General features: G+C 72.4%; 110 protein-coding genes and 1 riboswitch (1 of these 111 cut by a window edge). Of the genes, 62 read left to right on the forward strand and 48 right to left on the reverse strand.

The window, feature by feature from the left end; genetic code table 11:
• Both BLW76_RS37940 and BLW76_RS37945 read right to left on the reverse strand, forming a co-directional pair.
• On the reverse strand, window positions 1-2,069 hold the 5' portion of the coding sequence (locus tag BLW76_RS37940; protein WP_091316675.1) for a glycoside hydrolase family 3 N-terminal domain-containing protein. It extends 379 nt beyond the left edge of the window; only the first 2,069 of its 2,448 coding nucleotides appear in the window; its start codon is at window positions 2,067-2,069; its stop codon lies off the left edge, out of view.
• Window positions 2,070-2,189: 120 nt separating this feature from the next.
• Complete coding sequence (locus BLW76_RS37945) at window positions 2,190-3,092, reverse strand: DMT family transporter (RefSeq protein WP_091316677.1); 903 nt, start codon at window positions 3,090-3,092, stop codon at window positions 2,190-2,192.
• An 83-nt stretch (window positions 3,093-3,175) separates the two neighbouring features.
• On the opposite strand from BLW76_RS37945, the gene BLW76_RS37950 reads away from it, so the two are divergent.
• Together BLW76_RS37950 and BLW76_RS37955 are read left to right on the forward strand one after the other, a co-directional pair.
• Entirely contained in the window at window positions 3,176-4,069 is an 894-nt protein-coding gene (locus tag BLW76_RS37950) for a LysR family transcriptional regulator (RefSeq protein ID WP_091316679.1), read from the forward strand.
• A 140-nt stretch (window positions 4,070-4,209) separates the two neighbouring features.
• A complete protein-coding gene (locus tag BLW76_RS37955; protein WP_091316680.1) occupies window positions 4,210-5,697 on the forward strand; it encodes a non-reducing end alpha-L-arabinofuranosidase family hydrolase in 1,488 nt (495 codons plus the stop codon).
• Between the two features lie 41 nt (window positions 5,698-5,738).
• Here BLW76_RS37955 and BLW76_RS37960 read toward each other — a convergent pair whose 3' ends face one another.
• Together BLW76_RS37960 and BLW76_RS37965 are read right to left on the reverse strand one after the other, a co-directional pair.
• Window positions 5,739-6,563, reverse strand: a complete 825-nt coding sequence (locus tag BLW76_RS37960; protein WP_091320374.1) for a DUF72 domain-containing protein — start codon at window positions 6,561-6,563, stop codon at window positions 5,739-5,741.
• A gap of 85 nt (window positions 6,564-6,648) precedes the next feature.
• Window positions 6,649-7,518, reverse strand: coding sequence for an aminoglycoside phosphotransferase family protein (locus BLW76_RS37965; protein WP_091316683.1), 870 nt, complete (start codon window positions 7,516-7,518; stop codon window positions 6,649-6,651).
• 93 nt (window positions 7,519-7,611) lie between these two features.
• Between BLW76_RS37965 and BLW76_RS37970 the strand changes: the two genes are divergently transcribed.
• Entirely contained in the window at window positions 7,612-7,791 is a 180-nt protein-coding gene (locus BLW76_RS37970) for a hypothetical protein (RefSeq protein WP_143060760.1), read from the forward strand.
• A 127-nt stretch (window positions 7,792-7,918) separates the two neighbouring features.
• Here the strand turns inward: BLW76_RS37970 and BLW76_RS37975 are convergent, their stop codons facing one another.
• Entirely contained in the window at window positions 7,919-8,452 is a 534-nt protein-coding gene (locus BLW76_RS37975; RefSeq protein WP_091316686.1) for a GNAT family N-acetyltransferase, read from the reverse strand.
• Between the two features lie 125 nt (window positions 8,453-8,577).
• Between BLW76_RS37975 and BLW76_RS37980 the strand changes: the two genes are divergently transcribed.
• The 3 genes from BLW76_RS37980 (at window position 8,578) to BLW76_RS37990 (ending at window position 10,468) form a co-directional block, all read left to right on the forward strand.
• Complete coding sequence (locus BLW76_RS37980; RefSeq protein WP_091316688.1) at window positions 8,578-9,018, forward strand: hypothetical protein; 441 nt, start codon at window positions 8,578-8,580, stop codon at window positions 9,016-9,018.
• Between the two features lie 87 nt (window positions 9,019-9,105).
• Entirely contained in the window at window positions 9,106-10,065 is a 960-nt protein-coding gene (locus BLW76_RS37985) for a GlxA family transcriptional regulator (protein ID WP_091316691.1), read from the forward strand.
• Between the two features lie 43 nt (window positions 10,066-10,108).
• Window positions 10,109-10,468, forward strand: a complete 360-nt coding sequence (locus BLW76_RS37990) for a hypothetical protein (protein WP_091316693.1) — start codon at window positions 10,109-10,111, stop codon at window positions 10,466-10,468.
• Window positions 10,469-10,475: 7 nt separating this feature from the next.
• Here BLW76_RS37990 and BLW76_RS37995 read toward each other — a convergent pair whose 3' ends face one another.
• Together BLW76_RS37995 and BLW76_RS38000 are read right to left on the reverse strand one after the other, a co-directional pair.
• Window positions 10,476-11,015, reverse strand: a complete 540-nt coding sequence (locus tag BLW76_RS37995; protein ID WP_167384872.1) for a papain-like cysteine protease family protein — start codon at window positions 11,013-11,015, stop codon at window positions 10,476-10,478.
• A 199-nt stretch (window positions 11,016-11,214) separates the two neighbouring features.
• Window positions 11,215-12,186, reverse strand: a complete 972-nt coding sequence (locus BLW76_RS38000; protein ID WP_091316696.1) for a helix-turn-helix transcriptional regulator — start codon at window positions 12,184-12,186, stop codon at window positions 11,215-11,217.
• Window positions 12,187-12,301: 115 nt separating this feature from the next.
• Here BLW76_RS38000 and BLW76_RS38005 point away from each other — a divergent pair, with 115 nt between their 5' ends.
• Window positions 12,302-13,369 (forward strand): winged helix DNA-binding domain-containing protein, encoded by a 1,068-nt coding sequence (locus tag BLW76_RS38005; protein ID WP_091316697.1) that lies wholly within the window; start codon window positions 12,302-12,304, stop codon window positions 13,367-13,369.
• A gap of 54 nt (window positions 13,370-13,423) precedes the next feature.
• On the opposite strand, the gene BLW76_RS38010 is transcribed toward BLW76_RS38005, so the two are convergent.
• Window positions 13,424-14,884 (reverse strand): non-reducing end alpha-L-arabinofuranosidase family hydrolase, encoded by a 1,461-nt coding sequence (locus BLW76_RS38010; RefSeq protein ID WP_091316699.1) that lies wholly within the window; start codon window positions 14,882-14,884, stop codon window positions 13,424-13,426.
• A gap of 236 nt (window positions 14,885-15,120) precedes the next feature.
• On the opposite strand from BLW76_RS38010, the gene BLW76_RS38015 reads away from it, so the two are divergent.
• Window positions 15,121-15,933, forward strand: coding sequence for a phosphatase PAP2 family protein (locus tag BLW76_RS38015; RefSeq protein ID WP_208613468.1), 813 nt, complete (start codon window positions 15,121-15,123; stop codon window positions 15,931-15,933).
• Here BLW76_RS38015 and BLW76_RS38020 read toward each other — a convergent pair.
• The 6 genes from BLW76_RS38020 to BLW76_RS38045 form a co-directional block, all read right to left on the reverse strand.
• Window positions 15,875-16,843, reverse strand: a complete 969-nt coding sequence (locus BLW76_RS38020) for an RNA polymerase subunit sigma-70 (RefSeq protein ID WP_091316701.1) — start codon at window positions 16,841-16,843, stop codon at window positions 15,875-15,877. The two genes, BLW76_RS38015 and BLW76_RS38020, sit on opposite strands and share 59 nt — an antisense overlap.
• 117 nt (window positions 16,844-16,960) lie before the next feature.
• Window positions 16,961-18,517 (reverse strand): hypothetical protein, encoded by a 1,557-nt coding sequence (locus BLW76_RS38025; RefSeq protein ID WP_091316702.1) that lies wholly within the window; start codon window positions 18,515-18,517, stop codon window positions 16,961-16,963.
• 64 nt (window positions 18,518-18,581) lie between these two features.
• Window positions 18,582-19,805: an RNA polymerase sigma factor gene (locus BLW76_RS38030; RefSeq protein WP_091316704.1), complete on the reverse strand. Its 1,224-nt coding sequence runs from the start codon at window positions 19,803-19,805 to the stop codon at window positions 18,582-18,584.
• Window positions 19,802-20,125 (reverse strand): YciI family protein, encoded by a 324-nt coding sequence (locus BLW76_RS38035; protein ID WP_091316706.1) that lies wholly within the window; start codon window positions 20,123-20,125, stop codon window positions 19,802-19,804. The genes BLW76_RS38030 and BLW76_RS38035 overlap by 4 nt, the downstream gene beginning before the upstream one ends.
• 9 nt (window positions 20,126-20,134) lie before the next feature.
• A complete protein-coding gene (infA, locus tag BLW76_RS38040) occupies window positions 20,135-20,359 on the reverse strand; it encodes a translation initiation factor IF-1 (RefSeq protein ID WP_091316707.1) in 225 nt (74 codons plus the stop codon).
• Complete coding sequence (locus tag BLW76_RS38045) at window positions 20,359-21,057, reverse strand: GNAT family N-acetyltransferase (protein WP_091316708.1); 699 nt, start codon at window positions 21,055-21,057, stop codon at window positions 20,359-20,361. Before BLW76_RS38045 ends, infA begins: the two co-directional genes overlap by 1 nt.
• A gap of 241 nt (window positions 21,058-21,298) precedes the next feature.
• On the opposite strand from BLW76_RS38045, the gene BLW76_RS38050 reads away from it, so the two are divergent.
• Together BLW76_RS38050 and BLW76_RS50135 are read left to right on the forward strand one after the other, a co-directional pair.
• On the forward strand, window positions 21,299-21,922 hold the full coding sequence (locus BLW76_RS38050) for a VOC family protein (protein ID WP_091316710.1): 624 nt from the start codon (window positions 21,299-21,301) through the stop codon (window positions 21,920-21,922).
• A 19-nt stretch (window positions 21,923-21,941) separates the two neighbouring features.
• Window positions 21,942-22,361, forward strand: coding sequence for a DNA-formamidopyrimidine glycosylase family protein (locus BLW76_RS50135; RefSeq protein ID WP_244170500.1), 420 nt, complete (start codon window positions 21,942-21,944; stop codon window positions 22,359-22,361).
• A 234-nt stretch (window positions 22,362-22,595) separates the two neighbouring features.
• Here the strand turns inward: BLW76_RS50135 and BLW76_RS38060 are convergent, their stop codons facing one another.
• Window positions 22,596-23,048: a DinB family protein gene (locus tag BLW76_RS38060; protein WP_244170501.1), complete on the reverse strand. Its 453-nt coding sequence runs from the start codon at window positions 23,046-23,048 to the stop codon at window positions 22,596-22,598.
• 75 nt (window positions 23,049-23,123) lie between these two features.
• On the opposite strand from BLW76_RS38060, the gene BLW76_RS38065 reads away from it, so the two are divergent.
• On the forward strand, window positions 23,124-23,918 hold the full coding sequence (locus BLW76_RS38065; protein ID WP_091316712.1) for a PIG-L family deacetylase: 795 nt from the start codon (window positions 23,124-23,126) through the stop codon (window positions 23,916-23,918).
• A gap of 276 nt (window positions 23,919-24,194) precedes the next feature.
• On the opposite strand, the gene BLW76_RS38070 is transcribed toward BLW76_RS38065, so the two are convergent.
• Window positions 24,195-24,593: a RidA family protein gene (locus tag BLW76_RS38070; RefSeq protein WP_091316713.1), complete on the reverse strand. Its 399-nt coding sequence runs from the start codon at window positions 24,591-24,593 to the stop codon at window positions 24,195-24,197.
• A gap of 48 nt (window positions 24,594-24,641) precedes the next feature.
• Between BLW76_RS38070 and mtnA the strand changes: the two genes are divergently transcribed.
• On the forward strand, window positions 24,642-25,625 hold the full coding sequence (gene mtnA, locus BLW76_RS38075; RefSeq protein WP_091316715.1) for an S-methyl-5-thioribose-1-phosphate isomerase: 984 nt from the start codon (window positions 24,642-24,644) through the stop codon (window positions 25,623-25,625).
• Here the strand turns inward: mtnA and BLW76_RS38080 are convergent.
• Entirely contained in the window at window positions 25,582-25,806 is a 225-nt protein-coding gene (locus BLW76_RS38080; protein WP_091316717.1) for a ferredoxin, read from the reverse strand. The two genes, mtnA and BLW76_RS38080, sit on opposite strands and share 44 nt — an antisense overlap.
• Window positions 25,800-26,978, reverse strand: coding sequence for a cytochrome P450 (locus tag BLW76_RS38085; protein ID WP_091316719.1), 1,179 nt, complete (start codon window positions 26,976-26,978; stop codon window positions 25,800-25,802). The genes BLW76_RS38080 and BLW76_RS38085 overlap by 7 nt, the downstream gene beginning before the upstream one ends.
• Window positions 26,979-27,096: 118 nt before the next feature.
• On the opposite strand from BLW76_RS38085, the gene BLW76_RS38090 reads away from it, so the two are divergent.
• From BLW76_RS38090 to BLW76_RS38105, 4 genes are read left to right on the forward strand one after another with little or no spacing between them, the layout of a single operon-like run.
• Window positions 27,097-27,606: a PadR family transcriptional regulator gene (locus BLW76_RS38090; protein WP_091316721.1), complete on the forward strand. Its 510-nt coding sequence runs from the start codon at window positions 27,097-27,099 to the stop codon at window positions 27,604-27,606.
• Window positions 27,603-28,808: a cytochrome P450 gene (locus BLW76_RS38095; RefSeq protein WP_091316723.1), complete on the forward strand. Its 1,206-nt coding sequence runs from the start codon at window positions 27,603-27,605 to the stop codon at window positions 28,806-28,808. The genes BLW76_RS38090 and BLW76_RS38095 overlap by 4 nt, the downstream gene beginning before the upstream one ends.
• Window positions 28,809-28,810: 2 nt before the next feature.
• Window positions 28,811-29,008, forward strand: coding sequence for a ferredoxin (locus BLW76_RS38100; RefSeq protein WP_091316726.1), 198 nt, complete (start codon window positions 28,811-28,813; stop codon window positions 29,006-29,008).
• A 36-nt stretch (window positions 29,009-29,044) separates the two neighbouring features.
• A complete protein-coding gene (locus BLW76_RS38105; protein WP_091316728.1) occupies window positions 29,045-29,608 on the forward strand; it encodes a TetR/AcrR family transcriptional regulator in 564 nt (187 codons plus the stop codon).
• Here the strand turns inward: BLW76_RS38105 and BLW76_RS38110 are convergent, their stop codons facing one another.
• On the reverse strand, window positions 29,609-32,344 hold the full coding sequence (locus tag BLW76_RS38110; RefSeq protein ID WP_091316730.1) for an FAD-binding and (Fe-S)-binding domain-containing protein: 2,736 nt from the start codon (window positions 32,342-32,344) through the stop codon (window positions 29,609-29,611). It abuts the gene before it with no gap.
• An 84-nt stretch (window positions 32,345-32,428) separates the two neighbouring features.
• Here BLW76_RS38110 and BLW76_RS38115 point away from each other — a divergent pair, with 84 nt between their 5' ends.
• The 8 genes from BLW76_RS38115 to BLW76_RS38150 all read left to right on the forward strand — a co-directional run bounded on the left by BLW76_RS38115 (window position 32,429) and on the right by BLW76_RS38150 (window position 39,994).
• Window positions 32,429-33,568, forward strand: a complete 1,140-nt coding sequence (locus tag BLW76_RS38115) for a GAF domain-containing sensor histidine kinase (protein ID WP_091316731.1) — start codon at window positions 32,429-32,431, stop codon at window positions 33,566-33,568.
• A complete protein-coding gene (locus BLW76_RS38120; RefSeq protein WP_091316733.1) occupies window positions 33,565-34,188 on the forward strand; it encodes a response regulator in 624 nt (207 codons plus the stop codon). Before BLW76_RS38115 ends, BLW76_RS38120 begins: the two co-directional genes overlap by 4 nt.
• A gap of 13 nt (window positions 34,189-34,201) precedes the next feature.
• A complete protein-coding gene (locus BLW76_RS38125) occupies window positions 34,202-35,020 on the forward strand; it encodes a PHP domain-containing protein (RefSeq protein ID WP_091316735.1) in 819 nt (272 codons plus the stop codon).
• A gap of 119 nt (window positions 35,021-35,139) precedes the next feature.
• Entirely contained in the window at window positions 35,140-35,949 is an 810-nt protein-coding gene (locus BLW76_RS38130) for an ABC transporter ATP-binding protein (protein ID WP_091316737.1), read from the forward strand.
• The gene (locus BLW76_RS38135; RefSeq protein WP_208613469.1) at window positions 35,946-36,719 is read left to right on the forward strand and encodes an ABC transporter ATP-binding protein; all 774 of its coding nucleotides are present in this window, start codon (window positions 35,946-35,948) and stop codon (window positions 36,717-36,719) included. The genes BLW76_RS38130 and BLW76_RS38135 overlap by 4 nt, the downstream gene beginning before the upstream one ends.
• Window positions 36,716-37,594, forward strand: coding sequence for a branched-chain amino acid ABC transporter permease (locus BLW76_RS38140; protein ID WP_091316741.1), 879 nt, complete (start codon window positions 36,716-36,718; stop codon window positions 37,592-37,594). The genes BLW76_RS38135 and BLW76_RS38140 overlap by 4 nt, the downstream gene beginning before the upstream one ends.
• Before the next feature lie 7 nt (window positions 37,595-37,601).
• On the forward strand, window positions 37,602-38,747 hold the full coding sequence (locus BLW76_RS38145) for a branched-chain amino acid ABC transporter permease (protein WP_091316743.1): 1,146 nt from the start codon (window positions 37,602-37,604) through the stop codon (window positions 38,745-38,747).
• Window positions 38,744-39,994 carry an ABC transporter substrate-binding protein gene (locus BLW76_RS38150; RefSeq protein ID WP_091316745.1) on the forward strand — a complete coding sequence of 417 codons (1,251 nt, stop codon included), beginning with the start codon at window positions 38,744-38,746 and terminating at the stop codon, window positions 39,992-39,994. The genes BLW76_RS38145 and BLW76_RS38150 overlap by 4 nt, the downstream gene beginning before the upstream one ends.
• Here the strand turns inward: BLW76_RS38150 and BLW76_RS48135 are convergent.
• A complete protein-coding gene (locus tag BLW76_RS48135; protein WP_143060761.1) occupies window positions 39,936-40,220 on the reverse strand; it encodes a hypothetical protein in 285 nt (94 codons plus the stop codon). The genes BLW76_RS38150 and BLW76_RS48135 overlap by 59 nt on opposite strands.
• 175 nt (window positions 40,221-40,395) lie before the next feature.
• Between BLW76_RS48135 and BLW76_RS38155 the strand changes: the two genes are divergently transcribed.
• The 3 genes from BLW76_RS38155 (at window position 40,396) to BLW76_RS38165 (ending at window position 41,657) form a co-directional block, all read left to right on the forward strand.
• The gene (locus BLW76_RS38155; protein ID WP_244170503.1) at window positions 40,396-40,620 is read left to right on the forward strand and encodes an Lrp/AsnC ligand binding domain-containing protein; all 225 of its coding nucleotides are present in this window, start codon (window positions 40,396-40,398) and stop codon (window positions 40,618-40,620) included.
• 139 nt (window positions 40,621-40,759) lie between these two features.
• A complete protein-coding gene (locus BLW76_RS38160) occupies window positions 40,760-41,017 on the forward strand; it encodes a hypothetical protein (RefSeq protein WP_208613470.1) in 258 nt (85 codons plus the stop codon).
• A gap of 40 nt (window positions 41,018-41,057) precedes the next feature.
• A complete protein-coding gene (locus BLW76_RS38165; protein ID WP_091316746.1) occupies window positions 41,058-41,657 on the forward strand; it encodes a GNAT family N-acetyltransferase in 600 nt (199 codons plus the stop codon).
• Here the strand turns inward: BLW76_RS38165 and BLW76_RS38170 are convergent.
• Window positions 41,648-44,344 carry a GH92 family glycosyl hydrolase gene (locus BLW76_RS38170; protein WP_091316748.1) on the reverse strand — a complete coding sequence of 899 codons (2,697 nt, stop codon included), beginning with the start codon at window positions 44,342-44,344 and terminating at the stop codon, window positions 41,648-41,650. The genes BLW76_RS38165 and BLW76_RS38170 overlap by 10 nt on opposite strands.
• Before the next feature lie 212 nt (window positions 44,345-44,556).
• Window positions 44,557-45,189, reverse strand: a complete 633-nt coding sequence (locus BLW76_RS38175; protein WP_091316750.1) for a YigZ family protein — start codon at window positions 45,187-45,189, stop codon at window positions 44,557-44,559.
• Window positions 45,190-45,715: 526 nt separating this feature from the next.
• On the opposite strand from BLW76_RS38175, the gene gltB reads away from it, so the two are divergent.
• Together gltB and BLW76_RS38185 are read left to right on the forward strand one after the other, a co-directional pair.
• A complete protein-coding gene (gene gltB, locus BLW76_RS38180) occupies window positions 45,716-50,287 on the forward strand; it encodes a glutamate synthase large subunit (RefSeq protein ID WP_091316752.1) in 4,572 nt (1,523 codons plus the stop codon).
• Window positions 50,280-51,728 (forward strand): glutamate synthase subunit beta, encoded by a 1,449-nt coding sequence (locus BLW76_RS38185; RefSeq protein ID WP_091316754.1) that lies wholly within the window; start codon window positions 50,280-50,282, stop codon window positions 51,726-51,728. Before gltB ends, BLW76_RS38185 begins: the two co-directional genes overlap by 8 nt.
• Before the next feature lie 58 nt (window positions 51,729-51,786).
• Here the strand turns inward: BLW76_RS38185 and BLW76_RS38190 are convergent, their stop codons facing one another.
• The 3 genes from BLW76_RS38190 to BLW76_RS38200 all read right to left on the reverse strand — a co-directional run bounded on the left by BLW76_RS38190 (window position 51,787) and on the right by BLW76_RS38200 (window position 54,040).
• Entirely contained in the window at window positions 51,787-52,599 is an 813-nt protein-coding gene (locus BLW76_RS38190; protein ID WP_091316756.1) for a class I SAM-dependent methyltransferase, read from the reverse strand.
• 9 nt (window positions 52,600-52,608) lie between these two features.
• Window positions 52,609-53,064, reverse strand: a complete 456-nt coding sequence (locus BLW76_RS38195) for a GbsR/MarR family transcriptional regulator (RefSeq protein WP_091316758.1) — start codon at window positions 53,062-53,064, stop codon at window positions 52,609-52,611.
• Between the two features lie 103 nt (window positions 53,065-53,167).
• Window positions 53,168-54,040, reverse strand: a complete 873-nt coding sequence (locus BLW76_RS38200) for an SDR family oxidoreductase (RefSeq protein WP_091316759.1) — start codon at window positions 54,038-54,040, stop codon at window positions 53,168-53,170.
• Between the two features lie 83 nt (window positions 54,041-54,123).
• On the opposite strand from BLW76_RS38200, the gene BLW76_RS38205 reads away from it, so the two are divergent.
• Window positions 54,124-54,696 carry a TetR/AcrR family transcriptional regulator gene (locus BLW76_RS38205; RefSeq protein WP_091316761.1) on the forward strand — a complete coding sequence of 191 codons (573 nt, stop codon included), beginning with the start codon at window positions 54,124-54,126 and terminating at the stop codon, window positions 54,694-54,696.
• A gap of 472 nt (window positions 54,697-55,168) precedes the next feature.
• Here BLW76_RS38205 and BLW76_RS38210 read toward each other — a convergent pair whose 3' ends face one another.
• Window positions 55,169-56,029, reverse strand: coding sequence for an NAD(P)-dependent oxidoreductase (locus BLW76_RS38210; RefSeq protein WP_091316763.1), 861 nt, complete (start codon window positions 56,027-56,029; stop codon window positions 55,169-55,171).
• A gap of 114 nt (window positions 56,030-56,143) precedes the next feature.
• Between BLW76_RS38210 and BLW76_RS38215 the strand changes: the two genes are divergently transcribed.
• Both BLW76_RS38215 and BLW76_RS38220 read left to right on the forward strand, forming a co-directional pair.
• Window positions 56,144-57,169: a helix-turn-helix domain-containing protein gene (locus tag BLW76_RS38215; RefSeq protein WP_091316764.1), complete on the forward strand. Its 1,026-nt coding sequence runs from the start codon at window positions 56,144-56,146 to the stop codon at window positions 57,167-57,169.
• A gap of 144 nt (window positions 57,170-57,313) precedes the next feature.
• Entirely contained in the window at window positions 57,314-58,711 is a 1,398-nt protein-coding gene (locus BLW76_RS38220) for a Dyp-type peroxidase (protein ID WP_091316766.1), read from the forward strand.
• A 45-nt stretch (window positions 58,712-58,756) separates the two neighbouring features.
• On the opposite strand, the gene BLW76_RS38225 is transcribed toward BLW76_RS38220, so the two are convergent.
• The gene (locus BLW76_RS38225; protein ID WP_091316768.1) at window positions 58,757-59,653 is read right to left on the reverse strand and encodes an ROK family protein; all 897 of its coding nucleotides are present in this window, start codon (window positions 59,651-59,653) and stop codon (window positions 58,757-58,759) included.
• A gap of 46 nt (window positions 59,654-59,699) precedes the next feature.
• Entirely contained in the window at window positions 59,700-60,908 is a 1,209-nt protein-coding gene (locus BLW76_RS38230; protein WP_091320382.1) for an RNA-guided endonuclease InsQ/TnpB family protein, read from the reverse strand.
• Window positions 60,909-61,148: 240 nt separating this feature from the next.
• Here BLW76_RS38230 and BLW76_RS38235 point away from each other — a divergent pair, with 240 nt between their 5' ends.
• The 3 genes from BLW76_RS38235 to BLW76_RS38245 all read left to right on the forward strand — a co-directional run bounded on the left by BLW76_RS38235 (window position 61,149) and on the right by BLW76_RS38245 (window position 62,797).
• On the forward strand, window positions 61,149-61,358 hold the full coding sequence (locus tag BLW76_RS38235; RefSeq protein ID WP_091316769.1) for a CbtB domain-containing protein: 210 nt from the start codon (window positions 61,149-61,151) through the stop codon (window positions 61,356-61,358).
• A 19-nt stretch (window positions 61,359-61,377) separates the two neighbouring features.
• Complete coding sequence (locus tag BLW76_RS38240; RefSeq protein ID WP_091316771.1) at window positions 61,378-62,130, forward strand: CbtA family protein; 753 nt, start codon at window positions 61,378-61,380, stop codon at window positions 62,128-62,130.
• 70 nt (window positions 62,131-62,200) lie between these two features.
• Complete coding sequence (locus tag BLW76_RS38245) at window positions 62,201-62,797, forward strand: DUF4190 domain-containing protein (RefSeq protein WP_091316772.1); 597 nt, start codon at window positions 62,201-62,203, stop codon at window positions 62,795-62,797.
• Between the two features lie 228 nt (window positions 62,798-63,025).
• On the opposite strand, the gene BLW76_RS38250 is transcribed toward BLW76_RS38245, so the two are convergent.
• Window positions 63,026-64,507, reverse strand: coding sequence for a cobyric acid synthase (locus BLW76_RS38250; RefSeq protein WP_091316774.1), 1,482 nt, complete (start codon window positions 64,505-64,507; stop codon window positions 63,026-63,028).
• The gene (locus BLW76_RS38255; protein ID WP_091320384.1) at window positions 64,504-65,427 is read right to left on the reverse strand and encodes a cobalamin biosynthesis protein; all 924 of its coding nucleotides are present in this window, start codon (window positions 65,425-65,427) and stop codon (window positions 64,504-64,506) included. The genes BLW76_RS38250 and BLW76_RS38255 overlap by 4 nt, the downstream gene beginning before the upstream one ends.
• A 35-nt stretch (window positions 65,428-65,462) precedes the next feature.
• On the opposite strand from BLW76_RS38255, the gene BLW76_RS38260 reads away from it, so the two are divergent.
• The 7 genes from BLW76_RS38260 to BLW76_RS38290 all read left to right on the forward strand — a co-directional run bounded on the left by BLW76_RS38260 (window position 65,463) and on the right by BLW76_RS38290 (window position 69,993).
• On the forward strand, window positions 65,463-66,104 hold the full coding sequence (locus BLW76_RS38260) for a bifunctional adenosylcobinamide kinase/adenosylcobinamide-phosphate guanylyltransferase (protein WP_091316775.1): 642 nt from the start codon (window positions 65,463-65,465) through the stop codon (window positions 66,102-66,104).
• A gap of 13 nt (window positions 66,105-66,117) precedes the next feature.
• The gene (cobT, locus tag BLW76_RS38265; RefSeq protein WP_091316777.1) at window positions 66,118-67,131 is read left to right on the forward strand and encodes a nicotinate-nucleotide--dimethylbenzimidazole phosphoribosyltransferase; all 1,014 of its coding nucleotides are present in this window, start codon (window positions 66,118-66,120) and stop codon (window positions 67,129-67,131) included.
• Window positions 67,128-67,871 carry an adenosylcobinamide-GDP ribazoletransferase gene (locus tag BLW76_RS38270; RefSeq protein ID WP_208613471.1) on the forward strand — a complete coding sequence of 248 codons (744 nt, stop codon included), beginning with the start codon at window positions 67,128-67,130 and terminating at the stop codon, window positions 67,869-67,871. The genes cobT and BLW76_RS38270 overlap by 4 nt, the downstream gene beginning before the upstream one ends.
• Window positions 67,872-67,876: 5 nt before the next feature.
• Complete coding sequence (locus BLW76_RS38275; RefSeq protein ID WP_244170504.1) at window positions 67,877-68,395, forward strand: RNA polymerase sigma factor; 519 nt, start codon at window positions 67,877-67,879, stop codon at window positions 68,393-68,395.
• A complete protein-coding gene (locus BLW76_RS38280; RefSeq protein ID WP_091316778.1) occupies window positions 68,392-68,883 on the forward strand; it encodes a hypothetical protein in 492 nt (163 codons plus the stop codon). Before BLW76_RS38275 ends, BLW76_RS38280 begins: the two co-directional genes overlap by 4 nt.
• 35 nt (window positions 68,884-68,918) lie before the next feature.
• On the forward strand, window positions 68,919-69,104 hold the full coding sequence (locus BLW76_RS50850; RefSeq protein ID WP_091316780.1) for a transposase: 186 nt from the start codon (window positions 68,919-68,921) through the stop codon (window positions 69,102-69,104).
• A gap of 202 nt (window positions 69,105-69,306) precedes the next feature.
• Entirely contained in the window at window positions 69,307-69,993 is a 687-nt protein-coding gene (locus BLW76_RS38290) for a helix-turn-helix transcriptional regulator (RefSeq protein ID WP_244170505.1), read from the forward strand.
• On the opposite strand, the gene BLW76_RS38295 is transcribed toward BLW76_RS38290, so the two are convergent.
• The 3 genes from BLW76_RS38295 to BLW76_RS38305 all read right to left on the reverse strand — a co-directional run bounded on the left by BLW76_RS38295 (window position 69,977) and on the right by BLW76_RS38305 (window position 71,492).
• Complete coding sequence (locus tag BLW76_RS38295; protein WP_091316783.1) at window positions 69,977-70,333, reverse strand: VOC family protein; 357 nt, start codon at window positions 70,331-70,333, stop codon at window positions 69,977-69,979. The two genes, BLW76_RS38290 and BLW76_RS38295, sit on opposite strands and share 17 nt — an antisense overlap.
• Before the next feature lie 158 nt (window positions 70,334-70,491).
• On the reverse strand, window positions 70,492-70,890 hold the full coding sequence (locus BLW76_RS38300) for a peptidase inhibitor family I36 protein (protein WP_091316784.1): 399 nt from the start codon (window positions 70,888-70,890) through the stop codon (window positions 70,492-70,494).
• A 32-nt stretch (window positions 70,891-70,922) separates the two neighbouring features.
• On the reverse strand, window positions 70,923-71,492 hold the full coding sequence (locus BLW76_RS38305) for a hypothetical protein (RefSeq protein ID WP_143060762.1): 570 nt from the start codon (window positions 71,490-71,492) through the stop codon (window positions 70,923-70,925).
• A gap of 177 nt (window positions 71,493-71,669) precedes the next feature.
• Between BLW76_RS38305 and BLW76_RS38310 the strand changes: the two genes are divergently transcribed.
• Window positions 71,670-74,408 carry an AfsR/SARP family transcriptional regulator gene (locus BLW76_RS38310; RefSeq protein ID WP_091316787.1) on the forward strand — a complete coding sequence of 913 codons (2,739 nt, stop codon included), beginning with the start codon at window positions 71,670-71,672 and terminating at the stop codon, window positions 74,406-74,408.
• 7 nt (window positions 74,409-74,415) lie between these two features.
• Here BLW76_RS38310 and cobC read toward each other — a convergent pair whose 3' ends face one another.
• Genes cobC through BLW76_RS38330 form a run of 4 tightly spaced genes read right to left on the reverse strand, consistent with a single transcriptional unit; the run spans window position 74,416 to window position 79,304 of the window.
• A complete protein-coding gene (gene cobC / locus BLW76_RS38315) occupies window positions 74,416-75,426 on the reverse strand; it encodes an Rv2231c family histidinol phosphate aminotransferase CobC (protein WP_091316789.1) in 1,011 nt (336 codons plus the stop codon).
• On the reverse strand, window positions 75,419-76,750 hold the full coding sequence (locus BLW76_RS38320; protein ID WP_091316790.1) for a cobyrinic acid a,c-diamide synthase CobB: 1,332 nt from the start codon (window positions 76,748-76,750) through the stop codon (window positions 75,419-75,421). The genes cobC and BLW76_RS38320 overlap by 8 nt, the downstream gene beginning before the upstream one ends.
• Window positions 76,744-77,358, reverse strand: a complete 615-nt coding sequence (gene cobO, locus BLW76_RS38325) for a cob(I)yrinic acid a,c-diamide adenosyltransferase (protein WP_091316792.1) — start codon at window positions 77,356-77,358, stop codon at window positions 76,744-76,746. Before cobO ends, BLW76_RS38320 begins: the two co-directional genes overlap by 7 nt.
• Complete coding sequence (locus BLW76_RS38330; protein ID WP_091316794.1) at window positions 77,358-79,304, reverse strand: putative cobaltochelatase; 1,947 nt, start codon at window positions 79,302-79,304, stop codon at window positions 77,358-77,360. The genes cobO and BLW76_RS38330 overlap by 1 nt, the downstream gene beginning before the upstream one ends.
• Before the next feature lie 67 nt (window positions 79,305-79,371).
• On the opposite strand from BLW76_RS38330, the gene cbiE reads away from it, so the two are divergent.
• Genes cbiE through BLW76_RS38360 form a run of 6 tightly spaced genes read left to right on the forward strand, consistent with a single transcriptional unit; the run spans window position 79,372 to window position 86,801 of the window.
• On the forward strand, window positions 79,372-80,547 hold the full coding sequence (gene cbiE / locus BLW76_RS38335) for a precorrin-6y C5,15-methyltransferase (decarboxylating) subunit CbiE (RefSeq protein ID WP_208613472.1): 1,176 nt from the start codon (window positions 79,372-79,374) through the stop codon (window positions 80,545-80,547).
• Window positions 80,544-81,305: a precorrin-4 C(11)-methyltransferase gene (gene cobM, locus BLW76_RS38340; RefSeq protein ID WP_091316795.1), complete on the forward strand. Its 762-nt coding sequence runs from the start codon at window positions 80,544-80,546 to the stop codon at window positions 81,303-81,305. The genes cbiE and cobM overlap by 4 nt, the downstream gene beginning before the upstream one ends.
• The gene (locus BLW76_RS38345) at window positions 81,302-82,318 is read left to right on the forward strand and encodes a Gfo/Idh/MocA family protein (RefSeq protein ID WP_091316797.1); all 1,017 of its coding nucleotides are present in this window, start codon (window positions 81,302-81,304) and stop codon (window positions 82,316-82,318) included. The genes cobM and BLW76_RS38345 overlap by 4 nt, the downstream gene beginning before the upstream one ends.
• Window positions 82,315-83,034, forward strand: a complete 720-nt coding sequence (locus BLW76_RS38350) for a cobalt-precorrin-6A reductase (protein WP_091316799.1) — start codon at window positions 82,315-82,317, stop codon at window positions 83,032-83,034. The genes BLW76_RS38345 and BLW76_RS38350 overlap by 4 nt, the downstream gene beginning before the upstream one ends.
• On the forward strand, window positions 83,031-83,690 hold the full coding sequence (gene bluB / locus BLW76_RS38355) for a 5,6-dimethylbenzimidazole synthase (protein WP_091316800.1): 660 nt from the start codon (window positions 83,031-83,033) through the stop codon (window positions 83,688-83,690). The genes BLW76_RS38350 and bluB overlap by 4 nt, the downstream gene beginning before the upstream one ends.
• 18 nt (window positions 83,691-83,708) lie before the next feature.
• Window positions 83,709-86,801, forward strand: coding sequence for an arabinosyltransferase domain-containing protein (locus BLW76_RS38360; protein WP_091316802.1), 3,093 nt, complete (start codon window positions 83,709-83,711; stop codon window positions 86,799-86,801).
• Between the two features lie 88 nt (window positions 86,802-86,889).
• On the opposite strand, the gene BLW76_RS38365 is transcribed toward BLW76_RS38360, so the two are convergent.
• From BLW76_RS38365 to BLW76_RS38380, 4 genes are read right to left on the reverse strand one after another with little or no spacing between them, the layout of a single operon-like run.
• Complete coding sequence (locus BLW76_RS38365; RefSeq protein WP_091316803.1) at window positions 86,890-88,377, reverse strand: precorrin-2 C(20)-methyltransferase; 1,488 nt, start codon at window positions 88,375-88,377, stop codon at window positions 86,890-86,892.
• Window positions 88,374-88,997 (reverse strand): precorrin-8X methylmutase, encoded by a 624-nt coding sequence (locus BLW76_RS38370; RefSeq protein WP_091316805.1) that lies wholly within the window; start codon window positions 88,995-88,997, stop codon window positions 88,374-88,376. Before BLW76_RS38370 ends, BLW76_RS38365 begins: the two co-directional genes overlap by 4 nt.
• On the reverse strand, window positions 88,994-90,067 hold the full coding sequence (locus BLW76_RS38375; protein WP_091316806.1) for a precorrin-3B synthase: 1,074 nt from the start codon (window positions 90,065-90,067) through the stop codon (window positions 88,994-88,996). Before BLW76_RS38375 ends, BLW76_RS38370 begins: the two co-directional genes overlap by 4 nt.
• 4 nt (window positions 90,068-90,071) lie before the next feature.
• A complete protein-coding gene (locus tag BLW76_RS38380; RefSeq protein WP_091316807.1) occupies window positions 90,072-90,386 on the reverse strand; it encodes a DUF6191 domain-containing protein in 315 nt (104 codons plus the stop codon).
• Window positions 90,387-90,496: 110 nt separating this feature from the next.
• Between BLW76_RS38380 and BLW76_RS38385 the strand changes: the two genes are divergently transcribed.
• From BLW76_RS38385 to BLW76_RS38395, 3 genes are read left to right on the forward strand one after another with little or no spacing between them, the layout of a single operon-like run.
• A complete protein-coding gene (locus BLW76_RS38385) occupies window positions 90,497-91,423 on the forward strand; it encodes an ABC transporter ATP-binding protein (protein WP_091320392.1) in 927 nt (308 codons plus the stop codon).
• On the forward strand, window positions 91,420-92,271 hold the full coding sequence (locus BLW76_RS38390) for an ABC transporter permease (RefSeq protein WP_091316809.1): 852 nt from the start codon (window positions 91,420-91,422) through the stop codon (window positions 92,269-92,271). The genes BLW76_RS38385 and BLW76_RS38390 overlap by 4 nt, the downstream gene beginning before the upstream one ends.
• Window positions 92,272-92,273: 2 nt before the next feature.
• Window positions 92,274-92,507 (forward strand): helix-turn-helix transcriptional regulator, encoded by a 234-nt coding sequence (locus tag BLW76_RS38395; RefSeq protein ID WP_043784651.1) that lies wholly within the window; start codon window positions 92,274-92,276, stop codon window positions 92,505-92,507.
• Here BLW76_RS38395 and BLW76_RS38400 read toward each other — a convergent pair.
• Window positions 92,504-93,406, reverse strand: coding sequence for a hypothetical protein (locus BLW76_RS38400; RefSeq protein WP_244170506.1), 903 nt, complete (start codon window positions 93,404-93,406; stop codon window positions 92,504-92,506). The two genes, BLW76_RS38395 and BLW76_RS38400, sit on opposite strands and share 4 nt — an antisense overlap.
• A gap of 195 nt (window positions 93,407-93,601) precedes the next feature.
• On the opposite strand from BLW76_RS38400, the gene BLW76_RS38405 reads away from it, so the two are divergent.
• The 8 genes from BLW76_RS38405 (at window position 93,602) to BLW76_RS38440 (ending at window position 106,047) form a co-directional block, all read left to right on the forward strand.
• Window positions 93,602-95,962, forward strand: coding sequence for a HAMP domain-containing protein (locus tag BLW76_RS38405; protein ID WP_091316812.1), 2,361 nt, complete (start codon window positions 93,602-93,604; stop codon window positions 95,960-95,962).
• Between the two features lies 1 nt (window position 95,963).
• On the forward strand, window positions 95,964-97,142 hold the full coding sequence (pgsB, locus tag BLW76_RS38410) for a poly-gamma-glutamate synthase PgsB (RefSeq protein ID WP_091316813.1): 1,179 nt from the start codon (window positions 95,964-95,966) through the stop codon (window positions 97,140-97,142).
• Complete coding sequence (locus BLW76_RS38415; protein ID WP_091316816.1) at window positions 97,142-97,624, forward strand: poly-gamma-glutamate biosynthesis protein PgsC/CapC; 483 nt, start codon at window positions 97,142-97,144, stop codon at window positions 97,622-97,624. Before pgsB ends, BLW76_RS38415 begins: the two co-directional genes overlap by 1 nt.
• Before the next feature lie 7 nt (window positions 97,625-97,631).
• Window positions 97,632-98,639: an NlpC/P60 family protein gene (locus tag BLW76_RS38420; protein WP_091320394.1), complete on the forward strand. Its 1,008-nt coding sequence runs from the start codon at window positions 97,632-97,634 to the stop codon at window positions 98,637-98,639.
• A gap of 31 nt (window positions 98,640-98,670) precedes the next feature.
• Window positions 98,671-98,811: riboswitch (cobalamin riboswitch) on the forward strand.
• A 27-nt stretch (window positions 98,812-98,838) separates the two neighbouring features.
• Window positions 98,839-102,402, forward strand: coding sequence for a cobaltochelatase subunit CobN (gene cobN / locus BLW76_RS38425; protein ID WP_091316818.1), 3,564 nt, complete (start codon window positions 98,839-98,841; stop codon window positions 102,400-102,402).
• A 41-nt stretch (window positions 102,403-102,443) separates the two neighbouring features.
• Window positions 102,444-104,285 (forward strand): ArnT family glycosyltransferase, encoded by a 1,842-nt coding sequence (locus tag BLW76_RS38430; RefSeq protein ID WP_091316820.1) that lies wholly within the window; start codon window positions 102,444-102,446, stop codon window positions 104,283-104,285.
• A gap of 35 nt (window positions 104,286-104,320) precedes the next feature.
• A complete protein-coding gene (locus BLW76_RS38435) occupies window positions 104,321-104,977 on the forward strand; it encodes a response regulator transcription factor (protein WP_091316821.1) in 657 nt (218 codons plus the stop codon).
• Window positions 104,974-106,047, forward strand: coding sequence for a sensor histidine kinase (locus BLW76_RS38440; protein WP_091316822.1), 1,074 nt, complete (start codon window positions 104,974-104,976; stop codon window positions 106,045-106,047). The genes BLW76_RS38435 and BLW76_RS38440 overlap by 4 nt, the downstream gene beginning before the upstream one ends.
• A 407-nt stretch (window positions 106,048-106,454) precedes the next feature.
• On the opposite strand, the gene BLW76_RS50140 is transcribed toward BLW76_RS38440, so the two are convergent.
• Window positions 106,455-106,913 (reverse strand): hypothetical protein, encoded by a 459-nt coding sequence (locus BLW76_RS50140; protein WP_244170507.1) that lies wholly within the window; start codon window positions 106,911-106,913, stop codon window positions 106,455-106,457.
• 107 nt (window positions 106,914-107,020) lie between these two features.
• Between BLW76_RS50140 and BLW76_RS50145 the strand changes: the two genes are divergently transcribed.
• Window positions 107,021-107,299, forward strand: coding sequence for a carbohydrate-binding protein (locus BLW76_RS50145; protein ID WP_244170508.1), 279 nt, complete (start codon window positions 107,021-107,023; stop codon window positions 107,297-107,299).
• A gap of 10 nt (window positions 107,300-107,309) precedes the next feature.
• On the opposite strand, the gene BLW76_RS38450 is transcribed toward BLW76_RS50145, so the two are convergent.
• On the reverse strand, window positions 107,310-108,401 hold the full coding sequence (locus BLW76_RS38450; protein WP_091316824.1) for a dihydrofolate reductase family protein: 1,092 nt from the start codon (window positions 108,399-108,401) through the stop codon (window positions 107,310-107,312).
• A gap of 89 nt (window positions 108,402-108,490) precedes the next feature.
• Between BLW76_RS38450 and BLW76_RS38455 the strand changes: the two genes are divergently transcribed.
• Window positions 108,491-108,742 (forward strand): hypothetical protein, encoded by a 252-nt coding sequence (locus BLW76_RS38455; RefSeq protein WP_091316826.1) that lies wholly within the window; start codon window positions 108,491-108,493, stop codon window positions 108,740-108,742.
• Window positions 108,743-109,028: 286 nt separating this feature from the next.
• Here the strand turns inward: BLW76_RS38455 and BLW76_RS38460 are convergent, their stop codons facing one another.
• From BLW76_RS38460 to BLW76_RS38470, 4 genes are all read right to left on the reverse strand, one after another.
• Window positions 109,029-110,261, reverse strand: coding sequence for an aldehyde dehydrogenase family protein (locus tag BLW76_RS38460; RefSeq protein ID WP_091316827.1), 1,233 nt, complete (start codon window positions 110,259-110,261; stop codon window positions 109,029-109,031).
• A 75-nt stretch (window positions 110,262-110,336) separates the two neighbouring features.
• The gene (locus tag BLW76_RS48145; protein ID WP_143060763.1) at window positions 110,337-110,558 is read right to left on the reverse strand and encodes a hypothetical protein; all 222 of its coding nucleotides are present in this window, start codon (window positions 110,556-110,558) and stop codon (window positions 110,337-110,339) included.
• A 52-nt stretch (window positions 110,559-110,610) separates the two neighbouring features.
• On the reverse strand, window positions 110,611-111,384 hold the full coding sequence (locus BLW76_RS38465; RefSeq protein ID WP_091316829.1) for a M50 family metallopeptidase: 774 nt from the start codon (window positions 111,382-111,384) through the stop codon (window positions 110,611-110,613).
• A gap of 207 nt (window positions 111,385-111,591) precedes the next feature.
• The gene (locus BLW76_RS38470; protein ID WP_091316831.1) at window positions 111,592-112,497 is read right to left on the reverse strand and encodes a DNA-3-methyladenine glycosylase 2; all 906 of its coding nucleotides are present in this window, start codon (window positions 112,495-112,497) and stop codon (window positions 111,592-111,594) included.
• Between the last annotated feature and the right edge of the window lie 49 nt (window positions 112,498-112,546).

A 112,546-nucleotide genomic window follows, 5' to 3' on the forward strand; every position in this document is an offset into this window, starting at 1 on the left:
GACAGGCCGTAGCCGAACGGGTATTGCGGGTTGTAGGCGTTGCCCTGACCGGACGCTGTGCTGGGCAGCTGGTCGAAGAACTTCGGCTGGTCCCCCAGCGGGGACGGCGCGGTGCCGGCGAAGTCGCCGCCGACGGCCGGTGCGTCGGACGGCCAGCTGATCGGCAGCTTGCCCGCCGGGTTCACCTTGCCGAACAGCACATCCGCCACGGCCGTGCCGGTTTCCGTGCTGCCCTGGTAGGCCATCAGCACCGCGTTCGCCTGCTTCGCCGGGCCCAGCCCGACCGGACGGCCCGCGACGACCACGACGATCACCGGCTTGCCGGTCGCCTCCAGGGCCGAGATGAGGGCCTGCTGGTCGGGCGGCAGCGCCGGTGCCGGGTTGTCGCCCAGCCCTTCCGCGTAGGCCTTCTCCCCCACCACCGCCACGTAGGCGCTGGTGTCCGCCGCGGCCGCGACGGCGCTCGCGGTGTCCGGCGCGTAGACCGCGGCCGGGTTCGCGGCCCGGATGCCGTTCAGCACGGTGGTGCCCGGCGGGATCTGGTTTTCGGGGCCCATGCAGCACACGTGCCCGGCGCCCGCCACGCCCTGCCAGCTCACGCTCCAGCCGCCGAGCTGGTTGGTCATCGAGTCCGCGCTCGGGCCGGTCACGACGACCTTCGCGCCGGCCGGCAACGGCAGCGCGTTGTTTTCGTTGCGCAGCAACGTGATCGACTCCCGCGCGGCCTTCAGCGTCTGGTCACGCCCGGCGGTGACGGCGGCGTTGGCGGCGTTCGCGTCGACGCAGGGCTTCGCCGGGTCGGCCACGCACGGCTGGTCGAACAGGCCGAGCTGGAACTTCAGCGTGAGGATCCGGCGCACGGCCTGGTCGATCCGCGCGCGCGAGATCTTGCCCGTGTCGACGGCCTGCAGGATCGCGGCCTGCCACCCGGCCGCGTCGGAGACCTGCATGCTCATGTCGACGCCCGCGTTCACGGCGGCGGCGATGGCACCGGACAGGTCCGGCGCGATGTGGTAGGCGGTCTGCAACGCGGCGACGTCCTGGTAGTCGCTGATCACGACACCCTGGAAGCGCATCTGGTTGCGCAGGATGTCGGTCAGCAGGTAGCGCGACGCGGTGGCGGGAACGCCGTTGATCGAGCCGGAGTTGACCATGACGGTGCCGGCGCCCGCGTCGATCCCGGCGGCGTACGGCGGCAGGATCGTCGTCTGGAGGTAGTTCATCGGGAGCAGCGCCTCGGCCCGGTCGTGGCCGTTGATCGACTGCGAGTAGCCGGCGAAGTGCTTGACCGTCGCGCTGACGTTCAGCTCACCGCGCTTGCCGGGCGCCTGCATGCCCTTGATGTTCGCGGCGCCCAGCGCGGCCGAGAGAGCCGGTTGCTCGGCCCAGGTTTCGTAGGTGCGGCCCCAGCGGTTGTCGCGCGCGATGTCCTGGACCGGGGCGAAGTTCCAGGTCCAGCCGGTGGCGCGCAGGGCGTCCGCGGTCGCCTTGCCGCCGGCGTGGGCGAGCGCGGGGTCCCAGGTGGCGCCCATGCCGATCGACTGTGGGAACAGCGGCGCCTGCCACGGGTGGCCGAAGCCGTGCACCGCGTCGACGCCGAACACGACCGGCAGGTGCAGGCGCGAGTTCTTGATCGCGAACTGCTGGATGATGTTGTACTCGGTGGCCCAGTCGTAGCCGGTGTTGCCGACGCCGCCCTTGCCGGTGGTGTCGACGGGGTTTTCGGTGCCGCCCGCGAGGATCGAACCGACGTGCGCGTCGACGAGGATCTTCCGCATGCAGTCGGGATTGGGCATGTTGAAACCGTTGTTGCCGCACGTGGTGCCGTTCGGGTCGGTCAGCGTGGAGACCAGCTGCTGATCCATCTGCCCGACCTTTTCGGGCAACGTCATGGCCTGCAGCAGCGCCTCGACCCGCGCCGGCACCGGCCGCCGGGCATCCAGCCATGGCGCGGCGCCCGGATCGACGGCGGCGCTGCTACTGGCGGCGAACGCGGGAACCGCGAGCAGGACCGCCGCCGCGAGCACCGTGACGGTGACGCGGGTACTGCGTCTGTGTTTGCGGAACACCTGACCTCCTTCAGCCGTGGTCGGCACGGACCGGCCGCATGGGTGCGAGCGCACCGTAGGCACCATTCCCCTGGTGCGTAAAGCGCCGAACGGCCGAGGAGGTGTCACGCAGCTTGGGCGTCACCGCTTGCGGGAGATGGCCACCCCGGTCAGGCAGAGCGCCCCGCCGACAAGGCCGTACAGCGTGGGGATCTCCCCCAGCAACAGCCACGACAACAGCACCGACGCGGCCGGCACCGCGTAGGTCACCGCCGACAGGCGACCGGCGTCCATGCGGCGCAGTGCGTACGCCCATGCGGTGAAGCCGATCGCCGTGGGGAACACGCCCAGGTACGCGGCGCCGACCACCGCGGACGCCGGCGCCGCCCGGAGTTCGGCCACCAGCTGGGGTGCCCACGGCAGCAGCACCACCGTGGCGACGACGCAGCCGAGCCAGATCGCCGTGAGGCCGTCGACGTGGCGCAGTGCCACCTTCTGGATCATCACGCCCGCGGCGTACAGCGCGGCGGCCAGCAGGCACAGCAGGACGCCCGCCCAGTTGCGCTGGCCGGTCGCCGACGTCGCGATGAGCGCCGCGCCGCCGAGCGCCACCAGTGAGCCGACGACGAGGGACCGCGAGAAGCCTTCGCCGAGGAACTTCCCGGCCGCGACCGCGACCAGCAGCGGCGCCAGGTTGACCAGCAGCGCCGCCGTGCCCGCGTCGACGTGCTGCTCGCCCGCGTTGAGGGCCACCGTGTACCCGGCGAGCCACACCACGGCGTAGGCCGCGACCAGCAGGAACGCCTTGCGTGTCAACCGGACCCGGACCGGCCGCCGGGTCAGCGCGATCGCCGTCAGTGCGACGGCCGCGACGGCGAGCCGCAACAGCGCCAGCGGTCCCGGGGACAGCGCGTGCCCGATGCCGCGGATGGCGACGAACGACGAACCCCACAGCACGACCGCGAGCCCGGCGGCCACCGCGATCTTGGCGAGTTCGGTTTTGCCGGGGCCGGCCGGGCGGGTGGTTTCGAGGAGTTCGGTCACCCCGGCATCGTCACCCGAGGCGTCTGTACAGCACAAGCGATTAGTTCTGGACGTCCGTTAAGCAAGCCTGTACATTCGCACCCATGCTGGACATCCCCCGGCTCCGCGTCCTGCGGGCGGTGATCGCCACGGGCTCGATCCGCGCGAGCGCCGCCTCGCTCGGCTACACACCGTCGGCCGTGAGCCAGCAACTCGCTGCCCTGCAACGGGAAACCGGGCTGCAGCTGTTCGAGCGATCCGGCCGCGGCATCGAGCCCACGGCGGCCGGGCGGACCCTGGCCGCCGAGGCCGACACGCTGTTCGAGGCCTTCAGCCGGGTCGAGCGGGTGGTCGGCGACCTGCGCGCCGGCCGGGTCGGCAGCCTGTCGATCGGCTACTTCGGCTCGGCCGGCGCGACGTGGCTGGCGCCGACCGTCGCCGCGCTGCGCGCCGAGTTCCCGGACCTCCGGCTCGACCTGCTGCTGACCGAGTTCACCCCGGGCGACCCGGACGTCGACATCTTCGTGGAGGAGACCGGCACCGAGCGCCCGGGCACCGTCGAGGTCCGCCGGCTCGCCGACGACCCGTACTTCGCCGTCGTCCGCGCCGACGACCCGCTCGCCGGGCTGCCGCAGGTGCCGCTGGCGGACCTCGCGCGGCGGCACTGGGTGGACAACGACCTCCGCGAGGGGCCGTGCCGCCAGGTGCTGCTCAACGCGTGCGCCCAGGCCGGGTTCTCGCCGAGTTTCGTGGTGGAGACCCACGACTACCGGACGGCGATGTCCTTCGTGGCCACGGGAATCGGCCTGACCGTGGTGCCGTCGCTCGGCATCGGCGAGCTGCCGGCGGGCCTGACGACCGTCGCCTTGGTGGCGCCCACGCCGGTCCGGCACCTGGGGCTCGCGGTGAAGAAGTCGATTGCGCAGCACCCCGCCGCCCGGCGCGCCGTCGAATTGCTCGAAGGTCTTGTCTTCGCGGGCCGATCCCGGGCAAGCTGATTGCCGCAGCACCGAAACATCGGCTCGAAACTCACCGTTCCCGCAATGCTCCGGTTGATGCCCGGCACGTTCCGCAAACGCAATTGTTAGCGCTAACAATCCGGGCGTCACGCATCACTGACGATGAATGGAGAACCACCATGGGCCCGATGGGGCAAGCCCCGCCGCACCGTGCCGGGCGGAGCCGCGCGAGGCGGACGCTGATCGCCGGGCTCACGACCGTTCTCGCGGCCACCGCGGCGGTCGTGTCCGGCGCCGGTGCGGCGTCGGCGGCGACCGTCGACACCACCGCGTGGTACCTGCTCCTCAACCGCACCAGCAGCAAGGCGATGGACGTCTCCGGGGTCTCCACCGCCGACGGCGCCGCGGTCCACCAGTGGTCCCGCCACGACGGCGCCAACCAGCAGTGGCAGTTCGTCGACTCCGGCAACGGCTACTACCGGCTGAAGTCGAAGAACTCCGGCAAGGTCCTCGACGTCGCCGGCCGGTCGACCGCCGACGGCGCGAAAGTCCAGCAGTGGACGGACCTCAACGGCACCAACCAGCAGTTCCGCCTCGCCGACTCCGACGGCGGCTACGTCCGCCTGCTCAACCGCAACAGCGGCAAGGCCGTCGAGGTCACCGGCGCCTCGACCGCCGACGGCGCGGCCGTCGTCCAGTACGGCGACCGGCAGGGCGCCAACCAGCAGTGGCAGCTCGTCCGGGTGGGCGACACCGGCTCGTGCTCGCTCCCGTCGACCTACCGCTGGTCTTCGACGGGCTCGCTGGCCGACCCGAAATCGGACTGGATCGCGCTCAAGGACTTCACGAACGTCGTCCACAACGGCAAGCACATCGTCTACGGGTCGACCGTGAACGCGTCGGGGTCCTACGGTTCGATGGCTTTCGCGTCCTTCACGAACTGGTCCGACATGGCTTCGGCCGGCCAGACGGGAATGACCATCGGCAATGTCGCGCCGACGCTGTTCTATTTCGCGCCGAAGAACATCTGGGTGCTCGCCTACCAGTGGGGCCCGACCACGTTCAGCTACCGGACGTCGAGCGACCCCACCAACCCCAACGGGTGGTCGTCGCCGCAGGAGCTCTTCACCGGGACCATCCCCGGCTCGGCGCCGCTGGACCAGACGCTCATCGGCGACGGCACGAACATGTACCTGTTCTTCGCCGGTGACAACGGAAAGATCTACCGGGCGAGCATGCCGATCGGGAACTTCCCCGGCAGCTTCGGCTCGAACTACACCACGATCATGAGCGACACGACCAAAAACCTCTTCGAGGCCGTCGAGGTCTACAAGGTCCAGGGCCAGAACCAGTACCTCATGCTCGTCGAGGCGCGGGGGACGAACGAGGACCGCTTCTTCCGCTCGTTCACCGCCACCAGCCTCAGCGGCACGTGGACCCCGCAGGCGGCCACCGAGAGCAACCCGTTCGCGGGCAAGGCCAACAGCGGCGCCACCTGGACCAACGACATCAGCCACGGCGACCTCGTCCGCACCAACCCCGACCAGACCAAGACCGTCGACCCCTGCCACCTGCAGCTGCTCTACCAGGGCAGGAGCCCGAGCTCCGACGGTCTCGACTACAACAAGCTGCCCTGGCGGCCCGGCGTGCTGACGCTGCAACGCTGATCGGCCGGCCGCCCTCACCCGCACCGGGTGGGGGCGGCCGCTCAGAACAGCGTCGCGGGCTCGACCGGCTCCGGCTCGGGCAGTGCGTCGAGGCCGGGCACCAGCGCCCGCACCTCGTCGTGGAAGCGGCGGGCGAGCGCCGGCGCGTCGTCGTTGTCGGGGGTGTGCACGAAAACCGTCGGCGACCGGCCCTCGCGCAGCCAGCCGGCGACCACCTCCAGCCACGGCTGCCACCCCGAAGCCGTCTCCTCGGCCGAATCCCGGCCCAGGTAGCGGACGATCGGCCGGTCGGTCAGCGCCCGCGTCCGCCGTGGCAGCCGCGGCTTCTTGGCCCAGGCGTCCTGCTCGGCTTCGCTGACCGGCGGGCGCCGGAAGAAAACGGTGGTGTCGAACGGCACCCACTCGGCGTCCGCCGCGGCGAGCGCGCCCTCCAGCAGTGACGTCGAGGCGGCGTCGGTGAAGAACCCGGGGTGGCGCACCTCGACGGCGCGCCGGAGGCCGGCGGGGAGCCGGCGCAGGAAGCGGCCGAGGGCGTCGACGTCGGCGGGACCGAACGAGCCGGGCAGCTGGGTCCACAGGACCGCCCGGTCGCCGAGGGGTTCCAGGGCGTCCAGGAACGCCCGCATCTCGGTCTCGACTGCATTGAACCGGCGCTCGTGCGTGACGACCTTGGGCACCTTGACCACGAACCGGAACGCGGCGTCGGTCTGCTGCGCCCAGGCCGCGACGGTGGCGCGGGCGGGGGTCGCGTAGAAGGTGGTGTTGCCTTCGACGGCGTTGCACCAGCCGGCGTACGCCCGCAGGCGTTCCTTGGCCGGCAGCGACGGCGGGAGGAAGCGCCCGGGCCACGCCTTGTGGGTCCACATCGCGCAGCCGACGTGCAGACGTGCCACCGGGTCAGCTCCCCTCGTGGTCGGGCGACCGGTCATTCTGCCATTGCGGCCGACGGCGTCAGCCGGCCAGGGCCTCGGTGATCTGCCGGGTGGTCTGCTCGGCCACGCGGGGATTGACGGCGGCGTAGGCGACATAGGCGTTCAGGCCGGTGGCCAGCGCCCAGCCGCGGCCGCGGGTCCAGGTGGCGTCGTCCACGTCGAGCGCGGCGCGGAAGCAGGCCCGCGTCTCGGCGGTCATCAGGGTGAAGGCGATGATCAGGTCGCAGGCGGGATCGCCGGCCCCGAGCTCGCCGAAGTCGATGACGGCGCTGAGCCGGCCACCGGTCGTCAGCAGGTTGCCGGTGTGGAAGTCGCCGTGGCACCAGACGGCAGGCCGGTCCGATCCGGGGGCGGCGAGGGCGTCGTCCCACAGCCGCGTCAACGCGGCGGCGTCGAAGGCGTCCCCGGCTTTCGCGATGGCGGCCCGCGTCGCGGAGTCCCGCGCGGCCAGCGGACGGCCGGCGAGGTCCGCGGGCGGTTCGGCATCGAACCGGTGGAGCGCGGTCAGGAACCCGGCGAGCGCGAGGGCGGCGTCGGCGGAGCCGGAGAGGGCGTCGACGGTGGCCACTTCGCCGTCCAGCCACCGCGACACGGCCCACGGCCAGGGATAGCCGAAGGCGGGTTCGCCCACGCCCACCGGTTCCGGGATGGCCAGCGGCAGGTGCGGCGCCAGCCGCGGCAGCCATTCGGCTTCCTTCGCCGCCTGCCGGATGGCGCCGGCGTGGCGCGGCAGCCGGACGGAAAGCTCCTCACCCAGCCGGTAGATGACGTGATCCGAGCCGGCGGGCGCGTGCCGGCGCAGCGGCAGGCCGGCCCAGCGCGGGAACTGCGTGTCGACCAGCCGCCGCGCCAGTGCGGCGTCGATCGCGGGGTTCGTTTCGAGGGTCAAGGCAACTCCTGTGGGGGCTGCCGGGAGCGTGCCACCGCCGCGGCCGGTTGATCAACCGGTTAATCGCGGCACACATCGCCGTATCCTGCGGTGATGTTCGCCGCGGATGACGGCACCCGGACCACGGCGCTGCTTCGCGCCCGGCTGGGTTCGGCACTGGAGTCGGTGACCGAGGAGTGGCACTGGTACCAAGGCCGGCGGAGCGACCTGCTGAGGTTCTGGTTGCATTTTCCCGCGTCCCGGCTCTGCGGCTGCACGGCACAGACGACCTGAGTTCGCCGGCGCGGTGTGTCGGCGGCGTCCTCCTCGGATTCGACGCGGCGACCATCACCGGCCGGCCGCGGTCAGCGCGCCGCTGATCCGCCTCCTGGCCTGGTTTGCTTCCCGGCCGACGGCTGCTTCACCCGACCGGCGACCACACGCCGAACCACTGCTCGGCGCCGTACGCCTCGAACAGTTCCGCCTCGGCGAACCCCAGCTTCGCCGCGACGCGCATGGAACGTTCGTTGGCGGTCTGGGTGCAGAGCACCACCGGCTCGCCCGGGTGCGTGCCGGCGAACCAGCCGAGCGCCGCCGCGCACGCCTCGGCCGCGTACCCGAACCCCCATGCCGCCGGCAGGAACAGGTAACCGAGCTCCGCCTCCCCGGCCGTCGGGCGCACGGGACCCGGACCGTCCTCAGCGCGCCGATCGAGCGTGATCATGCCGATCATCGCCCCGTCGAGCTCGACCACGAAAAAGCCGAGACGCTGCCCGGGCACCTCGGGAACCACCCGCTCGAGCTCGTCCCGCGGCCGGGGACCACCGACGTACGTGCCGACCTCCGGCGAGGCGAACAGCTCGATGAACGACGGCCGGTCCCGCGCCTCGGCCGCGCGGAGCACGAGCCGCTCCGTTTCGATCGGCGGGGGCGGCCAGGCGACGGACTCGGACACGGCGCCAACGTATCGCGTTTCGCCGACCGGATTCGCAGGATCGCGGACATCCGGTCACCGCCGGCGTCGTGGCGGCGCGAAGGTTCCGGGGTACGGCAGTCAGCCACCGACCACGAGGAGTCTCCGTGAACCTGTCCGTCCGCGCCCTGCCCGCCATCCTCGCCGCGGTCTTCTTGACCGGTGTCTCCCACGTTCCCGCGGCGGCCGCCCAGGCGACCTGCACCCCGTGCAACGGCTACCGCTACCAGGTTCCCGGTACGACGGCCGTCTACCTGGTGATCGACGGCGTCCGGCACCACGTCCCCGACGAGCGGACCTACTTCAACCTGTGGCGGACCTGGGACGGGATCCTGCCCGGCGGCACGAACATCACCGTCGGGGATCCCCTGCTGTCCAACTCCTACCTCGGCCAGGAGGACTTCTGGCCGTACCGGGTGTACCTCGTCGGGCGCAGCAAGCGCTGGATCCCGAGCCCGGCGATCTTCGACCAGTACGCCTTCGACTGGGCCAAGATCCAGCACCCGGAGAACATGCCCGGGGCGGGCCCGGACATCCCCGGACGGTGAACCACCACCTCCTCGCCGCCGCGCCGCGTAGTCTGGTTGCGCGGCAACGGCGGTGAGGGGGTCTCCGACGTGATCGAGGCACGGCGAGTGCTGGTGGTCGCCTACGACAACGCGCAGATCCTGGACGTCGCCAATCCGTGTGCGGCCTTCGAGATCGCGAACCGGCACGGCGCGGGCCCGCCGTACCGGCTCGAACTCGCCACGCCGACGGGCAACCAGGTGCGCAGCTCGGCCGGGATAGCCCTGTCGGGCGCGCGCCGGCTCGCCTCGCTGACCGGCCGCATCGACACCATGGTCGTCGTGGGCGGCTACGGGACCGGCGCCGCCATGGCCGACGAGGGACTGCTGACGCAGCTGCGGCGGCTGGCTCCGCGCAGCAGGCGGATCGCCTCGGTCTGCACCGGCGCGTTCGTGCTCGCCGCGGCGGGGCTGCTCGACGGCCGCCGGGCCACCACGCACTGGGGCTGGGGGCAGCTGATGGCCACGACGTTCCCGGCCGTCACCGTGGACGTCGCACCGCTCTACCTCCGGGACGGCAACGTCTACACGTCCGCGGGCGTCACCAGCGCCCTGGACCTCTCCCTGGCGCTGATCGAGGACGACCACGGGCCGACGCTGGCCCGCGAGGTGGCCCGGGAGATGGTCGCCTACCTGCACCGGCCCGCCGACCAGGCGCAGATCAGCACGTTCCTGGCGCCGCCGCCGGGCGACCGGGTCGTGCGCGACCTGACCGGCTACATCACCGCCCACCTCGCCGACGACCTCAGCCCGCCGGCACTGGCCGCCCGCGCCGGCGTCACCACCCGTCACCTCACCCGGCTGTTCACCGCCCAGCTGGGTGTCACCCCGGCGCGTGCCGTGCGGGCGGCGCGCACGGAGGCGGCCGCCCACCTGGTGCGGGGCAGCGAGCTGTCACTGGCGGCGGTGGCGCGGCGCTGCGGGTTCCGGTCGGCCGAAACGCTCCGCCAGGCTTTCCTGAGCCGCTACGGCACGACCGGCGACCGCATCCGCCGGAGTCCGGAGCTGCCCCGGCCGCTGGACCGGTGAGCTGCCGGTGCGGTCACCCGGCGGATCGGCCTACGCTGTCCCGGTGTTCGAGATCGGTTCGCGGGCGCGCACGCTGCCGGCACCTCCCGGAGTCGTCTGGGACTCCCTCGTGGCGCCCCGCCGGGCGGGCACTCGTCCGTGGCTCCACCTGCTGGCGGACGAGGTCGAACCCAGCGTCCTGACCGCGGAGAAGCCCGGCCGGGTGACGTGGTCGTCGCTGTGGCCGAGCCGGCCCGACGACCGGATCCTTTTCGGGCTCACGGCCGCGCGCGACGGAGGGACTCTGCTGAGGTTCACCCTGCTCACCCCCGGCGAGGCCCCCGACCAGAGCAAGACCGGACACCTCCGGCGACGGCTCAACCAGCTGCTGTTCGCCGATCTTCGCCACTCCTACGGCCAGTGAGCGGCACCTACGCGGGCAGGTACAGAAGGGAGTGCGGAAGCTTGAGCAGGCGCTTGGTGAAGTTCGCCACTTCCCAGGGCAGGTTCGGGCCGAACTGCGGATCGTGGAGCACCACCTGCCCGGCCGCGTTCACCCCCTTGGCGACGACCACGTGCTTGGTGGCGGCCCCGGCGTGCTCGATCGCGCACCACAACGGGCCGTGGTCCCGCAGGGCCCGCTCGAGCAAGTCGCTGGTCCAGCCGGCCGACGGTGTGTCCAGGTCCCGCATACCGTTCACTTCGGCCAGTTCGGCGGTTTCGTCGTCCGCCAAGCCCCGTGGCGGTTCGTTGCGCAGCGCCCTGCGCGTCTCGTAGTCACCGGCCTCCCCGCGATTGGCCTCGATCGCGGCCCGTTTCGCCGCCTGCGCCTGGCCCTCCGCCAGCGCCTTGACGTGCCCGACGACCTCGACCCCGGCGCCGCGCCGGTATTCGAAGATCATCCGGAGCGAGGTGTACCAGCACAGGTGCTGCTCCGGCTGCCTGATGTAGTTGACAGGTAAGTCGATCAAGGCATCTCCCCATGACAACGACGGCGCCCGGTGCGCCCGTTCCTCTCAAGTCGTTCGACGGTTTTGGTTGTTACGCAAGGGAAAGAAGCTGCTCCGTCCGAGTGCCCACCGAACGGCGGCGGCGATACGGCCTTCCGCGACGACCTGTCCGTCCACTTCGGACGGCAAGGTCTCCGCCCGAACTGTTCGGCAGGCGCGGCTACGGCGCCACGTCCGTGGGCATCGCGCCGCCCGCGCGGGAGAAACGGGCGCCCCACTCGCGGACGTGCTCGGTGAACTCCGGCGGCGCCAGCACCTCGAACTCCGCGCCCACGTTGCCCATCGCCTGGGCCGGCCAGTCCAGGCTCGTCGACGTCATCGTGACGCGGCAGCGGTTCTCCCCCGCCGGCTCGACCGTTCCCCACTGGCCGACCACCTGGCGCACCCGGGCCTCGGGGGCGTGGACGAGCACCCGGACCGTGTGGGCGGCGGGCGCGCCCGTGCTGGTCCGCACGAAGGCCGCCGCGTCCGGGGCGGGGAGTTCGCGGGGGCGGAACCGCGCGCCCGTCGGGCGGGGGTTGCTCAGGCGGTCCAGGCGGAAGCTGCGCCAGTCGTGGCGGGTCAGGTCGTACGCCACCAGGTACCAGCGGCCGCCCTGGGCCACCAGGCGGTGGGGCTCGGCCTCGCGCTCCGCCGGCGCCGCACCCCTTGCCGCGTAGGCGAAGCGGAGGCGCTCCTCGTCTCGGCACGCCTGGGCGACCGCCGTCAGGACGCCGGCCGCGACGATCGGGCCGGCCGCCGCCGGGGAGACCGTCATCGCGCGCACCGCGTCCACCCGGGCGCGCAACCGCGGCGGCAGGACCTGCACCACCTTCGTCAGCGCCCGGACGGCCGCGTCCTCGATCCCGGCGATCCCGCTCTGGGCGGCGTCCCCCATGCCGACGGCGAGGGCGACCGCCTCCTCGTCGTCCAGCACCAACGGGGGCAGCACCGCGCCCGGCGCCAGCTGGTAGCCGCCGTCGGTGCCGCGGGTGGCCCGGACCGGGTAGCCCAGGTCGCGCAGCCGGTCGACGTCACGGCGCAGCGTGCGCTCGGACACCTCGAGCCGGCTCGCCAGCTCGGCGCCCGGCCAGTGCCGGTGGGTCTGCAGCAGCGACAGCAGACGCAGGGCACGGGAGCTGGTGTTCGCCATTCCGCCATCCTGACAGGTCTTCCGGCCACAAAGTGACCGGAAGGCTCTCTAGCGTTCTCGTCGCAGGCCGAAACCGACCGAGGGAGCCGACGATGATCACCCGCGAGATCCGGCCGTGACCACGCTGTCACTTCGCGCGCTGAACCGGGCCCTGCTGCAGCGGCAGTTCCTCCTGGCACGCACCGACGAGACCCCGCAGGCGGTGCTCGCGCGGCTGGTCGCCATGCAGGCCCAGGAGCCGAACTGGCCGTTCGTCGGGCTGTGGAGCCGGATCCGGGACTTCGAGCACGCCGGGCTCACGAACCTGCTGGCGGACGGGCGGGTCGTGCGCTCGGGCCTGCTGCGCAGCACCCAGCACCTCGCGGTGGCCGGCGACTTCCGCCGGTTCCGGCCGCTGCTGCAACCGGTGCTCGACCGCACCGCGAGCACGGTCCACTTCCGGCGTGGCAACGCCGGCCTGGACACCGGCGAGCTGGTGGCGGCCGGGCTGCGGATCCTCGGCGGGCACGCGATGCCGCGCCGGGAGCTGGCCCGGCGGCTGGCGGCGGAACACCCCGGCCGCGACGGCCGGCTCCTGGCCGCCGAGGTGGAGCTGCGGGCCGCGGTGGTCCACGACCCGGCCACCGCCGGCTGGGGCGCCTGGGGCACCCGGTCGGCCGTCTCGGTGACCGCCGTCGGCGTCGGCGCGCCGGCGAGCGCCCAGGAGCTGGTCCGCCGGTACCTCGCGGCGTTCGGGCCGGCGAGCGTCAAGGACGTGCAGGCGTGGAGCGGGCTGACCCGGCTGGGCGAGATCGTCGAGACCATGCGCGGCGAGCTGCGGCGTCACCGGGACCCGCACGGCCGGGAGCTGGTCGACCTGGCCGGCGCCGAGCTGCCCGATCCGGACACCCCGGCTCCCGTGCGGCTGCTGCCGGGGTTCGACAACGTCCTGCTGGGCCACGCCGACCGCACCCGGATCATCTCCGACGAGGACCGGAAGCGGATCATGCCCGGCCGCGCACTGGTGCGGCCGGCGTTCCTGGTCGACGGCCGGGTGCACGGCAGCTGGTCGCTGTCCGGCGGGGAGCTGCGGTTGACGCCGTTCCGGCCGCTGCCCGCCGCCGCGAGGGCCGCGCTCGAAGAGGAGGCGCAGCGGCTGCTGCCGTTCGTGGGCGGGGAAAGCGTGTTCTTCGAAAGCCGGTGAGACGGGAAAAGCGCCCACCCCCGCGCGAACGGGGGTGGGCGCTTCCGGGAGTGCCTATCGCTGCAGCGTCAACAGGCCCGGCCGCCACGGCAGCCGGTTGTACTCGCCGCCGGCCGCGGGGTCCTTGCCCTGGTAGAGGAACTGGAGGTTGCAGGGGTCGATCGTCTTGGTCTGGTCGGGGTTCGTGCGGACCAGGTCACCGTGGCTGATGTCGTTGGTCCAGCTCGCTCCGCTGTTCGCCTTGCCCGCGAAGGGGTTGCTCTGGCTGGCGGCCTGCGGGGTCCACGAACCGCTCAGGCTGCTGGAGGTGAACGACCGGAAGTAGCGGCCGCTGCTGCCCATCGCCTCGACGATCATCAGGTACTGGTTCTGGCCCTGGACCTTGTAGACCTCGACGGCCTCGAACAGGTTGGCCTGCGTGTCGCTCATGATCGTCGTGTAGTTCGAGCCGAAGCTGCCGGGGAAGTTCCCGATCGGCATGCTCGCCCGGTAGATCTTCCCGTTGTCACCGGCGAAGAACAGGTACATGTTCGAGCCGTCGGCGATCAGCGTCTGGTCGATCGGGCCGGTGCCGGAACCGGAGATGCTGCCGGTGAACAGCGGCTGCGGCGACGACCAGCCGTTGGGGTTGGTGGGGTCGCTCGACGTGCGGTAGATGAACGGCCACTGTCCCCACTGGTAGGCGAGCACCCAGATGTTCTTCGGTGCGAAGTAGAACAGCGTGGGCGCGACGGTGCCGGAGTTCATCCCGTTCTGGCCTGCCGAAGCCATGTCGGACCAGTTCGTGAACGGGCTGAAGGCCATCGAGCCGTACGACGCCGACGAGTTGACCGTCGACCCGTAGACCAGGTGCTTGCCGTTGTAGACGACGTTGGTGAAGTCCTTGAGCGCGAGCCACCCGTTCTTCGGCTGCGCCAGCGGACCCGACGACGACCAGCGGTAGGTCGACGGGAGGGTGCAGCCGCTGCCGGTCGGGGTGGTGGTCGTGGTCGTCGGCGGCGTGCCCGACAGGCCCGTCCACTTCTGGTTGGTGCCGCCGTGGCACGTCCAGATCTGCACCGCGGTGCCGCTCGCCGTCGCCGCGCCGGCGACGTCCAGGCAGAGCCCGGACTGCACGCCGACCACCGAGCCGTCGGCGTTCACCCGCCACTGCTGGTTGGCCCCGCCGTGGCAGGTCCAGATCTGCACCCGGGTGCCGGCGGTCGTCGCGCTGCCGGGGACGTCGAGGCACTTGTTGCCGTACACCGTCAACAGGCCCGCGGACGTCGACGTCCACTGCTGGCTCGCCGCGCCCGAGCAGTCGGCGATCTGCAGGGCGGCACCGTCGGACTGGCTCCCGTTGGGGACATCCAGGCACCGGTTCGACCCGACCCCGCGCAGTGCGCCGGTGACGTCGGCCAGTGCCGCGTCGGCACCGAGCGTCACGCCCACCGCCGCCGCCACCGCCACCGTCACCGCGGCGGTGAACGCCGCGATCGAGGATCGACCTCTGCGGCTGATACGCCCTCTGTTCATGACGACCTTCTCCCAGTCAGCTTCGGATCCACGTTGAGCGAGCCGGCTGTTATCGCTAACACGCGCCGCGCCAGACTGGTCCGCTTGGTGAAGAATTGTCAATGCGCCCACCGCGGCGCTCGCGGAAGCGGGAAGCATTGGCACGTCAGGACACTGTCGTATGTCCACAGAGGACAGTACGGACGTGAAAATTACATCCCGCCCCGCGCCCGGCGGTGGTCGGCTAGGGTGACCGCGTGCACCCGCCGGCCGCCCCGCCCCGACGGTGGGCGAACACGCTCTTCCGCGGCACCGGCGAGCGCCCCGGCGTGCTCGTCGAACTTGCCTTCCTCGTGCTGTGGTTCCTGCTCTTCGCACGGCTCGGCGCCGCCTTGGGCACGGACCTCGCGGCCGCCAACGCCCACGCCGTGGCGATCCAGTCCGCCGAACGCGCCGCGCACCTCGACATCGAACTGGGCGTCAACGGCCGGCTGGCCGCCCATCCCGTCCTCGCGCAGGCGGCGGTGTACCTGTACCGGCTGTACTACCTCGTGATCGCCGGCGTCCTGCTCTGGGTGTTCGTCCGGCACGCCGAGGCCTACCGGCGGGTGCGCCGGACGATGGTCGCGATGATGGTTCTCGTCCTGCCGGTCTACTGGGCGGTACCGCTGGCGCCACCGCGGTCCGCGCTGCCGGGCGCCGTCGACATCGTTGCGGTGTACGACATCTTCCAGCAGGAGAGCTGGACCAGGCCCACGCACTACACGGCCATGCCGAGCATGCACGTGGGCTGGTCGCTGTGGTGCGCGTACGCCGTGTGGTCCGCGCTGCGGGGCGCGCACCCCCGCCTGGCGCTGCTGTCGTGGCTGTTCCCCCTCCTCATGGCGGCCGTCGTGCTCGCCACGGCGAACCACTACGTCCTCGACATCGCGGGCAGCGTCGCGCTGCTGGCGGTGTCCGTCGCCGCCGCGTGGGCGTGGGGCCGTCTCCCCTTCCGCCGTCGAGCCGGGACTACGCCGCCAAGCGCTCCGGCAGTCCCAGCCGCGGGAACCGATCGGCCTCGAACGTGACGATCTCGGTGATCGCCCCGCCGGTGATGCGCAGGACGTCGATCGTCAGCGGCCGGTACACCCCGTCCTCCTGCCGGAGGTAGAACGCGAGGGCGGGCTGCCGGTTCACGGCGGTGGGGACGGCACGCAGGCCCTTCAGGTCCGCGAAACCGCCGTCGAGCCAGTCCCGCACCACGGCGTCGCGGCCGGTGAACAGGCCCGGCGTCGGCGGCATCGAGCAGCGGACGTCGTCGCGCAGCAGCTCGGCGATCCCGTCGATGTCGACGGCCACGCTGGCCTCGGTGTAGCGGCGCACCACCGCGCGCGTCCCGGCGTCCTCCTCGCCGCCGGTCCAGTCCTGCCGCTCGGCGGGCAGGTGCTCCCGCATGCCGGCGCGGGCGCGCTGCAGAGCGCTGTTCACGGAGTTGACGGAGTCCCCGAGCAGCTCCGCGACGTCCTTCGCGGGCCAGCCGAGCACGTCACGCAGGATCAGCACCGCCCGCGGCCGCGGCGCGAGGTGCTGGACGGCGACCAGGTACGCCAGCTCGATCGTCTCCCGCGCGACGGCGGCGGCCTCCGGCTCGTCCTCGCCGCCCGCGGGCAGCTCGTCGAGCAGCCGGTCCGGGTAGGGCTGCAGCCACGGCACCTCGCCACCGGTCGCGGGCTCGGGGCGGCACTTGGCCAGCAGGTCCAGGCAGGCGTTGGTGGCGATCCGGTAGAGCCACGCCCGGAACGTCGACCGCCCCGCGAAGGTCTCCCGCCGCCGCCAGGCACGCAGGAACGTCTCCTGCACGGTGTCCTCGGCGTCCTCGAACGACCCGAGCATCCGGTAGCAGTGCACGTGCAGCTCCCGCCGGTGCCGCTCGGCCAGCCCGGCGAACGCCGGCTCGCCGGCTTCGCGCAGGTCGGCCGGCCGCGTGTCCGCACTCATCACGTCATTCTCCCGCTTCGTCGTGGTCCGTCACAGGTATGACGGCCCCGGGCGCGGAAACTCATCACCGCGGCGAGTTCGGCGCGGTCCCGCCGGGCAGGGCAGCCGGGTTCCGCGCTACGGCCCCGGCATCGGCCCGATCGCACCCGGCAGCGGCGGCCAAGGCGGTTCGACCGGCAGCTCCGGGTCGCGCGCGCCCGCCCACCAGCCGGCCGCGACGATCACCGGCAGGCACGCCGCGGCGAGGATCAGGTCGAAGCCGTCCGTCGCGGCGTGCTCCTGCGGGTGGCCGAGCGTCCAGCCCAGCGCCGGCACGACGGACGCCAGTCCGGCCAGGACGGCGGCCGCGATCACCGCCAGCATGCGTGACCGGACCAGCGTCCGTCGCTGCCCGAGGACGAGCGCGGCCCCGATGCCGGTCAGGCACAGGGCGGTCACCAGCCAGAGCCCGGTCGTCAGCCCGGCGTTCGAGCCGAAGAACACCACCAGCCCGCTGATCGGCAGGGCCATGCCGAGGAACGCGGCGAGGGGCAGCACGGCGGCGAGCCCGCGGCCGTGCCGGGCACGGACCCGTCCCGCCGCCACCGTCGTCCCGATCAGCATCGCGAGCAGGGTGAGCGGCCCGGTGACCAGGAGCGTGTCCCCGATCCCCCGGCCGAACGCGGTGAGCGGCGCAGGCCGGAGGTCCAGCCCGGTCTCGGGGACCACGACCGGCACGCGGCGCCAGGCCCCGTCGGCGCCGCGCACCGCCAGCCCGTCCACCCCGTTGGCCACGATCACCTGGTGTCCGCCCGCGACGGCACGGACGGAGACCTCCGTGCTGGCCACTTGGGACACCCGCAGCACCGAGGCGGGAAACGGGTGCTGCCGCTGGACGAACTCCCACCGGGCGGCGGGCACCTCCCACGCCGTGCGCCAGGTCCGGCCGCCGTCGGTCGTCTCGTCGACGCCGAGGAGCCGGCCTCCGCGGCGGTCGTCGACGACCCCGGCGCCGTGCACGCGGTAGCAGTGCGTGGCCGCCTCGGGCGCGCAGGCTTCGACCTGTTTCGTGGACGGGGACGCCATCGGGCCCTGCGGCGGGACCCGTGACAGGTACCGCCAGCCGTCGACGCCCGAAACGGAGCCGTAGTAGGCGCCGTCCGCCTCGATCACCACCTGCGTGCCTTCGCTCGTCACGGAGTCGACCGACGGCAGCGTCGCGGACGGCGCCGACGTCGCGGTGATCGCCAGCACGGTGAACGGCAACGCGACGACCAGCCGCAGCCGGAACGCCAGGGGCGGGGCCGTCGTCACCCGGTGCCAGGCCCACCAGGACAGGCCCAGCGCGGGCAGCGCGACCAGGTCGGCCGGATCGGCCAGGACCACCGAAGGTCCGTTGACGACCGACCACGCGGCCGAAGCGGCGCCGGCGCCGGCCGCGGTCAGCTTGACGACCGCGAACCCGGCCCCGGTCACCAGCACCGCCGCGGTGGCACCCACGCGGGCGGTCAGGAACAGGCCGAGCAGCAGCCCGAGCACCGGGGGCGCCGCCGCCAGCCCGGCCACGTCGCTGAGCTTGCCGGTGACGAAGCCCGGCCACACCTGCTTCAGCACGTGGTCGTTGAGCAGCAGCACCACGGTGGCGCCGACCGTCAGCGGATGCGCCGCCCAGCGCAGGAAGACCCCGGTTCGCATCGGTACAGCCTGGGGCGCGGTGATCACGACGGTGACACGGCTCAGCCCCGATCGGTGCCGGGGTTCAGCCGAGCCGGTCCCGGCGCCGGGTCAGGTGCGCGATCTCGGCGGTGTTGCCCGCCAGCTCGATGGCCTTGTCGTAGGCCGCGCGGGCCTGCTCACCGCGGCCCAGCCGGCGCAGCAGGTCGGCGCGGGTCACGTGGTAGGCGTGGTAGCCGGCCAGCCGGCCCGCGAGCCGGTCGACGGCCGCCAGCGCCACCTCCGGGCCGTCGAGCTCGGCGACCGCGATGGCCCGGTTGAGCGCGACGATCGGCGACGGGTCGAGGCGGACGAGCTGGTCGTAGAGAGCGAGGATCTGCGACCAGTCGGTGTCGCGGACGTCGCGGGCGGACGTGTGCACGGCGTTGATCGCCGCGAGGACCTGGTAGCGGCCCGGCGCCACCCCGGTGGCGAGGCGCTCCCGCACCAGCCGGTGGCCCTCGGCGATCAGGCCCTCGTCCCACGCCCCGCGGTCCTGCTCGTCGAGCGCGACGAGCTCGCCAGCCACCACCCGCGCCGGGCGGCGGGCCTCGATGAGCAGCATCAGCGCCAGCAGGCCGGTCACCTCGCCGTCGTCCGGCAGGAGGGCGTGGAGAAGCCGGGTGAGCCGGATCGCCTCGGCGGTCAGGTCGTGGCGCACCGGGTCGGTACCGGCGCCGGTCGCCAGGTAGCCCTCGTTGAAGACCAGGTACAGCACGACGAGCACGGCGGAGACGCGCGCGGGGAGGTCCTCGGCGGACGGCACCCGGTAGGGGACGCGGGCCGCCTTGAGCTTGGCCTTCGCGCGGGTGATCCGCTGCTCCAGCGCGGTTTCCCGGACCAGGAAGGCACGGGCGATCTCGGGCACGGTCAACCCGCCGAGCAGGCGCAGGGTCAGCGCCACGCGGGCGGGCACGGCCAGCGCCGGGTGACAGCAGGTGAAAACCAGCCGGAGCCGGTCGTCGTCGATGGCGCCGGGCGGCTCGGGCGGGTCGTTCTCCGAGATCGTCAGGGCGGCCTGCTGCTTGTCGGCACGGTTGTTCTCGCGCCGGACGCGGTCGATGGCCTTGCGGGTGGCGGTGGTGGTCAGCCAGGCGCCGGGGTTGGGCGGCACGCCGTCGGCGGGCCACCGTTCGACGGCGGTCGCGAACGCCTCGGCGGCCGCCTCCTCGGCGATGTCGAGGTCACCGAACCGCCGGGTCAGGGTGGCGACCACCCGGGCCCACTCCGCGTGGTGGGCCCGGGTGACCGCCGCGTCGGCGTCGCTCACCGGAACGGTCGCACTTCGATCTTCCGGTCGCAGGCCTTCGAGGCCTCGGCGGCGAGCTTCAACGCCACGTCCGGGTCGGGGACCTCCCACACCCAGACGCCGGCGAGGTACTCCTTCGACTCGACGTACGGCCCGTCGGTGAACACGGCCTGCTCACCCCGGTTGTCGACGACCGTGGCCGCCTCGGTGTCGGCGAGCCCGCCCGCGAAGACCCAGTAGCCCTCGGCGATCAGCCGTTCGTTGAAGGCACTGATGGCGGGCCGCCGGTCGGTGCGGCCGGGGTTGCTCTTGTCGTCGATCACGGAAACCAGGTACTGCATCCGGGAATCCTAAGTCCGGTACCGGAACAGGATCCGGCCGCGGTTCAGGTCGTACGGGCTCAGCTCCACCAGGACCCGGTCGAACGGCAGGATCTTGATGAAGTTCTTCCGGATCTTGCCGCTGATGTGGGCGAGGACCTTGTGTCCGTTCTCGAGCTCCACCCGGAACGTCGCGTTCCGGAGGCACTCGACGACCGTGCCCTCCACCTCGATGCCGCCGGTGTTGCCCGCCATCAGCGCAACACCAGCTCGAGGTTGCTGCCGACGCGGCGGGCTCCGGCGCCCTCGAAGAGCCTCATCGCCGCCGGGTTCGCTTCGTTCACCTCGGCCGAAGCCGCCGGGATTCCCTTGTGGTGCACCATATCCAGGACATACGCGAGCAGCGCGCGGCCGATCCCGGTGCGCTGCCGGTCCGCGCGGACCGCGATCAGGCCGATCCGCGGCTGCCGCGTCACCGCCGCCAGCCGGACGAAGCCCACGTAGCCGCCCGCGGACTCGGCAACGACGTACTTGCCGACGTCCGGGACGTCCGGGCGGGGCAGGATCTCCGCCGGCATCTCCGGCCAGCCGACCGCCGCCTCGACTTCGGCGCGGATCACGTCTTCGGCCGAGCTCAGCAGCCGCGCGTCGGACGGCGGGCCGATGGTCACCCCCGCGGGCGCGGGAACCACGCCCGGTGCCGTGGGCACCACGTACTCCCATTCACGGCGCCGGGTGGTGAACCCGGCCGCTTCCCAGCGGGACCGGAGCTCGGCGTCGGCTTCATCGACCACGGTGTACAGCGGTCTGGGCAGGGCAGGCAGCATGTCCGCCGCCAGCAGCGCGAAGCCCGCGTCGTCCCAGGTGTCGATGCTGAGGAAGAGACGTCCGTCCGGACGCCGGGACACTTCTCCGCGGCCGGCCACGTCCGGCCGCTCGTGCAGATGATTCATGGTGTCGCCTTTCGGGAGAGGGCTCCCGGCGACACCTGCGTCAGCCGCCCGCCCGTGACGACGAGAGGGAGCACCCATTGCGTACAACGTTCACGGGTCTCACCTCCTCGGGCCGGGTCACGGTCGGATGCAAGCTACCAGTCCCCGCGGGCCCCCGCCCACTCCTTTTCCGGCGCGCGCCGCGCAGACCGATCAGGAATCGAGAAGCGCCGGTCAGCGGCCCGGACCTAGCGTTACCGGCATGACGAACATCGAAACCATCACCCTCGAAGTTGCCGACACCGCCGCCGCGGAGCGCTTCTACGCCGACGCCTTCGGGCTCACCACCCAGCTGCGGTTCCGCGTCTCCGACGCGCCCAGCGACGGCTTCCGCGGGTACACCCTCTCCCTCACCGTGCCGCAGCCCGCCGACGTCGACTCCCTGATCGAGACCGCGCTCGCGGCCGGCGCCACGACGATCAAGCCGGCCACGAAGTCCATGTGGGGCTACGGCGGCACCGTCCGGGCGCCGGACGGGTCGATCTGGAAGCTCGCCACCTCCGCCAAGAAGAACACCGGCCCGGCGACCCGCACGATCGACGCCATCGTGCTGCTGCTGGGCGCCGCCGACGTGGCCGCCAGCAAGCGGTTCTACGTCGAGCACGGCCTGACCGTCGGCAAGAGCTTCGGCAAGATGTACGTCGAGTTCGAGGCGGGCGACGGCCCCGTCAAGCTCGCGCTGTACCGCCGCAAGGCGCTCGCGAAGGACGCCGGTGTCGCCCCCGAGGGCAGCGGCTCGCACCGGATCGCGGTCGGCGGCGCGGCGGCGTTCACCGACCCGGACGGCTTCGCCTGGGAAACCACGGCGTCCGCGAGCCTTTCCTGACCAGCGGCACGGCGGGCGGTTGACGGAAGCGCACCGGCGGGGCAAGACCCTCTGGTGCGCAACGGAAGACGGCGACCGACGGTCCGGTCCGCACCTCGGGATGGCCGGGCAGCTGCGGTTGGCGGGCGAGAGCGGGCCGCGGCGGTTCCGCGATCGGGTGGAGAAGCCCGAGTTCCGGTTCGGGATCACTTTCGCCGACGGCGAACAGCTGCGCCTGTTCGACACCCGGCGCCTGGCCCGGGTGCGGCTCGACCCGGACCTCGACGCGCTCGGCCCCGACGCCGGGGAGATCTCGCGCCGCGACTTCGCCGAACGCGTCGGCCGCGGGCGGGCACCGCTGAAGGCGCGGCTGCTCGACCAGTCGGTGGTGGCCGGGATCGGCAACCTGCCGGCCGACGAAACCCTGTGGCAGGCGGCGTTGTCCCGGCGCGGCCCGTGAATGAGCTGACCGACGCCGACCTCGCGGGCCTGCACAAGGCGTTGCGCGCGGCGATCCGCTTCTTTCGGGGGGTTCCCGGTGGCGGAGCCCCGGATGTCTCCGCCACGGCGGCGTGCACACGGGCGAGATCATCGGCCACCGCCGTCCCGGCGGCCACTGCCCGCGCTGCGGGGCGGATTTGCGCCACGGAACCGTCGGCGGCCGGTCGACCTGGTGGTGTGCGCAGGAACAGGCTTAGCGCGGGCCGAGCCCGGTGCGGCCGTCGAGCAGCTCGCGCGCCACGTCCAGGTGGCCCGCGTGCCGCGCCGTCTCCTCGATGACGTGCAGCACCACGCCGCGCAGATCGGTGATCTCGTCCGCGAGCGGGCCGGGATGCCTGCCCCGCGGCGGCGCGGACAACGGCGTCGCGGCGAAGATCTCGTCCGAGCGGCGGCACTGCGCGCGGTAGTAGGCGAAGACGGCTGCGGGAGTCCTGGACGCCGGCTCGCCGGAGTCCACCCGGCCGGTGACGACCTCCTGGAACCAGTGGCGTTCCGCGTCGCCGAGGTGCTCCACCATGCCCAGCGGGGTCCAGCCGGACGGGAAGACCGCCGTCGTCAGCGCTTCCTCGCCGAGGCCGTCGAGGATCGCCAGAACGCTCTCGCGCTGAGCCCGCAGGAACATCAGCAACGTGCTCTTCTCGGTCACGACCGCGGACCCTAGCGGGCGGGTGCGCACCCTCGCGGGCGGTTTTTGTCGGGGGTTGCCGGTACCGTCGCGGACATGGCAACCCTGGTCACCTTCCACGCCCACCCGGACGACGAGTGCCTCCGCACCGCGGGCGTCATGCGCAAAGCCGTCGAAGAGGGGCACCGGGTCGTGCTCGTCGTCGCCACCAAGGGCGAGGTCGGCGAGGTCCCCGACGGATTCCTCGCCGAGGGCGAGAAACTCGAGGACCGGCGCGTCCAGGAGTCGTACGCGGCCGCGGAGATCCTCGGCGTCGAACGCGTCGAGTTCCTCGGCTACCGCGACTCGGGCATGATGGGCGAGCCGACGAACGACGACCCGTCGTGCTTCTGGCGCGCCGACGTCGAAAAGGCGGCGGAGCAGCTCGCGGCGATCCTGCGCGAGGAGTCGGCCGACGTGCTCACGGTGTATGACGACAACGGCGACTACGGCCACCCCGACCACATCCAGGTCCACCGCGTCGGCGTCCGGGCGGCAGAGCTGGCCGGCACGAAACGCGTCTTCCAGGCGACGTTCAACCGCGAGTTCATGCAGCGCGGCTTCGAGGCGGCGGTGGCGGACGGCACGATCCCCGAGGAGGCCGCCCCGAAGCCACCGGAAAACGTGGAGTTCGGCAAGCCGGAGGCGGAGATCACCGCGGCGGTGGACGTGTCGAAGTACGCGTCGGTCAAGCGGGCGGCGATGCGCGCGCACCCGAGCCAGATCAGCGAGGACATGTTCATGCTGGCCATGCCGGACGACGCGTTCACGTTCGCCTTCGGCACGGAGTGGTTCATCCGCGCGGGCCAGGGCCCGGGCATCACGGAAACGGACCTGATGGCCGGCCTCTGACACCCGGCTCCGCCGTGTCGACCCGCCAATCACGCGAGCTGGCTCTCCAATCACGCGAGATCCGCCTTCAATCACGCGAGTCCCGGGCCCGATCACGCGAGTCCCGGGCTCAATCACGCCGACCGACCCTCCGGGTACGCAAGCCGACCACCCGGGTACGCGAACTCGCGGTCCCGGTACACGGCACGCGCGTGATTGGGGGCGTAACTCGCGTGATCGGAGGCGTAACTCGCGTGATTGGGGGCGTAACTCGCGTGATTGGAGGGTCGACACGGGTCAGGGCAGGGCGGCCGTCACGTCGAGCTCGACCAGCTGACCCGGGAAGCCCAGCTGGGCCACCCCCAGCAACGTGCTCGCCGACGTGAACGCCGGGCCGATCTCCGACGCCGTCAGCCGGTCCCACACCGCCGAGAGGGTCGCGCGGTCGTCGGTCACCACGTAGATCACCGTGCGGACCACGTCGGACGGTGTGGCCGCGGCGAACTCCAGGGCCGCCGCCGTGTTGGTGACGACCTGGTCCGTCTGGGCGAGGACGTCGCCCGCCGCCAGCGCGCCGTCCGGTGTCAGGGGGCACTGGCCTGCCAGGTACACCGTGCGGCTCCGGGAGGTCGTCGTCACGTGGTGGTAGCCCGGCGGGGTGTGCAGCCCGGGCGGGTTCTGCCGTTCAATGGTCACGGCCCCATCTTCACCGGCCCGGCAAGCGGAAATCCTCAGGAGGGCACCGTGCACAGGACCATCGACTGGGTCGACGGCGCGGTCGTCGTCATCGACCAGACCGCGCTGCCCGCCGAGTTCCGGCTGCTCGAGCTCCGGACCGTCGGCGAGCTGGTCGACGCCGTCCGGCGGCTCGCCGTCCGGGGTGCGCCCGCGCTCGGCGCCGCCGGGGCGCTCGGTGTCGCCCTGTCGGCCCACCAGGGCGGTGACGTCCGGAAGGACGCCGAGCTCCTCGCCACCGCCCGGCCCACCGCCGTCAACCTCGCCTGGGGCGTCGAGCGGGCACTGGCCAAACTCGACCAGGGCAAGGACGCCGTGCTCGCCGAAGCGCTGGCCCTGCTCGCCGAGGACGAAGAACTCAACAAGACCGCTTCCCGGCACGCCGCCGAGATCGTGCTGGCCGAGTGCCCGCGCCGCCCGCTGCGGCTGCTCAGCCACTGCAACGCCGGCCGGCTGGCGACCGTCGGCTGGGGCAGCGCCCTCGGCGTCGTCTGGCACCTGCACGAACGCGGCCTCGTCGAAGAGGTGCTCGTCGACGAGACGCGGCCGCTGCTGCAGGGCGCCCGGCTGACGGCGTGGGAGCTCGCGCAGGCGAACGTCCCCTACCGCGTCCAGCCCGACAGCGCGGCCGCCGCCGCGATGGCGCGCGGCATGGTCGACTGCGTGCTCGTCGGCGCCGACCGGATCGCCGCGAACGGCGACGTCGCCAACAAGATCGGCACCTACGGCCTCGCCATCGCCGCGAAGCACCACGGCGTGCCGTTCGTCGTGGTCGCTCCCTCGTCCACTGTGGACAACAGGGTCGCCGACGGCGCGGGCGTCACCATCGAGGAACGCGACGCCGGCGAACTCACCGAACACACGCCGGAAGGCGCGCGGGCCTTCAACCCCGCCTTCGACGTCACCCCGTTCGCCCTGATCACGGCCGTGGTCACCGAAGAGGGCATCTTCAGGGGCGCGGCCCGATCTCCCGGCCACCGTCGGTCACCGTGATCGCCATCGCCGGGCAGGAGTCCGCCGCGTCGAGCACCGTTTCGTCGGCGTCGACCGACGGCGTCAGCGTGTGCGCCACCGCGCCGTCGAGGGCGAACACCTCCGGCACCAGCGCGGCGCACATGCCCGAGCCGATGCAGGTGTGCTCGTCGATCTCCACGTCCCAGCTCATGGTCACCATCCGATCGGCATCGACCGCGGTCCGCGGACGATCATCTGTGTCTTCCACACGATATCGCCGGCCAGGTGCAGCCCCGGCAGCTCGGTGACCAGCGCGCGCAGCGCCTCCTGCAGCTCCAGCCGGGCCAGCGGCGCGCCGAGGCAGTGGTGGACGCCGTGCCCGAAGCCCAGGTGGTGGGTGTCCCCGCGGTCGAACCGCAGCTTGTCGGCGTCGCCGAACTGCAGGCCGTCGCGGTTGGCCGCGCCGACCGCCACCAGCACCGGCTCGCCCGCCCGCACCAGCACGTCGCCGACCTGGACGTCTTCGGTCGCGTACCGCGGGAACGCGGCACCGGCGCCCAGCGGCACGAACCGCATCAGCTCCTCGACCGCGGCCGGCACCAGGTCCGGGTCGGCGCACAGCCGCTCCCAGTGCTCGTGCTGGTCCAGCAGCGCGTAGACGAAGTTCGGGATCTGGCTCGCGGTCGTCTCGTGCCCGGCGACGAGGATGCCGACGCACAGGTCGACCAGCTCCAGCTCGGTCAGCCTGTCCCGGACGTCGCGGGCTTCGATGAGCGCCGTCATCAGGTCGTCCCGCGGCTGCGCCCGGTGTTCGGCGATCAGGCCGCGCATGTAGTCCCGCAGCTCTTCGCGGTTGCGCTCGAACTCCGCCATCGTCAGCCCGCTGGTCGACAGCGCCGCGTCGCTCCACACGCGGAACTTCGGCCGGTCGGCGACCGGGACGCCGAGCAGCTCGCAGATCACCGCGACCGGGATCGGCAACGCGTAGGCGTCGACGAGGTCGGCGGGCGGGCCGGCCGCCTTCAGGTCCGCGATCAGGCCCGCGGCCAGCGCGGCGACGCGCGGCCGCAGCTGCTCGACGCGGCGCACGGTGAACGCCTTCGCGACCAGCGTCCGCAGCCGCGTGTGGTCGGGCGGGTCCATCTGCAGGATGCCGCCGTCCTGGACCACGGGCACGCTGCGGGGCGCGTCCTTCTCCTTCTCCATCGCCCGCGAGAACCGGCGGTCGCCGAGCACCAGCCGGGCGTCGGCGTAGCGGGCGGCCAGCCAGGCCGGCTCCCCGTAGGGCAGCTTCACCCGGATCATGCCCTCGGCATCCCGGGCGGCGGCATAGGCCTCGTTGAGGTCCAGCCCGGCCTCTTCGTTGAAGGGGTAGGCGTGCGTGGTGGTCATGCGGAAGAACCCCCTGTGCGCCGGTTGTAAGCAGCTGCTTACAACGCTACACAGTTTCTTCCCGACTGTCACGATCCGCCATTGCCCCGTCACCGAACCTTAGGTTACGGTGACCTAGGTGTGGATCGAGATCCTTCTGCTGTCCAAGCTGGCCGTCGAGCCGATGCACGGCTACGAACTGCGCAAGGCGGTGGAGTCCTCGACGGGCCACACCCTGTCGAACAACTCGCTCTACCCGACCCTGCGGCGCTTCGTCGACGCGGGCGCGGTGAGCCGCAGCGCCGAGGAGCAGGCGGCCAAACCGCCGCGGCACGTCTACACGATCACCGAAGTCGGGCGGGAACTGCTGCACGACATGCTCGCGGACTTCCCGGCCGACCTGGCGCTCAACGAGCCCGAGTTCCTCGCCCGCGTCGGCAACTTCGCCTGGCTGCGCCCGGAAGAACGAGCGAAGGTGCTCGGCACCCGAAGAACGGCGCTCGTCGCCGAGCGGGAACGGCTCACCGGGCTCGCGGCCGGCCAGGCCGATCCCTGGAGCCGCGCCGCGCTGCACCACGTGCTCGGGAAGTTCGACGCCGAACTCCGCTGGCTCGCCGACCTCACCACCGATCCGAGGGAAACCGCATGACCACCACCGAAGAGACGCCCCGCCTGCCCTTCACCCGCGCGGACGCGCTCGCCATCGCCCCGGACTACGAGGTGCTTCGCCGGCAGGCGCCGGTGACCCGCGTGCTCACCCCGGCCGGCGACCCGGCCTGGCTGGTGACGACCTACGAGGAGGCCAAGGAGGTCTTCCGCGACCGCCGCTTCGGCCGGTCGCACCCGGCGCCCGAACAGGCGTCGCGGATCTCCCACGCCGCGATCCAGAACGGCCCCAGCGGGGACTTCGACACCGAAGAGCGCGACCACAAGCGGATGCGCCGGATGCTGGCGCCCGCGTTCTCCGCGCCCCGCATGCGCGCCCTCGGCGACCACATCGCGGAACTCACCGACCGCTGTCTCGACGACATGGAGGCCGCCCGCGGGGACGGCCCCGTCGACCTGACCGACTTCCTCGCGTTCCCCTTGCCGGTGCTGGTGATCTGCGAGCTGCTCGGCGTCCCGTACGCCGACCGCGAGCACTTCCGCGGCCTGTCCGAGCGGATCGCGGTGATGGACGGCGGCGAGGACGCCCAGGCGGCCATGGCGGAGTTCATGGCGTACATGACGAAGCTGGCCGACGCCAAGCGCGCCGACCCGCAGCCCGACGTCATCTCCGACATGGTCGCGTTCCAGGCCGAAGACCCGTCCTTCACCGACGAGGACCTCGCGCGGATGGGCGCGGGGCTGCTGTTCGCCGGCCACGAGACGACGTCGACGCGCATCGCGATGGGCACGCTGTTCCTGCTCTCCGACACCGCCCGCCGCGACCGCTTCGCCGCCGACCCCGAAGGCGAGGTCAACCAGACCGTCGAGGAGATCCTGCGGCTGACCGCGACCAGCGGCACCGGCCTGCTGCGGTACGCGCACGAGGACGTCGAGATCGCCGGGACGCGGATCATGCGCGGCGACGCCGTGCTGATCGCCGTCGACTCGGCCAACCGGGACGACTCGGTGTTCGCCGACCCGGACGGGTTCGACCCGGACCGGACGCCGAACGTGCACCTGGCCTTCGGCACCGGCGCCCACGTCTGCATCGGCGCCAACCTCGCCCGCACCGAGCTGCGGACGGTGTTCCCGAAGCTGTTCCGCCGCTTCCCCGGCCTGCGCCTGGCCGTCGGGATCGGCGAGATCCCGGTGCGCAAGAACCGCGTGGCCGGCGGCGTCGAGCGCGTTCCGGTGGAGTGGTGAGCGTGAAGATCACCGTCGACACGGGAACCTGCGTCTCGTCCGGCCAGTGCGTGCTGCTCGCGCCGGAGACGTTCGACCAGAACGAGGACGACGGCACGGTCGTCCTGCTCACCGAAGAGCCTGCCGCGGCCGAGGAGGACGCCGTCCGGCAGGCCGAGCTGACCTGCCCGGCCGCCGCGATCCGCCTTTCCGGCACGTGAGCGGCCGCGGTCCGGCCCGGCGGTTAACCTTCACCGGTGACCGAACAGCCGGGCCGGAAGCGGGACGCGGCCGCGACGCGACAGGCGTTGCTGGACGCCGGCGCGAAGCTGTTCGCCGAGCGCGGGTTCGACCGGACGACCGTGCGGGACATCGCCGACCTGGCCGGGGTCAACCAGGCGCTGCTCTTCCGCTACTTCGGCAGCAAGGAAGCGCTGTTCGAGGAGGTCATCGCCCGGAGCGGGCGTGAGCACCTCGAAACGCACCCGCCCGAGCGGCTGCTCAGCGCGTCGCTGCGCAGCATGCTCGAACCGGGCGGCGACCGGAACCGGACGCTGGAGACGTACCTGCGCTCGTCGGGCAGCGGGGACGTCGGGGCGGTGCTGCGCACGGAGATCGGGGACTCCTACGCCCGGATCCTGGCCACGCTGACCGACGCCCCGGACGCCGAGCTGCGCGCCGACCTCGCGCTGGCCTGGCTGATGGGCATCGGGGTGGTCCGCGAGCTCACCGGCAAGCAGCCGCTGGCCGGCGCCGACCCCGACGACATCGTCCGGCTCGTCGTCGCTGCCGTCCGGACGCTGCTCGAACGCGCCGAGTGATCACGGCAGCGCGCGCCGCAGCAGTTCCGCCAGGTGCACCGGCGTCCGGCCGGACTCCTGGGCGATCTGCGTCCGGCAGCTGAAGCCGTCCGACACGACGACGGTGTCCGGGCCGGCCGCGCGGATCGCGGGCAGCATCCGGTCCTCCGCCACCGCCTTCGAGACGTCGTAGTGGCCGCGCTCGAAGCCGAAGTTGCCGGCCAGGCCGCAGCACCCCGAGTCCAGGGTGGTGTTCCGGACGCCCGCGGCCTGCAGCGCGGACTCGTCGGCGCCGAAGCCGAGGACCGCGTGCTGGTGGCAGTGCACCTGCGTGATCGCGTCGACGTCGAGCGCCGCGAACGGGATCGGTGCCCGCTCCAGCAGCTCGGCGAAGGTGAACGTCCGGGACGCCAGCAGCTCCGCCCGCGCGTCACCCGGCATGAGCGCGGGCAAATCGCCGCGGAACAGCGCGGTGCAGCTCGGTTCCAGGCCCGCGACCTCGTAGCCGTCCGCCAGGTACGGCGCCAGCACGGACAGCGTCCGGTCCAGGACGCGGCGCGCGACGCCGAGCTGGCCGGTCGACACCCACGTCAGTCCACAACAGACTCCGCGGTCCGGCAGCACGACGTCGTAGCCCGCCGCGGTGAGCACCTCGTGGGCGGCGTCGAGCACCGACGGCGTCAGGTAGTTGTTGAACGAATCCGGCCACAGCACCACCCGGCGCTCCCCCGTCGCCTTCCGCCGGAGATCCGCGCGCGACGACGTGAACGGCGAAGACGCGAAGGACGGCAGGTCACGTTCCGGCGCGATCCCGCCGAGCCGCTTCACCAGACCCGCCAGGCGAGACCGGCCCACACGATTGGCCAGGCGCGGAGCCAGCGCGCTGAGCCGCAGCCACAGCGGCAGCCAGCCCATCGAGTAGTGCGACGCCGGGCGCAGCCGCCGCCGGTAGTGCTGGTGGAGGAACTCGGCCTTGTACGTCGCCATGTCGACGTCGACCGGGCAGTCGGAGAGACATCCCTTGCAGGACAGGCACAGATCGAGGGCTTCGTGCACTTCGGACGAACGCCAGCCGTCCTTGATCACTTCGCCGTTGATCATCTCGGCGAGCAGGTGAGCCCGGCCGCGCGTCGAGTGCTTCTCCTCCCGGGTGGCCCGGTAGCTCGGGCACATCACGCCGCCACCGCCGGTGTTGCGGCACTTCCCGACCCCGACGCAGCGCCGCATCGCCTGGCCGAAACTCCCCCGGTCCTCCGGGTAGCCGAGGAACACAGTGTCCTCAAAGGACTTCGACGTCGACCGCACGCGCAGGTCGGCGTCGATCGGCCGTGGCGCCACCAGGATGCCGGGATTCATCCGCCCGGCCGGGTCGAAGATCGCCTTGAATCGCGCGAAGACAGCCAGCATCTCCGGGCTGTACATGCGGGACAGCAGCTCCGACCGCGCCTGGCCGTCGCCGTGCTCACCGGACAGCGAGCCGCCGTGCGCCGCGACGAGGTCCGCGGCCTCCTCCAGGAACCGCCGGAAGTTCGCAACCCCGGACGTCGACAGCAGGTCGAAGTCCAGCCGCAGGTGCAGGCAGCCTTCGCCGTAGTGCCCGTAGACGACGCTGCGGCGGCCGTGCGCGCGCATGAGCTCCTTGAACTCGCGCAGGTACGCGCCGAGCCGCTCGGGCGGGACGGCGGCGTCCTCCCAGCCCGGCCACGCCTCCGACCCGTCGGCGAGCCGCGTCGCGAGCCCCGCGCCTTCCTCGCGGATGCGCCAGAGCCCGCGTTGCGCGGCCGGGTCGTCCACGATCGCGAACCCCGTCAGGTCGAGCGACGCGGCCAGTTCGCGCGCCCGCGCCGCCGGGTCGTCGCCGGCCAGCTCGACGAACAGCCACGCACCACCCGGCGGCAGGTCGCCCGCGCGCCCGGGCAGCATCGCGACGAGCTCGGCGTCGACACCCTCGACGGTCAGCGGCGACCACGGCAGGATCGACGGCACCGCGTCCGCCGCCGCGATGTCGGAGGGGAAGCCGAGCACCGCGAGCACCCGTTCGCGGGGCAGCTCGGCGAGCGAAACGGTCGCCTCCAGGATGGTCACGCAGGTGCCCTCGCTGCCGACGAGTGCCTTGGCGACGTCGAAACCGTTCTCCGGCAACAGGTGTTCGAGCCCGTAGCCGGACACGCGACGCGGCCACGTCGAGAGTTCCTTGCGCAGCAACGCCAGGTTGTCCCGGACCAGCGCACGCAGCTCGTCGAAGATCCGGCCCTCGGTCGGCTCGTCCGGGCCCAGCCGCAGCCGGGTGCCGTCGTAGAGCAGGACCTCCAGGGAGCGGACGACGTCGACCGTGCGTCCCCACGCCACCGAGTGCGAGCCGCACGCGTTGTTGCCGATCATCCCGCCGAGCGTGCAGCGGCTGTGCGTCGACGGGTCCGGGCCGAACCGCAGGCCGTGCGGGGCCGCGACCGCCTGCAGGTCGTCGAGCACCGTCCCCGGCAGCACCCGCGCGAGCCGCGTCGACGGGTCCAGGGAGAGCACCCCGCCGAGGTGGCGCGAGGTGTCGACGACCAGGCCCGGGCCGCACGCGTTCCCGGCGACGCTCGTGCCGCCGCCGCGGGCGATCACCGGCAGGTCACGGTCGCGGGCGGCCGCGACCGCCGCGACGACGTCGTCGACGGTCCGCGGCAGCACCACGCCGCGGGGCACGTGGCGGTAGTTGGAGGCGTCGGTCGTGTACAGGGCGAGCGTGGCGGCGTCGGTGAGGATCTCCACCCGTCCATTCAAGCCGCCCGGGGGCCGCCGTACCTCTCCAGCCGGGTATGTCCGGAACCACACTCCGTGTGCCATCGTGATCGAGTGACGGCAAAGGAGCACGTTGCCGAGTACAGCGCGGTGCTGGGCGAGCTGCTGCGCGAGCGCGAGAAGCTGCTCGGCACGCTCGACCGGGTCGCCGCGCTGCACGGGACCGCGCGCCTGATCCGGGAGACGGTCGGCGCGAAGGCCGGCTTCGTCGCCGAGCTCGACCGGCCCGAGCTGGCCGTGATCCGCTGGATGTCCGGCACCCGGACGAACGCGCTGCAGGACCTCCAGGTGCCCGTCGGCCAGGGCATCGGCGGCCGGGTGCTGGCGCTGGGCCGGCCGGTGAAGGTCACCGACTACGTCAGCTCGCCGGCGATCACCCACCAGTTCGACGCCCAGGTCCGCGGCGAGGGCCTGGCCGCGATGCTCGCCGTCCCGATCGTCGCGCGCGGCGAAACCGTCGCCATCGCCTACGCGGCCATGCGCGAGCCTGCCGACTTCGGCGACGACGCCGTCCGGCGGATGGAAGAGGTCGCGCGCGAGGCCGGGACGGCGTTGCACCTGGCCAAGGTCGCCGAGACCGACCGCACGGCCGCGGTGGCCGGCGAGCGGCTGCGCATGCAGAGCGCCCTGCACGACTCCGTGGGCGCGCTGCTGTTCTCCATCGGCGTCCAGGTGCGCGACCTGCACGAGGACCTCCACGGCAACCCCGGCCTGGAGGCGCGGCTGCGGCGGCTCGAAGGGGACGTCTCGGCGGCCGCGGGGGCGCTGCGGGAGTCGCTGCTGGCCCTGTCGGAGTCCAGCCCGGAGCGGGCTCTGCCGGTGGAACTGGCCGAGCACTGCCGCTCGTTCCAGGCACGCTGTGGCGTCCCGGCCCGGTTCGTGCAGCTCGCGGCGGTGCCGCCGCTGGACGCCGAACGCACCGCGCTGCTGGTGGCGGCGGTCCGCGAGGGCCTGCTCAACGTCGAGAAGCACGCGCGGGCGTCCTCGGTGATCGTGAGCCTGCTGCCCAGCGACGACGGCGTCCAGGTGGTCGTGGCGGACGACGGCACGGGCGCCGAGGCCACCCCCGGCACGGGCATGGGCCTGCGGACGCTCACCGGGCGGGCCGCGCGGCTCGGCGGCCGGGTCAGCCTCGTCCGCGACGACGACGACGGCTGCACCCTGCGCGCCTGGGTGCCGCTGGTGCGGCCGTGACACCGGCGACCGTCTTCGTCGTCGACGACCACCCGGTGGTCCGCGACGGCGTGACGCTGCTGCTGCGCTCGGACCCCTGCCTCAACGTGGTCGGCTCGGCGGAGTCCGGCCGGCTGGCGATCGAGCGGGTGGCGTCGCTGGCCCCGGACCTGATCCTGCTCGACCTGCGGCTGCCGGACATGCTGGCGCCGGAGGTCGTCACGGAACTGCGCCGGGTCCACCCCGAGGGCAAGATCGTGGTCTTCACCGCCCACGGCGACCACCAGGGCGTGCTGGCGGCGCTGGAGTCGGGCGCGCACGGCTGCCTGCTCAAGGACGCGGCGGGCGCCCAGCTGGTGACCGAGCTGCGCCGGGTCCTGCGCGGCGAGCGCGTCGTCGACCCCCGGATCCTCCCCGACGCCGGGCAGCGCTCGGACGCGCTGGCCCGCAGCGGCTTGACCCGCCGCGAGTACGAGGTCCTGCGGCTGGCCGCGCAGGGCCAGACGAACCCGGAGATCGCGGAGTCGACCGGCCTGGCGCGGAACACGGTGAAGACGTACCTGCAGTCGGCGCTGCACAAGCTGGGCGCGCGCAACCGCGTCGAGGCGATCGGGAAGGCCAGCGAAGCCGGGCTGCTGTGACATCCTCGGCCGGGTGACGATCGACCTGCACACGCACAGCACGGCCTCCGACGGGACCACGCCACCGGCAGAGCTCCCGCGGCTGGCCGCCGAAGCCGGGCTGACGGTGCTCGCGCTCACCGATCACGACACCTTCGCGGGCCTGTCCACGGCTTCCGCGGTCGCGTCCGACGTCGAAATCGTGCCCGGCGTCGAGATCTCCTGCCGGCTCGACGAGTTCGAGGTGCACCTGCTCGGCCTCTTCGCCGATCCGCTGTCCGTCCCGCTGGCGGCCGAGCTGGAGCTGATCCGCACCGACCGCGTCCGGCGCGGGGTGCGGATGGTCGAGCGCTGCCGGGAGCTCGGCGCGCCGATCACCCTCGCGCAGGTCGAGGCGATCGCCGCGGGTGCGCCGCTGGGTCGTCCGCACATCGCCGCGGCACTGGCCGCGGTGGGCATCACCGACGCCTTCACCGCCGACTGGATCGCCGACGGCGGCCGGGCCGACGTGCCCAAGCACGTCCTGTCCACTGTGGAGGCGATCGCGCTGGTCCGCGCGGCCGGCGGCGTGGCGGTGCTGGCTCACCCGCGCTCGGTCAAGCGGCGCGCCGCGGTCACCGACGCGCAGCTGGCCGCGCTCGCCGCCGCGGGACTCGCCGGGATCGAGGTGGACCACCCGGAGCAGCCGCCCGAGGTCCGCGAGCGACTCCGGGAAGTAGCTGCCGACCTGGGGTTGCTCGCGACCGGGTCGAGCGACTTCCACGGTGACCGCAAGCCGGTCCGGCTCGGCGAGTGCACCACTTCGCCGGAGGTCTTCGCGGCGCTCCGGGAGTCCGCCGTGTCCGTTTCGTAGCCGCCTACCTCTCCAGGTGGGGGTATCGGATCACTCCCCGCCGAACGCAGGATGACCGCCACCGATCGTGACTCACGTCACACGAGTGGAGGAGGCCTCTTGCGTCCTGGAGTGAGTTCGTGCTGACCGTGCGTGGCCTGCGGGTGCGGTACGGCCGGTCGACGGCCGCGCTGCGCGGGGTCGATCTCGACGTCTCCGCCGACGGGGTGCTGGCCGTCCTCGGCAGCAACGGGGCCGGGAAGTCCACTTTGCTCAGAGCCGTCTCCGGCACCCTCCGCATGCACCGGGGCTCTATCGACGACGGCGAAATCCGCTACGCCGGCCACGCGCTCGGCAGGCTCGACCCCGCCAGGATCGTGCGGCTCGGCGTCGTCGGCGTGCCCGAAGGGCGGCAGGTCTTCGCGCGGATGACCGTCGAGGAGAACCTGCGGGCCGGGGGGATCGGGGCGCGGACCGCGGCCGAACGCACGGAAGCGCGCAAGCGGGTCGACGCGCTGTTCCCCGTGCTCACCGAACGCGCGAAACAGCGCGCGGGCCTGCTCTCCGGCGGCGAGCAGCAGATGCTGGCCATCGGCCGGGCGCTGATGTCCGCGCCGAAGCTGCTGCTGCTCGACGAGCCTTCACTGGGCCTGGCTCCCAAGATCGTCGAGCAGATCGGGCGGACCATCCGCGAGATCCACGACCAGGGCACCGCCGTGGTGCTGGTCGAGCAGAACGCCGTGATGGCGCTGAACGTCGCCGACCACGCCGTGGTCCTCGAAGTGGGCCGGGTCGCGCTGGCCGGGACCGCGGCCGAGCTGGCCGCCAGCCAGGACGTCCAGCGGCTCTACCTCGGCGGGCACGCCGAATCGCAGGAGACCGCCGACGCCGAGGCGGAGAACGCCCGCAAGAGCCTGGCCGGCCGGACCCTGTCGAGGTGGGCCGGATGACGCCGCCGGAGCTGGGAGTCGAAAACGTCTCCCTGCGGTTCGGCGGGATCCGCGCGCTCGACGACGTGAGCTTCACCGTCGCCCCCGGGTCGCTGCACGCGCTGATCGGGCCGAACGGCGCCGGGAAGTCCAGCTGCTTCAACGTGATCAGCGGCCTCTACCGGGCCGACAGCGGCCGCGTGCGGCTCGGCGACACCGAGCTCACCGGACTGGCGCCGCACAAGCTGGCCGGCCTCGGCGTCGGGCGGTCGTTCCAGAACGCCGCCCTCTCCCCCGGCTCGACCGTGCTGGACAACGTCATGCTCGGGCGGCACGCGCTGACCCGCGGCGGGTTCCTCGAAACCGGGCTGCGGCTGCCGTGGACGGTCCGCGCCGAGCGGCGGCACGCCGAACGCGCCCGCGAGATCTGCGCGTTCCTCGGGCTCGGCGCGGTCGTCGACGCTCCCGTGGGCGCGCTGCCCTATGGCGTCGTCAAGCGCGTCGACCTCGCCCGCGCGCTGGCCGTCGAGCCGGTGCTGCTCCTGCTCGACGAGCCCGCGGCCGGGATGAACGCGGCCGAGACCGCCGAGCTGGCCGGGACGATCAGCGGCATCCGCGCGGAGCTGGGCATCTCGATCCTGCTCGTCGAACACGACATGGGCCTGGTGATGGGCATCGCCGACCGCGTCACGGTGCTCGACTTCGGCAGGCGCATCGCCGACGGCACCCCGGCGCAGGTCCAGGCCGACCCGGACGTCATCAAGGCCTACCTGGGCACGGAGGCGGCGTGAACACTTTCCTGCAGCTCGTGGTGAACGGCCTCGGCAAGGGCGCGGTGTTCGCCCTGCTCGCACTGGGGTTCGTGATCATCTTCAAGGCCACCGAGGTGGTCAACTTCGCGCACGGCTCGCTCGTGCTCTTCGGCGGCTACCTCGTCGTGGTGACGAAGGACGCGCTGGGCTGGGTGGGCGCGTCACTCGTCGGGATCGTCTCGGCCGGCCTGCTCGGCCTGCTGGTGGAACGGCTGCTGCTGTCGCGCTCGCGGCACGCCGACGCCAACAGCCTCGCCCTGCTCACCATCGGCGTCGACGTCATCATCACCGAGGAGATCGTGCGCCGCCTCGGCGTCACGCTGCCCTTCCTCGGCGACGCCTGGGACGCGAAGCCGTTCCGGCTCGGCGGGATCACGCTGTTCCGCACGCACCTGGTCGCACTCGGCGTCGCCGCGGTGCTGATCACGGCGTTCTGGCTGGCCTTCAAGTACTCGAACTGGGGCGTGGCCATGCGGGCCCAGGCGGAGAACCGCGAGGCCGCCGCGCTGATGGGCATCCGCAGCTCCCGCGTCACCGCGACCGCGTGGGTGGTCGCCGGGCTGCTGGCCGGGGTGGCCGTGCTCTTCATCGCGACGCAGGACTTCTCCGGCGCCGGGCTGTCGCGCGGGACGCACTCGATCGCGCTGGCCGCCTTCCCCGCGGCGATCCTCGGCGGCCTCGACTCGACGGCGGGCGCGGTGGTCGGCGGCCTGGTCGTCGGGATCGCCGAAGCGCTTTCGGCGCAGTACGTCTCGTTCGACTTCTCCAAGAGCGCGGTGTTCCTGGTGATGCTGGTGGTGCTGGTGATCCGGCCTTCGGGGCTCTTCGGCACGAGGGAGCGAACCCGTGTCTGACCAAGCCGTGTCCGAAGTGGACACTCCACCCTCGAAAGCCGGACCGGCGGAGAAACCGCGTCGCAGCCGGACGAGCCTGGTGCGCAAGGTCGCGTGGCTGGCTCTCCTGGTGGTCCTGCTCGCCCTGCCGCTCTACCTCGACGCCGCCTGGCTCAAGGCCGGGCAGTACATGATGATCGGCGCGGTCGGCGCGATCGGGCTGACCCTGGTGGTCGGGCAGGCCGGACAGCTTTCCCTGGCCCACGCGTTCTTCCTGCTCGCCGGCGGCACCGCCTACACCGTCCTCTCCGGACCGACGAGCGACGAGCGCGTCATCGGCTTCGGCCTCGACCCGGCGCTCTCGCTGCTGGGCGCGGTGGCCGTCGCGGCCCTGCTCGGGCTGGCCTTCGCGCCGGTCGCCGGGCGGCTGCGCGGGATCTACCTCGGCGTCGCGTCCCTGGCGCTGGTGTTCCTGGGGCTCTACTTCGGACAGTCCGCGGAGGAGCTCACCGGCGGGACGTCGACCGGACGCACCCCGGCGTCGTTCTCCCTGTTCGGCTTCCCGTTCACCAACGACGGCCCGGAAATCAGCCTGCTCGGCGTGCCGATCCGGCAGGCCGAGCGCATGTGGTACCTGTTCCTGCTGCTCACCGTGCTCGCTTTCGTCATCGCCCGCAGCGCGGTCCGCGGCCGGGTGGGCCGCTCGTGGCGGGCGGTGCGCGACAACGAGGCCGCGGCCGCGGTGATGGGCGTCAGCGTGCTGCGGGCCAAGGCGGGCGCGTTCGCCGTCTCCTCGGCCTACGGCGGGCTCGCCGGCGCGATGACCGTGCTGTGGTTCGACATCCTCAAGCCGGACGAAAGCGAGTTCGGCACCTATGGCATCAACGTGTCGATCGCCTACCTGGCGATGGTCATCATCGGCGGCCTCGGCTCGGTCCCCGGCGCGCTCGTCGGCGCGCTGATCGTCAACGGGCTGCCGCAGGTCCTCGCCCTGTATTCGGCCGACCTGGGCTGGTTCTCCGGCACCGGCGACGGCGCGCTGACCCCGATCCTGGTCAGCTCGTTCGTCTACGGCGCCGCGATCATCCTCGTCGTGCTGTTCGAGCCGGGCGGGCTCGCCGCGATCGGCCGCCGGCTCACCCGGTCCCGCCGTCAACCCCCGGAGGAATCATGAAACGCACACACCTGGCGGCGGCGCTGGTGGCCGTCCTCGCGCTCTCGGCGTGCAGCACGAAAGCGAACGACTCGGGCTCGTCGGGCTCGGACAGCTCCGGCGTCAAGACCGGCAAGGGGGTGACGGCGACCGAGGTGACGCTCGGGGTGATGACCGACAAGTCCGGCGTGTTCAAGAACCTCGGCCTCGGCGTCACGCAGGGCAACGAGCTGTGGGCGAAGGACTTCAACGCCGCCGGCGGCGTGTGCGGGCGGCAGGTGAAGCTCGAGCAGGTCGACCACGGCTACAAGGCCGACACGGCGAAGACGCTGTACCCGCAGATCGAGCCGAAGGTGCTCGGGTTCGTGCAGCTGCTCGGCTCGCCGGTGGTGGCCGCGCTGAAGCAGAACCTGGCCTCGGACAAGACGACGGCCGCGCCCGCGTCGTGGTCGTCGGAGCTGCTGGACAACCCGTACGTGATGATCGTCGGCACCACCTACGACCTGGAGATCATCGACGGCCTGTCGTACCTGCAGGAGCAGGGGCAGCTCAAGGACGGCGACACGATCGGGCACATCTACATCGACGGCGAGTACGGCAAGAACGGCCTGCGCGGCTCGCAGTTCTACGCCAAGAAGCACAGCCTGACGCTCAAGGAAGTGAAGATCACTTCGACCGACAGCGACCTGACCAACGTGGTGACCGGGCTGAAGGGCGAGGGCGTCAAGGCGATCGTGCTGACGACCACGCCGACGCAGACCGGCTCGACGGTCGGGGCGAACAAGGCGCTCGGGCTCAACGTGCCGGTACTGGGCAACAACCCGACGTTCGACCCGGCGCTGCTCAAGAGCCCGGCCGCCGGCGCGCTCGACAAGCTGACGATCGTCGCCAGCAGCGTGCCGTTCTCCGCGGACATCCCGAAGGCGAAGGACGTGGCGGCGAAGTACAAGGCCGCGTACAAGGAAACCCCCAACGGCGGCGTCCCGTACGGCTACGCGGTCGGCGAGGTGTGGGGCGCGGTCCTGAAGAAGGCGTGCGACAACAAGGACCTCACCCGCGACGGCATCGCGGCGGCCCTGAAGCAGACGACGTCGGCGAACACGGACAACCTGGTCGCGGCGCTCGACTTCTCCAAGCCGGGGACGCCGGCGACGCGCCAGGTGTACGCGGCCACCCCGGACGCCTCCGCCGAGGGCGGCGTCAAGTACGTCAAGCCGTTGTTCGAAGCGCCCGAGGCGAAGGAGTACGTGGCTCCGCACCAGAAGTGAGCCTTCGTCCGGCCAGCGCGGCCGCCTCGTGGAGCGGGGTGGTCGCGTTGGCCTTCACGGCGTCGTGGTCGAGGCCCTCCGCCTCACGCGAAAGTGTGTACAGGATCCCGCCCGCGCCGGCCACGTAGTCCGGGATCACCACGTCGGCGGTCAGGGTGAGCGCCTTCTCCGGCTCGACCCACGTCAGGCCCTGGTTCGGCCGCGAGGTGGGCGCCCACCGAGCCATAGCCGCTGATCACCGAGGCCACCAGCCAGTGAGCACCGTGGCATTGCCGGACGGCAGCCACGCCGGGCACCGAGATGTTCACGTGGGGTCACTCGACCGAAACCGGTGTGAAGCGGCCGCGCCGGACGATTCGGCACCATGGGGCCCGGCGTGAGCGAACTCGCCGAGCCGGGCCGTGATCGATTCCTTCCAGCGGTCGATCGCCGATCTTCCGGAAGTGCTGCCGGTGTGCGTCACGGCCGGAAACGACGATTTCCTGATCGAAGTGACCACCCCGGACATCGACGCGTGGCACGCATTCCCGGCCGACCGGCTCGCGTTGCGCCGCGAGATCGTCGGGTTCCGGACGTCGATCGTTTTCCGGCACCTGCGCAAGACGATGCTTGAACCGCTCCCGTAGGGGTAACCGGGGTTGACCCCGGAACGGCGCGACACGCCACCCCTACGTGAACCCCGGAAATACCCCGGTTCGCACGCTCGGAGGCGGAAACTGTCGGTGGCGGGGCGTCTAATGAGCTCGACGGGAAGGAGGCGCCGCCATGATCACCACACTCAACCATCGTGAGCGGGCCACGTTGAGAGCCGTGGCCGGGGGCCACGCCGAGATCAGCTGCAGCTGCGAGCCTGACCTGTTCATCGACGGCCTGAGCTGCTGCGACCAGTCCACCGTGCACCGGCTCGCGCGGCTCGGCCTGATCGCGCCGGCCCGGCCCGGCAAGTGCGGCGAGCTCGTGCCCGCCCTGCTCACCGAGGCCGGCTCGCAGGCGCTGGGCGAGGTTTACGCCGCCGCGGCGTAAACACGTTGCCACACACTGGGGTCACTGTCAGCATCACCCGATGCACGTATTCCTCGAAACCGAGCGGCTGATCCTCCGCCGGTTCACCGAGAACGACGCCGATGCGCTCTTCGAGCTCTACGACGACCCGGCCGTGATGAAGTACCTCAATGGGGGACAGCCGGCGGATCGCACGGAGATCGTCACGCTGGATCTCCCCGCGTTCCTCGGTTACTACGAGCGTTTCCCCGGTTACGGGTTCTGGGCGGCGATCGAAAAGAGCACCGGCGACTTCCTGGGGTGGTTCCATTTCCGCCCGCGTCCGCAGGATCCGCCGGACGAGCCCGAACTCGGCTACCGGCTGCACCGGAAGGCGTGGGGCAAGGGCTACGGCACCGAAGGCTCGGCGGCGCTGCTCGCGAAGGGTTTCACCGAACTGGGGGTCCGCCGGGTGAGTGCGTTCACCATGACGGTGAACAAAGCCTCGCGCCGGGTGATGGAAAAGCTGGGGATGAGGTTCATCCGCACGTACTTCGAGGAGTTCCCGGAGCACGAGCGGGCGCCGGGCAGCGAGCACGGCGAGGTCGAGTACGGCATCACCCGCGAAGAGTGGCTCGCGAGCGCCGCGTCCGGCGCTCACGAGCCGCCCGGTCAGCGGTAGACCTCGAACTCGTAGATGCGCGAAGCACCGTTGCCGTCGTTGGCCGGCGTGGTGACGTTCAGCTTCACGTACCGCGCCGACCGGGTCGCGATCGGGTGATACGTACGGCTCGCCCGCGACCCGGTCACCGACGCGACGGTCGTCCACGACGAGCCGTCGGCCGACGTCTGGATCGTGAACGCGCCGGTGTTCCAGCCGGTGGTCTCGCCGCCCAGGCCGGCGTGCTTGACCACGAACGCCGACACGTTCTGCGCCGATCCGAGGTCGACCTGCAGGAACTTGGTCGCGGCTGTGGTGCAGAACTTGCTGTTGCCCGCCAGGCTGCCGTCGACGGCCTTGGCCGCGGTCTCGGCCGAGTTGCAGGTGGCCGAGCCCGTCGCCGTCTTGCCCAGCGCCAGGTTCGCCCCCAGCTCGGGCGCCGCCGGCGGCGGCGTGAACCCGTCGTTGTACGACGGCGGGACGTCGGACACGCTCGTGCCCCAGCTGCTCGGTGCGGAGCCCATCGCGTAGCTCAGCGTCGACGCGCCCGCGATGTCTCCGTAGCGGATCCACGACTTCGTCGTCGGAACGCCGTTGACGCTCAAGCTCTGCACGTACTGGGCGCCGGCCCCGCTGCCGGTGATCCGGATCGTCCCGGACGGCCGGATGATCGAGGCGTCCGGGAACAGCGGGCCGTGCAGGGCGAGGACGTCCGCGCCCGGCGTCGCCGGGTACATCCCCAGCGCGGCGAAGACGTACCACGCCGAGGTGGCGCCGAGGTCGTCGTTGCCGGGCAGGCCGCCCGGGCCGGTGGTGAACGACTCGTTCATCACGCGCCGCACCGCGGAGCTGGTGCCCTGCGGGTGGGCGGCGTAGTTGTACGCCCACGGCACGCCGTGCTCGGGCTCGTTGCCGATGTAGAAGTACGGCTGCGTCAGCCCGCCGTTGAGCTGGGTGAAGTGGTGGTCCAGCCGCTGGACGGCGGTCTGGCGGCCGCCCATCAGGTTGATCAGGCCCTGGTAGTTGTAGGGCACCATCCAGGTGTACTGCGACGGGTTGCCCTCGGTGTACCCGCTGTTGCTCGACGGCACCACCGGCCACGCCCACGTGCCCGTGCCGCCGCGCGGCTGGACGTACCCGGAGTCGGGGCCGAACACGTTCTGCCACCACTGGGCGCGCTGCATGTACGTGGTGTACTTCGTCGTGTCGCCGAGCGCCTTCGCGAACTGCGCCACGGCGAAGTCGGACGCCGAGTACTCGAGCGAGTCCGACGGGTCTTCGGTGACGTAGTGCCGGCTCAGGTACCCGGACTGACGGCCGCGGATCGCCTGCCCCTGGGTGGTTCCGCCGGTGGAGCTCCGGTCCATCAGCGTCAACGCCGCCGCCGTGTCGAAACCGCGGACCCCGAAGGCGTACATGCTGCCGACGACGATCGGCCCGGGGTCACCGGTCATCACGAAGTGCTCGTTGCTGTTGTGGGACCACTTCGGCAGCAACCCGCCCTGTTGACCGTCCAGCACCATCGACTTCGCGATGTCGCTCGCCTCGGCGGGCGCCACGAGCCCGATCAGCGCGGCCCACGAGCGGTAGATGTCCCAGCCGGAGTAGTTCTGGTAGACGGGGTGCGACGCGGTGTGGATCGCCTGGTCGAACCCGCGGTACTGGCCGTTCGTGTCGCTGGCGACGTTCGGGTTCTGGAACACGTGGTACAGCGCCGTGTAGAACTTCTGCAGGTCCGCGGCAGCTCCGCCGGTCACCTGGACGCGGTTCAGGACCGTGTTCCAGCTCGTGTCGGCTGCGGCCCGGGTCGCCGCGAAGTCGAAACCGGGGTTCTCGGCGGCGAGGTTCGCCTGCGCGTTGGCCAGGCTGACGAACGAGATGCCGATCTTCGCCTGCACGGTCGTGTTGCCCGAGGTGTCGAAGGTGACGTAGCCGCCGGAGTTCGTGCCGCTGGTGCTCGAGGACCCGGCGTTCACGGTGCCGCCGAGCCAGGTGCCGAACCCGCTGGGCGCGCGGTCGAACTGGATGACGTAGAAGATCTGGTAGGTCTTCGACGAGCCGCAGAAGCCGCCGCCGGTCACCGAGCCGGTGAGCCGGCTGCCGTCGATCGAGATCGACCCGCCGCGGTTGCCGGTGGCGCTGCGGCTGGTGTTGACGAGCAGCCGCGCGGACGTCGTGTTCGGGTAGGTCAGCTTCATGAACCCGGACCGCTGGGTGGCGGACAGCTCGACGGTCGTGTTGTAGGTGTCGAGCTTGTTCTTGTAGTAGCCGGGCGCGGCCGACTCGTTCGCCTTCGTGTAGCGGCTCGCGTACCCGGTCCAGCCGGTGCCCGGTGACGTGCCGATCGCGCCGGTGATCGGCAGCAGGCCGAGGTCTTCGTTGTTGGCGCAGCCGGCGCCGTTGAAGTGGGTGAGGCTGAACTCTTCGATGCTCGTGTCGCCGTACCGGTACCCCGACGGCGACGCGGTCGGCGTGTCCGGGCTGAACTGCACCATGCCGAACGGGACGACGGCACCCGGGTAGGTGCTGCCGCCCGCCCCGCCCGGGACGGGGTTGGGCGAGTTGCTGTTGTCCGTGCCGATGAAGGGATTCACGTACTGCGTGAGGGCGAGCGTCGCGGCGCCGGCCGCCGGTGCGGCGAGCCCCGCTCCGGCGAGCGCGACGGCGAGCGCGGCCGCGCACACCCGGCCGGCCAATGGTCTGGACATGACCCTTCCTCTCCGTGTCGCCCGCCTTCCGCCGGCGACAACGTTGTCGGGCGTGGTGACAACGTTGTCAGCACGGCGCTTGCCGCACTGGCAACGGTCAGGGGATCGAAGTGGTACCGGAACTCGGTGGCAGGACATGGTGCCACGAAAGGACCTGCCGACGGAAGCGCCGAAAGTTCGTTGCGCGCCAACCGGTTCCGCGACCGGACCAGTCAGCCCCGGTGGACCACCCAGTGGTCGCCGAGTGCGGTCGTCGTCGCCTCGCCGTTGGTGAGGTCCGCCAGCCAGCCCGCGAACACCTCGTCCTCGCCCGGCGCCAGACCGACCTCGAAGCGGGCCAGCTCGTCGAAGCGGGTCGCGTGGAGCACGTACGAAGAGGCGCGCAGGTCGTTCTCCAGCCGGCCAGCGCGGTCGTAGTCCACCGCCACCTCGACCAGGCTGAGACGCCGGTGTTCTAGTACACCAACAACTTCCACGGCGTCCGAAACGGACTGACCATACGCGCGGATCAAGCCGCCCGCGCCCAGCAGCACTCCCCCGAAGTACCGCGTCACCACCGCGACCGTGTCGGTCAGTTCGCGGCGGCGCAGCACTTCCAGCATCGGCGCACCCGCCGTGCCCGCCGGCTCACCGTCGTCACTGGACCGCCGGGTTCGCCCATCCGGCCCCAGAACGAAGGCGTGACAGTGGTGCCGCGCGCCCGGATCCGCGCGGCGGCGGGCCGCGATGAACTCGCGCGCGGCCGCTTCCGACGTCACCGGAGCGAGCGCGCAGAGGAACCTCGAGCGCTTGATCTCGATCTCGTGGCCGCCCTCGCGAGCCACGGAGAGATAACGATCAGTCATCGGAGGAGTCCGCCATGTGCCCAGCTTGCCACTCCCGGACCCGCGTCCCACACCCGCCCCGGGCCACTTCGGACGGATGTTTCCGCAGGTCAGCAGGGCAGTGGACCGCTCTGCGGGAGATCCAGCCCGGCATATGGGACTACCCCGTGGCCCGTCAACGCAAGCGTGGCATTCCCCACCCGGACGCAACGACGTATGTCGATAACAGCGAATTCACACTATCGTCATAAGACCCGGCGAACCCGGGAGTAACACCGCGCGCTCCGGACGGCCCCCACCACAGTGGCCGGCCTGTGCGCGCTCGCAGCACCCGACATGTTCGGCTGCCCAGTGTCGTGCGGCCTCCCAGATGACCGCGTTCCGGGCGTGCAGCCCGGCCGATGAAGCGCGGCATCTTGCACCTCGAACAGAACAACTGTTCTCGACTGACCATCGCGGTACCGGGCCACTTCGTTAACCGGTTCAGCAATGAACCACTCGATGGAGTGAGTACCGGTCGCGCCAACGCCTTGGGAGGCGGCCAGCCGTGACCCACCGTGCCAGTTCCCTGCCCCCGTCCCGGGAGCAGCTCAGCAACGCCGAGGCCGAGGGCCTCTACCGGAGCGACTACGAACACGACGCCTGCGGTGTCGCCTTCGTCGCCGACCTGACCGGACGACGCGATCATGCGATCGTCGCCAAGGCCCTGGTCGCGTTGCGCAACCTGGAACATCGCGGGGCTCGTGGTGCCGAACCGGACACCGGCGACGGCGCCGGACTGCTGATCCAGATCCCGGACGAGTTCTACCGCGCGGTCGTGGACTTCGAGCTCCCCGAGCCGGGCGCCTACGCCGTCGGCACGGCTTTCCTGCCGCAGGACGAAAAGCGCCGCGGCCGGGCCATGACGACCATCGAGCGCATCGCCGCCGAGGAGGACATGCGTGTCCTCGGCTGGCGCGAGCTGCCGGTGCACACCGAGCACTGCGGGCCGACCGCGGCCGAGACCATGCCGCACTTCACGCAGTTGTTCCTCGCCGCGCGCCGCCCGAAGCCGGAGCACTCGGACCCGCTGCACCTCGAGCGCAGCGCGTTCTGCGTCCGCAAGCGCGCGGAACACGAGCTCGTCGAGGACGACGTGTACTTCCCGTCGCTGTCCTCGCGCACGATCGTCTACAAAGGAATGCTCACCGAGCCGCAGGTCGAGCGCTTCTTCGCCGACCTCACCGACGAGCGCGTCACCAGCGCCATCGGCCTGGTGCACTCCCGCTTCTCCACCAACACGTTCCCGTCGTGGCCGCTGGCGCACCCGTACCGGTACGTGGCGCACAACGGCGAGATCAACACGTTGCGCGGCAACCGCAACTGGATGGACGCCCGCGAGGCGCTGCTGGAAACCGACCTGATCCCGGGCGACCTCAAGCGCGTCTACCCGGTGATCACCCGCGGCGCCAGCGACTCGGCGTCCTTCGACGAGGTCCTCGAACTGCTGCACCTCGGCGGCCGCTCGCTGCCCCACGCCGTGCTGATGATGATCCCGGAGGCCTGGGAGAACCACCAGGAGATGGACCCCGCGCGGCGCGCGTTCTACGAGTTCCACTCGACGCTGATGGAGCCGTGGGACGGCCCGGCGCTCGTCGCCTTCACCGACGGCAGCCAGATCGGCGCGGTGCTGGACCGCAACGGCCTGCGCCCCGGCCGGTACTGGGTGACCGACGACGGCCTCGTCGTGCTCGCCTCCGAGGTCGGCGTGCTCGACATCGACCCGGCGACGATCGTCCGGAAGGGACGCCTCGAGCCCGGCCGGATGTTCCTCGTGGACACCGTCGAAGGCCGGATCATCGAGGACGAAGAGGTCAAGACCGAACTGGCCACCGCGCACCCGTACGACGAATGGGTCGACGCCGGCCTGCTGCACCTGGAAGACCTGCCGGAGCGCGACCGCGAGGTCCCGCTGCACGCCGCGCTCGTGCGCCGCCAGCAGGCGTTCGGCTACACAGAGGAAGAGCTCGAAGCCATCCTCGAGCCGATGGCCCGCACCGGCGCGGAGCCGATCGGCTCGATGGGCAACGACTCGCCGCTCGCTCCCCTTTCGAGCAGGCCGCGGCTGCTCTTCGACTACTTCATCCAGCTGTTCGCGCAGGTCACGAACCCGCCGCTGGACGCCATCCGCGAGGAGCTCGTCACCGCGCTCGGCACCCAGATCGGCGCCGAGCCGAACCTCCTGGAGGGCAACGCGGCCAGCTGCCGCCGGATCGTGCTGCCGTTCCCGGTGCTCGACAACGACCAGTTCGCCAAGCTGGTGCACGTCAACGACGACGGCGACCTGCCGGAGTTCCAGGCCGTGACCGTGCTCGGCCGCTACAACGTGCACGGCGGCGGCGACGCGCTCGTCAAGCGGCTCGACGAGATCCGCGCCGAGGTTTCGGAGGCGATCGAGGACGGCGCCCGGCTGATCGTGCTGTCCGACCGCGGTGTCGACGAAAACCACGCGCCGATCCCGTCGCTGCTGCTGACCGGCGCGGTGCACCACCACCTCGTCCGCGAGAAGACGCGCACGCAGGTCGGCCTCATCGTCGAGGCCGGCGACGCGCGCGAGGTGCACCACATCGCGCTGCTCATCGGCTACGGCGTCGCCGCGGTGAACCCGTACCTGGCGATGGCGACCGTCGAGGAGATGGCCCACCAGGGCCTGATCCCGGGCGTGACGCCGAAGCAGGCGACGCAGAACCTCATCAAGGCGCTCGGCAAGGGCGTCCGCAAGACGATGTCCAAGATGGGCGTTTCGACGGTCGCGTCCTACACCGGCGCGCAGATCTTCGAGGCGATCGGGCTCGGCGAAGAGGTCATCGACAACTGCTTCACCGGCACGACGTCCCGCCTCGGCGGCGTCGGCTTCGAGACGCTGGCCGACGAGGTCGCGAAGCGGCACAAGTACGCCTTCCCGGCCGACGGCGTCCGGGCCGCCCACCGCGAGCTGGAGACCGGCGCGGACTACCAGTGGCGGCGCGAAGGCGAGCCGCACCTGTTCAACCCGCAGACGGTGTTCAAGCTCCAGCACTCCACGCGCTCGGGCAAGTACGAGATCTTCAAGGAGTACACGAAGGCCGTCGACGACCAGGCCGAGAAGCTGCTGACGCTGCGCGGGCTGTTCGACTTCAAGTACGGCAAGCGCGCGCCGGTGCCGATCGAGGAGGTCGAGCCGGTCTCGGAGATCGTCAAGCGGTTCGCCACCGGCGCCATCTCCTACGGCTCGATCTCGATGGAGATGCACCAGACCCTCGCCATCGCGATGAACCGCCTCGGCGGCAAGTCGAACACCGGTGAGGGCGGCGAAGACGCGGAGCGGCTTTACGACCCGGAGCGGCGCTCCGCGGTCAAGCAGGTCGCTTCGGGGCGCTTCGGCGTCACGAGCGAGTACCTCGTCAACGCCGACGACATCCAGATCAAGATGGCGCAGGGCGCGAAGCCCGGCGAAGGCGGGCAGCTGCCCGGCGCGAAGGTGTACCCGTGGATCGCGAAGACGCGGTTCTCGACGCCGGGCGTCGGCCTGATTTCGCCGCCGCCGCACCACGACATCTACTCGATCGAGGACCTGGCGCAGCTGATCCACGACCTCAAGAACGCCAACCCGAACGCGCGCATCCACGTGAAGCTCGTGTCCGAGGTCGGCGTCGGCACGGTCGCGGCGGGCGTCTCGAAGGCGCACGCGGACGTCGTGCTCATCTCGGGTCACGACGGCGGCACCGGCGCTTCGCCGCTGTCGTCGATCAAGCACGCGGGTGGCCCGTGGGAGCTGGGCCTGGCCGAGACGCAGCAGACGCTGCTGGCCAACCGGCTGCGCGACCGGATCGTCGTGCAGACCGACGGCCAGCTCAAGACCGGCCGCGACGTCATCATCGCGGCGCTGCTGGGTGCCGAGGAGTTCGGCTTCGCGACCGCGCCGCTGGTGGTGTCGGGCTGCATCATGATGCGCGTCTGCCACCTCGACACGTGCCCGGTCGGCGTCGCGACGCAGAACCCGAAGCTGCGCGAGAAGTTCAGCGGCAAGGCCGAGTACGTCGTCAACTTCTTCGAGTTCATCGCCCAGGAAGTGCGCGAGTACCTGGCGGAGCTGGGCTTCCGGTCGATCGCCGAGGCCGTCGGGCACGCCGAGTTCCTCGACAAGCGCAAGGCGATCGAGCACTGGAAGGCGTCCGGGCTCGACCTGTCGCCGATCTTCCACGTGCCCGACATGGCCCCGGCCGGGCTGCGCCTGCAGCAGACCAAGCAGGACCACGGCCTGGAGAAGGCGCTCGACAACACGCTGATCCAGCTGGCCGAGGGTGCGCTGAACTCCGGCGACAAGGTGCGGCTGGAACTCCCCGTCCGCAACGTGAACCGGACCGTCGGCACCATGCTCGGCTCGGAGCTCACCAAGCGGTGGGGCGGCGAAGGCCTGCCCGACGACACCATCGACGTCACCTTCACCGGCACCGCGGGCCAGTCGTTCGGCGCGTTCGTGCCGAAGGGCATCACGCTGCGGCTCTACGGCGACGGCAACGACTACGTCGGCAAGGGCCTCTCCGGCGGACGGCTGATCGTGCGGCCGCCGCGGGACGCCCACTACGTGGCCGAGGAGCAGATCATCGCCGGCAACGTCATCGCCTACGGCGCGACGAGCGGCGAGATCTTCATCCGCGGCAAGGTCGGCGAGCGGTTCTGCGTGCGCAACTCCGGCGCGCTGGCCGTCGTCGAAGGCGTCGGCGACCACGGCGGCGAGTACATGACCGGCGGCCGGATGGTCGTGCTCGGCCCGATCGGGCGCAACTTCGCGGCCGGCATGTCCGGCGGCATCGCCTACGTGCTCGACCTGCCCGCCCACCGCGTCAACCCGGAGATGGTCGACCTCGACCCGCTCGACTCCGAGGACGCGGACTTCCTGCGCGAAACGCTGGAAAAGCACTACGACGAAACCGAATCCGCGGTCGCGCGGGAACTGCTGGCCGACTGGGACGCGGGCGTCGACCGCTTCGGGAAGGTCATGCCGAAGGACTACAAGCGCGTGCTCGCGGCGCAGGTGCAGGCCGAGCGCGACGGGCGCGACGTGAACGAGGCGATCATGGAGGCCGCACATGGCTGACCCCAAGGGCTTTCTGACCACCACCCGCGAAGAGCCGAAGCGGCGTCCGGTCGACCTGCGGCTGATGGACTGGCGCGAGGTCTACGAAGACTTCGCCACGACGAAGCTGCAGAAGCAGGCCGGCCGCTGCATGGACTGCGGTATCCCGTTCTGCCACCAGGGCTGCCCGCTCGGGAACCTCATCCCGGAGTGGAACACGCTGACCTGGCGGGAGGACTGGCAGCAGGCGATCGAGCGGCTGCACGCGACCAACAACTTCCCGGAGTTCACCGGGACGCTGTGCCCTGCCCCGTGCGAAACCGCGTGCGTGCTCGGGATCAACGACGACCCGGTGACGATCAAGCGGGTCGAGATCTCGATCATCGACCGGGCCTTCGACGAGGGCTGGGTGAAGCCGCAGCTGCCGGTCGCGCTCACCGGCAAGAAGGTCGCCGTCGTCGGGTCCGGCCCGTCGGGTCTTGCCGCGGCGCAGCAGCTCACGCGCGCGGGCCACAGCGTCGTGGTCCTCGAGCGGGCCGACAAGATCGGCGGGCTGCTGCGCTACGGCATCCCCGAGTTCAAGATGGAGAAGTCCCGCCTGGACCGGCGCCTCGACCAGATGCGGGCCGAGGGCACGGAGTTCCGGACGTCGGTGAACGTCGGCGCGGACCTGCCGGTCGCCGAGCTTTTGGATTACGACGCCGTGGTGCTGGCCGGTGGCGCGACCGACTGGCGCGACCTGCCGATCCCCGGCCGCGAGCTCGACGGCATCCACCAGGCCATGGAGTTCCTGCCGCCGGCCAACCGGGTGGCTTCGGGCGAGCTTTCGGTGTCGCCCTTCGACGCTTCCGGTCTCGACGTCGTGGTGATCGGCGGCGGCGACACGGGCGCGGACTGCGTCGGCACGTCGCACCGCCAGGGCGCGCGGTCGGTGACGCAGCTGGAGATCATGCCTCGCCCGCCCGAGGCGCGTTCCGACGCCCACCCGTGGCCGACGTACCCGATGATCTACCGGGTGTCCTCGGCGCACGAAGAGGGCGGCGAGCGGCTGTACGCGGTGAACACGCAGGAGTTCCTGGGTGACGACTCCGGTCGGGTGCGCGCGTTGAAGCTGGTCGAGGTCCGCAACGAGGGCGGCAAGTTCGTGCCCGTGGCAGGCACCGAGCGGGAGCTGCCCGCGCAGCTGGTCCTGCTGGCGATGGGCTTCCTCGGGCCGGAGAAGAAGGGCCTGCTCGAAGACCTCGGCGTCGAGCTGGACGCGCGCGGCAACGTGGCCCGCGACAAGGCGTTCAAGACGAGCCTGGACAACGTGTTCGTGGCCGGCGACATGGGCCGCGGCCAGTCGCTGATCGTGTGGGCGATCGCGGAGGGCCGCAGCGCCGCGGCCGGCGTCGACGCCTACCTGACCGGCCGCGACGTCCTGCCCCGCCCGATCGCGCCGACGGACCGGCCGATCGCGTAAGACCCGGCGCCGGCGGAGGTGCCACTGTCGTCACCTCCGCCGGCGCTGTCCCACGTCGTCAGAACCGGTAGCGGAGGATGCGCGTGCCCTGCCGGGCCAGTGCGGTGCGGTGGCTCATGAGCCGGGTGGCCGCGCGCAGCGGCTGGGGAAAGCGGGCGACTTCCGCAGCGCGCGCGAGCAGCTGCTCCTCGGCCAACGTCAGGCCCGCGCCCCAGGTTTCGGGCTCGCGCGGGTCGTCGAAGCCCTGGGCGGCGGTGATGCCGATGGACTTGATCGTCGGGTGGTACTTCATCGCCCAGGCGGCGAAGCGGGTGTAGCCGTTGATGGCGAGTTCACCGGTGCCGAAGTGCGCGGTCAGCTCGCGGGTCATCCGCTGGAACGTGTCGCCGGGCAGGAACGGCAGCAGACCTTCGGCGACGATCATGGCCGGCCGGTCGCGGGGCAGCGGGTCGAGCCAGCCCGGCGTGGTCAGGTCGGCGCCGACGAGCCGCGACCGGTCCGGCAGGAACTGCGGCCGCAGGCCGACGACGTCGGGGAAGTCGACGTCGTACCAGTCGACACCGGCGGGCGGGTCGCAGCGGAGGACGCGGGTGTCGAGCCCGCACCCGAGGTCGAGCACGACGGCGTCCGGATGGGCGGCGACGAACGCGCGGACCGCGTCGTCGAGCTTCTTGGCGCGCAGCGCGGTGCCGCAGACGAGGCTGGGCTTGAGGCGGAGCTTGGCGAAGTCGTAGTCGATCGTGCCGGCAATGCCCGCGGAATGGGTGTCGCCGAGGATCGGCTGGGGCAGCTCGGCGTCCAGAGCCCTCGCGTAGAGGGTGAGCAGCAGGGTTTCCCGGACCGGGTCCAGGTCCAGGCGCAGACGGGGCACGGGAGGTCCTCAGGGTTTCGGGGGATGGCGGGCGGCGATGTCGCGCAGCCAGGTCAGGGACTGCTGGGCGGCGCGGATGCGCCCGGTCCGAGGTCCGCTGCCGCCGACGAGGTGCGCGCCCTCGTCGGCGATGTCGCCGAAGGCACCGAGGCCGTCGAGCTTGCGCTGGATGACCTTGTGCCAGGCGTCGTCCTCGATGCGGTAGTAGGTGGTGCGGTCACCGGGCACGCGCACCTTGCGGACCAGCCCGATGGCGGCGAGGAACCGCATGTTCGAGGTCAGCGACGCGCGGCTGGCCCGGATCGTCTCGGCGATCCGGCCCGCGGACTGCTCGGGCGGGTCGCAGATCATCAGCAGGCCGAGGATGCGCCCGGTGATCGGCGGGAGCGCCCATTCCTCCACGCAGAACGTGGCCACCCGCTCGATCCACCGCAGCACCTCGTCCTCGTCGTCCGCACCGGACACAACGCTCCTCCTCGGCCACCTGTGTTCCTCCTCGGCTCGCCAAGAAGGGGCTAGTTGTTTCAGTCTCGACTGAAACAACTAGCCCCGTCAACCCCCGAGTTTCTCAGCGGTCGTAGTAACCCTTCTCGAGGTCGTCCAGCAGCCCGGGTTGCGTGGGCTGCCAGCCGAGCAGCTCCCGGGTTGCCTGCGCGGAAGCCGGCTGGTCGATGGCCAGGATCCCGCCGAGGAACCCGAGTTCCTCGGCAGCCACGGACGTGACCGGCAAGCCGGTGCGGCGGCCGACGACCTCGGCGATGTCGCGGATCCGCACGCCTTCGTCGCCGACCGCGTGCAGGACGGCCTTCGGTTCGGCCCGTTCCAGCGCAAGGCGGAACAGGTGGGCGGCGTCCAGGACGTGCACCGCGGGCCAGCGCTGCGTCCCGTCGCCGACGTAGGCCGCGATGCCCTTTTCGCGCCCGAGGGCGACCAGGTGGGCGATGAACCCGTGGTCGCCCTCGCCGTGGACCGTCCGCGGCAGCCGGACGAGGGACGCGCGGACGCCCCGTTCGGCCGTCTCGAGGATGGCGCGGGCGATGTTCCCCCGGCCGCCCACGGGACCCACGAAGACGGGGTCGTCCTGCTCGGTCGCCGCGCGTCCGGGCACCATCGGCGTCCCCGAGGCCGCGACGAAGGCCTTGCCGGCCAGGACGTCGGTCATGGCTTCGACGGCCCGTGCATCGGTCGCGATCGAGTCCTCGATCCGGGTGAAGTCGTGCCCGAAGGCGAGGTGGACGACGCCGTCAGCGCTCTTCGCGCCCGCTTGCAGCGTTTCGAGGTCGCCGAGATCGCCGCGCAGGACGGTCGCCCCCATGGCGGCGACGGTGTCGGCGGCCGCGTCCGACCTCGCCAGCCCGACGACGTCGTGGCCCGCGTCGAGGAGTTCGGGCACGAGGGCCCGGCCGATCCAGCCGGAGGCGCCGGTGACGAACACACGCATGAGGTTCTCCTTCAGTGATGACACCTGGTGCCATCACCGTACACCCGCGATGACACCCGGTGTCATCGCCTAGGCTGGGACCCATGAGCCGCTGGGAGCCGAACACGCGCGAGCGCCTGCTCGACGCCGCGCTCGACCTGTTCGGCGAGCGCGGCTACGACAGCGTCACGGTCGCAGAGATCGCGGAGCGGGCCGGACTGACGAAGCGGACCTTCTTCCGCCACTTCGCCGACAAGCGCGAAGTGCTCTTCGCGGGCCAGGAGATCATGAGCAGGCTCCTGTCCGACGCAATCGCGGCCGCACCAGCCTCGGCAACCCCGATCGAGGCGGTCGCGGCGGCATTGACGGCCGCCACGCAACCGCTGGGGCCCCATCGGCGGGAGCGGGCCCGCCAGATCCGCGCGGTGGTCGCCGGCCACACCGACCTGCGCGAGCGCGAGCTGCTGAAGCTGGCAACGCTACGGGCCGCAATGGCCGAGGCATTGCGCGCCCGCGGCACCCCACCCCCGACGGCAAGCCTGGCCGCGGAGATCGGCGGCCTCGCGTTTTCGACGGGCTTCATTCGCTGGGTCGAGCCGGACAGCGAGCGGGAGTTCGCCCCGCTGGTGCTCGAGGCCCTGGACGAACTGATGGCAGCAACCACCACCCTCGCCTGACCCTGCACGCCGGCTCGCCTGCCCCGCCCCGGCTCGGCTGCCCCTGCCCCGGCTCGGCTCGCCTGCCCCGCCCCGGCTACCCCTGCCCCGGCTCGCCTGACCCGCCCCGCCCCGGCTCGGCTACCCCTGCCCCGGCTCGCCTGACCCGCCCCGCCCCGGCTCGGCTACCCCTGCCCCGGCTCGCCTGACCCGCCCCGCCCCGGCTCGGCGGCCTCGTTCCCGCGAGATCCGCCCCCAATCACGCCAGTCCCGTCCCAGCCACGCGAGATCCGGCCCCAATCACGCCAGTCCCGCCCCAGCCACGCGAGACCCGGCCCCAATCACGCCAGTCCCGCCCCAGCCACGCGAGATCCGCCCCCAATCACGCCAGTCCCGACCCCAATCACGCGAGATCCGGCCCGGCTCATACGCCCCAATGTGGCGTTGGGTGCATCCAACGCACCGAACGCCACATTGGGGCGCTCGGCCGCCCCTACCTCGCCGCCACCCGGCCGGCGAACACCTCCACCAGGCTCGCGAAGCTGTCCGCCCCGTGCCCGGCCGCGCTCGCGCGCTCCATCATCCCCCTCAGCAACTCCGGCAACGCGTTGTCCACCCCGCGCGCCCCGGCCGCGTGGATCAGGTGCCCGATCGCCGCGATCTGCACGTCCACCGTGGCGTCGTCGCCCGGGTACCGGCCCTCGTCGACCTGCTCCGCGTAGCGCGTCAGGAACCGGTTCACCGTGCCCAGCCAGCGGATCGCGACCGGCGTGAACTCCGTCGCCGTCGTCTTCTCCGCTCCCACCAGCGCCGTCCCGTGGAGCCAGCCGGCCATCGCCGACCACATCAGCCCCAGCAGGGCCGCGTCGTACAGGGATGCCCGGCCCGGGTCCTCCCCCAGGTACACCGGGTCGCCCAGGGCCGCCAGCGCCGGTGCGTGCGCGTCGAACACCGGCCGCGGCCCGCTGTACAGGACCATCACCTCCGCCGAGCCCACGCCCTCCGGCGTGGTCATGATCGCGCCGTCGAGGTAACCCGCGCCGAACCACTCCGCCGCTTCCGCCGCCTGCTCCGGCGATCCGGACGTCAGGTTGACGAAGTCCTTGCCCCGCAACGACTCCGGCTCGACCACCGCGCGCAGCACGCGGTAGTCGAGCACGCAGGCGACCACGAGCGGGCTCGCCGCGATCGCCTCCGCGGGCGTCGCCGCGAGCCGCGCTCCCCGCCGCGTCAGGGGCGCCGCCTTCTCCGCCGTGCGGTTCCAGACGGTCACCGGGTGCCCGTGGTCCAGCAGGGCCCCGGCCAGTGCCGAGCCCATCGACCCCAGGCCGAGGACGGTCACAGGCTGCTTCATTTCGTTGCTCCTCAAGGGTTTCCGATGTTCTGCCGCCAGATTCGCAGCGCCGGGAACCGCCAGCCAGTGGCACCACTGACCACCATCACCAAATTCCTGCCATACGATCGAGGCATGAGCGCGGGATCCGTCGCCCTGGTCGTCCCCGAGGAAGTCGGGCTGCGGTCCTGGGACCTGTACGAAGTGAGCATCGCGGCCACGGTCTTCGGCGTGCCACAGCCCGACCTCGCCGATCCCTGGTACGACCTGCGGATCTGCGGTGTCGGCTCGACGTCTCCGGGCGCACCCGGCCTCGCCCTGCGGACGCCGTACGGGCTCGACGGCCTCGAGGGCGCCGGCACCGTCATCGTGCCGTCGGTCCCGGACGCCTGTGTGGACGACGGCGTGCCGGTGCCCGAAGACCTCGTCGCGGCCCTTCGCAACGCCCACGCCAACGGCGCGAGGATGGTGTCGCTGTGCACCGGCGCCTTCGCGCTCGCCGCGGCCGGGCTGCTCGACGGCCGCCGCGCCACCGCCCACTGGATGCACACCGCCCAGCTCGCCGAGCGCCACCCCGCGGTGCTGGTCGACGACTCGGTCCTCTACGTCGACGACGGCGACGTGCTGACCAGCGCCGGGATGACCGCCGGGCTCGACCTCTGCCTGCACCTGGTCCGCCGCGACCTCGGCGCGCACGTCGCCAACCAGCTGGCGCGCCGGCTGGTCGTGCCCGCACACCGGCCCGGCGGCCAGGCGCAGTTCGTCGACCTGTCCGTGCCCGCCACCGACGCCGACGGCCTCGCCCCGGTGCTGGACTGGGCCCGCGCCCACCTCGACCGCCCCCTGACGATCGAGGACATGGCCCGCCGGGCCGCGGTCAGCCCCCGCACCTTCTACCGGCAGCTGCGGCGCGCCACCGGCACGACGCCGCTGCAGTGGCTGCTCAACCAGCGCCTGGCCCGGGCGCAGACACTCCTGGAATCGACCGGGCTGGCGATGGAGAAAATCGCGGCGCTGAGCGGGCTCGGCACCGCGAACAACCTGCGTCACCACTTCTTGAAGCAGATCGGTGTGTCACCGGGCGATTACCGACGGGCATTTCCCCGGTCGGCAGGCGCGGCGAATTCTTTCCGGACAGAAACTGTTTCACGCTCAACTTAATCTTTCGTGTGAATCCGGCAAACGGGTGGCAGCACCGGCCTCCGGCGTTGCACTCTGTATTCAGGGGACCCGGTCGGCCGAGGGGGGATTCCGGTCGGCCGGGTGCCCGCCGAGAGGCGGGCTTTCACAGGGGAGGGAACCGGAATGACTATCGATCTGTCCACCACGCTGTCCTGGACCACGGCGTCCGGCGAGGCCGCGACGATGCTCGGCGAACTGCAGCCGAACATCCTCAAGGCCCACGTCCGCGACCATCTGTCCGCTTTGTTCCTCGCGTTCGGCGAACCGGCGGAGGCGCGCGCCTTCCTGGTCGCGGTCACCGGGAAGATGAAGTCCGCCAAGGCACATCTCGACGAGGTGAGCGCGTTCAAGACCGAAGGCGGCGGGGGAACGCCGTACGTCGGCGTCGGCCTCACCGCGGCCGGCTACCGCGCGCTCGGCGTCGAAAACCTCCCGCAGGACGAGTCGTTCCTGCGGGGCATGGCGGCGCCGGACACACGGCGCCAGCTGAACGATCCGCCGCGCTCGACGTTCGATCCGGGCTACCGCGCGGAAATCCACGCCGTCGTGCTCGTCGGCGACGCCACCGACAAGGCGATGGCCGCGCGCCGCAACGAAATCCTCGATCTGCTGCCGGATTCGGCGGCGGTTCTCGCGGAGGAAACCGGCCTCGGCCGCGTCAACGCGCGCGGCGAAGGCATCGAGCACTTCGGCTACGTCGACGGCCGCAGCCAGCCGTTGTTCCTGACCGAAGACGTCGACGCGGAGAAGAACAACACCGACGGCATCAACGTGTGGAACCCGGCGGCACCGTTGGACCAGGTGCTCGTTCCCGACCCCGCGGCGCCGGATCCCGGCGTGCATTTCGGCAGCTATTTCGTTTTCCGCAAACTCGAACAGAACGTCCGGCGGTTCAAGCAGGCCGAAGAAGATCTCGCCGACACCCTCGGCCTCGTCGGCGGAGACCGCGAGCGGGCCGGCGCGATGATCATCGGCCGCTTCGAGGACGGCACCCCCCTGACCACCCAGCGCGAAGACGGCGCGGAAAGCCCGGTGTCGAACAACTTCACCTACGAAAGCGACCGCGCGGCGCTGAAGTGCCCGTTCCAGGCGCACATCCGCAAGACGAACCCGCGCGGTTCCGGCGGCGCCGAAGACCCGGCCGGCGAGCGGCGGCACCTGATGGCCCGCCGCGGCGTCACGTACGGGGAGCGCCCGGACGAACCGAACGCCGACGTGCCGCCCGCGGCCCGGCCGAGCGGCGGCGTCGGCCTGCTGTTCATGGCGTTCAACTCGGTGCTGGGCAACCAGTTCGAGTTCACGCAGTCGCTCTGGGCGAACAACCCGGGCTTCCCGATCGTCGACGGCGTCACGCCGGGCCTCGACCCGGTGATCGGCCAGGGCGAGCGCGGCTCGTCCGACTACACGGTCGACTGGGGCGGCGCCACGCAGCGGACGGCGGACCCGGTGCCGCAGTCGGTGACACTGCGGGGCGGCGAGTACTTCTTCATGCCGTCGCTGGCGTTCCTGCGCGCGCTCTGACCGCCGTCCGGCCACCACCACAGCCGGTGGTGGTGGCCGCCGGCGTCAGGCTTCGAGCAGGTCGAAGGCCAGCAGGCCGGCGCCGAGCCGCCCGGCTTCGTCGCCCAGCTCGGCGATCCGCAGCTCCGGCATCTTCTGGAAGGTCAGGTGCGCGGCCAGCCACTCCCGCACCGGCTCCAGCACGTAGTCGGCCGCCGTGAAGAGGCCGCCGCCCAGCACGATCACGTCCGGCCCCAGCAACGTCAGCAGCGTCCGGATCCCGTGGCCGAGCCCGTCGAGCGCGTCCTGCACCACGGCGACGGCGACCTCGTCACCACGGCGCGCCAGCTCCACGACCTCGCGCGCGCCGTCGGCCGGCCGCCCGGTGCGTTCGGTGTAGCGGCGCGCGATCGCGGCGGCCGACGAGATGGCCTCCAGGCAGCCGATCGCCCCGCAGCCGCACTTGCCGGAGTGCCCGACGTCGATGTGCCCGACCTCGCCGGCCTGCCCGCCCGCCCGGTGGATCCGGCCGTCGAGCAGCAGGGCGGCGGCGATCCCGGTGCCGACGGGGATGAAGGCGGCGTTCGTCGCCCCCCGCCCGGCGCCGACGCGGAACTCGGCGATCCCGCCCGCGGTGACGTCGTGCCCGAACGCGACGGGCAGCCCGAGCCGCTCTTCCAGCAGCTCGCCGAAGTGCACTTCCCGCCAGTCGAGGTTGGCCGAGAAGTGGCAGACGCGCGTCTGTTCGTCGACGATCCCCGGCACGACGACGCCGACCGCGTCGGGCCGTCCGGTACCGGCCTGTTCGGCCAGCGCGGCCACGATCTCCACGGTCTGCGCGGCCAGCGCCGTGCCGTCGGCGCTGCGAGCCGTCTCCGCGCGCAGTGCCGCCTGGGGCCGGAGCTGCTCGTCGAGCAACGCCGCCTTGATCGTCGTCCCGCCCACATCGAGGGCCGCCACCATTCGATTGGCACGCTCCCCGGCAGCAGAGCCGGGGATTCCCGCGCGGCTATGCCGCGTTTGGGTTGCTTCCTGCTTCATCGCCCTGCACCTCCCTGGAGGAAGGACTTACCGGAGCTCCACCGGCGTTTAGCCTCTCCGCCTGCCCGGCGGCGAGGATGTTGAGCGCTGCGTTGTAGTCCCGATCGTGGACGGCCCCACAGCCGGGGCAGGACCATTCGCGAATCTCGAGCGGTATGGAGGCCAGCACATGCCCGCAGCTCGAGCACGTTTTCGAGCTGGGCAGCCAGCGAGACACCTTGTGCACAGTACGGCCGTGTCGTTCGGCTTTCTCTTCGAGGAGCCGGACGAACTGGGCCCACCCGACATCGAGGATCGCCCGCGCCAACCGGTGGTTGCCGACCATCCCCGCGATGTTCAGGTCCTCGACGTGAACCGCTTGGTTTTCGCGGACCAGGATGAGGGCCTGCTTGTGGTGATGGTCCCGCCGGGCGCGGGCGACTTTGCCGTGCTGGACAGCGACCCGGTGACGTGTCTTCGCCCGGTTCGCCGAACCTTTGACGCGCCGTGCCTTTTCGCGCTCCAGCCGAGCCAGTTTCCGCAGTTTGCGCGAGAGGTGTTTCGGGTTCGGAACCTCCAGCCGACGTGCCGTCGTGTCGGCGATCGTCGCCAGGCGCGTGATCCCCAGATCCACCCCTGCTTCCCGATCGACCGGCGGGAGCGGGGTCCGCTCGACCTCGACCACGAAGGATGCGTAGTACCCGCCGTCCGGTTCCCGGAGGATCGTGACCGAACTGGGCTCCGACGGCAGAGCACGGGACCAGCGCACCCGCACCTCCCCCACCTTCGCCAGATACAGCCGCCCGTTCGGACGCAGGCTGAAGCCGTTCCGGGTGAGCCGGAAGGACTGCCTGTTGTCCTTCCTCGATTTGAACCGTGGACGCCCGATCTTCCGGCCCCGACGTTTGCCTCTCACCGAGGCGAAGAAGTTCGAGAACGCCCGATGCGCGTCACGCACCGATTGCACCAGCGCCACGCTGGCCACCTCGGACAACCAAGCCCGCTCGTCGCGAGCCTTCGCCTCCGTGATCACCTGTCGCTGCACCTCGGCCGGTGACAAATTCACCCCGAGCCGGTAGGCGCCTTCCCGGCACCTGATGGCGTCGTTGAACACCACCCGGGCGCATCCGAACGTGCGCGCCAGCATTCCCCGCTGAACCTCGTCAGGTTCGAGTCGATAGCGGTAGCGGGCCTGCACGGCGATCACTGTAGCCGAGGGGTCGGCTACCCCATGGGGATGGAACTCGCACCGATAGTTGCGGTGTCACATTGACGCGCCCCGAACGGCGGACCTACGCTCAACCGGCCAGACGAGGAGATTCCGGAACGCGGTGCAAGTCCGCGCGGTCGCGCCACTGTGACTCCCACCAGGGGGAAGCCAGACCCGGACCTTCGTGATCGACCCCGATGAGGCCGCGAAAGCCCGAGGAGGCCACGCATGACCCAGACGGCAGCTCCCGCCGTTCCGCTCCCGATCCGCATCCCGATCCGTGAGATCGTGCCGTGGGCGGTGTTCGTGGTGCTCCTCGCGCTGATCGCGCTGTACTTCGTGAGCGCCGAGCAGGGCGCCTTCGCGGTCTTCGCGAACAACTACGTCCACGAGTTCGTGCACGACGGCCGGCACCTGCTGGCCTTCCCCTGCCACTGATCGGCGGGCACGCACTCCCATGATGAAGACCCTGCTGGTCCGCGGCATGCTCGCGGGCCTGATCGCCGGTGTGCTCGCGTTCGGGTTCGCCTACGCCTTCGGTGAGCCGTCGGTGAACGCCGCCATCGGGCTCGAGGAGTCCGGCGGCGGCCACACGCACTCGCACGACGCCGCTCCCGCTTCGTCGCCGGAAGAGGAAGAGCTCGTCCCCCGAGACATCCAGAGCACGCTCGGCCTGCTGACCGGCGTGGTCGTGTACGGCGTCGCGATCGGCGGCCTGCTCTCGCTGGCGTTCGCGTTCGCCCAGGGCCGGCTCGGCTCGCTGCGCCCGCGGCTGACGGCGCTGCTGCTGACGGCGGGCGCGTTCACCGTGGTGTTCCTGGTGCCGTTCCTGAAGTACCCGGCCAACCCGCCCGCGGTCGGCCAGGCGGGCACGATCGGCTCCCGCACCGAGCTGTACTTCGGCTTCGTCGCGGTGTCGCTGCTCGTCGGCATCTTCGCGACGGTGTTCGGCCGCAAGCTCGCGGACCGCCTCGGCGCGTGGAACGGCTTCCTGCTGGCCGCGGCGGGCTACCTCGTCGTGATCGGCGTGGTGGCCTGGCTGATGCCGGTGGTCGACGAGGTCCCGGCGACGTTCCCGGCGTCGACGCTGTGGAGCTTCCGCACGGCGTCGGTCGGCACCCAGGTCACGCTGTGGCTGGGCCTGGGCCTGGCGTTCGGCGCGTTCGCGGAGAAGGCGCTGACCCGCCGCACCGCGGTCACGGCGGCCTGACCGAATCGTTAGCCGGGCGTCCCGTTCGTCCCTTTAGGCTCCTCTCCAGGGGAGTCTCGAGGGGGAAACCATGAACGAAGACGTGCCGGCCAAGCGGGACGGGTTCGCGGTCGCGTCCTTGATCACCGGAGTGCTGGGGTTCTTCGGGGTCACGGCGGTGCTGGGGGTGGGCTTCGGCATCGCCGCGCTGGTCCGGCTCCACCGGACCGGCGGACGCGGCCGCGGGCTCGCCATCGGTGGCATCACCGCGGGCGTGGCCTGGATGATCGCCCTGCCGATCGCGGCGTTCCTGGTGATCGCGGGCCTGCTGAGCGCGTCCAACGCCCCAATAGCGGCCCTGGAGATCGACAACTGCTACAACAAGGCCCGCCCCGGCCACGACGCGGTCCGCGTCACCTGCGCGGGCGAGCACGACGGCCTGGTGCTCGACGCGTTCCCCATGGCCGGCCCCAACACGCCATACCCGGGCGAGAAGCAGGCGGCGGCCGCGGTGGAGCGCAGCTGCCAGGACCGCCTGGACACGTTGTTCCACGGCCCGGACGCGGTGGAGCTCCCCCCGGAGATGGTGGTGGTCGGCTACGCCCCCGACGAGAAGGCCTGGGCGGCGGGCAAGCGGAACGGGACGTGCGGGATGCAGCGCCGGAGCGGCCGGATCGCCGGGTCCTGACCAGGGTGAGGCCCGCCCTTCCACCCGCCCGCCGCCTTGCCCCCTCCCGGCAACCGGCCCATGCCCGGCCCGCCGAGGCGCGGCAGGCGGGAGCCGTTCCGCCCTCGGCCGCCGCCCTTGCCCCCTGCCGGCAACCGGCCCATGCCCGGCCCGCCGAGGCGCGGCAGGCGGGAGCCGTTCCGCCCTCGGCCGCCGCCCTTGCCCCCTGCCGGCAACCGGCCCCGCCCGCTACGGTGCGCCCGGCGGGACGAACGGCAGGTCCGGGGGTGCCCCGCGGTCCAGCAGCGTCCGGAGCATCGCCGTGTCCAGGTGTTCGTCGATTGCGTCCGCGAGCTTGTCCAGCATTTCCTCGCGAAGCTCGCCGAAGGCGGGGGCGTCCGGTGCCGGGGCCCATGTCGCGCCCGCCTGTGCTGCCGCTTCGGTGAGCCAGGCGCGGCGGAACGCGTCGTTCTCGAAGGCGCCGTGCCACATCGTGCCCCAGACCGCTCCGGTGCGCAGACCGTCCAGAAAGGACTCCGCCGGCGCCGTGGTGGTCACCGAGCCGTGGTGGATTTCGTACGCCTCCACCCGGGTTCCCCGCCATGTTCCCGTCGGCCGGGCGAGGACCTTCTCCGCGGCGAACGTCACCCGCCCGGGCAGCAAACCGAGCCCCGGCACTTCGCCCGCGCCGGACTCGACTTCGTCCACAATGGACTCCGTCAGCATCTGGTAGCCGCCGCAGATGCCGAGGACCGGGCGGCCCGCGGTGGCCCGGGCCGTCACCGCCGTGTCGAGACCGCGGTCGCGCAGCCAGGCCAGGTCGGCCACCGTGGCGCGCGACCCGGGCAGCACCACGACGTCCGCCGCCGCGACGACGTCGGGGTCGGCCGTCAGCGTCACCGTGACCCCGGGCTCGGCGGCCAGCGCGTCGACGTCGGTGGCGTTCGACGCGCGCGGGAACCGGACGACCGCCACGCCGAGCCCCCCGCCGGGCGCTTCCCGGCGCCAGCCCGCCGCGGCGAGGGCGTCCTCCGAGTCGATCCACACCCGGTCCAGCCACGGCAGCACGCCCAGCACGGGACGGCCGGTGACCTTCTGGAGGCTGTCGAGGCCCGGCCGCAGCAGGCCGACGTCGCCGCGGAACTTGTTGACCACCCAGCCCGCGACCAGGGCCTGGTCCTCGGCCGAAAGCAGCGCGAGGGTGCCGAACATCGCCGCCAGCACGCCGCCGCGGTCGATGTCGCCGACGACCAGCACCGGCAGCCCGAACCGCCGCGCGAGCCCCATGTTGACGTAGTCGCCGCCGCGCAGGTTGATCTCCGCCGGGCTCCCGGCGCCTTCGCAGACGACGACGTCGTAGCGCGAACTGAGGTCTTCGAAGGCCCCGAAGGCGATCTCGGCCAGCCCGGCCCGGCCGGTGGCGTACTCGCCCGCCTCGAGCGTGCCGAAGGGCTTCCCGAGCGCGACGACGTGGCTGCGCCGGTCACTGCCCGGCTTGAGCAGCACCGGATTCATCGCCGCTTCGGGTTCGACACCGGCGGCGCGCGCCTGCACCCACTGGGCGCGGCCGATCTCGGCACCGTCGGCGCAGACCATCGAGTTGTTGGACATGTTCTGCGCCTTGAACGGCGCCACCCGCACGCCCCGCCGCGCGAGCCACCGGCAGATCCCGGCGGTGACCAGGCTCTTCCCGGCGTCCGACGTCGTCCCGGCGACGAGCAGGCCGCTCATCGCGCCACCACCGCGGCCAGCGCCACCGCGGCCGCGCCCACCCGGCGCGACAACCGCACCGCACGTCTGAGGTCCACCGGTTCCGGATCGCGGCCCTCCCCCAGCCGAGCCCGGCTCTCCACCTCGCCGCCGTAGCTGTTCGTCCCGCCGAACCGGATGTCCAGTGCGCCGGCGAAGGCCGCCTCCACCTGGCCCGCGTTGGGACTCGGGTGCCGGCTGCCGTCGCGTCGCCACACCCGCCAGGACTCCCGCACGCGGCCGCCCGCGCACAACGCCGTGAGCACCGCCCCGATCCGCGACGGCACCAGGTTGGCGACGTCGTCCGCGCGCGCCGACGCCCAGCCGAAGCGGCGGTGGCGCGGCGAGCGGTAGCCGACCATCGCGTCGAGCGTGTTCAGCGCGCGGTAGCCGAGGAGGCCCGGCATGCCCGCGACGGCACCCCAGAACAGCGGCGCGACCACGGCGTCCGACGTGTTCTCGGCGATCGACTCGGTGGCCGCGCGGGTCAGCTCGGCGGAGTCGAGCGTCGTCGCGTCGCGTGCGCAGAGGTGCGAGAGCCTCTGACGCGCTTCGGGCACTTCGCCCGCTTCGAGCAGCCGCGCCATTTCGGTGCCTTCGGCGGCGAGACCGCGGCCGCCGAGCACGACCCACGTACAGACTGCTGTCGCCGCGAAGCGCGCGAAGGGACGTCCCCGCGTCGCCGTCTGAAGCGCGACGCCGAGACCGACCGCGCCGAAGGTGCACAGCGCTGCGTACGCGGCTCCGCGCGGCTTCGAGTCGGCCCACAGACGGTGTTCCAGACGCGCGGCAGCGCTACCGAAGAGGGCGACCGGATGGCCCGTTCGGGGGTCACCGAACAGAGCGTCGGTTACGTATCCGGTCACGAGTCCGGCCGCGGTTGTCCCTAGACGGAGTGGCACGTGGCGCACGGTAGCGCGTGCACCAGAATGCCGGTATGACTGTGTCCGATGCCGCCTCCGCGGGAAAGCGTCCGTCGGCGGGGCTGAGCCACCGGCTCGCCGGGTATCTCGAATCCCTGGCTCGCGCCCTCCGCCGGTACGGGCGCGACGAAGGCAAGGTGCTGGTCCTCGGCGGCGTCCGCTCGGGGAAGTCACGGCACGCCGAGCGGCTCGTCGCCCGCCACCCGCACCTCGTCTACGTCGCGCCCGGCCTGCCCGCGGGCGAAGACGACCCCGAATGGGCCGCGCGGGTGGCCGCGCACCAGGCGCGGCGGCCGGCGAACTGGAAGACCGTCGAGACGACCGACCTGGCCGGGATCCTGCGCACGGCGACCGAGCCGCTGCTGATCGACTGCCTCGGCACCTGGCTCTCGCGCGTGCTGGACGACGTCGGCGCGTGGCGGCAGAAACCGGGCTGGGAGCACCGCCTGGACGACCGGCTCGAGGACTTCCTGGCCGCGTGGGCCGCGGCGCGGGTGCCAGTGGTCGCGGTCAGCAACGAGGTCGGCAGCGGTGTGGTGCCCGCAACGTCGTCCGGCCGGCTGTTCCGTGATGTGCTGGGCGCACTCAACAACCGGGTGTCCGCCGACGCCGACCGGGTCGTGCTGGTCGTCGCGGGCCGGGCGCTCGACCTGTAGCCAGGAGGCGCCCGTGTTCGACGTACCCGTGCCCGACCCCGCCGCCCGCACGGCCGCGCTGGAACGGCTCGACGGCCTGGTCAAGCCGCTCGGCGCGCTCGGCAGGCTCGAGGAGATCGCCGCGTGGCTGGCCGCCGCGCACGGCACCGTGCCCCCGCGCCCGCTGGACGACGTCCGCGTGGTGGTCTTCGCGGGCGACCACGGCGTGTCCGCGCTCTCGGCGTACCCCCGTGAGGTGACGGCGGCGATGGTGCGGGTGTTCCTGGCCGGGAAGAGCGGCGTGAACGTGCTCGCCGCCCAGGTCGGGGCACGCGTGCGGGTCGCGGACATCGCCGTCGACTGGGACGGCGCGGACGTGCCCGCGGCGGTGACGGCGCACAAGATCCGCCGCGGTTCGGGCTCGATCGACGTCGAGGACGCGCTGCTGCCTGGCGAAGCGCGGGCGGCGTTCGAAGCGGGCCGGGCCCTGGCTCTGGAGGAGCGCGACGCGGACGTCCTGATCCCCGGCGACATGGGCATCGGCAACACGGCGGTGTGCGCGGCAGTGGTGGCGGCCTCGCTGGGCCTGCCGGCGGCCGAGGTGGTCGGCACGGGAACCGGGGTCGACGCGGCAGGCCTGGAGCGCAAGACGGCGGCGGTCGCGGCGGCGCTGACGCGAGCCGCGGGCCGCACGGACGACCCGTTCGAGCGGCTGACGGCGCTGGGCAGCGCGTGCCTCGCCGCCACGGCGGGCTTCCTCGTGCAGGCGGCCGCGCTCGGGATCCCGGTGGTGCTGGACGGAGTGTTCTCCGGCGCGGCGGCGTTGGTGGCGCGGGACATCGCCCCGGGCGCGGAGCAGTGGTGGCTGGCCGGCCACCGTTCGACGGAACCTTCCCAGGCGTTCGCGCTGAAGGCGCTGGGCCTGGAACCGATCCTCGACTTCGGCCTGCGGCTCGGCGAGGGCAGCGGAGCGGTCCAGGCGGTACCGACGCTGCGCGCGGCCCGAGCGATCTTGGCCGACATGGGTTTGCTGGCCGACCTGGCATGACCCGCTGGATCGATGCCGCGCGGCTGGCCGTCGGAACGCTGACCACCGTGCCGGTGCCGGCGCCGCGCGTCATCGATCGGCCGGTGGCCGGGCGGGCCATGCTGCTCGCTCCGCTCGCCGCCGTTCCCCTGGCCGCCGTGGCCGGAGCGATCGTCTGGGCCGGTTCCGCCGTCGGGCTGCCCTCGCTCGCCACGGCCGCGCTCGCCATCGGAGCCGTGGCGCTCGGCAGCCGCGGGCTGCACCTGGACGGGCTCGCCGACACCGCCGACGGCCTCGGGGCCTCCTACGACCGCGGCAAGGCCCTCGACGTCATGCGCCGCGGCGACTCCGGTCCCACCGGGGTCGCGACGCTCGTCCTGGTCCTCCTCGTCCAGGTCGGTGCGCTGACCGCCGCCACCCCGGCCACCGCGGCCGCGGGCGTGCTCGTCGGCCGGTGCGTGCTGTCGACGGCTTGTGCGCGCGGCGTTCCGTCGGCGCGGGCCGACGGGCTCGGCGCCACCGTCGCCGGCTCGGTCCCGCGCGCCGCCGCGCTCGCGGTCGGGCTCGCCGCGGCCGGGCTCGCCGCGCTGCTGCCCGGGCTGCCGTGGTGGCGCGGGCCGCTTGCCGTCGTTCTTTCCTACGCCGTCGCCGCCGCACTCCTGTGGCGCTGCACCAAGCGGCTCGGCGGTGTCACCGGCGACGTCCTCGGCGCCGCTGTCGAAGCCGCCGTCGCGGCCGCCTTGGTCGCGTTGTCAACCTAGGCCCGGTGCCCGGCGTGTACCTGGTAAAGGAGGTCACCCTGGGCACCGACACCGTTCTCGACCCGGCGGAGCTCTACCGCACGCACCGCCCCGGCCTGGTCCGGCTCGCCGTGCTGCTGCCCGGCGACCGCGGGCTCGCCGAGGACGTCGTGCAGGACGCCTTCCTCGCCCTCTTCCGCCGCCCGCCGCTCGACGACCCGGCCGGCGCAGGCGGCTACCTCCGCGTCTCAGTCGTCAACGGCGCCCGCTCCGCCCACCGGCGCGCGGCACGGCGGCTGCGGCACCGCACCGGCGACCGCGACGACGCGCCACCCGCGGACACCGGAGTCCTGCTCGACGAGGAGCACCGCGAGGTGCTCGCCGCCGTGCGCCGGCTGCCCCGGCGGCAGCGGGAGGTGCTCGTGCTCCGGTACTGGGCCGGTCTTTCCGAGGCCGAGATCGCCGAGACGCTCGGCGTCTCGCGCGGCACCGTCAAGACCTGCGCCTCGCGCGCACTGGCCAAGCTGGAGGGAGAACTCCGATGACCGACGTCGAGGACCGCCTGCGACGCGCCTTCCACGCCTTCGCCGACACCGTGGACGTGACGCCCGCGCCCGTACCGGTAAGCCGTCGGCGGCTGGCCGCTCCGCTGGTGGCCGCGGCGGCGACCGTGCTCGTCGCGGGCGCCATTGCCGTCGTCGTCGCCACCCGGCCCGGGCCGGCGACCGCGCCTCCGGCCTCCCCGCCCCCGCCCGCCCCCTCCCCCTCCCCCTCCGCCGTGGTCTTGCCGGACTTCGCGCTCCTGACGCACTGCGGCGTCGACGAAGCGAAGATCGGCGACCGGTTCTACGAGGCCGAGACGCCGCTGATCGGCCCGGCCCGCAGCTCGCCTCCCGGCTGGGACAACCCTTACCAGCACGGCACGATGACACTCACCTCCCCGGCCGCCGCGGTGTTCCGCGACGCCCTCGGCCACGAGGTCCGGTTCCGTGTGCGTCCGGGCGCGACGGAGTTCAAGCACCTCTGTGACTAGGGCGTGTCTGACAAACATCTCGGTTGATTGCCGGGATGCTGCTGGTCGTGTCGCGGTTTCGGTTGCCTCGGTATCGGTGCGGGATCGCGTGGCGCGATGTGCCAGCGGTGTTCGGTCCGTGGCCGACGATCCGGACCTGGCACCGCCGGATGGCCGGCGACGGCACGTGGGACACAGCGCCGCAGCGGCTGTTGACCGAAGCGACGCGGCAAGCCTGGTGAATCGGTCGGTGTCAGCGCGGATAGAACACCACGGTGCACCACCTCGTCGACGGGAACGGCCGGGAGCCTTTGGCGGCTCGGCGGGGTGATCTGGTCGCCCGTTCCGGGATGACGAAGGTCCCGCATCGCCCGGCGGGCCGAGGGATGCTTACCGGACACGCTCCAACCGAAACTGTCGTACCTCCTCCTTACCGTGGTCGGCGTGAACCGAACCGATCGTCTCTACGCTCTCGTCGAAGAACTGCGCGCCGTCGCGCCGCGGCCACGTAGTGCCAGCTGGCTTGCGCGGCGGTTCGAGGTCAGTGTTCGCACCGTCGAACGGGACATCAGCGCCCTGCAGCAGTCCGGCACGCCCATCTACGCCGAGCCCGGGCGCACCGGTGGGTACTGCCTCGACAAGGCGCACACCATGCCGCCGGTCAACCTGACGGCCGCCGAGGCCGTTGCCATGGCCATTGCGCTGAGGCACCTCGACGGCACTCCGTTCCGAGCTGAAGGGCGCTCGGCGCTGCGCAAGCTGGTCGCCGCGATGCGCCGGGAGGATGCGGCCGAGGCACAGCACCTCGCCGCCTCCGTCCACCTGCTCGGCGCCGGTCCCATCCCGCCGATGCCGCCCGTGCTCAACATCCGCCGCGTGCTGCGCATCCGGTACGCCGACCGCGCGGGCGCCGTGACCCGGCGGGAGATCGAGCCGCTCGGCTACGTCGGCAAGCCCGAACACTGGTACCTCATCGCCTGGTGCCGGCTGCGCCGGGAGATCCGGGCGTTCCGCACCGACCGCATCGCCTCCTTCACCGTGACCTCCGAGGTGCCGCCCCTGCGCCGGCTGCGGCCCGAGGACCTGGACATCCCGCACGGCGACGTCGAGCAGCTCACTTTGGCGGGGTGAACACGGAGAAGTGGTTGCCCGCCGGGTCGAGCAGGTGCGCGAACGTCACGCCGACCGGGTTGACGCTCGGTGGTCGCCGCACCTGCCCGCCGGCCTTTTCGACCTGGCGGCAGGTGGCCTCGACGTCCTCGACCAGCACGGTGAAGATCGCGTAGTTCTCCTGGCCGGTGGCCAGGCCGCCGCGTGCGCCGCCGGTGTCGATGACGCGGTAGGCCGGGTCGGTGCTGGCCGACGTGTCCTGGGCGACCTTCCAGCCGAACACCTCACCGTAGAACCGTTCGGCGGCCGCCGGATCCGCGGTACCGATCTCGAACCAGGCGACGTCGTTGAATCCGGGCATGTCGTTCCTTCCACTGCCACGCCGGGTGTTTCCCGGTCACAGCCCACTCTCGACCGCGGTGACGACAACCCCCTGTCGGTGTTTCGAAAAAACCTCCGGAGTGCCGGGAGACCCCCTCTCCCGGCTCTCCGAAGGCCCTTCCCCACGCGGCCGGGGGGTCAGCAGGCCCACCGATGGGACCGGAGCAGGTACCCCGTACCGCTGCCCCCGACGAAGTTCCCGCGCCCACCGCTGGGGGTGCAGCCCGCGCGGCTGCCGCCGTAGTCGGCGCCGGTGTAGTACGAGACCGGGGCACCGGTGGTGCCGCGGTTCCAGACCGACTGCGCCTTCGTCGTCCGGGCCCACGAGCACCTGATGCTGCCGCTCAGCCAGTTGGGATCGTCGCCGGACCAGTTGCACATCTGGCCGGTTCCGTTGTCGCCCGTCCAGAAACAGACGTGTTGCGACGGGCAGTCGTCCCAGCTGGACACCGTCGCCTGCGCCGGAGCGGTCAGCAGCCCGCCGACCGCCACCGCCACGGCACCGCAGACCAAGCCCGTGCGCATTACGAACCTCATGACAGATTCCTTTCTCCGGAGAAAAACGGGAACTAGCAATTCCTGACGTATGCGATTCCGGTCCAGTTGCCATCGCGGTCGTGACTTGCGGCCGGCGGTGTCGTGTAGACCACACGGTTCACGTTGTTGTACATCCGCGCCCGGGTGCCGGTCGACTGGTTGTTGTCCCACGAACCCGGCCCGGAGAAACCGATGGTGTACCTGTCGCAGTAGTACATGTCGATCGAATCGCCGGTGTACCAGGTTCCGCTGTAGGCGCAGAAGCGGCCGTACGGAGCACCGGTCAGCCAGCCGCAGTAGTCGCTCGTGGTACCGGGCAGATTCCGCGGATGCGCCTCCCCGGGCAGCGCGATCGATACCGTGCCCTTTCCGTCGAGGTCGATCTTGTTGAGCCCGGTCTGGCGGCCGCCCATGACGGCCAGATAGCGTTCGGTCCGGCTCTGGAGCGTGGTGATCTGGGCGGAGGTGAGCCCCGCCGAGGTGCCCTGTACGGCGAATTCGCGCGGTACCGCGGACGTCGACGCGGCGCCCGGGCCGGCGACCACCGCCAGCGCGAGGACCGACATCGGAATTGCGCGCAGTACCATTGACTCGACCAGCATTCTTCTCCCCCGTCTCCGACGATGACACTCCCCTGACGCACGACCACTCTGCAGCTCCGCGCGCACAGAATCCGCACAGAAGCGGCACAGGATGCCCCGCCTGGAGGTAGGGCCCGACTGGTGGTTACGCGACGATGCCAGGAGGAAGATCGCGCGGGCGCACAGAGGGGAAGCGACGTGGAGTTCCGGCTCCTGGGTCCGCTGGAGGTGGAGCACGAAGGCGAGACGCCGGCGGTGGGCGGGCGGAGACAGCGGTCGGTGCTGGCCGCGCTGCTCCTGCGGGCCAACTCGGTGGCCGGGATCGGCTACCTCGCCGAGGCGGTGTGGGAAAAGCCGCCGGTGGCGCCGGAGTCCAACATCCGCACCTACGTCGCCGGGCTGCGCCGGATGTTCGGCGCGATCGGGGAGGACAGGCTGGCCACCCGGTCCGGCGGCTACCTGCTGACCGTCCACCGGGGCGAGCTGGACCTCGAGGTGTTCGAGGAACAGGCCGGGCTGGGCAACCAGGCGTGGCAGCGCGGGGACTTCGCGGCTGCCGCCGGTCATTTCGAACGCGCAGCGGGTCTGTGGCGCGGACGCCCTCTGGCGGGTCTGTCGCCGGGCCCCGTCCTCCGGGCGGAGATCGCCCGGCTGGAAGACGTCCGGCTCACCGCGGCGGAGCGGCACGCCCACGCGCGGATCGAGCTCGGACGCCCGGAAACCGCCGTGGGCGATCTTCGCGTGCTGCTAGCCGAACACCCCCTGCGGGAGCAGCTGTGGGTGACGCTGATGCTGGCGTTGCAGCACGCCGGACGGCAGGTGGAGGCGCTCGACGCCTTTTCACTCGCCCGGCAGCACCTCGTGACGGAGCTCGGCGTCGAGCCGGGGGCCCGGCTGCGGCAGGTCCACCAGGACATCCTCGCCGGCGAGTCCGCCCCGCCCGCCCAGGCGGAGACCGGCGCGTGGCGGCAGCTGCCGATGGACATCGGCGAGTTCGTCGGCCGCGAGGCGGAATTGCGCACGCTGCACGCGCTGGCGGAGCCCGATTCGCCCACGGCGGTGGTGATTTCCGCGATCCACGGGATGGCGGGGGTCGGCAAGACCCGGCTGGCCGTCCACGTCGCCCATCAGCTGGTCAGCACCGGGCGCTTCGACGAAATCCAGCTGTGGGCCGATCTGCGCGGGTTCGACGCCGAGCGGCCACCGGTGGCCTCCACCGCCGTGCTGGAGAACTTCCTGCGCCTGCTCGGCGTGGCGGGGCAGCACATCCCCCAGGAACTGGAGTCGCGAGCCGCGCTCTACCGCTCGCGGCTGGCCGGCCGGCGCGCGCTCGTCCTGCTGGACAACGCCGCGACCGAAGACCAGGTCCGCCACCTGCTGCCCGGTGGCCCCAGCAGTCTGGTGCTGATCACGAGCCGCCGGAGCCTGTCCGGGCTGGCCGGTGCCCGGGAACTGCCGGTCGACGTGCTTCCGCAGCAGGAAGCGGTCGCTTTGCTGGCCCGGATCGTCGGCGACGACCGCGTCGCCGACGAACCCCGGGCCGCCGCCCGGGTGGCCGAGCTGTGCGGCGGTCTGCCGATCGCGGTCTCGCTGGCCGCGCGGCGGCTGCGGATGCGTCCGACGTGGACGGTCGAGGACCTCGCCACCAGGCTGCAGGGAACGGACCGCCGGCTCGACCAGCTGGCCCCCGGCACCCACGAGCTGGACGCCCTGTTCACCATGTCGTACCGGGCCCTGCCACCGGCGCACCAGCGGATGTTCCGGCTGCTCGGGCTCCATCCGGGCAGCGACTTCACCGCCGGGCCGGCCGCGGCCCTCGCCGCGACGACGCCCGAAGAGGCCGAACTGCAGCTCGAGACATTGCTCGACGAACACCTGCTCGAGCAGACGACCGCGGGCCGGTACCGGTTCCACGACCTCGTCCGCTCGTTCGCCCGCGCACGGGCGCGGAACCACGAGACCCGGCGGGCGCTGCACCGGCTGCTCACCTGGTACCTGCACGCGGCCGAATCCGCTCGTGGTGTCTTCGATCCGCGCCGGGTCCGCATCGTCCCGCTCCACCCGTTGCCGGCGGAGTGCATCGTCCCGCGGTTCGTCGGCCACGAGGAAGCCCTCGCGTGGTACGAGTCGGAACGCACCACCCTGCGAGCGGTGGTCGAAACCGCCGCCGAAGCCGGTCTTCCGGAGGTGTCCTGGCAGCTGGCGTGGGTGATGCTCAGCTTCTACTACCGGCGCAGCCACTGGGACGACTGGATCGCGACCTTCCGCGTCGCTTTGGCGGCAACCCGGTCGCTCGGTGAACGACGCGGTGAAGGCATCATCTGGCGCGGCCTCGGGGTGGCCTACAGCGATCTGCGCCAGTTCGCCACGGCCATCGAGTGCCACCACCGCGCGCAGGCGCTCCTCGCCGAAGCCGGCGACCGGCACGGCCAGGCCTGGAACCTCAACAACCTCGGCGTCGCGTACGTCGACCTCGGCCGGCTCGCCAAGGCCGCCGGCTGCTTTCACCGGGCGCTCGCGCTGTTCCGCGAAACCGGCGACCGGCAGGGCGAAGGGCTCAGCCTGAACAACCTCGGCGACACCTACCGGCGGCTCGACGAGCCGGCGCGGGCCGCCGGCCGGCTCGAGCAGGCGCTCACCGTGCAACGGGAGAACGACGACCGGACCGGCCTGCAGTTCACCCTGGGCACGCTCGGCGACATCCACCACGATGCCGGCCGGCACGACCAGGCCCGGCGGCGGTACGAAGAAGCGCTCGCCATCAGCCGGGAACTCGGCGACCAGCGCACGACCGCCCGGATGCTGGCCAACCTCGCCCAGGCCCTGGACGCCCAGGGGCACCACGGCCAGGCACGAGCCCGGCGGCAGGAGGCCGTCGCGATCCTGGACGAACTCGGTGACCCACACGCGGACGTGGTCCGCGAACGGCTCGGGTGACGGACCGTCAGAGGCGCAACGCCGCGAGGAACGCGTCGGTCGTCGCGCGGTCGCGGACCGCCAGCCGCAGGTGATCCGGGCCGAGGCCGGGAAAAGTGTCCCCGCGCCGCACGGCATAGCCCGCTTCCCGCAGCCGCGCGCGCAGCGAAGCTCCACCGGGAACGCGCACCAGCACGAAGGGCCCACGCGGATCGCCCAGCACCGGCACACCCGCGGCGGCCAGGCCCGACACGAGGTACTCCCGGTCGGCTTCCGCGGCCACCGCCAGCTTCTCCGCTTCCTCCAACGCGGACGGACGGCAGCACGCCACCGTCGCCACCCCGGCCAACGTGGACACCGACCACGGCACCTGCACCGCCCGCAGCCGCTCGACGACGTCCGCCGGGCCGAGCACGTACCCCGCCCGCAGCCCGGCCAGGCCCCACGTCTTCGTCAGGCTGCGCAGCACGACGACGCCCGGGTGGCCGGCCGCCAGGCTCTCGATCTCGCCGGGCACCGCGTCCAGGAACGCCTCGTCCACCACGAGCAGCCGCCCGGGGCGCGCCAGGGAAAGCAGCGAGGACGCGGGATGCAGGACCGACGTCGGATTGGTCGGGTTGCCGACGAACACCAGGTCGGCGTCGGCCGGGACCAGCGCCGGATCGAGGACGAAACCGTCCGCTTCGGACAGGATCACCCGCGAGACCGCGTGGCCCGCCGCCCGCAGCGCCGCTTCCGGCTCGGTGAACTGCGGGTGCACGACCACGGCGTGCCGCGGCCGGAAAGCCGAGGCCAGCAGGGTGAAAGCCTCGGCGGCACCGGCCGTGACCAGGACTTCCGAGGAAGCGCGGCCGTGGCGCGCGGCCACCGCAGCCACAGCATCCACAGTGGACGGATAGGCGGCCAGCGAGTCCAAGGCGGACGCCAGTTCGTCCCGCAGCCAAGCCGGCGGCCGCGGCAATCGGACGTTCACGGCGAGGTCGACCAGCCCCGGCTCGACCTCACGATCGCCGTGGTGGTGCAGGTCGTAGTCAGGCATGAGCCCGGACCCGAGCCGCGAACCGCTGAGCCAGCTCCGGATACCCGGCCCAGTGAACGTGCAGGTAGGACGCGTGCAGCGTCGGCGACGCGAAGCCGTCCAGCTGCCGGTCCCAGCCCCAGGCCGCCGCGGCGCCGTGCGACGGCGTCACCTCGGTGCGGTGGAACTCGTGCCCTGTCACGCGTTGCCCGGCCGTGGCCAGCACGTTGTCCTCGACGGCGACCGCACGCCGGTAGCCGAGCTTGCCGCGGGCGGTCATCTTGGCGTCGGCGGGCACCGCGCCGACCATGGGCACGCCGTCCAGCGACTGGCACAGGTACAGCAGGCCCGCGCACTCGGCGCTCACCGGCATCCCGCCCCGGATCGCCGCAGCGACCGCCGAGCGCAACGCCGTGTTCGCCGACAGTTCCGCCGCGTGCACCTCGGGGAACCCGCCGCCGAAGTACAGGCCGGCGCACCCGTCGGGCAACGCCTGGTCCCGCAGTGGATCGACGTCCACGACCGAAACCCCGCACGCGGCCAGCAGCTCGACGTTCTCGGTGTACCGGAAGGTGAACGCCGGCCCGCCGGCCGCCGCGATCGTCACCGGCGGACCGTCCACACCGGACGGTTCCCACGGCGGCGTGGAGAGCCGTGACGCGCCGGACGCGATCCGCACGATCGCGTCCAGGTCGACGCCGTCCCGCACCCACGCGGCCAGCGCGGGCAGCACGTTCTTCGCCTCCGCGGCCCGTTCCGCGGCCGGCACGAGCCCGAGGTGCCGGCTCGGCGCGTGGATCTCCTCGTTGCGGTACAACGCCCCCAGCAGCGGAACGCCGGTGGCCTCCAGCGCGGACGCGATCTCGTCGAGGTGCCGCTGCGAGCCCAGCTTGTTGAGGATGACGCCGGCGAGCCGCACGCGGTTGTCGTAGTGCGCGAAGCCGAGCACTGTCGCGGCGACGCTGCGCGAAGCCGCCGAAGCGTCGACGACCAGCACGACCGGCGCGTCCAAGACCCTGGCCACGTGCGCGGTCGACGCGTAGCCCTCGGTGCCCAGCGCCCCGTCGAACAGGCCCATCACGCCTTCGATCACGGCGATGTCGGCGCCGTGGGCACCGTGCCGCAGCAACGGGATCAGCCGATCCTCGCCCTGCAGGAACGGGTCGAGGTTGCGCGCGGGACGTCCGGTCGCGAGGGCGTGGTAGGACGGATCGATGAAGTCCGGCCCGACCTTGTGCCCGGACACCCGGTGCCCGGCCGCGCGCAGCGCCGCCATCAGCCCGGCGGCGATCGTGGTCTTGCCGTGCCCGGAACCGGGCGCGGCGACGACCACCCGCGCTACCACTCGATCCCCCGCTGGCCCTTCTGCCCGGCGTCCATCGGGTGCTTGACCTTGGTCATCTCGGTGACCAGGTCGGCCGCCTCGACGAGCTCCGGCGGCGCGTACCGGCCGGTGATGACGACGTGCTGGTGCCCCGGCCGCGAGACCAAAGCAGACACGACGTCGTCGACCTCGAGCCAGCCCCACTTGAGCAGGTAGGAGAACTCGTCGAGGACGTAGAAATCGTGGGTCTCGGCGGCGAGCCGTCGCTTGATCTCCGCCCAGCCCTCACGGGCGTTGGCCGCGTGGTCCTCTTCGGTGCCGGACTTGCGCGCCCAGCTCCAGCCCTCGCCCATCTTGTGCCACTCGACCGGCCCGCCCTGGCCAGTGTCCTCGTGCAGCTTCCCCAGCGCGCGGAACGCGGCTTCCTCGCCGACGCGCCACTTCGCCGACTTGACGAACTGGAACACGCCGATCGACCAGCCCTGGTTCCAGGCCCGCAGCGCCATCCCGAACGCGGCCGTCGACTTGCCCTTCATCTCGCCGGTGTGCACGGCGAGCAGCGGCCGGTTGCGGCGCTGGCGCGTGGTCAGGCCGTCGTCCGGGACGGCGTCCGGTTTGCCCTGCGGCATCAGGCGGCCCTTCCGGTCCGGGCGCGGACGGCCCCCGCCAGCGCTTCGGCGGCGACGTCGGCGAGGGGGACGTGGTCCGCGCCGAGGTGGGCGGCGAGGTCGGCGGCCAGGCCGAGCCGCATCTTGCCGCTCTCGCAGTCCATCACGATCGTCGTGACGCCGCTGAGCAGCCCGGCCGCGGCCTGGGCGCGCGCGACGGCGTCCGGCCCGCTGGTGGCGCGCCCGTCGGTGACGACGACCAGCAGCGGACGGCGCCGGGGGTCGCGGATCTCCTCGACACGCAGCACGCGCGCGGCTTCCAGGAGTCCTTCGGCCAGCGGCGTCCGGCCGCCGGTCGGGAGGCCTTCGAGGCGGGACGCGGCCGCGTCGACGCTGATCGTCGGCGGCAGCGCGAGTTCGGCCGCGTCGCCGCGGAAGGTGACGAGCCCGACCTTGTCGCGGCGCTGGTAGGCGTCGAGCAGCAGCGACAGGACGGCGGACTTGACCTCGCGCATCCGGGCCTTCGCGCCCATCGAGCCGGACGCGTCCACGCAGAAGAGGACGAGGTTGCCTTCACGCCCTTCGCGCAGGGCGTAGCGGACGTCTTCCGGCCGCAGCTTCAGCCCGGCGCCGGCCCGGCCGCGCGCCTTCTGGTGCGGCGCCGCGGCTTTCACGGTCGCGACCAGGTGGGGCCGGCCTTCGCGGACACTCGCGGGCTGCACGCCGACGGTGCGGCCGCTGTCGGTGATCGCGCGCGACCGGCGTCCCCGCTCCCCTTCGCCCATGCCCTTCACGCGGAAGACGCGGGCCTTGAACGTCTCGCCGGCGCCCACGGTCTTCTGCTGGCCGCCCGCGTTCTGCTGCGGCGCGTTTTCGCTGCCCTGCTGCGGTTCGGGGGCCTGCGGTGCTTCCGGTGGCGCCGACCCCGAACCGGGGCCGTCGTCCTCGGGTCCCGGGTCCGGCTGGGCGTCCTGCAGGGCCTGCTCGAGCTGCTCTTCGGAGATGCCCGGCGCGTCGAACGGGTTGCGGCGGCGCCGGTGCGGCAGCGCGAGGCGGGCGGCGACGCGGACGTCCTCGGTCGTCACTTCGTCCCGGCCGGCCCAGGCCGCGTGCGCGACCGCGGTGCGCGCGGTGACGATGTCCGCGCGCATGCCGTCGACCTCGAAGGACGCGCAGACCTCGGCGATCTGGCGCAGGGCCTCGTCGGGGAGCTTGACGGCGGGCAGCAGCCGCTGTGCCGCTTCGATGTCCGCGGCGAGCCGCGCGTCCTCTTCCGCGTACTGCGCGGCGAAGGCGTCGGGATCGGCTTCGTAGGCCAGGCGGCGGCGGACGACCTCGACGCGCTGCTCCGGGTCGCGGCTGGAGGCGACCTCGACGGTCAGCCCGAACCGGTCGAGCAGCTGCGGCCGCAGCTCGCCCTCCTCGGGGTTCATGGTGCCGATCAACACGAACCGCGCCGCGTGCGAGACCGAAACGCCTTCGCGCTCGACGGTCGCGCGCCCCATCGCGGCGGCGTCCAGGAGCGTGTCGACGAGGTGGTCGTGCAGCAGGTTGACCTCGTCGACGTAGAGCAGCCCGCGGTGGGCGGCGGCGAGCAGGCCGGGCTGGAAGTCCGTGACGCCTTCGGCGAGCGCGCGTTCCAGGTGCAGGCTGCCGATGACGCGGTCTTCGGCCGCGCCGACGGGGAGTTCGACCAGCTTCGCGGGACGGCGGTGGCTCTTCGCGCCGTCGTGCGGGCCGTCCGGGCAGCGCGGGTCGGGCGCCGCGGGATCGCAGGAGAACCGGCAGCCGTCGACGACGTCCACGCCGGGCAGGAGGCCCGCGAGCGCGCGGACCATGGTCGACTTCGCGGTGCCCTTTTCGCCGCGCACCAGCACCCCGCCGACGGCGGGCGAGATCGAGGAGAGGACCAGCGCCAGGCGCAGGTCCGGCAGCCCGACGACGGCGGTGAACGGGTACGGCTTCAACAGCGCTCCTGAGGTCGGCGACCGGCCGATCATCGCACAGCGCCCGCCTCGCTTAGGGTGGGAAATCGTGCGCGAAAAATCACGTCCGCCTGCTGCCGGAGCGGACCGGCTGACCGTGGTCGGGATCGGGGCCGACGGCTGGTCCGGGCTGTCGGAACAGGCGCGGGCCGCGGTGCTCGCCGCCGACGTCGTGCTGGGGGCGCCCCGGCAGCTGGGCTACCTGCCCGAGGACGTCCCGGCGCAGGCGTGGCCGACGCCGTTGCTGCCGGGGCTGGACGCCGTCATCGCCGAGCACGAAGGCGCCCGGATCTGCGTCCTGGCCAGCGGAGATCCGTTTTTGTCGGGGGTGGGTGCCACACTGGTGGCCCATGGATACGAGGTCGAGGCACTGCCCGCGCTCTCGTCGGTGACACTGGCCCGGGCACGGCTGGGCTGGTCCGCCGAGGAGACCGAGGTGGTCACCATCGTCGGCCGGTCGTCCGCCCGCGTCGCCCGGGTGCTGGCACCGCGCCGGCGAGTGCTCGTCCTGGGTGCCGACGCGCCCGCTTTGCGCTCCCTGCTCACCGTGCGGGGTTATGGCGAGAGCGAGCTGATCGCGTTGGAGAACCTGGGCGGGCCCGACGAGCGCATCTCCGACGGCTGGGCCGGCGATCCCGGACCGCTGACGGTGTTCGCGCTGGAGTGCGCGGGTCCGGCGTTGCCGCTGATCGGCATCCCGGACGACGTGTACGCCCACGACGGGCAGCTGACCAAACGCGACCTCCGCGTGTCGGCGCTGGCCCGCCTCGCGCCGAGTCCCGGCGAGCTGTTGTGGGACGTCGGCGCGGGCGCGGGCAGCGTCGGCATCGAGTGGTCGCGGCTGCACGGCCTCAACCGCGCGATCGCGATCGAGCGCTCGGCGGAGCGTGCCGAACGGATCGGGCGCAACGCATTGGACCTGGGAGTACCGGAATTGGAGGTGGTGACGGGAGAAGCACCGGAGGCGCTGAGCGCGCTGCCCGCACCGGACGCGGTCTTCATCGGAGGCGGCGTGACGGCGCCGGGCGTACTGGACGCGTGCGTGGCCACGGGCGCGCGAGTGGTGGCGCACGGGGTGACGCTGGAGGCCGAGCAGGTCTTGGCCAGGGCGTACGAGGAGCACGGAGGGGAGCTGCTGCGGATCGGTGTCGAGCGGGCGGCCCCGCTGGGCGGCTTCACGGGCTGGACCCCGGCGCGGGCCGTGACCCAGTGGAGCAGCCGATGACCGTGCACTTCATCGGCGCCGGCCCCGGGGCCGCCGACCTCATCACCGTGCGGGGCCGCGACCTGCTGGCCCGCTGCGGTGTCTGCCTCTACCCCGGCAGCATGACCCCGCCCGACCTGCTCACGTACTGCCCGGCCGGCGCCGAGCTGGTCGACACGGCGAACCTGAGCCTCGAGCAGATCGTCGCGAAGCTCGTCGACGCCCACCGCTGCGGGCACGACGTCGCCCGGCTGTGCTCGGGCGACCCGTCGCTCTACAGCGCCGTCGCCGAGCAGATGCGGCGGCTCGACGCGGCCGGCGTGCCCTACGACGTCGTGCCGGGCGTGCCTGCCTTCGCCGCGTCGGCCGCGGTGCTGCAGCGGGAACTCACCGTGCCCGAGATCGGGCAGAGCCTGGTGATCACCCGCGTCCAGGCGCGCTCGACGAAGATGCCGCCCGGCGAGACGCTGGCCGCGTTCGCCGCGACCGGCGCCACGCTCGCGCTGCACCTCGCCGTCAACCACGTCGAGCGGGTGGCCGGGGAGCTGACGCCGCACTACGGCGCGGACTGTCCCGTCGCCGTCGTCGCGCTCGCCAGCCAGCCCGGGGAAGCCGTCGTGCGCGGGGTGCTGGGCGAGCTGCCCGCGCTGGTGCGGGCGGCCGGGATGACGCGTGCTGCCACGATCTTCGTCGGGCGGGTGCTCGCCGCCACGAACTTTCCCGACAGCTTCCTCTACTCGAGTGCCCGTGACCGGGCGAACCAACCGGAGTCGTTGTGACGGAACTGCGCTGGGGCCTGCTGGCCGCCGGGACGATCGCCGCCCACTTCGCCGCGGGCGTCGACGAAAGCAAACACGGCGTGCTCGGCGCCGTCGCGGCGCGGGATGCCGGGCGGGCGCGGGAGTTCGCCACGCGCTTCGACATCCCGAAGGCCTACAGCAGCTACGAAGAGCTCCTCGCCGATCCGGACGTCGACGCCGTGTACGTCTCGACGCCGCACGCGCTCCACAAACAATGGGCCATCGCCGCCGCCGAAGCCGGGAAGCACGTGCTGTGCGAGAAGCCGCTGACGATCACCGCGGCCGACGCCGAGGAGGTGATCGCCGCCGCGCGGGCGAACGACGTCTTCCTGATGGAGGCGTTCATGTACCGGCTGCACCCGCAGACGCGGCGGCTGGCCGAGCTGATCTCGTCCGGCGCCATCGGCGAGGTCCGCGCGGTCGACACCACCTTCTCCTTCGACAGCAACCCGGAGGAGACGGCCCGGCTCAGCGACCCGGCGCTCGGCGGCGGCGGGATCCTCGACGTCGGCTGCTACTGCACGTCCCTGGCGCGCCTGGTCGCGCAGGCGGCGACCGGCCAGGACGTCGTCGAGCCGTCCGAGGTCAGCGGGATGGCGCACCTGTCGGCCACCGGCGTCGACGAATGGGCGACCGGGCTGCTGCGGCTGCCCGGGGACATCCTCGCGACGATCTCGTGCGGCATCCGGCTCACCCGCGAGGACGGCATCCGCGTCTTCGGCTCGGAAGGGCAGATCCACATCCCGCAGCCGGCGTGGATCCACCCGCTGCGCGGGCCCGGTGTCTCGCGGATCGTCCTGACCCCGGCCGGGGGCGAACCGGAGGTCATCGAGGTCGAAGCCACCCAGGGCGTCTTCGCGCGCGAGGCGGACCACGTCGCCGCGCACGTCGGAGACCGGCAGGCGCCGGAACTGACCTGGGCCGAGACCCTCGCCAACCTGCGGACGCTGGACCGCTGGCGCGAGGCCGTCGGCTACGGGCGTTCTTCGTGATCCTCATCCTCGGCGGGACCGGCGAAGCCCGGCAGCTCGCCGAAGCGCTCTCCGCGCGCGAAGTGCGCGTGGTGTCTTCGCTGGCGGGGCGCGTCGCACGGCCGAGGCTTCCCGTCGGCGAAGTGCGCGTCGGCGGCTTCGGGGGCCCGGAGGGGCTCGCTCGGTACCTGCGCGAAAACCGGGTCGACGCCGTCGTGGACGCGACGCACCCCTTCGCCGAACGCATCGGCGCGAACGCGGCGGCGGCCGCCGAGCTGACGCGAACGCCGCTGCTCAGGCTCGCGCGGCCCGGCTGGCAGGCGGGCCCCGGGGACGTCTGGCACTGGGCCGACGACCTCGCCGACGCCGCCCGGCAGCTGCCCGACCTGGGCCGACGCGTGTTCCTCACCAGCGGCCGCCAGGGGCTGCCCGCCTTCGCGCACCTCGACGACCTGTGGTTCCTCATCCGGTGCGTCGACCCGCCCGGGCCGCCGCTGCCGCGGCACCACGAACTCCTCCTCGCCCGCGGGCCGTACGAGGTCGCCGCCGAGCGGGAGCTGCTGGGCCGGGTCGACGTCCTGGTCACCAAGGACTCCGGCGGCCCGCAGACCAGCGCGAAGCTGACCGCGGCCCGCGAGCTCGGCAAGCCCGTCGTCGTGATCCGGCGGCCGGCGCGGCCGCGCACCGCGACCGCCGAAACCGTCCCCGAAGCCGTCGAATGGGTCCTGCACCGATGATCGAAGAGTTCTACGAAGTCCTGCGCAAGCGGCGGGACGTCCGCGGCGAGTTCACCGGCGAGCCGATCCCCGAAGCCACGCTCGTGCGGATCCTCGAGGCCGCGCACGCCGCGCCGAGCGTCGGGCTGACGCAGCCGTGGGACTTCGTGCTGGTCGACGACGTCGCCACGCGGGAGAAGTTCGCGAAGCACGTCCACGAGGAGCGGGAGGTCTTCGCCGGGCAGCTCGGCGAAGACCGCGCGAGCACCTTCGCGAACATCAAGATCGAGGGCATCCTCGAGGCGAGCCTCGGCATCGTCGTCACCTACGACCCCGCGCGCGGTGCGCCCGACGTGCTCGGCCGGCACGCCATCGCCGACGCCGGCCTCTACTCGGTGTGCCTCGCCATCCAGAACCTCTGGCTCGCCGCCACCGCGGAAGGCCTGGGCGTCGGCTGGGTCAGCTTCTACCGCGAGCCGTTCCTGAGCGAGCTGCTCGGCATCCCCGACGGCGTCCGGCCGGTCGCCTGGCTCTGCGCCGGGCCGGTGAGCCGGCTGGAGACCGTGCCCGACCTGGAACGCCACGGCTGGCGCAGCCGCCGTCCCCTGTCCGCGGCGATACACCACGGGCGGTTCACCCCGCGTGACCCGGGGGCTGCGTCAGCCGCCGACCTCTGACCCGTTAGCGTTGCGCCGATGCGTCTGATTGCCGTAGCGCTGGGGCTGCTCTCGGCCTTGTGCGCGCTGGCTTTCCCCTTCCTGCCGGTGGTGCAGGACACGGCGGAGGTCGTCTGGCCGACCGGCAGCGACACCCGCTCCGTCAACGCGCCCTTGACCGGGTACTGGGCCCAGGACCTGCGGGCCGAGGTGCCGTGCGCGACCATCCGCTCGGTCGACGCCCGCACGAACGGTCCCGGCCTGCTGTTCGCCACCGTGCCGGACGGCCGCACCGACCCGAACGCCGGCAAGGGCGTCGGGCTGCAGCTGCGCATCGACAACGGCGTGCTGTTCGCCTCCAGCCAGGGCCAGCAGATCGCCCAGCAGCCCCTGCCCGCCGACAAGTGCGACGTCGAGCTGGACGTCGACGCGACGCAGATGACACTGGCCGTGGCCGGGACGCCCATCTTCCACACCGGCGGCGACGTCCGCCCGCGGCTGGTCGGCATCTACTCGTCGATCAACTCGCTCAAGGACCCGATCGCCGGCCTGCACGTCTCGGTCGTGCCGGACACGCGGTACCAGACGTCACCGACCGCGCTGAAGATCGTCGTCGGCGTGCTCGCCGTGCTGTCGCTGATCGGCTGCCTGATCGCCGTCTGGCGCCGCGACTCCGGGTTCGCGCGCCGCGCCCCGCGCTGGGCGCCGATCGGCTGGTGGCGGCTGACGCTGCGGGACGTCACGGTGATCGCCGCGCTCGGCGCATGGGTCTTCATCGGCCCGGTGACCTCGGACGACGGCTACATCCTCACGATGGCCCGCGTCACCGAGGCCACCGGCTACCTGACGAACTACCACCGCTGGTTCGGCGTCGCGGAGGCGCCGTTCGGCTGGTTCTACCACGTGTTCGAGCTGATGACGCACGTCAGCACGGTGCCGCCGTGGATCCGGCTGCCGTCGTTCCTGCTCGGCGTGCTCAGCTGGCTGCTGATCAGCCGCGAGGTGATGCCGCGCCTCGGCAGTCAGATCCGCACCAGCCGCCCGGCCAGCTGGGCCGCGGCGACGGTGTTCCTCATCTGGTGGATGCCCTACAACAACGGCGTCCGCCCGGAACCGGTGGCCGCGCTCGGCTCGCTGCTGGCGATCTGCGCGGTCGAGCGCACGCTGGTGACGCGCCGGCTGCTGCCGCTGTGCCTCGGGCTGACCGCGGCCGGGTTCACCCTGGCCGCGACGCCGACCGGGCTGATCGCGGTGGCGCCGTTCCTGGTCGCCGCGCGTCCGCTGTTCAAGCTGGTGCGCCAGCGCGCGAACGAGAGCGGCTGGCTCCCGGTCCTCGCGCCGGTCGCCGCCGCCGGGCTGCTGGTGCTGGTCGTGGTGTTCGCCGACCAGACGTTCGCGACCGTGCAGGAGGCGACCCGGATCCGCACCCAGGTCGGCCCGAACCTGTCGTGGTTCCAGGAGCTCGCGCGCTACCAGCTGCTGTTCGCCGACCTGCCGGACGGCTCGGCACCACGCCGGTTCCCGGTGCTGCTGGTCGTGCTGTGCACGGCCACCTGCCTGGTGATGCTGCTGCGTCGCGGCCGCATCCCCGGCGCGTCGCTCGGCCCGGCCCGCCGCCTGATCGGCACGACGGCGCTGTTCTTCCTGCTGCTGGCCCTGACGCCGACGAAGTGGACGCACCACTTCGGCGCGTTCGCCGCGGTCGGCGCGTCGATGGCGGCGCTGGCCGCGCTCGCGACCAGCTCCACGGTGCTGCGCTCCAAACGCAACCGCGCGGCCTTTCTCGCGGCGCTGCTGGTGGTCGCCGCGCTCGCCGCGACCGGCCCGAACACGTACTGGTTCGTCTCGCGGCTCGGCGTCCAGTGGACGAACGTGGCGCCGTCGATCGGCGGCATCCCGCTCTCGACGATCCTGCTGGCCGCGGCCGCGATCGCCGGGATCTACGCGTTCGTCGAGAACGTCCGCGCGCACCGGCCCGGCCTGCCCGACCAGCCGCAGGAAGGCCGGCTGCGGGCGCTGCGGCTCGGGTCGCTGTCGCTGGTGGTGGTCTGCGGCCTGGTGGCGGCGGGCGAGTTCGTCACGATGGCGTGGGCGATCCACAACCAGTCCGGCAGCTACAGCCTGGGCGCGGCCAACATCGGGCACCTGTTCGGCAAGAGCTGCAACCTCTCCGACCACGTGATGGTCGAGCGCGACGCGGCCACGAGCATCCTGCACCCGCAGGCCGAGCAGCGGACCGTCGCGGAGAAGCCCAAGGAGCCCGAGTCGCCGCTGCCGAACCCCGACCAGGACAACGGCCGCGTCCAGACCGGTTTCCACACCCGCCCGGTCGACGACAAGGACCCCCTGGCCGAGCCGCCGCACGGGTTCACCCCCGACAAGGTCCCGATGTGGTCGAGCTACCTCGACCCGGAGACGCGCGCCGGGCGGTTGCGCAGCGACTGGTACGCGCTGACGGAGAAGCCGGCGGACGGCCAGATCGTGGTGGCGACGGCCGGGACGGCCCGCCGTCCCACGTCGGTCAGCCTCGACTACGGCGTCAACACCCCGGACGGCGTGAAGGTGCTGCGCAGCCAGTTCATGCTCCCGCCGGGCTCGGGCACGGGCGGCTGGAACGACACCCGCATCAACCTGCGCGACCTGCCGCCGGAGACGAACGCGGTCCGCGTCAACATCGTCGACAACGACCTGACGGAGGACGGCTGGATCGCCGCCTCGGCACCGCGGGTCCCGACGTTCACGACGCTGACGGACCGCATCGGCTCGAAGCCGGTGTACGTGGACTGGCCCGCTTCGTTCGTGTACCCGTGCGTCCAGCCGGTGACCAGCCACGACGGCATCTCGCAGGTCCCGGACTACCGCATCACGGCGGGCGGCCTGGCGGACGAGGCCCAGTGGGCGTCCTCGACGAACGGCGGCCCGATCGGCTGGCTGGAGGAACTGGCCGAGGAGCCGGAGGTGCCGAGCTACCTGATCGGCCAGCCGAGCCAGTCGTGGGGCCAGCTGCTCCAGATCGAGCCGTTCACCGAGGGCATCGCCCCGACGGTGATCCGCGGGGAGAAGACAGTGCCGGGCTGGTGGTCGCCGGGGCCGGGACCGCGCCAGCCGAACGGCAAGGACCCGACGCGCTGAGTGCCCCGGACGGACGGCCGCCAGAGCACGAAACCGGCATCGCCCACCCGCAGCCGAGGCGGGCGGTGCCGGGCGTGGCCGCGCTCGGTCAGTAGCTGCGCGGGGTCCAGACGACACCGCCGTCCACGCGGGTGCGGCTGGACCCCACGATCAGCAGGCAGCGCATGTCCACAGTGGACGGTTCGAGGTCGCCGAGCGTGGTGATCCGGATGTCCTCCTCCGGGCCGCCCACGTCCCGCGCCACCACGACCGGTGTGGCGGGCGCGCGGTGGCGCAGCAGCACGGCACGGGCGTCGGCCAGCTGGGTCGTGCGGGTCCGGGACGCCGGGTTGTACAGCGCCAGCACCAGGTCGGCCGCGCCCGCCGCGTCGAGGCGTTTCTCGATGATCTCCCACGGCTTCAACCGGTCCGACAGCGACAGCACGCAGTAGTCGTGCCCCAGCGGCGCGCCCACCCGGGAAGCCGCCGCCTGGGCCGCCGTCACGCCCGGGACGATCCGGACGCGGACGCCCGCGCCGTGGCCCTCGGCCACCTGTTCCAGCACCGCCGACGCCATCGCGAACACCCCCGGGTCGCCCGAGGACACCACGGCGACCCGCGAACCGGACGCGGCCAGGGACAGCGCCTCGCGCGCCCGGTCCGCCTCGACGCGGTTGCCCGACGCGTGCCGCTGCTGGCCCGCCTTCTGCGGCACCCGCGCCACGTACGGGCCGTACCCGACGACGTGCTCCGCCGCGTCGAGTTCCGAGGCCGCCTCCGGCGTCAGCCACTCCGGGCCCGCCGGGCCGAGTCCCACGACGACGACTTCGCCACCCGAAGAAGGCGAAGGCACCGGAGCCGACGGAGAAACCCGGGACGCGTAAGCCGGCGAAGGCAGCAACGCCAGCGAGAAGTACGGCACCGTCGACGGGTCCACCGAGGCCAGAGGCTCGATCCGCTGCTGCCCCCACGTCGCGCGCTCGACGTAGACGGCGTCGTCCAGCTTGCCCGCCTCCGCGAACGCCTCCCGCACGGACGAGAACGTCCGGCCCAGTTTCAGCACCGCCGCCGCGTCGGTGTCCGCCAGGCGACGGGCCAGCTCCGGGGCCGGCAGTGTGCCCGGCAGCACCGTCAGCACCTCGTCGCGCTGTACCAGCGGGCGGCCGATCACCGACGACGCCGCGCTCACCGATGTCACCCCCGGCACGACCACCGCCTCGAAGCGGCCCGAGAGCCGTTCGTGCATGTACATGTAGGAGCCGTAGAAGAACGGGTCGCCTTCGCAGAGCAGCACCACGTCGCGGCCCGCGTCGAGGTGCTCGGCCAGCCGCTTCGCGCTCAGCTCGTAGAAGTCGGCGATCGCGCCTTCGTACCCGCCCGGGTGGTCGGTCGTCTCCGTCGTGACCGGGTAGACGAGCTTCTCCTCGATCTGCCCCTCACGCAGGTACGGCTCGGCGACCGACCGCGCGATGCTGCGGCCGTGCCGCGCGCAGTGGTAGGCGATCACCGACGCCTCGGAAATGAGGCGCGCCGCCTTGACCGTCATCAGTTCCGGGTCGCCGGGGCCGAGCCCGACGCCGTACAGGGTGCCCGTCATTCTTCGGCGCTCGCGAGGGCGTTGATCGCCGCGACGGCCATCGCGCTGCCGCCGCGACGTCCGTGCACCACCAGGTACGGGGCCGGGGCCCGCTTCGCCAGCTCCACTTTGGACTCCACGGCTCCGACGAACCCGACCGGGACGCCGATGATCGCCGCGGGCGCGCCGACGCCTTCGTCGAGGATCTCCAGCAGGCGGAACAGCGCCGTCGGCGCGTTGCCGATCGCCACGACCGAGCCGGGCAGCTTGTCGCGCCACAGTTCCAGCGCCGCCGCCGACCGCGTGGTGCCCATGCGCTCGGCGAGCCCGGGCACGCTGGGGTCCGACAGGGTGCAGAGCACTTCGTTGTTCGCCGGCAGCCTGCGCCGGGTGACGCCGCTGGCGATCATCTGCGCGTCGCACAGGATCGGCGCGCCTGCCTCCAGCGCGGCGCGGCCGGACTCGACGACGTCGAGCGTGTAGCGCAGGTCGTCGACCAGATCGACCATGCCGCAGGCGTGGATCATCCGGACCGCGCACCCGGCCACGTCGTCGGGCAGGATCGCCAGGTCCGCCTCCTCGCGGATCGTGGCGAACGAGTGCCGGTAGATCTCGGCACCGTCCCGCAGGTAGTCGATCACAGGTTCCCTTCCATCTCGTCGAGCGGCACCCACCGGCCGTCGATGCGGTAGCCCCCCGCTTCGGCGACAACGTCCACATGGGACTGCGACGGCTTCCCGCACCGCCGTTCGCAGCCCGAGAAGTGTGCGCGCAGACCGGGCCGGAACACGGCGTCGGCCCGGACGTCGGCGCGCGACTTGGCGCAGCCCGGACGGCCGATGCACGCGGTGGTCCCGAGTGCCTCGCCGCCGAAGCCCAGCCGGTCGAAGACGTCGGCGGGCACGTCCGGCAGCACCACGGACTTCCAGGGCGTGACCAGCGCCGGGCCGAACTCGGCCAGTGCCCGCGCCTGCGTCGCGGACAGCTGCCCGAAGCGCGGCACGACGGCCGCCGCGAACCCGCTGTCGCGCTCGATCAGCCCCGCCGGGATCTCCGCCGGGAGCCGCGGCACGGGTGCCCCGCGCCAGGCCGGGTCGTCGAGTTCGGCGACGCGCCAAGCGGACCCGCGCACCCGGCCGAACTCCAGCGCGACCTCGACGAGCGTCGCGACGGCGTCGGCGCGGGCCACCCGCCGTCCGGTGTCGCCGCCCGCGAGCAGGAGCGTGCCGGTGCCGGAATCGAGGGCGTGCCAGCAGACGTCGGCACCTTCGCCGGCGACGTCGCCGCGGCCGTCGTCGAAGGCGAAGAGGAACCGTCCGGGCAGGTCCGCCAGCTCCGGCGTCGCGCACAGCGCGGCATCGAGGGCGGCCGCCAGCCCGCGGACGTCGGCGCGGCCGCCGCGCAGCCCGCTCAACGGCGACGCGAGCACGTTGCGGACCCGTTCGTGCGACGGCGAAGGCAGCAGGCCGGCGTCGGTCAGCCGGGCCGCCAGGCCGGGCCGGGTGACGCCGCGCAGCTGGACGTTGCCGCGCGAGGTGAGGTGGAGTTCGCCGTCGCCGCACGCCTCGGCCGCGTCGGCCAGCGCGCGCAGCTGCACTGCGGAAATCGCGCCGCCGGGCAGCCGCACGCGGGCCAACGGGCCGTCGGCGGCGTCGTGGGGTGCGGAAACACCGGGGCACGCGTCGGCTCGCACACGTGCTGGGGACGGCATGGGGTCACTGTAGCTGGCGGTTTTCCGGCTCCCGCGGCTCCGGACGCGGCCGGATCCGGGCGGTTCCGGCGTCCAGGTCCACGTCACGCCGGGGTGGCGCGCCTTCGGCGTCCTGCTCGACGAGCATCGACATCGTTTCCCGGTGTTCCAGCTCACGTCGCTTGGTCCCGTACAGGAACGCCGTCGTCTCTTCGAGGTACGTGGCCGACAACCGTGCTTTGAAGCGCGAGCCGTTCTTGCGCGGCCGCAGCTCGATCGCGGCCATGACCAGCAGGATCACGACGCCGCCCGGAAGGGCGAGGCCCAGCCAAGTTCCCATGCCCCGGCGAACCGGGTGACCGCCGGTCAAGTTCCCGAGACCGCAGAACTCTGATCAAATGTAGTAGGTGTGCTACATTCGATCGCATCAGTCAGATGGGGGTGACCGAGATGAGAGACCCAGCCGATTCCGTCGTCCGCGTGCGGGGGCTGCGGATGCGGTACGGCACGAACGACGTGCTCCACGGCGTCGACTTCGAGGCGTACCGGGGTGAGGTCGTCGGCCTGCTCGGGCCGAACGGCGCGGGCAAGACCACGACGATCGAGATCCTCGAGGGCTTCCGCAGGCGATCGGCCGGCGAGGTGAGCGTGCTGGGCGTGGACCCGGCGCACGGCGGCGAAGACTGGCGGGCGCGACTGGGGGTCGTGCTCCAGTCCTGGCGCGACCACGGGAAGTGGCGCGTCCGCGAGCTGCTCGCGCACCTCGGCCGCTACTACGCGCCGTACTCGACGGCGTCGCACCCGCGGCCGTGGGACGCCGACGAGCTGATCGCCACGGTCGGGCTCACCGAGCACGCGGACAAGAAGCTCAAGCAGCTCTCCGGCGGCCAGCGGCGGCGGCTCGACGTCGCCATCGGCATCGTCGGGCGGCCCGAGCTGCTGTTCCTCGACGAGCCGACCGCGGGCTTCGACCCCGAGGCCCGGCGGGAGTTCCACGACCTGGTGCACCGCCTGTCCGACGAGCTCGACACGACGATCCTGCTGACCACGCACGACCTCGACGAGGCCGAGAAGCTGGCCGACCGGATCCTCATCCTCAACGGCGGCCGGATCATCGCCGACGGCTCGGCCGACCAGCTCAGCCGGCAGATCGCCGGCGAGGCCGAAGTCCGCTGGAGCGTCGGCGGACAGCGCTTCGTCCACTCGACGACCGAAGCGACGAAGTACGTCTACGACCTGTTCAAGCAGCACGGCGAGGCGGTGGCGGACCTCGAGGTCCGGCGGGCGTCGCTGGAGGACACCTACATGACGCTGGTCCACCGCGCGGAGACCGGCGGCGAGACGGAGCTCGGACTCCAGGAAGCGGGTGCGCGATGAACGCCAGGACGGCCGCGCTGCGCTCCGGGCTGGCCCGCGGCTGGATCGAGTTCAAGCAGACGTGGACCAACGCCGAAGACCTGATCAGCCAGCTCGTCTTCACGGTGCTCCTCATCGGCACCGTGTTCTTCATGCGGAACGCGACCCTGCCCGGCACGTCGCTCTCCCTCGGCGCCGCGACCGTGCCGGGCCTGCTCGGCGCCGGCATCGTGTTCACCGGCCTGACCGGCGCGGCGGGTTACCTGGCCATCGACCGCGAGGACGGCACCTTGCTGCGTGCGAAGGCGACCCCGCACGGGATGCTCGGCTACCTGGTCGGGAAGACGACGATGCTGTCGCTCTCCCAGATCACCTCCCTGGTGGCGGTCCTCATCCCCTGCCTGTTCGTGTTCCCCGGGCTGGCACCCGACGGCGTCCGGGACTACCTGCACCTCGCGTGGGTGCTGGTGATCGGGCTGTTCGCGACCATGCCGATCGGCGCGGCACTGGGTTCGCTGGCCGGCAGCTCGCGCTCCACGGGCCTGATCGTGCTGCCGGTGATGGGCCTGGGCGCGATCTCGGGGATCTTCTACCCGATCACGGCGCTCCCGGAGTGGGTCCAGGGCGTCGCGCAGGTGTTCCCGATGTACTGGCTGGGCCTCGGGATGCGCTCGGCGCTGCTGCCGGACACCGCGCTCGCCGCGGAGATCGGCCAGTCGTGGCGGCCGCTGCCGACCCTGGCGGTGCTCGTGGCGTGGTCTGTGATCGGATTGGTGCTCGCGCCGATCCTGCTCCGCCGCATGGCCCGGCGCGAAGCGGGTTCGTCGCTGGCCCAGCGGCGGCAGAAGGCCATGCAGCGTGTGGGGTAGTGATGAGTGAGGTCGTCTACAACCGGATCGCGATGCTGCGCGCGGAACGGTCGATCTCGCGGCGGCAGCTGGCCGAGGCCCTCGGCGTGCACTACCAGACGATCGGCTACCTCGAGCGCGGCGAGTACAGCCCTTCGCTGTACCTGGCGCTGCGGATCGCGGAGTTCTTCGAGGTGTCCGTGGAAGTGCTGTTCTCGACGAAGCCCTTCCCGCGGCTGGGCGAGCGGTCCGCCTAGGGCCGGGTGAGCTCGGCCTCGGCGAGCGCCCGGACGACGTCGGCGCGTCGTCCGGGCGACTCGCGCACCGTCCGGCTCAGCTCGACGTGCAGGAACACCGTGTCGTCCGCCGCCGCCAGCTTGCCCTGGACGTTCTTCGTCCCTTCAAGCGCTCCGCAGCGCTCCTCCCAGGCCCGGCACACCGCGAAGCCGTCCGCGGTCAGGCGGGTCGCCGTCCGGCGGGCCGCGTCGCCCGCCACCGCCGCTCCCGCCGAGAGCACGACGTCCGTCGACGGCAGGTTGTCGTCGTGGAAGCCGTGCAGCTGGACCTGGGCCAGCCCGCGCCCGGCCAGTGCCGAAGCCACGACGTGGAACACCGAATCCTCTTCGTGCGCGACATCGGCCTTGCTGTCGTCGGCCTTGCGGTGCGCGCCCGCCACCAGCAGCACCGCGCCCGGCGTGCGGCGGAACAGGTCGACGCCCAGCAGCTCGGTCCGCAGGTCGAACGCCGGGTGGGGCACCTCCACGGCCAGCGACGGCGGCGCCGACCGGTCGATCACGTACATCCCCCACGCCCGCTCGGTGCCGGGCTCGTTCACCGCGACCGTGTACGGCCGCCCGGTCGCCGGGTCGACGCCGTCACGCACGGAGAAACCGAGTTTTTCGAAATCCGCGGCGCCGTGACGGTCCAAAAGCGCAGCGAAACCGGCCGCCGCCGTACGACGTTCGTCGGATTTCGGTGAGCGGTACTCCTGGTCCGCGGACAGCGTGCCGGTGAAGTCGGTCACCAGGGAATCCAAACCGGCCTCCGGGGCGGGTTTCGGCGGCACGTCGTCACCCAGCGTCAGCACCAGGGTGAGGACCAGGCCCAGAGCAACGGCCACGCCGGCCACGCTGAGCAACATCCGCGGTCGGCTCATCACCACCCGGAGTGTACTGATTCACCCATTCGTTAGCCTTAGTCGCCATTTGTCCCCCGATGGGGGCGGTTGTAACGTCACCCAAGACAACATTGATACCTTCATGTAACCCGAACGGGTGGGGTGCTTCGGTAATGGCCGCGGTCCGGGCGATCCCCGGGAACCGCACGACTTGAAGGGCCTGGGGAGACCCTCTTGAACCAGCACGAAGTACGCACGGCGCGGCTGCGCGCCCAGATTCCCGAGGCGGGGTTCCCCCGCGGCGCCGGCGTCGCCTCCGCGACCACGTTCGTCCTGTTGCTGCTCATCGCCGCCTTCACCGCGCTCTACCTGTCCACGGCGGGTCCGCTGGCCCTGGTCCGCGCGAACGACGCCGCCGGCCGTGTGCCCGACGAGGTGACCGCGGGCCAGCAGCGCACCACCGCCGGCATCGCGCAGAGCGTCGCGACTTCGGCGACGGCCGCCGCCGGCGACCTGCAGGTCGCGACCGGCTCCGGCGTGTTCGACACGGCGGACGACACCGCCCTCCTCACCCGGCTGGGTGAAACGTACGACGACTGGCGCGGGATCGCCGTCTACGACCCGGCCGCGCAGAAGGTCCTGGCCACCCGGGGCGAGCCGGTGCCCGTCGAGACGCTGCGCGGGGTCGCCGTCGCGAACCTCACCGTCCGCCCGGTCGCCCGCCCCGGCGACACCCCGCTCGTGCTGACCGCGCTCCCGCTCACCGGCCCCCGCAGCGGCAAGCTCCTCGTCGTCTCGACGGCGCTGCGCACCACCGCGGGCGACCTCGACGAGGCCAGCGGGCAGCAGGTCCGCCTGGTCACCGCGGACGGCGCGGTCCTGCACACGCACGGCTCCGACGTCGCCGCGACCGACGCCCCCGCCCAGGAGCTGCTCGCCCGCGCCGCCACCGCGGCCGCGGCCGGGCAGTCCGGCGTCCTCACCGGAGCCGCCGTCGCCGAGAAGACGGAGAAGGGCCAGGAGCGGGCCCCGGTCGTCGCCTACGCCCCGGTCTCCCCCGCGGGCATCGGCGGCAGCCTCGGCCTGTCCGTCGTGGCGTTCAGCCGCGCCCCGGTCGAGGCCGTGCCGGTGCGCTGGCCGGGCCTGGTCCCCGCCGCCGCGCTGCTCGTGCTGGCCGTCGCGGGCTTCGTCCTGCTGCGCCGCACGGTCGTCGCGCCGATCCGCCGGCTGCGCACCGACGCGCTCGCCGTCGCCGCCGGGGTGCTCGGCAAGCCGGTCCGGCAGTCGCGGATCCGGGAGGTCAACCGCGTCACCGCCGCGCTCGAGCGGTCACGGGCGAAGCTGCGCCGCCGCAAGCCCGCGCCGCGGGTCCGCCCGTTCCTGTCCGCCCAGCTCGTCATCGCGCTGGTCGCGCTGGCCCTGCTCGGCTGGTCCGGCGCGGTCGCCGCGACGCTCGGCCGTCAGCACGCCGAGGTGTCGCCGACCATGCTCAGCGAGCACGGGCTCCGCGTCACGCGCTCGGCCGACACCCTGCGCCGCAGCCTCGCCGAAGGCCTCACCGACCTGCAGTCCGTCGCCCGGCTCGGCAAGGGCAAGGAGCCCGGCGAGCTGCGGGGCATGCTCGACCGGCTCGCCGGCACCGAAAGCCGGTTCCGCAGCGTCTACGTCGCCGACGCCGAAGGCGCGGTCCGGCTGCTGGCCGGGCGCGAGTCGCTGCGCGACCCCGGGAAGCTGCCCGACGGCGAAGGCCTGCGCCAGCACAACACCAGCGGCCGCGTCCCGGTCGTCTACGCCTTCACGCCGTTGCCGGATTCGAAGAACGTCCTGGTCGGCGAGTACGACGTGCCGCGCATGGCCGGCCTGCTCGGCTCCGCGGTCGGCCGCGTCCGCGTGGTCGACGAGGGCAGGCGCACGATCGCCGACACCGAGGGCTACCTCGCGTTTTCGCCGCTGTCCGACCCGGCGCTGATCAAGAACGCCGACGCCGCGCAGGCGGGCAAGGACGCCCGCGAGACGACGTCGTCCGCGCTCGTCGCGGCGCAGCGGCTGGCCGACAAGGGCAACGCCGCGACGCTGAAGTGGGTCGTCGTCGCCGAGCAGCCGATCGGCTCGCTCGGGCTCGCGGACAACACCGTGCGCTCGGGCGCGCGGGTCGCCGCCCTGCTCACCGCCGTCGTCGCGTTGCTGCTGTTCGCCTGGCACCTGCTGGTCGTCGTGCGGCCGCTGCGGCGGGTCGGCGACCAGGCGCGGCGGATCGCGGGCGGCGACACCGGCACCGTGGTCTACCCGCAGCGCCAGGACGAGATCGGCACCGTCGCCTCCTGCGTCGAGATCTGCCGCCAGGCCCTGACCGACGGCCGCGACCGGCTCGGGGAGGTCCGGCGGCCGGCCGGCGCGGCGACCGACGAGACCGAGCTGCTGCAGAAGATCGTGGACGAGCCGGCGCCCCGGGCCCGGCCCCAGCGGAGACAGCCGCCGCACGCGGCCCGTCCCGCCCGGCCGCGCCCGCAGGCGCCCCCGCGGGTCCCCGCCCGCACGCCCGAGGAAAAGGCCAAGAGCGACTACCTCAGCTGGCTGGACGGGGCCGGGGTCTGACGTGACGTTCCTCTACGTCGTGCTGGTCACAGCGTCGGCGGTGATGCTGGCCGCCGGGATCGCCGAGCAGCGGCAGCACTACCGGCACCTGCACAGCATCCCGACGCGCGTGCTGGTCAACGGCATCCGCGGCAAGTCGTCCATCACCCGCCTCTGCGCGGGTGCGCTGCGCGGCGGCGGGCTCGTCACCACGGCGAAGACCACCGGGACGGCGGCCCGCTTCATCCACCCGGACGGCAGCGAGGAACCGGTCTACCGCAAGTTCGGCATCGCCAACGTCGTCGAGCAGATCGGCATCGTCCGCCGGGCCGCCGCGTACCGGCCCGACGCGCTGGTCATCGAGTGCATGGCCGTCATGCCGGACCTGCAGGAGATCAACCAGAGCAAGCTGATCCGCTCGACCATCGGCGTGCTCTGCAACGTCCGCGAGGACCACCTCGCCGAGATGGGCCCGACGCTCGACGACGTCGCGCGCTCGCTGAGCCGCTCCATGCCGGTCGGCGGGATCTGCCTGACCGCGGAGAAGGACCGGCTGCACATCCTCCAGGAGGAGGCGGACAAGCGGAACTGCGAGCTCATCGCCGTCGACCCCGAGTCGGTCACCGACGCCGAGATGCGCGGCTTCGGCTGGATCACGTTCAAGGAGAACGTCGCCATCGCGCTGGCCGTGGCGGAGCTGCTCAACGTCAACCGGCAGCTCGCTCTCGAAGGCATGTGGGCCGCGCCGCCGGACCCGGGCGTGCTGCAGGTCCACCGGTACCGGGCCGGACGCCGTCACCTGCGGTTCGCGAACGTCTTCGCCGCGAACGACCCCGAGTCGACGTTGCTGAACATCGACCAGCTCCGCCGCCAGGGCGCGATCACCGACCCGCTGCACGTGATCATCAACTGCCGCCCGGACCGCGTCGAACGCAACGGCCAGATGGGCGCGCTCATCCCGGAGATCGCCCCGGAACGCGTGGTGCTGATCGGTGAGCCGACGCGGAGTGCCCGCGTCGCGATCCCGAGCGAGTGGCACGACCGCGTCGTCGACCTCGGCGGCTCGCGGTCGCCGCGCGAGCTGCTGCGCGGGATCGTCGGCGGCGTCGGGCGGCAGGCGTCGCTCGTCGCCATCGGCAACATCCACGGCCAGGGGGAACTGCTCATCGAGGAACTCGCCAAACTGGAACCGGTCGCCTGATGCTCACCACGTCCCTCGCCCCCGAGGTCGCCACCGTCGGCCTGGCCATCGGCCTGCTGCTGTCGCTGGTCTGCTACCTGACGACGAACCTGTCGCCCGGCGGCATGATCACGCCGGGCTGGATCGCGCTGACCATGGTGGAGGACTACCGCCGCGCGGCGATCATCGTGCTGATGACGGCGCTGACGTTCGGCGGCACGAAGGTGCTGCAGCGCGTGGTGATCCTCTACGGCAAGCGGCTGTTCGCCGCGGTCGTGCTGCTCGGGGTCGTGCTGCAGACGACGTTGCTGCTCGTGCTGCAGGCCGACTTCCCGCTCCTGTTCGTGCACCAGACCCTCGGGTTCGTCGTGCCCGGCCTGGTCGCCTACCAGCTGGTGCGGCAGAAGCCGGTGGCCACGATGCTCGCCACCGGCGGCGTCAGCCTGGCCTGCTACGCGGTCCTGATCAGCGGTGTGCTGGTCGGGCTGGTCCCGGTGGTGTGAGGTGACGATGCGCAGGGCGGTCCGGATCGGCGTGCTGGCCGCGGTCATCGGCGTGTCCGGCGCGGCCGCGTTGTACGTGGCGCGCGGCCAGGAGCAGGAGATCACGGCGATCTCGGCGTCGGCCGCCCCGACCGGCGCGGCGGTCACCGGCGGGTACACCTACGAGCGGCTCGACAAGCCGGCCCGGACGGTGGTCCGCGACGCGGCGGGCGCCCAGCTCGCGTCCTTCACCGACGGCTCCCGCACGGTGCTGCTGACCGGCCGGTCGCGGACGTTCACCGAGCCGAAGTTCACCAAGGTCAGCGTCACCTCGACGGCCTGGATCCGGCTCGCCCCGCAGCCGTGGCAGGCCGGCGCGGAGAAGGAGAAGTGGTTCACCGACTGGCTGCCGAAGGCGGTCGGCGACACCGACCCGGACGTCCTGGCCATCGCCCTGCAGTACACCGACGGCGCGGCCGACCAGATCGCGAAGAAGCTGCGGGTCGGCGGGGACGCCAACTTCGGCCCGGACAGCGCCGAGGGGCGGCTCGAGAAGTCAGATTTCTACGACTACCTGGGCATCGGCTGGGACTTCCCGGGTGGGGTCCACGAGGCGGCGGAGCCGGCCCGGGCGCGGTCGCTGGACTGTTCCGGGTTCGTGCGGATGGTCTACGGCTACCGGTCGGGCTACCCGCTGCTGGGCACGAACACGAAGGGCTCTGGCCTGCCGCGTCGCGCGTGGGCGATGTCGGAGCTGGGGCCGGGCACCGAGGTCGTCCGCGACGAGAAGAAGCAGGCGACGGACTTCAGCACGCTCCAACCGGGTGACGTGCTGTTCTTCAACCTGGAGCCGAACCTGGGGCCGCAGGTGTCGCACACCGGCATCTACCTGGGCATCGACAGCGACGGGCACCACCGCGTGCTGTCCAGCCGGAAGGTCGCCAACGGGCCGACGTTCGGCGACGCCGGCGGGGTGTCGCTGATCGACGGGTCCGGCACGTACGCCAAGGCGTTCCGCGCGGCCAAGCGGCTCTGAGGCGCGCCCGACGTCACCTTGACGCCGCCTGCGTCCGCACCGGAGAGTGGGTGCGATACCCACGCGTCGGCAGGTGGAGGAACCCGGTGAGAGTCCGGGGCGGTCCCGCCACTGTCACCGGAGAGACTGCTCTCCGGGAGCCAGGAACTCCGGCCGGCGCGCCCGTCTACCCGGGGCGCGGACCCCGAGGAGGAACCTCGTGATCCTGCTTCTGTCCACTTCGGACACCGACCTGCTCAGCGCCCGCTCCGCCGAGGGCCCGTACCGGCTGGCGAACCCGTCGCGGATCGACGTCGCCGAGCTGCCGGGCCTGCTCGACGGCGTGCGCATCGTGGTCGTCCGCATCCTCGGCACCCCGCGGACGTGGCAGGACGGCCTCGACACGCTGCGGGCGTCCGGCGCGCACGTCGTCGTCCTGGGCGGGGAGCAGACCCCGGACGCCGAGCTGATGAAGCTCTCGACCGTGCCGATCGGCATCGCCGCGGAGGCCCACGCCTACCTCGCGCAGGGCGGCCCGGCGAACCTGACCCAGCTGCACCGGTTCCTCTCCGACACGCTCCTGCTCACCGGCGACGGCTTCGAGCCGCCCGCGGCGCAGCCCGCGTGGGGCGTGCTCGAACGTCCTTCGCGCGGTGACGGCCCGGTCATCGGGATCCTCTACTACCGGGCGCACCACCTGTCCGGGAACACGGCGTTCGTGCACGCCCTCGCCGACGAGATCGAGGCCGCGGGCGGGCGCGCGTTGCCGATCTACTGCGCTTCGCTGCGGACGCGCGAGCCGGAGATGATGGCCGAGCTGGCTTCCGTGGACGCCCTGCTGGTCACCGTGCTCGCGGCCGGCGGCACGCGGCCGTCCGAGGCAGGCGCCGGCGGAAACGACGAGGCCTGGGACGTCGCCGAGATGGCCGCCCTCGACGTCCCGATCCTGCAGGCGCTGTGCCTGACCAGCGACCGCGAGACGTGGGCGGCCAACGACGACGGCCTCTCGCCGCTCGACGCCGGCAACCAGATGGCCGTGCCGGAGTTCGACGGGCGGCTGATCACGGTGCCGTTCTCGTTCAAGGAGCTCGACGAAGACGGCCTCCCCCGGTACGTGCCGGACGCCGAGCGCGCGTCCCGCGTCGCCCGCATCGCGCTGGCGCACGCGCGGCTGCGGCACACGCCGCCTTCGCAGCGTCGCATCGCGCTGATGCTGTCCGCGTACCCGACGAAGCACTCTCGCGTCGGCAACGCGGTCGGGCTGGACACGCCCGCGTCGGCGATCGAGCTGCTGCGGCGGATGCGCGCGGTGGGCTACGACCTGGGGCCGGACGCGTTCCCCGGCGTCGACCCGACCGGCACCGACCAGCCCGACGGCGACGCCCTGATCCACGCCCTGATCGCCGCGGGTGGCCAGGACCCGGAGTGGCTGACCGAGGAACAGCTCGCCGGGAACCCGATCCGCGTCCCCGCCGAGCGCTACCGGCAGTGGTTCGACGCTCTCCCGGCCGACCTGCGTGAGGGCGTCGAAGAACACTGGGGCCCGGCGCCGGGCGAGCTGTACGTCGACAACGGCGACATCGTGCTGGCGTCCCTGCAGAGCGGCAACGTGATCATCATGATCCAGCCGCCGCGCGGGTTCGGCGAGAACCCGGTCGCGATCTACCACAACCCGGACCTGCCGCCGAGCCACCACTACCTGGCCGCCTACCGGTGGCTGGAAGAGGAGTTCGGCGCGCACGCCGTCGTCCACCTGGGCAAGCACGGGTCCCTCGAATGGCTGCCGGGCAAGACAGCGGGGCTTTCGGCGTCGTGCGCGCCGGACGCCGTGCTCGGGAACCTGCCGCTGGTCTACCCGTTCCTGATCAACGACCCGGGCGAGGGCGCGCAGGCGAAGCGGCGGGCGCACGCGACGATCGTCGACCACCTGATCCCGCCGATGGCGCGCGCGGAGTCCTACGGCGACATGGCGCGGCTGGAGCAGCTGCTCGACGAGCACGCGAACATCGCGGCGATGGACCCGGCGAAGCTGCCGGCCGTGCGCCAGCAGATCTGGACGCTGATCCAGGCCGCGAAGCTCGACCACGACCTCGGCGTCGAAGAACGGCCGCACGACGCGGAGTTCGACGACTTCCTGCTGCACATCGACGGCTGGCTGTGCGAGGTCAAGGACGCCCAGATCCGCGACGGGCTGCACGTCCTGGGCGCGGCGCCGGTCGGCGAAGCGCGCGTCAACCTGGTGCTGGCGATGCTGCGGGCGTCGCAGATGTGGGGCGGCAAGCAGGGCGCGGTGCCGGGCCTGCGGTCGGCGCTGGGGCTCAAGGAAGACGCCCCGATGTCCGAAGTGGACGCGGTCGAGAAGACGGCCCGCGAGCTCGTCCAGACGATGGAGATGCGGGGCTGGGACGCGACGGCGGTCGCGTCGGTCGCCCCGGACCCGCAGGTCGCGAAGGTGCTTTCCTTCGCGGCCGAGGAAATCGTGCCCCGGCTCGCGGGGACGTCCGCCGAGCTGGACGCGGTGCTGCACGCGCTCGACGGCGGCTACATCCCGGCCGGGCCCAGCGGGTCGCCGCTGCGCGGGCTGATCAACGTGCTGCCGACCGGCCGGAACTTCTACACGGTCGACCCGAAGGCGATCCCGAGCCGGCTCGCCTGGGAAACCGGGCAGGCCCTCGCCGATTCACTTCTTCGCCGGTACCGCGAGGACACCGGCGACTGGCCCCGGTCGGTCGGGCTGTCGGTGTGGGGCACGTCGGCGATGCGGACGTCCGGCGACGACGCGGCGGAAGTGCTGGCGCTGCTGGGCGTCCAGCCGGTGTGGGACGAGGCTTCGCGGCGCGTCACGGGCATCGAGGCGATCCCCCTTGCCGAGCTGGGCCGGCCCCGGATCGACGTCACGGTCCGGATCAGTGGCTTCTTCCGGGACGCGTTCCCGCACGTGATCACGCTTCTCGACGACGCGGTCCGGCTGGTGGCCTCGTTGGACGAACCGCACGACGAGAACTACGTCCGCGCGCACGTGGCTTCCGACCTGGCCACCCACGGCGACGCCCGGCGCGCGACGACGCGGATCTTCGGGTCGAAGCCGGGCGCGTACGGCGCGGGCCTGCTGCCCCTGATGGACAGCGGGAACTGGCGCGACGACAAGGACCTGGCCGAGGTGTACGCGGTGTGGGGCGGCTTCGCGTACGGCCGCGACCTCGACGGCCGCCCGGCGCGCGAGGACATGGAGAGCTCGTACAAGCGCATCGTGGTGGCGGCGAAGAACACCGACACGCGCGAGCACGACATCGCGGACTCCGACGACTACTTCCAGTACCACGGCGGCATGATCGCGACGGTCCGCGCACTGACCGGCGCGGCACCGGCGTCCTACGTGGGCGACAGCACGTCGCCGGACGCGGTCCGCACCCGCACGCTGGGCGAGGAGACGGCCCGGGTGTTCCGCGCCCGGGTGGTGAACCCCCGCTGGCTGGCGGCGATGCGGCGCCACGGCTACAAGGGCGCGTTCGAGCTGGCGGCCACAGTGGACTACCTGTTCGGCTTCGACGCCACGGCCGGGGTGGTCGGCGACTGGATGTACGAGAAGCTGACCGAGTCGTACGTGCTGGACGAGGTGAACCAGGAGTTCCTGCGCCAGGCCAACCCGTGGGCGTTGCGCGGGATCGTCGAGCGGCTCAACGAGGCGGCGGACCGCGGCCTGTGGGCGGACCCGGATCCGGAGCTGCTCGCGAAGATGCGCGAGGTGTACCTGTCGCTGGAAGGCGACCTCGAGGCGGAGTAGCGGAAACGCCCGGGAAACGCGGGCCTCGGTTGGGTGGCGGCATGATCACCGCCGCTCCCCCGAAAACCCGCTCCTGGGCGCTCCCGCTCGTCTGCCTAGGCGCCGCCGTCCTCTACGCCTGGAAGATCGGCGACGGCCAGTTCGGCAACACCTACTATTCGGCCGCCGCCAAGTCGATGACGGAGAGCTTCACCAACTTCCTCTTCGGCTCCTTCGACCCCTACGGCGTCGTCACGGTCGACAAACCGCCGTTCGCGCTCTGGCCGCAGGCGCTCTCCGTGCTGGTGTTCGGCTATCACGGCTGGGCGCTCCTGCTGCCGCAGGTGCTCGAAGGCGTCGCCGCGGTGTTCCTGCTGCACCGGACGGTCCGGCGGTGGGCAGGCGAGAACGTCGCCCTGCTCGCCGCGGTCATCCTGGCGCTCACGCCGGTGACCGTGATCATCAACCGCGACAACAACCCCGACACCCTGCTCGTCCTGTTCCTGGTCGCCGCCGCGTACGCGCTGACCCGCGCACTCGAGGACGGGCGGAGATGGCTGTTCTGGTGCGCGTTCTTCGTCGGCTGCGGCTTCCTGACGAAGATGCTCCAGGCGTGGATCGTCGTGCCCGCCTTCGCCGTCGCGTACTTCGCCGGGACGGCCGGGCCGGTCCGGCGCCGGCTCCTCGACCTGCTCGGCGCCGGGGTCGTGCTGGTCGTCTCGTCGTTCTGGTGGATCGCCCTCTACGACTGGTGGCCCGGCACCAAGCCGTACATGGGCGGCAGCGACGACGGCTCCGCGTGGGACCTCGTGTTCGGCTACAACGGCTTCGGCCGCCTCTCCGGCGACGGTGAAGGCGGCGGCATGATGATCATGCGGAACGGGCAGCGGACCATGTCGTCGTTCGGCGGCGACCCCGGGCCCGGCCGGATGTTCAACGACCTCGTCGGCGGGCAGATCTCGTGGCTGCTGCCGCTCGCGCTGCTCGTCCTGGTCGTCATCGGGCGCCGGTGGCGCGACGCCGGCTGGCTGCTCTGGGGCGGCTGGCTGCTGGTGACGACCGCCGTCTTCAGCTTCGCCGGCGGCATCTGGCACCCGTACTACACGACGGCGATGGCGCCGGCCGTCGCCGCGGTCTCCGCCGCCGGCCTCGCGCTGCTGTGGCGGCACCACCGGCGGACCCTGCTGCCATTGGCGATCGCGCTGACCGCGGCCTGGGCGTTCGTGCTGGCGTCGCGGGACACGTCCTTCCACGGCTGGACGCGCTGGGCCGTGCTCGGCACGGCCGTCGCCGCCGTCGCCGGGCTCCTGGCCACGCGCAGCCGGCTGACGCTCGTGGCCGGGCTGGTGCCGCTGCTGCTCACCCCCGCCGTCTGGTCGTCCGCCGCGGCGCAGAGCACCTCCGCCGGGACGCTGCCCGCCGCCGGGCCCGCCACGGGACCCGGGCCGATGCCGCCGCCGTCGCCCGGCGGGCCGCAACCCCGGCTGATGCTCGCGGGCAGCGACGGCAGCACCACGCTGTCCGACGAGCAACGCCGCATCCTCGACTACGCCCGCGCGAACGGCACCGAGATCACCCTGGCGGTGAACGCCGAAGCGGGCACGGTCGCGCCGTTCCTCATCGACTCCGACACGACCGTGATCGGCATGGGCGGCTTCGGCGGCCGCGACGACGCGCCGTCGGTCGCGCAGCTCGACCGCTGGCTCGCCGAAGGCAAGCTGCGGTTCGTGCTGAGCGGCGCGGGTGCCCCGCAGGGCGGGCCGCCGCGGAGTCCCGCGCAGGACGCCCGGCAGCGCTGGATCGACCGGCACTGCACGGTCGTCGACCCGGCGGCCTACGGCGGGCGGGCCCCGGCCGGCCGGGTGCGGCTCGCCGGCGGCGCGGACACCCTCTACCGGTGCTAACGGCGAAGAAGCACCGCCGCGGCGATCATCGGGGCATGCGGGTCCTGGTGGTGGAGGACGAGCCGATGCTCGCGGACGCGATCGCGGAGTGGCTGCGCGAAGACGCCCACGCGGTCGACATCGCCCACGACGGCGGCGCGGCGCTCGAGCGGATCGCCGTGCACAGCTACGACGTCGTCGTGCTCGACCGCGACCTGCCGGTCGTGCACGGCGACGACGTCTGCCACGAGCTGGTGTCGGCGCGGGCGGACACGCGCGTGCTGATGCTGACCGCGGCCGCGGAGGTCACCGACCGCGTCGCCGGGCTGTCCCTCGGCGCCGACGACTACCTGGCGAAGCCGTTCGCGTTCCCCGAGCTGGCCGCGCGCATCCAGTCGCTCGGCCGCCGCTGCCGCCCGGCCGCGCCGCCGGTGCTGCGCCGCTCCGGCGTCACCCTCGACCCGGCGCGGCACGAGGTGTTCCGCGACGGGCGCTACCTGCCACTGTCCAAAAAGGAGTTCGCCGTGCTCGCCGAGCTGCTGCGCGCCGACGGCGCCACCGTGTCCGCCGAACACCTGCTGGAGAAGGCGTGGGACGAGCACGCGGACCCGTTCACCGGCGCCGTCCGGCTGACGATCCTCAAGCTGCGCCGCAAGCTCGGCGACCCGCCCCTGGTGGAGACGGTCACCGGCGTCGGCTACCGCCTCCGGTGAACCTCCGCCTGCGGCTGACCGTGCTCTACGGCGGCCTGTTCCTGCTGGCGGGCGTGGCGCTGCTGGGCGTCACGTACCTGCTGTTCACCCGCCAGGTCGGGCAGCGGGTGACGGTGATCTCGGGCTACCCGCCGCCCGGCGCGCCCCCGCTGCCGTCACTGGAGGCGCTGGACAACCAGGCCCAGCAGCTGCGCGCGGCGGCGGCGACGTCGTTGCTGACGCAGGGCGCGATCGCGCTCGCCGCGGTGGCGGTACTGGCGGCCGGCCTCGGCTGGCTGGTGGCGGGGCGCGCCCTGGCCCCGTTGCGCCAGGTCACGGAATCCGCGCGCCGCATCGCCGCGGCCGCCGACCCGGGCGGGCACGCGCGGATCGCCCTGCGCGGGCCCGAAGACGAGGTGAAGAACCTGGCGGACGCGTTCGACGTGATGGTCGAGCGCCTGGACCGCTCGTTCGACGCGCAACGCCGCTTCGTCGCGAACGCCTCGCACGAGCTGCGCACCCCACTGACGCTGAACCGGTCACTGGTCGAGGTGGCAATGCGCCGCGGCAGCGACGTCCGCGAGCTCGGCGGCAAGCTGCTGCGGATCAACGCCCGCCACGAGCGGCTGATCACCGGGTTGCTGCTGCTGGCGAAGTCGGAGAGCGCACTGACCGAGCGCAGCCCGGTGGACCTGGCAGCGGTGGCGGCGCACGTGGCCCCGGCCTCGGCGGAGCAGTCACTGGCCGAGGCAACGACAATCGGCGACGCGCTGCTCCTGGAACGGCTGGCGCACAACCTGGTGGAGAACGCAACGCGCCACAACGTGCCCGACGGCTGGGTGCGCGTGACGACCAGGTCGGTACCGGGCGGCGTGGAGCTGGAGGTGGCCAACAGCGGACCGGTGATCCCGCAGGAGGAGGTGCCGGCCCTGTTCGACCCGTTCCACCGCCGGGCGCGCGTGGCGGCGGAGGGCGCGGGGCTGGGGTTGTCGATCGTCCGCTCGGTGGCGCACGCCCACGGCGGCGAGGTGGTGGCACGGGCCCGCGAGACGGGCGGGCTGGTGGTGGTCGTGTCGCTGCCGGCGGCGTGAGGCATCGCCGGCTGGCGCATTCGTCGCGGCCGGCTTGGCTTGCCGGGTCGGCACCTCACTGCCGGCGGCGAGAAGTCGCGGCGCCGGGCGGCCTGCCGGGCCGGCACCTCGCTGCCGGCGGCGACAAGTCGCGGCGCCGAGCGGCTTGCCGGTCGTCGCGTTCCCCGCCAGCGCTTGCCGGGCGGCACCCCAGATCCGCGAAGCAGGCGGCCTGCCGGGCCGGCACCTCGCTGCCGGCGGGCGAAATTCGTCGTCGTCGGCTTGGCCTGCCGGACAAGTTTCGGATATTCCGGTGCTTTTCGCCCGCGCCTTCCCCCTACGTCCGCCGTCTCCGCCGACACCGCGGTCGCGGGGGTGATCTCGCGCATCCGCGGCGCGGGCGGCGACGTCTCGGTGTCCGTCGGCGGCTACGGCGGCACCAAGCTCGGGCAGACCTGCGGCACGGTGGCCGCCGCGTACCAGCAGGTCATCACCCAGTACTCGCTCAAGGCGATCGACTTCGACCTCGAAGAGCCCGAGTACGAGAACACGGCCGCGATCGCCAACGAGCTCGGCGCCGCGAAGACGTTGCAGGCGAACAACCCCGGCCTGTTCGTGTCGGTGACCATGCCGGGCACCGCGGCCGGCACCGGCTGGTTCGGCACGCAACTGCTCGACCAGGCCAAGGCGATCGGGTTCACGCCGGACAACTTCTCGATCATGCCGTTCGACGGCGGCTTCACCGGCGGCTCGTCGCAGGTGTCGGCGCTGGAGGCGTTCCACGGCCTGCTGATGTCGCACCTGGGCTGGGACAGCGCGACCGCGTACGCGCACGAAGGCTTCTCCGGCATGAACGGCAAGTCGGACGCGGCCGAGGTGTTCTCCACCGCCGACTTCCAGACGGTGTACGACTACGCGACCGGTCACGGCCTCGGCCGCTTCACGTTCTGGTCGGTCAACCGGGACCGCGCCTGCGTCGGCACGACGGACAACGGTGTCTGCAGCAGACGTCCCGCAGAACGACTGGGACTTCACGAGGTTCAGCGTCCGCTTCGCCGGGGCGACCCCACCGCAGACGACCCCGACCACGACGCCCACCACGCCGGGCGGCGGCTCGTGCGCCGCGGCGGAGTGGGACCGGACGAAGGTCTACGTCAAGGACGACGTCGTCTCGCACAACAGCCACCAGTGGACCGCCAAGTGGTGGACGCAGGGCGAGGAGCCCGGGACCACCGGCGAATGGGGCGTCTGGCAGGACAACGGCGCCTGCTGACCCGGAAGCCTCAGAAGTCGAGGTGGGTGTTCTCGCGCTGGACCTCTCGCGTCAGCGCGGGCACCTCGACGACGTGCCGTCCGGCCTCCCGCAGCAGCTCGGTGCCCCGGGCGTCGACGAAGACGGGCGGCTCGCGCCAGGCGAACACGACCCGCGGGATCCCGGCGTCGAGGATCAGCCGGGTGCAGCTGCGCGGGTGGGAACTGCGGTGGCTGCACGGTTCCAGTGAGCTGTACATGGTCGCGCCGGCCAGCCGCGGGTCGCCGGCGCACTTGGCCAGCGCGGCTTCTTCGGCGTGGTTGTTCGGGTCGCCCTCGCCGGAGTGCCCGGTGGCGACGACCTCGCCATCGGCGTCGGTGATCACGGCGCCGACCCGGAAGGTGTGGCTGGGCGGGCATTCGGCGGCGAGCGCGATGGCTTCCCGGAGGCGCCGGACGTCCCGGCCGGTCGGTTCGGCGGCGGCGCGGTATTCGAGGATCGCCATCCCCTGCAGCTCGTTCGCGGCGGTCAGGACGAGCGGCCGCGGGAAGAGCCCGGGCCCGACGAACTTCGGCGCGTCCGGCTGCCCGACGAAGAACGGCGCGATCGCCAGCCGCAGCTCGTCGGCGAGGCCTTCGGTGAGGAACCGCGTGTGGATCGCCCCACCGCCCTCGACCAGCAGGCGTTCGATGCCGCGCGCGCCGAGGTCGTCGAGGATCCGCCCGAAGTCCGGCGGATCCCCGGCGTCGACGACGGTGGCGACGCCCTTGAGCGCATCAGCGGCCCCGGGCGGCGCGTAGACGATCTTTTCGGTGTCCCCGACGGTGAAGAACTGCGCGTCCGGATCGAGGCCGCGGGTGGTCACGGTGACCTTGGCGGGCTGTTCGGGCTTCCCCCGGTCGAGCCGTTGCCGCCGCAGCTCGGGCGAGCGGACGAGCAGCCGCGGGTTGTCGGCCCGCACCGTCCCGGCCCCGACGAAGACGGCGTCGGCCTCGGCCCGCAGCCGGTCGACGACCGCGAAATCGTCCTCTGTGGACAGAACAAGCCGCTCGGGCGAGGTGTCGTCGAGGTAGCCGTCGAGCGACTGCGCGGCGGACAGCAGAACGTGCGGCCGGGAGATCACCCGGCCCAGTATGCCGTAACGCCGGGGGCGGTCCCCGCGTCCTACGACGTATCCCCCTGTCGTGCCCATCCCCCTGGAGCTTTTCGACCATGACAACGCGAGGCTGGTACAAGGAGCGGACGCTCACCACGGTCGACACGGTCGGCCGGGAAGTGTCGGTGACGACCGGACTCACCCGCGACCCCGAAGGCCGCCTGGTCGCGGCCATCGCCATCAGCGACGGACCGACCGCGATCTACGCGTATTCCGGCAGCACCGGCGAGCCCACCGAGCTGGTCGCCAACGCAGCGGACACGGTCACGGAGCTTCGCAAGCTGGCAGGTGTCCCGCCGGCCCGCTGATACTGAAATTGACACCGCCGCGCCCGGGCTGGTGCTTCGGCGCGCTCCGGCGGGCGCGGGCCACTGCGGTTGCGCGTCACGCCCCGGGCGCGGTCCCGGCCCGGTCCACGGCCTTGAACCGGCCGAGCAGCGCCTGCCCGGCCGGCGAGTCCGCATCGAACGCGATGAGCCCGGCGAGGGCCGCCGCGTCCGCGCATTCCGCCGTCCCGGGCGCGGGAGCTCGGGATGCGGAGGAGTTCGACCCGCCGGATGTCCGCCGCGGCGACCGGGAGGAGCACCGGGGGGGTCAGCCCGGCAGGACCGCGTACTGGCGGACGTAGAGGTCCGTGTACGTCACCGGGCCGCGCGGGCCGGGGACCTTGTCGAGGTTGATGCCGGTTTCCGGGACGGCGAGCAGCTTGAAGCCGTCGAGGAGGCGGGTCGGGGCGTTCCAGAAGACGCCGGTGCCGGTGTAGCCGTCGAAGAAGGCGTCGGCGGCCGACTCGTCCTCGGTGGCGATGCCCGCCGCCAGGCCGGAGGTGCGCTCGTTGGCGATCTCGACGGCGTCGCCGAGCGAGCCGACCTTCGCGACCGTGACGGTCGCCTCGCGGTCGGAGTCCAGCGCCCATTCGTAGCCGATGGGGTGCTCGTGCGGGGCCAGCGACGGGGTGACGCCGCGCTCGGCGAGGGCCTCCGAGAGAGCGGGCCAGGCGTCGTCGTGGATGTCCTCGTGGATGAGGAGCAGGTTCAGCCGGTTGCAGACGCCCAGCCGGTCGAGGCTGGCGTGCACGAGGTCGCGCGCCTTGGTGACGTCCGCCCCGCGGTCGACGTAGAGGACGCCGCCGCCATCGGCGTGGGCGAGGGTGCGCACGCCGTGGACCGCGGCTTCGGTGGCGAGGGCGCGGGTGCTGTCGCCGCTGCCGCGCAGGATGACCAGCGGCACGAGGCCGGGCAGCCGCACGAGCGCGGACGCCGCCTCCCGCTCGACCCGCGGGACGAGCTGGACGCAGTCGGCGTCGATGCCCGCTTCCGCCAGCGCGGGCGCGATGACGACCTCACGCAGCCGCTGTGCCGAACCGAGCGCGGCCGAGCCGGTGCGCAGGACGCCGGCGTTGCGCGACTTGACCAGCTGGGATGCCACGTCGACGGTGACGTTCGGCCGCGCCTCGTAGTTCGCGCCGATGACGCCGACCGGCCGCCGCCGCTCGACCAGCCGCAGCCCATCGTCCAGGGTGGACACCTCGACGGAACGCTCCTGGTGCGGGGCGCCGGCGAGCAGCCGCAGCTGTTCGGCCATGCCGGTGAGACGCTCGGGGGTGATGGTGAGCCGGTCGAGCAGGCCGGCGCTCATCCCGTCGGCCTTCGCGCGCTCGACGTCGGCCTGGTTGGCTTCGAGGATCTCGTCGCGGTGCGCGAGCAGCCGTTCGGCCATCCCGGTGAGGGCGGCATCGACGGCCTGAGCGCTCGCAGCGGCCAGCGACGGCGCGGCCAGCTTCGCAGCCCGTGCGCACTCCTCGACGGCCTTGGCGACCTCGTCCATCGTTTCGTCTCCCTCCGCGCGGACCACCAGTTTGCCGCATGCACGACACCGGCCGGTTGGCGGCTCCACCGCCGGTCACCAGCGGCGGCCGCCGTTCGCCGGTGCGCACCCACGGCCGGGCGGCTTGCGCCGGGACGCCGGGCGGGCGGCTTCCCCGCCGATCGGCGGGACCGGCAGCCGCGATGGGGCCGGCGACGGCGCCCGCCCACGCCACAGCAGCCGCCCACGCCACAGCAGCCGCAACGGCGAACCGGCGACCTGCGCCGACCGGCCAACACCCACCGCGACAGCGGCCATCGACCGGCGCCCGGGCCGGGAGCCGCCGCGACGGCGACCAGCGTCGGCGGCGCTACTTGGCTACGGGCTCCAGGAGCCACAGCGCGCCGGCCAGGAGGCAGCTGATCGTGGCCACCGCGAAGACCAGGATCCACAGGATCGGCGGCACCGCGGTGAGGCGGCCCAGCTGGTCCGCGTCGGAGTCGCGGGCCTGGCCGCGGCGTCGCTTGATCTGCAGCTCGGCCACCGGGCGCACGCCTCCGAACAGCAGGAACCACGTCACCAGGTAGCTGAACGGCGCCTGGACCTCGACCGGCGCGACGAACGCGACCAGTGCGAGCACCGCCGCGCTGGCGACGACCGTGAACACCCCGTAGGCGTTGCGGACCATCACCAGCACGCCGAGCAGCAGGAGCGCGATCAGGACCAGCACCGTGCCGACCAGATCCGCGCCCAGCAGGCTGGCGAACAGCAGCCCCAGGGCCGACGGCGCCAGGTAGCCGGCCATCGCGGTGAAGGCCATGCCCGGCCCCTCGGGCTTGCCGCGCGAGACGGTGACGCCCGAGGTGTCCGAGTGCAGCTTGATGCCCTGCAGGCGCCGTCCGACCAGGACCGCGGCCAGCGCGTGGCCGGCCTCGTGCACCATCGTGACGACGTTGCGCGCGCGCCGCCACGCCGTGCCGCCGACCAGCACGACCAGCAGTGCGACACCACCGGCGACCAGCGTGATCACCGCGGGGGCCTGGGCCTGTTCGAGCAGCGTGGGGTTGGTGGCGGCAGCCGCGTGGAACGCTGACAGGGCGTCACCGGCCGGGCCGCCGAGCGCGAGGGGAACGGGCGAGCTCACCCGGACACCTCACCACAGGCGATATCTGGCTACTGTGAGTCCCCACCGATCGCCGCTTCGCGGGTTCCGGTATTGGGTCGTGACGCTCTCCTCTCTGTTGGGGCGACCAGGATGGACCGGCCGGCGCGCCGAGGCATCGCGGCCCGAACGGGGATCCGACTTCCGGCAAGCGGGCTCAGCCGCCAGCGTGCCGCCACTTACGTCAGGTCATCGCGACTCTCGCATCCGGGCCTCTCCCTCCACGCGGAACAGGAACGACACCCAGCTGCGGAACGGCGCCCAGGCCTGGGCGATCTCCGCCAGTTCCTCGGCTCCCGCCTCCGGGAGGTGGTACGCGTCGCGCAGGATCTCGTGGAGGCGGGTTTCTCCGTGGGGGAACACGTCCGGGTGGCCGGCTCCGCGGATCAGCGTCAGCTCCGCGCTGAAGCGGCCGATGCCCGGCAGCAGCTGCAGCTCCTTCAACGCCTCCTCGGCCGGCATGGCGCGCAACGCCGCCGCATCCAGCTTTCCCTCGGCCGCCGCCTCGGCTATCGCTCGGAGGCGGGGCAGCTTCGAGCCCGGGAGGCCCGGCAGGTACTCCAGCTTCGCCAGTGCCGCCGGGGCCGGGAACGCCCTCAGCCTGCAGCCGCCCACGTCGACCTCCGTGCCGTGGCGCTCGGTCAGGCGACGGCGCAGCCGGACCGCCTGCGTCATCCAGATGCGGTGGCTCAGCACCGCCCAGCACGCCGCCTCGTACGGCGATGCGAACAGCACCGGGCGCAGCCCCGGATGTAGTGCCTGCAGCAGCGACACCACCGGATCGCGGGCGCCGGCCTCCGGGAACGCCGTGCCGTCGATGTCCAGCGAACACATCCGCCGCACCTGGGCCACCACCGCTTCGGTGTGCTCGGCCGGGCCGTGGACCTCGACCGTGACCTCGCCGGGCGATCTCTGCCGCAGCACCGCTCCCACCGGCGTCCATGCGCCCTCCACCGCGAACGCCACCCGGAGTGCGCCGGGCTCGGATTCCGGCTGCCCGGCGGGGGCGAAGCCGGTCAGGAAGCGGGCCGCCGCGGCCAGGTCGAACTCGCCCTGCACCGTGAGCTCGCCGCAGGGGCGGGAAATCGTCGTCATCTTTCCTCCTCGGATCGGATCGGAACCTTGCCTGCGACGTTAGGAAGGG

This window comes from Amycolatopsis tolypomycina (assembly GCF_900105945.1).
Classification (GTDB): Bacteria; Actinomycetota; Actinomycetes; order Mycobacteriales; family Pseudonocardiaceae; genus Amycolatopsis; species Amycolatopsis tolypomycina.

Excerpts from the sequence above, each read along its gene's own strand:
- BLW76_RS37950 (WP_091316679.1), top strand. The coding sequence starts at position 3,176 with ATGCTGGACATCCCCCGGCTCCGCGTCCTGCGGGCGGTGATCGCCACG.
- BLW76_RS37955 (WP_091316680.1), top strand. The coding sequence starts at position 4,210 with ATGGGCCCGATGGGGCAAGCCCCGCCGCACCGTGCCGGGCGGAGCCGC.
- BLW76_RS37960 (WP_091320374.1), bottom strand. The coding sequence starts at position 6,563 with ATGTGGACCCACAAGGCGTGGCCCGGGCGCTTCCTCCCGCCGTCGCTG.
- BLW76_RS37970 (WP_143060760.1), top strand. The coding sequence starts at position 7,612 with ATGTTCGCCGCGGATGACGGCACCCGGACCACGGCGCTGCTTCGCGCC.
- BLW76_RS38000 (WP_091316696.1), bottom strand. The coding sequence starts at position 12,186 with ATGGCGAACACCAGCTCCCGTGCCCTGCGTCTGCTGTCGCTGCTGCAG.
- BLW76_RS38010 (WP_091316699.1), bottom strand. The coding sequence starts at position 14,884 with ATGAACAGAGGGCGTATCAGCCGCAGAGGTCGATCCTCGATCGCGGCG.
- BLW76_RS38020 (WP_091316701.1), bottom strand. The coding sequence starts at position 16,843 with ATGAGTGCGGACACGCGGCCGGCCGACCTGCGCGAAGCCGGCGAGCCG.
- BLW76_RS38025 (WP_091316702.1), bottom strand. The coding sequence starts at position 18,517 with ATGCGAACCGGGGTCTTCCTGCGCTGGGCGGCGCATCCGCTGACGGTC.
- BLW76_RS38035 (WP_091316706.1), bottom strand. The coding sequence starts at position 20,125 with ATGCAGTACCTGGTTTCCGTGATCGACGACAAGAGCAACCCCGGCCGC.
- infA (WP_091316707.1), bottom strand. The coding sequence starts at position 20,359 with ATGGCGGGCAACACCGGCGGCATCGAGGTGGAGGGCACGGTCGTCGAG.
- BLW76_RS38045 (WP_091316708.1), bottom strand. The coding sequence starts at position 21,057 with ATGAATCATCTGCACGAGCGGCCGGACGTGGCCGGCCGCGGAGAAGTG.
- BLW76_RS38050 (WP_091316710.1), top strand. The coding sequence starts at position 21,299 with ATGACGAACATCGAAACCATCACCCTCGAAGTTGCCGACACCGCCGCC.
- BLW76_RS38065 (WP_091316712.1), top strand. The coding sequence starts at position 23,124 with ATGGCAACCCTGGTCACCTTCCACGCCCACCCGGACGACGAGTGCCTC.
- BLW76_RS38080 (WP_091316717.1), bottom strand. The coding sequence starts at position 25,806 with ATGGTGACCATGAGCTGGGACGTGGAGATCGACGAGCACACCTGCATC.
- BLW76_RS38085 (WP_091316719.1), bottom strand. The coding sequence starts at position 26,978 with ATGACCACCACGCACGCCTACCCCTTCAACGAAGAGGCCGGGCTGGAC.
- BLW76_RS38095 (WP_091316723.1), top strand. The coding sequence starts at position 27,603 with ATGACCACCACCGAAGAGACGCCCCGCCTGCCCTTCACCCGCGCGGAC.
- BLW76_RS38135 (WP_208613469.1), top strand. The coding sequence starts at position 35,946 with ATGACGCCGCCGGAGCTGGGAGTCGAAAACGTCTCCCTGCGGTTCGGC.
- BLW76_RS38150 (WP_091316745.1), top strand. The coding sequence starts at position 38,744 with ATGAAACGCACACACCTGGCGGCGGCGCTGGTGGCCGTCCTCGCGCTC.
- BLW76_RS48135 (WP_143060761.1), bottom strand. The coding sequence starts at position 40,220 with ATGGCTCGGTGGGCGCCCACCTCGCGGCCGAACCAGGGCCTGACGTGG.
- BLW76_RS38160 (WP_208613470.1), top strand. The coding sequence starts at position 40,760 with ATGATCACCACACTCAACCATCGTGAGCGGGCCACGTTGAGAGCCGTG.
- BLW76_RS38165 (WP_091316746.1), top strand. The coding sequence starts at position 41,058 with ATGCACGTATTCCTCGAAACCGAGCGGCTGATCCTCCGCCGGTTCACC.
- BLW76_RS38170 (WP_091316748.1), bottom strand. The coding sequence starts at position 44,344 with ATGTCCAGACCATTGGCCGGCCGGGTGTGCGCGGCCGCGCTCGCCGTC.
- BLW76_RS38175 (WP_091316750.1), bottom strand. The coding sequence starts at position 45,189 with ATGACTGATCGTTATCTCTCCGTGGCTCGCGAGGGCGGCCACGAGATC.
- BLW76_RS38185 (WP_091316754.1), top strand. The coding sequence starts at position 50,280 with ATGGCTGACCCCAAGGGCTTTCTGACCACCACCCGCGAAGAGCCGAAG.
- BLW76_RS38200 (WP_091316759.1), bottom strand. The coding sequence starts at position 54,040 with ATGCGTGTGTTCGTCACCGGCGCCTCCGGCTGGATCGGCCGGGCCCTC.
- BLW76_RS38205 (WP_091316761.1), top strand. The coding sequence starts at position 54,124 with ATGAGCCGCTGGGAGCCGAACACGCGCGAGCGCCTGCTCGACGCCGCG.
- BLW76_RS38210 (WP_091316763.1), bottom strand. The coding sequence starts at position 56,029 with ATGAAGCAGCCTGTGACCGTCCTCGGCCTGGGGTCGATGGGCTCGGCA.
- BLW76_RS38215 (WP_091316764.1), top strand. The coding sequence starts at position 56,144 with ATGAGCGCGGGATCCGTCGCCCTGGTCGTCCCCGAGGAAGTCGGGCTG.
- BLW76_RS38220 (WP_091316766.1), top strand. The coding sequence starts at position 57,314 with ATGACTATCGATCTGTCCACCACGCTGTCCTGGACCACGGCGTCCGGC.
- BLW76_RS38225 (WP_091316768.1), bottom strand. The coding sequence starts at position 59,653 with ATGGTGGCGGCCCTCGATGTGGGCGGGACGACGATCAAGGCGGCGTTG.
- BLW76_RS38235 (WP_091316769.1), top strand. The coding sequence starts at position 61,149 with ATGACCCAGACGGCAGCTCCCGCCGTTCCGCTCCCGATCCGCATCCCG.
- BLW76_RS38240 (WP_091316771.1), top strand. The coding sequence starts at position 61,378 with ATGATGAAGACCCTGCTGGTCCGCGGCATGCTCGCGGGCCTGATCGCC.
- BLW76_RS38245 (WP_091316772.1), top strand. The coding sequence starts at position 62,201 with ATGAACGAAGACGTGCCGGCCAAGCGGGACGGGTTCGCGGTCGCGTCC.
- BLW76_RS38250 (WP_091316774.1), bottom strand. The coding sequence starts at position 64,507 with ATGAGCGGCCTGCTCGTCGCCGGGACGACGTCGGACGCCGGGAAGAGC.
- BLW76_RS38260 (WP_091316775.1), top strand. The coding sequence starts at position 65,463 with ATGACTGTGTCCGATGCCGCCTCCGCGGGAAAGCGTCCGTCGGCGGGG.
- BLW76_RS38270 (WP_208613471.1), top strand. The coding sequence starts at position 67,128 with ATGACCCGCTGGATCGATGCCGCGCGGCTGGCCGTCGGAACGCTGACC.
- BLW76_RS38280 (WP_091316778.1), top strand. The coding sequence starts at position 68,392 with ATGACCGACGTCGAGGACCGCCTGCGACGCGCCTTCCACGCCTTCGCC.
- BLW76_RS50850 (WP_091316780.1), top strand. The coding sequence starts at position 68,919 with ATGCTGCTGGTCGTGTCGCGGTTTCGGTTGCCTCGGTATCGGTGCGGG.
- BLW76_RS38295 (WP_091316783.1), bottom strand. The coding sequence starts at position 70,333 with ATGCCCGGATTCAACGACGTCGCCTGGTTCGAGATCGGTACCGCGGAT.
- BLW76_RS38300 (WP_091316784.1), bottom strand. The coding sequence starts at position 70,890 with ATGAGGTTCGTAATGCGCACGGGCTTGGTCTGCGGTGCCGTGGCGGTG.
- BLW76_RS38305 (WP_143060762.1), bottom strand. The coding sequence starts at position 71,492 with ATGCTGGTCGAGTCAATGGTACTGCGCGCAATTCCGATGTCGGTCCTC.
- cobC (WP_091316789.1), bottom strand. The coding sequence starts at position 75,426 with ATGCCTGACTACGACCTGCACCACCACGGCGATCGTGAGGTCGAGCCG.
- cobO (WP_091316792.1), bottom strand. The coding sequence starts at position 77,358 with ATGCCGCAGGGCAAACCGGACGCCGTCCCGGACGACGGCCTGACCACG.
- cobM (WP_091316795.1), top strand. The coding sequence starts at position 80,544 with ATGACCGTGCACTTCATCGGCGCCGGCCCCGGGGCCGCCGACCTCATC.
- bluB (WP_091316800.1), top strand. The coding sequence starts at position 83,031 with ATGATCGAAGAGTTCTACGAAGTCCTGCGCAAGCGGCGGGACGTCCGC.
- BLW76_RS38360 (WP_091316802.1), top strand. The coding sequence starts at position 83,709 with ATGCGTCTGATTGCCGTAGCGCTGGGGCTGCTCTCGGCCTTGTGCGCG.
- BLW76_RS38365 (WP_091316803.1), bottom strand. The coding sequence starts at position 88,377 with ATGACGGGCACCCTGTACGGCGTCGGGCTCGGCCCCGGCGACCCGGAA.
- BLW76_RS38375 (WP_091316806.1), bottom strand. The coding sequence starts at position 90,067 with ATGCCGTCCCCAGCACGTGTGCGAGCCGACGCGTGCCCCGGTGTTTCC.
- BLW76_RS38380 (WP_091316807.1), bottom strand. The coding sequence starts at position 90,386 with ATGGGAACTTGGCTGGGCCTCGCCCTTCCGGGCGGCGTCGTGATCCTG.
- BLW76_RS38385 (WP_091320392.1), top strand. The coding sequence starts at position 90,497 with ATGAGAGACCCAGCCGATTCCGTCGTCCGCGTGCGGGGGCTGCGGATG.
- BLW76_RS38390 (WP_091316809.1), top strand. The coding sequence starts at position 91,420 with ATGAACGCCAGGACGGCCGCGCTGCGCTCCGGGCTGGCCCGCGGCTGG.
- BLW76_RS38395 (WP_043784651.1), top strand. The coding sequence starts at position 92,274 with ATGAGTGAGGTCGTCTACAACCGGATCGCGATGCTGCGCGCGGAACGG.
- BLW76_RS38400 (WP_244170506.1), bottom strand. The coding sequence starts at position 93,406 with ATGAGCCGACCGCGGATGTTGCTCAGCGTGGCCGGCGTGGCCGTTGCT.
- BLW76_RS38415 (WP_091316816.1), top strand. The coding sequence starts at position 97,142 with ATGCTCACCACGTCCCTCGCCCCCGAGGTCGCCACCGTCGGCCTGGCC.
- BLW76_RS38420 (WP_091320394.1), top strand. The coding sequence starts at position 97,632 with ATGCGCAGGGCGGTCCGGATCGGCGTGCTGGCCGCGGTCATCGGCGTG.
- BLW76_RS38430 (WP_091316820.1), top strand. The coding sequence starts at position 102,444 with ATGATCACCGCCGCTCCCCCGAAAACCCGCTCCTGGGCGCTCCCGCTC.
- BLW76_RS38435 (WP_091316821.1), top strand. The coding sequence starts at position 104,321 with ATGCGGGTCCTGGTGGTGGAGGACGAGCCGATGCTCGCGGACGCGATC.
- BLW76_RS38455 (WP_091316826.1), top strand. The coding sequence starts at position 108,491 with ATGACAACGCGAGGCTGGTACAAGGAGCGGACGCTCACCACGGTCGAC.
- BLW76_RS38460 (WP_091316827.1), bottom strand. The coding sequence starts at position 110,261 with ATGGACGAGGTCGCCAAGGCCGTCGAGGAGTGCGCACGGGCTGCGAAG.
- BLW76_RS48145 (WP_143060763.1), bottom strand. The coding sequence starts at position 110,558 with ATGGCCGCTGTCGCGGTGGGTGTTGGCCGGTCGGCGCAGGTCGCCGGT.
- BLW76_RS38470 (WP_091316831.1), bottom strand. The coding sequence starts at position 112,497 with ATGACGACGATTTCCCGCCCCTGCGGCGAGCTCACGGTGCAGGGCGAG.